Genomic DNA, 115343 nt, shown 5'->3' on the forward strand with positions numbered 1-115343 from the left:
ATGACACTTGAACAACTATACGGTGCACGCTTAATGCCTGGTTCATGGCAATGGCAATGGTTATTTCAAGCAATGGCATTAACCTTATTTGCAGGATTACTGGCCTGTTTACCTCTTTATCGCCAACTCACTAACCAGCCACTTGCTCGAATGATAGCCAAAAGCAATCAAGTATCGCATTTGGTCAAAACCCATCGTATGCAATTTATGATTGCCTGCATTGCATTAATTGGTTGTGCATTAGCATTTCCATTTGCTAAACAGTATCAGGTCAGTTTGGGGTTAATGGGGATTGTGATCATTGCGATTCCACTGCTATTACCACTGACGATTTACCGTATCAGTGAATGGATGGCCAACCTCTTTCCTACTGGGTTATGGCATTACATGATTGCAGAAACAAAAGAGCTAATCGGCCCGCTATCTTTAGCTATGATGGCTATGCTACTGGCATTAACTGCCAATATATCAATGAATACATTAGTGGGCAGTTTTGAAATCACACTGAAAAACTGGCTTGAAAGTCGTCTTCATGCAGACTTGTATATGCGCCCTGCAAGCGACAAAATTCTTGAGATCCAAGACTTGTTATCAAAACAAGAAAAGGTTTCAGGTATTTACACGCAGTGGACTATCGCCTCGACCTACCAAGGAATGCCAATTGAGTTAGTGAGTCGAGACCTCTATTCAACCAAAGTCACAAGCTCTTTGAAGAGTCAGACGGATAACCTATGGTCAGAATTTGTCGCGGGTAAGCAAATCTTAATCAGTGAACCCATCGCAATAAAATATGGCTTAAACATTGGTGATAGTTTCAACATCGACCCCTTCAATCATGCCAGTACACATCAACTTCCAACGATTGGAGCCATTTTTTTTGACTATGGTAATCCCAAGGGGCAAGTCGTTATAGATAGAAGTTTATGGCAACAACTGCAATTACCACAGCAACCCAAAAGTATTGCAGCAAGTTATCAAGGCGATATCGGTCAACTTGAATCATTGCTGTTAGAAAGCAAATTGATCTCTAATGCCCAAATGTACAATCAAGCCAAAATCAAGCAGCAAGCCATTGCCATGTTTAAGCAAACCTTCTCGATAACCATGGTACTAAACAGTTTAACTCTGATTGTTGCTGCCATAGGGTTATTCAGCGCTTGTTTAATGCTGATTCAGGCAAGGCAAGCTCCACTCGCCAAGCTCTACGCACTAGGAATTAATAAAAGAGAGTTACGTCTAATGACCTTTGTGCAAATGCAGTTGATTGTATTGCTAACCTGTTTAGTTGCGCTTCCTACAGGAGCGGTTTTGGGTTACTTGCTCATTAATAAAGTGACACTGCAAGCGTTTGGTTGGAGCATTGCAATGCTATGGGATTGGCCAGCTTATTTTCGAGTGGTCGTTATCGCACTAACAACCAGCGCTATCGCCATTGCGATTCCACTATATTGGCAAACCAGAAAACCGCTAATTAGTAGCTTACAGCAGGAGGCGTTGTGATGAACGATAACAAGCAAAATAATAACTCAATTGCTCATAAAATTAGCCTCTGTTGTATGACGATTTTAATGCTCAGCGCATGCCAGCCTGAACCCGAATCGAGTCAAATTAACATGGGCGGGATATTAGGAGACGCTTCATCGAGTTTGACTCAATACACTAAGGTCGAACCGGGATATCAATTTACATTCCCAGCAGATCATTTAGGCCATGATGATTTTCGACAAGAGTGGTGGTATTTAACTGCCAATATGCAAACTCAATCTGGTGAACAGCTTGGCCTACAATGGACTCAATTTCGTATTGCGCTCACTAGTGAAGAGCCAAGTGGGGTAGTGAGTGCAATAGCTAACGCAGAAGTGAGTGAAAAAAGCAGCCACGATCAAGCCAATGAATCCGCCCCACTTCAGCAACAAACTGACCACTCGAAATGGGCAACATCACAGATGTACATGTCCCATGCAGCTTTAACATCAATTGACACTCATCAAGCCGCGGAAAAATGGTCACGAGCTCACCCCCAATTTGCCGATGTAACAGCAAACCCTTTCACAGTGAAACTAGATAATTGGCAATGGATGAGTGAATCATCAGCAATGTTTCCTGCAACACTCAAGGTCGCAACTGATACCTTTAGTTATCAATTATCCTTATCAAGCTCTGCACCTATGCAACTACAGGGCGAAAGTGGCTATAGCATAAAAAGTGCTGATAGCGCAGTTGCCTCTTATTATTACAGCCAACCATTTATTGATTTAACTGGCACGATTACTCGTAACGGAAAACAAGAAACTGTCACAGGCAAAGCATGGTTAGATAGAGAATGGAGTTCGCAATTTCTGACCAAGGCGCAACAAGGTTGGGATTGGTTTTCCATCCGTCTTGATGATGATTCTGCATTAATGGTATTTCAGCTACGTGGAGCAGACAAAAATACACCAGCATTTTTCAGTGCTAGGAGAATGTTTGCCGACGGTAGTGGCCGAAATATCACTAACCAGAGAACGAACGATATTGCTATGAGACCAATAAGCTGGCAGCAAACTGACAGCGGGAAATATCCCGTTAGCTGGCAATTATCTATTGAAAGCGAACAAATCGATCTGACAGTAACAGCACTCAACCCTGACACTAATATGTCACTTTCAATCCCTTACTGGGAAGGACCGATCCAGGTTTCAGGTAGCCATAAAGGCAATGGTTATATGGAGTTAACTGGTTATTAGGTTAACTACTCACTATGTAATATATACCAAATACGATATGAATATGTGCCACCCACTTGGCACTGGGCTTATTGAATGTATGTTTATATTTAAATCAAACTCTGTATAAAATAAAAACAATTAATTTAATGTGTTTTATCCCGCTAATTTCCTTCAAATTCTCTCATCTTGGCCTAGAATCAATGTATCGCTTAAATTATCATCACCTAATTAAGTGACTGAGTAACTTCTAAAATGTGTCTTAGATCACGTTGTAAAATGTGATCTACAACAACAAACTATCAGTATACTCATTGCGAGGTATACCCATGATAAATGTGAGGTTTAAACTCAACATTATAGAGATGAATAAAGCCATTATTTGGCATATAAAACGATGATTAACCTTTCAAGGTTATCAACTAACAGCAAAGAGTGAGGAAACACCATGAGCATAAGCCGTCGCGAGTTTCTAAAAGCCAATGCCGCTACTGCAGCCGCGTCGGCTGTTGGGCTTGCCTTACCAATCAAAATGGTTCAAGCAGAAGAGAAATCTGCAGAAATTAAATGGGATAAAGCCCCATGTCGTTTCTGTGGTGTAGGTTGTAGTGTATTAGTCGGAACAAAAGGCGGTAAAGTTGTTGCGACTCAAGGTGACCCAGAAAGCCCTGTTAACAAAGGTCTTAACTGTGTTAAAGGCTACTTCCTTTCTAAGATCATGTACGGTAAGGACCGTTTAACTTCGCCATTATTAAGAATGAAAGATGGCAAGTATGACAAAGAAGGTGAATTCACTCCTGTTAGTTGGGATGTTGCTCTAGACACTATGGCTGACAAGTGGAAAGAAAGCATCGCCAAAAAAGGGCCAACTTCAGTTGGTATGTTTGGTTCTGGCCAATGGACAATTTGGGAAGGCTACGCTGCATCTAAATTGCATAAAGCTGGCTTCTTAACCAACAACATCGATCCTAACGCTCGTCACTGTATGGCATCGGCGGTAGGTGGTTTCATGCGTACTTTTGGCATTGATGAGCCAATGGGTAGTTATGACGACTTCGAAGCGGCAGATCATTTCGTGCTTTGGGGCGCGAACATGGCAGAAATGCATCCAATTTTATGGTCACGCTTAACTGACCGTCGCTTAAGCCATGCTGGCAGCAAGGTTCACGTTTTATCAACGTTTGAAAACCGCAGCTTCGAGCTTGCCGACAACGCAATGGTATTTAAGCCACAGTCTGACCTAGTTATCTTGAACTATATTGCTAACTACATCATTCAAAACGATGCGGTTAATAAAGACTTCGTTAGCAAACACACAAACTTCGCTGAAGGTGTCACTGACATCGGTTATGGCTTACGTCCAGAGCATCCATTAGAGAAGAAAGCGAAAAACCCAGGTAACGGTAAATCTAAGCCTATCTCGTTTGAAGAGTACGCGAAGTTCGTTAGCACATACACTGCAGAATACGCTTCAGAAATGAGTGGTGTACCTGTTGAGAATCTTGAGGAAATGGCAAAAGCTTACGCTGATCCTAACATCAAGATCATGAGCTTATGGACCATGGGTATTAACCAACATACTCGTGGTGTTTGGGCAAACAACATGCTTTATAACATTCACTTGTTAACCGGTAAAATTGCTACCCCAGGCAACAGCCCGTTCTCATTAACAGGACAACCATCAGCATGTGGTACCGCTCGTGAAGTCGGTACATTCGCTCATCGTCTACCTGCAGATATGGTCGTTGCTAACCCTAAACATCGTGCGATGACTGAAGATTTATGGCAATTACCTGAAGGCACTATCCCGCCTAAACCAGGTTATCACGCCGTTCTTCAAAGCCGTATGCTTAAAGATGGCAAGTTAAATTGTTACTGGACTATGTGTACCAATAACATGCAGGCTGGTCCTAATATCAATGATGAAATTTACCCTGGTTTCCGTAACCCTGAAAACTTCATCGTGGTATCTGATCCATACCCAACGGTTACCGCAACTGCCGCTGACTTGATTCTTCCAACAGCAATGTGGGTAGAAAAAGAAGGGGCTTACGGTAACGCTGAACGTCGTACTCATATGTGGCATCAGCAAGTTAAAGCACCGGAAGGCGCTAAGTCTGATTTGTGGCAACTTGTTGAGTTCTCTAAGCGCTTCAAAGTGTCAGAAGTATGGCCTGCTGAATTAATTGCTAAAAAACCTGAATACGCAGAAAAGACGTTATATGACATCTTGTTCGCAAATGGTGTAGTGGATAAATTCCCTACTTCTGAGTGTAAAGGCGACTACAACGATGAAAATGATGCATTCGGCTTCTACCTTCAAAAGGGTCTGTTTGAAGAGTACGCACAGTTTGGTCGTGGCCATGGTCATGACTTAGATACCTTTGAAAACTACCACGAAAACCGCGGTAAACGCTGGCCTGTTGTTAACGGTACTGAAACAGTTCGTCGCTTCGTTGAAGGCAGTGACCCATATGTTAAAGCGGGTGAAGGTTATAACTTCTACGGTAAGCCTGATGGTCGCGCAGTTATTTTCGCTCTACCATTCGAGCCAGCAGCTGAAGAGCCAAATGAAGAGTTTGACCTATGGATGTCTACAGGTCGCGTACTTGAACATTGGCATACTGCAAGTATGACAGCACGTGTACCTGAACTGCATAAGTCATACCCTGATGCACAGGTATTCATGCACCCTAAAGATGCGAGTAGTCGTGGTCTTAAAAATGGTGATGAAGTGAAAGTGATTTCTCCACGTGGAGAAGTTAAAACACGTGTTGAAACCAAAGGCCGTAACAAACCGCCTGTCGGCGTGGTATTTATGCCATTCTTTGACGCTAGACAGCTGGTAAACAAGTTATTACTCGATGCGACTGATCCGTTATCTAAAGAAACGGATTTCAAGAAGTGTCCTGTGAAGATTGTTAAAGCCTAATTTGACTGACTTTCATGCCTCTTTAAACGATATTGAGGCATGACAACATCACTAATTTTCTCTATCCATTGATGATGAAACATAATGGATATGACGGAGTGTAAATCATGAAGAAAATACTCAGCCTTGCTGCGATAGTGCTCAGTCTTAGCGCTTGCTCAGGCCAACAAGCACAAGAAGCTGCCGCACCTGTAAATGTTAAATCACTTGCCGGAGACGTAGCCATTACTGATACGTTACCTGCAGAAGCTAAAGCGACTTACCCAAGTCGTGGGACAGCTTTAGAAAGAGATTTTGTGCATATGCCGCCGCTCATTCCGCATAAAGACTCTTATAAACTAACAACCAAGAAAAATGGGTGCTTAACCTGTCACAGCACAGAAAAAGCAGCTCGCATGAAAGCGACACCAGTGCATGAGTCTCACTTAAGTGCAGACGGTAAGTTTGATGATAAATATTACTTCTGTGTTCAGTGTCACGTTGCACAAGCTGACAATAAAGAAGCGTTAGTGGGTAACACTCACACTAACTAAGCTTTATTGAGTCAGAATACTGCTCGCAATAAAATGCCACCGTCCCATGACCGTGGCATTTTTTATGGCCGTTCATTGTACTCATGAGGCGCCCAGGCAGTCACCTCAGCTAACAAATAGTGCTGACGGCTAACATTATGATGGTTTTCAGTTTTAGCTGCCTTAGAGGCTTTACATTGCTTGCGGTAAAACGTCTTACCTTAATCATATTTCTTCCTTGATTAATTGTTGAGCCACATTTTGCATTGTAAGATGCAAGCTCTAATATGCTTTAGGTAGCCTCTTAATCAATAAGCGTTACTTGCATGTTTACTCTTAAACATAAACCGAATAGATAAACTGTCTATATTAATTTTGAAGCATAAAAAAACCGCTGCAAAGGCAGCGGTTTTTAATTAAAGGGTTTAGTTAAGAATTACTTCTTAGCTTCACGCTCTTTAACTTCAGCAATTACTTTTTCAGCAACACTGTTTGGACATGGTGCGTAGTGAGCGAATTCCATAGAGAATTGGCCACGACCAGATGTCATAGTACGTAGTGAACCGATGTAACCGAACATTTCTGATAACGGTACGTCAGCTTTAATACGAACACCAGTAACACCAGCCATTTGGTCTTTGATCATACCACGACGACGGTTAAGGTCACCAATTACGTCACCTACGTTGTCTTCTGGGCTGAATACGTCAACATTCATGATAGGCTCAAGAAGTTGTGCACCGGCTTTAGGCATAGACTGACGGAATGCGCCTTTAGCAGCGATTTCGAACGCGATAGCTGACGAGTCAACTGCGTGGAAAGCACCATCAGTAAGTTCTAGTTCAACGTCTAACACAGGGAAACCAGCAACAGTACCGGTGTTCATCATGCTAGCGAAACCTTTCTCAACTGCAGGCCAGAATTCTTTAGGTACGTTACCACCAACAACTGAAGAGCTGAAAGTGAAGCCAGAGTTTTGCTCACCTGGACGGATAACGTAGTCGATCTTACCGAACTGACCAGAACCACCAGACTGTTTCTTATGCGTGTAGCTATCTTCTGTAACTTTAGTGATAGTTTCACGGTAAGCAACTTGAGGCTCACCAACAATTAAGTCAACACCGTAAGTACGCTTAAGGATGTCTACTTTAATGTCTAAGTGAAGCTCACCCATACCTTTAAGGATGGTTTCGCCTGAATCTTCGTCAGTTTCTACGCGGAAAGATGGATCTTCTGCAATCATTTTACCGATAGCTATACCCATTTTCTCTGAACCACCTTTATCTTTAGGTGCTACAGCGATAGAGATTACTGGCTCTGGGAATACCATTGCTTCAAGAGTACAAGGATGTTTAACATCACATAAAGTGTGACCAGTTTGAACATTCTTCATACCTACGATAGCGATAATGTCACCAGCTTGAGCTGAATCTAATTCGTTACGCTCATCTGCTTGCATCTCAACCATACGGCCAACACGCTCAGTTTTACCTGTTGCAGAGTTAAGGATAGTGTCACCCTTCTTAATACGACCTGAGTAGATACGTACGAAAGTTAGTGCACCGAAACGGTCATCCATAATCTTGAATGCAAGCGCTTTTAATGGAGCATCTGCATCAACGATTGCGTGTTCGCCAGTTTCATTACCTTCTTCATCAGTAAGAGGTTGTGGATCAACTTCAACTGGGTTAGGTAAGTAATCAACAACAGCATCAAGAAGAAGCTGCATACCTTTGTTCTTGAACGCAGAACCACAGTATGTTGGGAAGAAGTCCATTGTACGAGTACCCTTACGGATACAACGCTTGATGTCTTCCATAGATGGCTCTTCGCCTTCCATGTAAGCTTCCATTAGATCGTCGTCTTGCTCAACAGCAGTTTCGATTAACATTTCGCGGTATTCTTCTACCATGTCAACCATGTCAGCTGGAACGTCTTCAATCTTGTAGTTTTCTGCTTGGCCTGTTTCATCCCAAACCCATGCTTTACGGGTTAATAGGTCAACAACACCAGAGAATTCGTCTTCGATACCAATCGGTAAAACCATAACTAATGGATTAGCAGCTAGAACGTCTTGAGTTTGCTTAACAACACGTAAGAAATCAGCACCCATACGGTCTAATTTGTTTACGAAGATGATACGCGCAACTTCTGATTCGTTAGCATAACGCCAGTTAGTTTCTGACTGAGGCTCAACACCACCAGAACCACAGAATACACCTACACCGCCATCAAGAACTTTAAGCGAACGATATACTTCAACTGTGAAGTCAACGTGGCCTGGAGTGTCGATAACGTTAAAACGGTGGTCATTCCAGAAACAGCTTACTGCTGCTGACTGAATAGTAATACCGCGCTCAGCTTCCTGTTCCATGAAGTCAGTAGTAGATTCACCATCATGTACTTCACCGATCTTATGGATCTTACCGGTTAGCTTTAGGATACGCTCGGTGGTCGTGGTTTTACCCGCGTCAACGTGAGCGAAGATACCAATGTTTCTGTATTTGGATAATTCGGTCATGATTCAACTTTAATGATTAGTTAAGAGGTAAACGGAGTATGTAAAAAAGCTAGACACACCGCACATCTGGTTATTTAAGGCGCATATTGTAAGTGGGAACCTTCAAATGCGCAAATGAGACTTGCAAAATTTATCACATTTCGCATAAAAAAATTGTCCTTAATTTCAATATTTCTAAATAAAACAACAAAATAAAAGTTATTGTTTATTTTTCAAACAACTTAATTTTTTATGTTAAAACGCCGCATTTTTGACAACGGCTAGCTCAACCGAGGTAAATTTCGTGCAATTAGCAACAAAAAAGCCAATTTGTATCAAAACAAACATGCTATTCGTTAAAACTTGCTGGTAATTACCATAAAAAAATCCCCAGCCATAAACTGAGGATTTTTGCTATATCATCGCCATAAACATTACATTATGGCTTGTTCATTATTACTCACCGTCAATCGGTAAAATAACAAACAGTAAGTCGCCTTGTGATACTTGCTGACCGTTACCATTCAGAATACGTTCAATACGGTACTTCTGATTTTCAGGGTAAAGAATCGCATTTTGACGGTTAAAGCCGGCTAATGTGACTTGTGAGAACATCTTCATCGCTTCTGTAAGCGCTAAAGTTTGATCTACAGTGACAATGTCACCTTCTTTAACGAAGTCAGGCTCACCTGGCGCTGGAGAGGTATAGAAGATACCGGCACCTTGTGCGAGTACTTTAAGTTCATTACTCTCTGCAACACGTAGTGATTCAGTATCTAAACCAACAGTTTCAGCCGCTGCTTCCATTTCAGCAACCAATGCAGGTACGTCTAGCTCTGCCATTAGGCGTGGCAGATAATTCGTATCGTAAACACCTTGGTTAAAGGTGGCATCTTTCAGAATTAGCTTCAGTAATGGAATGTTAGTCGCAATACCCTTGATAACGACACTGTCTAGATATGCAGACATCTTAGAGACAACATCTTCACGTGACTCACCACGGATAATGATTTGAGCGATTAAGCTATCGTAGTATGGCGATACTTCCTTGCCAGTTTCAGCGATAGAAATAATCTCAATACCTTCACCTTCTGGCATCACGCACTCAGTTATCATGCCAGGGTTTGGTAATAATTGAAGTACACCTTCGCTGTCTAAAGCTGCTTTTTCAGCAGTGACACGTACTTCCATCGCGTAACCTTGCTCAACAGGCTGTAAATCTTCAATTGAGCGACCTGCAGCAATATCGAACTGAGCGCTAACAATATCGATACCAGATGTTGCTTCAGTAACTGGATGCTCTACTTGTAGACGTGTATTCATTTCCATGAAGTACACTTCGTTAGCATCAAGGTTGTAAATAAACTCAACCGTACCAGCACCCATGTAATCAGTCGCATCACCTAAAGCGCGCGTATACTCCAGTACACGTTGCTTCAATTCTTCAGGCAACATGGTTGAACCAGACTCTTCGATTACTTTTTGGTTATTACGTTGAACTGAGCAGTCACGAATACCCAATACTTTGGTGTTACCAAACTTATCACGTAACAATTGCACTTCGATGTGACGAAGTGAAGTCACGTATTTCTCAAGGTATAAATCACCGTTACCAAATGCTGCAGCCGCTTCTGTAGAGGTTTTTTGGAATAAGCCAATCATGTCTTCAGGCTTAGTCACAACCTGGATACCTTTACCGCCACCACCTTGAACCGCTTTAAGCAATACTGGGTAACCAATTTCAATGGCCACATTCACTGCTTGTTCAGCATTAGTCAAAATACCATGTGAACCAGGTACAACAGGTACATTTTGCGCTTGCGAAGTCTTAATTGCATTCGACTTGTTACCCATAGTCGTCATTGAATGCACGCTAGGGCCAACAAAGTTAACGCCATTGTTTACACACAATGCAGCAAACTGCGGGCTTTCAGATAAGAAACCAATACCTGGGTGAAGTGCATCTACGTTTTCGTAATCAGCAACTTTCAGAACAGAGTATGCATTTAAGTAACTTTCATCTGAGGTGTTACCACCAATACAAACCAGCTTATCGTTAACTTTCAACATATCTGCTGGCACTGAGGTCATATCAGGATCTGAAGCAACAAGAACAACATTGATGTCATTATCATGTGCCTTACGGATCAATTTAACCGCTGTACAGCCACGTGCGTGAACCAAGACTTTGTCAATTGGCTTCATCAGCATACGAGGATCGTCTTGAACGATTTTCTCTTCTATCGCTTTCACTTCCGGCACTAAGCTTGATAATGCTTTCGCAATGACATCATGAGCATGTAATGTCGGTAGTGGCATTAATGGATCAATGCTTGATAAATGGCTATCGAGTGTGTCGCTGAATGGGTTATGCACTAACCCCGTCATTGCACCAGGTACTTTTGATAAGTAGTTAGATAACGTTGCAGTAGACGGCAAGTAAGCAGGAACAACCATTTGACCCGCAAACGGCATATTTGTACCTGATAGGTAGTAAGTTTGCACTAAAGGATGCGTTACAAAACTTGCTTGAGCACCACCAGTACAATCACCAAAGCCAAACATCAATACTGGTAATTCGTTATCACGAACAAAACGGGTAATACGGTCATTAACCACAGCCATTGAGAATAGCGCAGCTGCACCTTCTTTAGTTTGCATACCACCTGAACTGATGAAACAAACGACAGGTAATTTACGCTTAGCACATTCAATCAATAGTGCGCTGAACTTCTCAGCGCTCGCCATATCAAATGCACCCGCTTGGAATGCAATATTTGATACCGCAACACCTACGCGTAATTTGCTTTCGCCATGTTCAAAGTCAGCAAGGCCTGTGATTAAACCACATGGGCGAATGCCTTTATCTAATGCGTCTTCAATAGATAAACGGAAACCTGGGAAGTTAAGTTGGTTTGCCGACATTTTGTCGCCATTTAGCTCTTCGAATTCTGTGAAGAACTTAGCAATCACACTTTCCCAACCCATTTTTCCTTGACGTTTTTCATCACGTAAAACTTTTTGGATAAGTAAATCTTGGTAACCCATAGTCAAACGGTTCCAGAAGTCTTTACGACGACCAATGCGCACAGGGTTAATTGCACCCGTGTACTTTGAATGGTCTTCTTCACTGTCAAAGTATTCTGGTAATAAACGTTCAAAGAAGTAAGTTAAAATCACGAATAAACTGTCGTTTAATTGCGGGAAACCAACACTCTTCCATTGCTCAACACGAGTCAGCAGTTCAGCACGGTTCGATTGACCCATGAAGAATTTAAGCCACTTGTAGAACTTACTTTTATCATTGGCATCATCATTAGTAGATAATGCAGTGTCGATAGAGGTATGTAATAGCTTATCAACTGATTCACGCGATAAGCTTTTAGACATCATCGCTTCTTTAGAAATCGATGCTAAATTTTGAACCACATTGTCATATAACGCATTGAAGATAAGTACGTTGTGACATTGCCAAATAAAGTCTTCACGCAGCTCATCATTAACAACAATATCAAGCACGGTTAACTGATTAAGCTCAGGCCATGGCGCTTGTGTTGTTGAAGCAGGTAAAGACTCAAGGTACTTGATTAAGCCTTTAAAGTTGTTCGCAGCATTGCTTTTCCAGCGATGATATAGCGACCAACCAATGTTGAATAACAATGCCTTACGTGCTTTTTTATAGTTTTCTTTTGGCTCACCAAGAATGAAACGAGTAATGACGTTACGTTCAGCTGAAATTTCGCTACGTTTACTGTCGAATGTGCCCCAAAGTTTATTCAATTCTTCATCGTAAACTAGCTTATCCGGCGTTGATAACCATGCTTGGAAAACACTGTCTTGTTCTTGTTGAATACGTGCTAATAAATCACCTTCAGGCACACTGACTTTCGACAAGCGACCATACTGTTCAACAGAAATAGAATGAATACGGCTACGTAAGGTTAAATAACGTAGGTAACGATATGCACTGCCAAATAAGTTATGGTGCATGGTCGGGCTGTTCGCCACAGCCAAACCTTGGTTATTTTCAAGTGCAGCTAAGTTCTTAGATGGGTCTAAGAAACGCGACAAACTACGGTCATAATGCTCACGTAAATCATCAGAATCACGAACGAAAGTAATTGCTGCTTTCTCTACTGCTTCAATACCACTGATAATTGCACGACGTAAATTATGTTGGCGCTCATCTTTATCGTATGGTGAGAAATCGACGATACCGTCGATACAACCTGCAGAAAGTAACTCTTCTGGTGATACACCGACTGACTTAGCACATTCCTGCCAAGACAAGTTGTATTTACGGGCAATTGATTGCAAACCTTGAGGCTGAATAGTATTGAAAATACCATCACGTAATGACAATAAGATGTTGGCTGCAGCTAATGGAATTGCACCGCCTGAGTAACCTGCACCAATGACAATACCAACGGTTGGAACATCAACGTTGGCACTTTCAGCAATCGCTTTTGAAATCGAGTGTGCTTGGTTTTGACTGTTAGCCACTTCGCCCGCATCAGCACCTGGAGTGTCAATGAGGTATACGATTGGCATTGATAATTCAGCAAAATGACGAATCGCTTTACATGCCGCTAAGTGATGCTCTGGCATCCACGCGCCATTAGATGTGGTTCTTTCTTGAGCGATAAAACCTACACGACGAGTACGAGATCCGAAATTTAATTCAATTTCAGCACTGTAAAAAGAGCCTAAATGCTCTTCAGTGATCAGCTTACCTTTAAGGTCTGCAATCACACGTTTGGCACTAGGGCGGTTTTTATCTTGAGTCGGTTGAATAACCTTAGATACATAACTGTCAACATCAAGTGTCGACAATTCTTTTAAATTCGATTGGATAGCATCTTCAGAAAGTAGACCTTTAACTTCTTCAGCTAATGTCTGCTTACTGTGGGCTGGGAAAAGCGAAAAATCTTTAGCTAAATGTTCCGCTTGTAAAAATAGTGGATCAGCCACTTGTTGTACTGTCTTGTTTACGGGCTGCTTTTTGCTAGTCATCCTTAGATCCTCTGCTTTTATAGCCTCTAAAATTTTTAGTCGGTAAATATAACTTTGTTCGCTGTCCAATTACCATTAAACTGTCAAAGACGCTTTGTTCCATTTTTGAGACAGTGAGGCTAAAGTGCCTGATTTAAACGGTATGATGCTGTTTGCAGCAGTAGTTAGAGCAAAAGGCTTTTCGCAAGCCGCCCGAGACATCGGACAACCAAAATCAACCATAAGTCGCAAAGTAGCTCAATTAGAAGAGCAACTTGGCGTGCGTTTATTGCAACGGGACACGCGTAATTTAAGCCTAACCCAAGTTGGTGCATTATTCTTTCAGCATTGCGATTCGATTAGCCAAGAAATTGATGCTGCCAAGGCCATTATTGAAAATACCCATAGCGATATTTCGGGGTCTTTGCGTATCGCAATTCCAGTGTCATTTTCTCAAGAAGTCATTGCTAACTTATGTAGTAGCTTCATGCGTCTTTACCCCAACATTGAGCTGGATGTTCAATTTACCGACAGTAATGTAGGCTTAGTGGGTGAAGGCTATGATATCGCCATCAAGTACGGGCCGTTAGAATCCTCTGACTTAGTCGCTCGATTGCTTTTTGAGCGCCAACCTATTTTAGTCGCAAGTCCTGGTTATCTCAAAAAATCGGGCACGCCAGCGACGCCCCAAGAGCTAGCTCAGCACAGTGGGATATTATTAGGAACAAGCTTATCAGCACCAATATGGCCTGTTGGTAAAGGGAGCCGTAAAACAATGGCCACCTTTAAACGCAAAGTACGCGTTAATAGTGCCAGTATGGTTAAGCGACTCGCTCAAGATGACTTTGGCATTGCGATGTTATCAAATACCAGTTGTAAGCAAGAGTTAGCCGCAGGAACATTAGTGCCACTTTTGCAAGAATGGCCGATGGAACCATTTAAAGTTTATGGGGTTTACTCAAGCCGCCGCCAGTTAGCCAGTAATATCAGTGCATTTTTAGACTTCTTCGCCAAACGTTATAGTAGTCAGGAGTCATTACAATCTATAATGAATTAGCGATCTAGCCGTGTTAAATTAAACAATAACAAAGACATTCTAAAGGAATAGCCATGTTCAAGCCCTTAATCACAAGCACATTAGCTGCAGCAATGTTGCTCAGTGTTAATCCCGCCTATGCGCAAAATGAATCAAGCAGCCTAAATGTAGAAGAATTGCGCCTTCCTAATGTGATGGAAGTGATGGCAGATGTGGCTAACCGCTTTGATAACCTTAATACACAATTAGATAATAAGCTCAATTCATCAACGGATGAACTGGCCATTACGCAAATGGTGGCATCACAAGGAACCAAGCTTTGGCAACAGGCAGTCGCCGATGTTAAAGCAGGTAACTACGATGACCGCGCGCTCTACTGGAGCCGCTTAGCAATGCGAAAAACCTTAAAAACAGCAGATGCTGGTTACAATATAGTGCCTTGGCAGCGCGACATTCTGATTAACGCATTTGAGAAGTCATCTCGCGGGTTAAGCGATATTCACTTTAAACCAGAAACACGAATAAAGATCCTAGTCACTGGCTTTGACCCTTTCTTTTTAGACAAAGACATCACTCAAAGTAACCCTTCAGGATTAACTGCATTAGCACTTGATGGCATGACGTTCGACGTTAATGGTAAACAAGCTCAAATCGAAACTGTGATGATCCCAGTTCGTTTTGCTGATTTCGATGACGGTATGATTGAATCTCTACTGACACCTATGTATCGCGATAACAGTATTGATATGATTTTCACCGTCAGTATGGGGCGAGATGATTTTGATATTGAGCGTTTTCCTGCAAGAGGCCGCAGTGCTGCAGCGCCTGATAATCTCAATGTTTATACAGGTGCCAGTAAAACAGCTCCACAAGCTCCGCTATTCAATGGAGGAACATTAAACGGCCCTGAATTTGTTGAGTTCTCACTGCCTGTTAGAGCAATGCAACAAGTAGAGGGTAAATGGAAGGTCAATGACAATCATCAAGTCACCACCGTGAGCCGTGGACAATTTGATGCGAAAAACATTTACGAATTAGTCAATGAAACATCAGTTGAAGGTTCTGGCGGCGGCTATTTGTCCAATGAAATATCTTATCGTAGTATCTTGCTAAAACAGCAGTTTAACCGTGATATTCCTGTTGGGCACATTCATACCCCGAGAGTCAGTGGTTATGATGCCGATACGGAATGGGCCATCGTTGAACAAATCGTCGACATGGTAAAACTTGCCGCTGCAGAATAACTGCAGCATCACTCATCTTGCCGCATGCTATTATCTCAAGGTTTGCGGCAGGACGATTCTACACGCTATAATCAAGCTCGATGTATTCATTTCCTTATTCACTATAAACGCTTTCAACAAGCCTTTTAGCCAAGCCAAATATGCTTAAATCATTGTTCCGTCGTCAAACGCAGTCATCAATAAACCACGCTGCACCAAGTATTCCCAACGATAAAGCATCGATGAAAACTTGTTTACCTAAAACTGAGGCGCAACAACAAATTTTACGCAAAGTAGAAGCAGACTATCTGCAGGCAGAAAGCTTATTGAAACGTCAATTCCCACGCCCTACTATCCAATTTACCTTAAGAGGAAAAAGCGCAGGAACGGCTCATCTCCAATTAAATAAGCTCAGGTTTAATCCTGTATTACTTGAAGAAAATATCACTGAATTTATCGATCAAGTTGTGCCTCATGAAATCAGCCATTTACTCAGTTTTCAACTGTATGGTCGGGTTAAGCCCCACGGGCAAGAGTGGCAAAACATCATGACTAATGTATTTAATGTACCTGCCGATACGACCCATAAACTGAATACTCAATCCGTTGCAGGTAAGCAATTTCAATATCGTTGTGACTGTGGGCCTATCATGTTATCCATTAGGCGCCACAATAAAGTGCAACGTCATCAAACACAGTACCGCTGCAAATCTTGTCAGCAAGTATTAACGCCATTAACTCTTTCGCAATAACTTTCGCAATAATCTGCTATTTAATAATGCAAAATATGAGCTTATGGTCTGGTCGTTAAAATCCAAAATACAATCCACAGTTCTGATTGCATCCCAAGTTTCAATCCCTTACCATCCTCTGCAAATATCAGGCTAAACCAACCCGTATAGCCTGTGCCGTATTGAATGTCGTTAGGGTTTATTGTGCCGTATTTAAAAGTTTCAAATCTGTTCCAAATGGGTATCGTGTTATTTGTTATCACAACTATTACGAGTGTTAGTGCGCAAGCAGCCCAACATCCATCAAGTTTTAGAAGTGCGAAAAAAATTGCCCAGAAGATATATAGTCAGTCATTACCAATGAGCAGCTTTTATTGCGGTTGTGATATTGAAGTGATTGGTAAACAATGGAAACCAAACCTAGACAGCTGTGGTTACCAAGTACGCAAACAAATTCCACGAGCAAATCGAATCGAATGGGAGCATGTTGTCTCTGCATGGGAGTTTGGTCATCAGTTGCAATGCTGGCAAAATGGCGGTCGTAAAAATTGCGGCAGAACCAGTGCAGAATTTAAGAAAATGGAAGCCGATTTGCACAATCTAACCCCTGCTGTTGGTGAAGTTAATGGCGATAGAAGCAACTACCGCTTTAGCGAATGGAATGGAGAAGCCACACAATATGGCCAATGTGCTATGGTTGTTGACTTTAAAGGCCGCAAAGCACAGCCGCCAAAGCAAAGCCGCGGCGCAATTGCTCGTACCTACTTTTACATGCAGCAAACTTATGACTTAGCCATCTCTGCTAGCCAGAAACGCTTATTCAACGCATGGGATAAAACTTATCCAGTTGATAAGGTTGAATGTTTAAGAGATAAATTAATTTCAGAGAATCAAGGCAATCATAATAATTTTGTCTTAAAACAATGTCAGAATCTCGGCCTCATTGATTAAGGATTTACTATGCGCGTCCCAAGAATTTATCAACCAATCAATGATCTTGCTGTTAATCAGCACGTAAAACTAGACGAAGATGGTGCTGCGCACATTGGTCGTGTTCTGCGAATGACCGAAGGCGAAAACATCCGTTTATTTACTGGAAATGGCAACGATTATTTGGCAACAATAATCAGTGCAAACAAAAAAAACGTCACCGTTGAAATCATTGAAAATACGCCAAATAATTCGGAGTCACCACTAGACTTACATTTAGGTCAAGTGATATCTCGAGGTGACAGAATGGACTTTACCATTCAAAAGTCAGTTGAATTGGGCGTAACCACTATTACCCCGCTCTTTTCTGACCGCTGTGGGGTCAAATTAAGTGGCGAACGTTTAGAAAAGAAAATCAGCCAATGGCAAAAAATTGTCATCAGTGCTTGTGAACAATCGGGACGTAGTTTCGTACCGAAAGTCAGGCCTGCAATGACACTTAATCAATGGTGTGCTGAGCAAACTGACGCATTAAAGTTAAATCTGCACCCGCGTGCTGCACATGGCATTAATGGACTATCGCTAGAAAATACCAAGGTTCGGTTATTAATTGGCCCTGAAGGCGGTCTATCAGAAGAAGAGATCGCCATGACGGAAACACATCAATTTACGGATGTGTTACTTGGCCCTAGAGTATTACGCACAGAAACAGCTTCACTGACTGCGATTACCGCGTTGCAACTACGTTTCGGTGATATCGGTTAATCAATGATAATAAGCATTGAGAAAATAAGGATAAAGTATGATTAAGCTCGGCATAGTAATGGATCCAATCAGCGACATTAACATCAAAAAAGACTCAAGTTTTGCAATGTTAATGGCAGCCCAATCTCGTGGTTACGAACTGTATTATATGGAAATGCAAGATCTCGCTATGGTAAATGGCAAGGCAATGGCAACCATGCGTTCACTGACAGTTGAAGATAATGCCACTAAATGGTTTGAATTAGGCGACAGCGAAGATACGCCACTTGCTGACTTAGATGTCATTTTAATGCGTAAAGATCCGCCATTTGATACTGAGTTCATTTATGCCACTTACATGCTTGAACGCGCTGAAGAAGAAGGCGTTTTAATCGTCAACAAACCACAAAGTTTGCGTGATGCGAATGAAAAATTGTTCACTGCTTGGTTTCCAGAGTTTACCCCTGAAACCGTGGTAACTCGTGATGCCAAACGCATCCGTGCTTTCCTCGCTGAAAAAGGCGATATTATTCTTAAACCACTTGATGGTATGGGTGGCGCATCAATTTTCCGTGTAAAACAAGATGACCCGAACATTGGCGTTATTTTAGAAACGCTCACAGAGCACGGTTCACGCTACGCCATGGCACAAGGCTTTATCCCAGAAATTAAGCAAGGTGATAAACGTATTTTAGTTGTTGATGGTGAGCCAGTCCCTTACTCACTTGCACGTATACCCATGAAAGGTGAAACCCGAGGTAATTTAGCGGCAGGTGGCAGCGGGGTTGCTCAACCGCTATCTGAAAGCGATTTTCATATTGCACGCACCTTAGGGCCTGAACTTAAAAAGCGTGGCCTCATCTTTGTTGGGTTAGATGTTATCGGTGATAAGCTCACCGAAATCAATGTTACTAGCCCAACGTGTATCAAAGAAATTGAAGCAGCGTTTGATGTCGATATTACCGGCATGCTAATGGACGCAATTGAAGCACGAATCAATAAACAAGCTTAACAATATTATAGGCTCAATAATGACGGTCATTTACCATCAAGTTGAGCCTTAATTTTACTTCAGGATTTATCATGACAATAAGAACAACACTAAGCTTAATGCTTGGGATGACCCTGTGTTTCTCATCGGTTTCTATGGCAAGTCAGCCATTAGCAGAAGCCAATATGCTTGCAGCAACCAAACAGACCAATCAAGTACAGGTTCAAGTTTCTAGTGTTTCTGATACCACAGTTTCTAGTGCTCCAAGCACAGCACCACAAGCCACAAATTCTGACACAGCTTCAAGCAAGGACTCATCAACACCTATTGTCGCGCCCATCACTAATATTCCTAATAAAAAAGCAAAACAAACTTCAGGCCCGGCTAAACCCAAGAATATGATCATTATGATTGGTGATGGTATGGGTCCCGCATACACCACCGCCTACCGCTATTTTAAAGATAACCCTGAAACACAAGAGATTGAACAAACAGTGTTTGATCGCTTACTTGTCGGTATGTCAAGCACTTACCCTGCACCTGTTAGCGGATATGTCACAGACTCAGCCGCATCAGCCACAGCCTTAGCGACGGGCTTTAAAACCTATAACGGTGCCATTGCTGTTGATGAAAATAAACGTCCGTTGACAACCATTATGGAAATGGCTAAAAAGCGAGGTTTATCGACTGGCGTAGCTGTATCATCTCAGGTAAATCATGCCACACCAGCAGCTTTTCTTGCCCATAATGAACACCGCAGAAACTACGTCGAAATCGCTGAGGACTACCTTAACTCTGATGCAGATGTCATTTTAGGTGGCGGACAAAAATATTTTTCAGAAGCCTTACTGAAGCAATTTACCGATAAAGGGTATCAGCACATCACAGAGTTTGCTCAATTAGACTCTATAACCGAACCTAAAGTGCTAGGACTGTTTGCCGATGTGCAACTGCCTTGGGTCATCGATGACAAACAAGGACACAAACTCAGCACCTTAACTCAAAAAGCATTAGATTTATTATCTCAAAACGAGCAAGGTTTTGTCTTAATGGTTGAAGGTAGCTTAATCGACTGGGCTGGCCATTCAAATGATATCGCCACGGCCATGGGAGAAATGGATGAGTTCGCTAATGCTATCGAGGTTGTGGAGCAATTTGTTCGTGAACGCCAAGATACGCTAATGGTTGTTACTGCTGACCACAATACCGGTGGCCTATCTATCGGCGCAAATAATGAATACGCTTGGGAGCCCGCGATTCTTCATCAGATAACCGCTTCACCTGAAATGATTGCAAAAGCACTAATCGCAACTGATGAATGGCAAAAACGTTTTAATGAGCTCATTGGTTTTGAGGCAACAGACGAAGAAATCGCTAAGCTTAGCGCTGCAAGAATGCAGGGACAAAAGCAGCTATTTACAACCATTTTATCTGTCATAGATCTTCGTACAAACACAGGTTGGACGTCTTTAGGACACACTGCTGATGACGTACAAGTGTTTGCCGCTGGACCGGGAGCAATCTTATTCAGTGGTCACCAAGATAATATTGATATCGCCACCAAGATGATGAGTTTATTGCCTAAAGCTGCTCAATAACCCTTAAATCTCATCTCTTGATGAAAGGGCGCAGTATTAGCTGTGCCCTTTTTTATGCAAGTTTACCTTTAATAAACACGCTTTGATAACGTAAACAGTTCAGCACTTCTTTGCTATAATCGCCCTCATAACAACTGAGTTAATTTATTAAGGTCGATTCTGTGCTCACCAACACTTCTCAAGTTTTAATGCGCAATGTTCAATTCATCGAAAACCAGCACCTGCTGATTTTAAACCATGAAGCCGATACTCTCGCATCAGAGCTCCTTAGTCATGCTGCATCAGTTACAAGCTTAGCGCTTGATTTTAATCATTATCAATATGTGGCTAAACAGGATAAAGCGCATCTTACGAGCTACTTTGGTCACCAACTGCCTGACGATACCAAACAGAAATTTGATACTGTCATTGTCTACTTTCCAAAAGCAAAAGCATTGGCGCCCTACCTATTTCAATTAGCAGCTCAACATCTATCTGTTGGCGGTACGCTTATCGTTATTGGCGACAATAAAGGCGGAGTAAAATCCTTAGCAAAGCTATTGCCTGACTATTATTCTGCGCCATTAAAGCGCGATAATGCTCGGCATTGTTTACTATTCATTGCTGAATTAACCGCAATTGCACCAATATTCTCGATTGAAGATTGGGTCAGCCACTATTCATTATCGACACCACAAGGAGACATTACTATTTGTAACCTTGTTGGCGTGTTCAGTGAGAAAAAGCTCGATCAAGGTACTGAATTACTACTGTCAAACCTGCCAGAATTATCGGGAAGAGTTCTAGATTTCGGCTGTGGAGCTGGCGTTATAAGTGCAGCAATGCTTAAAGTAAACCCACAACTTAACGTTGAATGTATTGATATTAATGCAATGGCGCTCAAAGCCTGCGAGCTGACCTTAGCAGCCAATCAGATGACTGCTAAAGTTTATCCATCAGATGGCTTTAAACAAATACAAGGGCAATTTAACGGCATAATTTCTAATCCGCCGTTTCACGATGGATTAGCCGCCACCACACATATTGCCAAAGATTTCGTCAAACAAAGCGCCAGCAGTTTATCTGCCAATGGTGTATGGCAAATTGTGGCTAACCGTAACCTTCCATACGCAGACACAATTGCAGCAGAATTTGGCCAAGTTAATGTTCCTGCTGAAAATAATAAGTACAAATTGTACTTTTTCCATAAGTAACAACAAATTAACAACTAAAGAAAGATGAGTGCTAATTCTCAATTTGCGCTCATAAGCTTGATAATTATCTAGTCTTTATTCATAAAAACAGCTACATTTTGATATCAACATCACACATTATGAAAAACAATACATGAGCTAACACGCATTTAAGTCTCATGGCTAATAAGGGTTTTTATGCTGGATTGGAGCATGGCTGTTTTTAATGAAACTCAAACCCAAGTAGAGTTTCGTGTTACGCCCAATATTCATGGGCCAATTTCTGAAGATGACGTAAAACAGCTACTGACGCAGGCAGAGTTTGCCATGCTGAAACCGTTAACCCACAATATTCATAATTGTGTCGCTGAAGTTAATGCCCTCAGCACTCATGACAATGGTAAACATGAGTTATTTTTTATCATTGGTGAACGAGCTGATGGCAGTGTGACCATAGAAATCAGCGAAGATAAAATGTCGGCCTCTATGACATTAGAATCAGCATGGGGTGGAAAAGACCCTTCACTGCCAATGATCCTCAACACCCTAAAATCCCATAAAGTCAAAATGGGATTAAGCAAACCTAAAATTCAATCTCTGATCCAGCAATTAGCGATTTTACCGCCAGGTGAAAGTTGCAGTAGCCAAATCGCCATTGGCAAATTAGCTGTAAATGGCATTAATGCAACATTAACAAGACAAGTCCCCCTTGCTCGTGAACGGTTATTACAACCTCAAGAACGTGAAGATGGCTCTGTCGACATGCGAAATCTGGGCGCAATGATCATGGTGAAACCAGGCGACGTTTTAATGATAAAAACGCCTGCGACTACCGGTACTCCAGGCTATAACGTACACGGGGAACCTATCATGCAGATTGAGGGCAAAGATCTGCAAATGAAGCCTGGTAATGGCACTGAATTATTAAATAGCGATACCAACCAACTTGTCGCAACAGTATCTGGTCAACCTGTTGAAACACCAAAAGGTATGCAAGTAGATGATGTGCTGCAAATTAAAGATGTTGACGTAAAATACGGCCATGTTGATTTTGAAGGTAGTGTCTTAATCACAGGCGATGTCCACGAGGGGATGAAAGTAAAAAGCACTGGTGACATTACTGTTATGGGGTTTGTAGACTCAGCTAGCCTTGAAGCCCAAGGCGATGTAATTGTCAGTAAAGGAGTCATTGGCCGACAAATTAAAGAGCATGAGTTAAGTACCCATATTACTGCCCGTGGCCAAATCTGTGCTCAGTTTGTGCAATATTCCAATTTAACCGCCAAAAGTGACATCTTAGTCACTAAACAACTGCTTCATAGCCATTCAGTCTCAGACAATGTCATTACCGTTAGCGATCCTAATGCCAGAAGAGGCGATCTTGTCGGTGGGCGAGCAACCGCTAAAAAAGGCATTAAGGCTGTAGCCTTTGGCGCAACGGCTGGCACTAAGACTGAGCTTTATTGCGCCATGGATCAAACTGAGCTCAAAGCTGAGGCTAAAGCCAGTGATGACCAAGCTAAGCAGCTTGTTGTCGCAGGATTAGATATCGAGTCTCGCTTGAGAAAGCTGCCTCCTAAAACGGAGTGGCAAACAGATGCGGGAATGATTGAGCAAGTGAAAATGATGCTTGATGAGAAAAAAGAAATCGCCAATCGCCGTGCGAAAGCTGAAGCAGAATGTAAGCAACTTCAGCAAGAAGTGGATGGCTATTACAGTAAATATTTTGTGCAAGCAGAGAAACACATCTTTGCCAATGTAGAGATTCATATTGGCCCAGCGCAAAATCGCACCCAGCGTGAACATGGCCCTTGTCATGTTAAAAACCTCCATAATGAAATCAGTTTCGATTATGGTAGCCATTAATTTCTAACTTGGCCGTTCGGGATCAGCTAATGCAGCAATTAGCATGATAATTGTTGCTATCAAACAGCAACTTATAAAACATTCAACGTGAGAAACCTAATCGTTTTTTACTAAAAATCGTACTTAGGAAACAGTTAACAAGTTGACTGAATTTATTGACCATTAGAGAAGAATTCGATGCTAGCGATTTGTTGGCCAGCAATTATAAAACAGCAAGCAAGTGAAGAGCTCATTTACCTCGCTAATCAGACTGACTGGCTAGAGTATTGTTGTTTACAACTGCACCTCATAGGTAGTAACGATAGGTTATTAGATAGCAAGGGCTCTACATTCGATATTGTTATCGAGGCGCAAGCTCACCTTCAACAACATCAGACTAATCACCCAACAGCGGCATTACCACAACTTAGAGCAAGCCAGCAACCCATAGATTTAGTGACCTTTATTCAATACGTACGCACACATGCAACCCTTAATGGTCATTGCTGCAGTGCCAAACTGGTGCTTACGGATATCAAGCAAGGTATCGACACTGTGGCATATCTTGAATCTATTTAGCTTGAGTCACTGCAACCTATCGGGCAAAATGCCTAGCAATTTCACTATCGCTACTTCACTCATCATGACTCATCACACAACAATGGAACAGCAAAAAATATGGAACTGCTGAATATAGAATGCCTTGGCAAACGTCTACGATTAGAAGGCTCTATGGCCGGTTGGCAACAACTTTATTGGGATAATCAATTAGTCTCTCAAAAATCGGCATCAGCAGATAACCAGGCTTTCAATGTGCACGAATTCGAATTATCGCGCCCCGCTTCAATGGCAGGAGCAACGACTGATGACATTATTACTGAAACCAGTAAAACCATTGTAAAAGTAAGAGTAGAGGCTGATGTCCAATGGCAGCCTTTTATCATTAACTACACGATTTTGGTTGATAATGACACAGTCGCTCAAGGGCAGAGAAATACTAAAGATATCGAACAACAAGTGCCTGAAGTCGCTCCTGTTAAAACGCAAAAATTCAGTATGATTGGCTTAGCCTCACTTGGGTTCAAGCTATTAAAAAGTGCCAAAGTTGTCAAAGCTATGCTCGCTGCGGCAAGTGTCGCGGCCTATTCATGGCTATTCTCAATTGAATTTGCACTAGCATTAATTGCCTGTCTGGTTGTTCACGAATATGGCCATATTAAAGCCATGAAGCACTTTGGTATGAAAACCAAAGGGATTTACCTTATCCCATTCATGGGCGGTTTAGCTGTCAGTGATGAGCGAATAAATACTCGATGGCAAAATGTCGTCATCTCTATCATGGGGCCAACATTTGGCCTCTTGATGTCAATAGCCTGCATGGTCGCTTATTGGATCACCGGCAATATCTTTTTTGCAGGTTTAGCCAGTTTTAACGCCTTACTAAATCTGTTTAATCTACTGCCGATTTTACCCTTAGATGGCGGCCATATTCTTAAAAGCATCACTTTTTCGATGAACAGCATGGTAGGGTTAATAGCCTGTATCGCTGGAGCGGCAATAGGCGTGTTTATCAGTTATAGCTTGGGGCTGGCTTTATTAGGGTTCTTGTTGCTAATTGGTAGTTTAGAGATTGTATTTGAGTGGAAAACTCGACACCAAAGTCACCTGTTGCCCTTAGATAGGTATGGGCAAATTTTCTCAACGGTTTGGTACTTTTTAACGGTTGGTCTACTTATCGCTATTATTTGGTATTTTGCAGCTTCAGGCGACGAGATGCTGGCTATGCCGCTTGAAATTTTAAAGAGTTAATACTTCAACATGCTATCGCTGGCAGTATGCAATATCATTGCTAATGCCAGCGACTCACCATTAACTGATCTCAAAAACCTTGGTCATTACCTTATAAAGCTCTGTCCCTTGATGCACAGAAGCTGAGGCAAAATGCAGTACAGGAACGCAATCACAAGGTAAACTGATTGTCGTCATGGCATTCTCTGTTCCGTATTGATCAAGTCGTAAAAGGGTCACTAACGGCTCACCAGCTTTCAAAGGTTGTCCTACCTCTGCGCAATACTCCACTAATCCAGCTTTTGGTGCATGGAATTTTTTATAGTTAGCTAAATCACATCCCCAACGCTTCATTGGTGCAGGTTGCACTTTTTCTGCGATCACACCTCTATGACTTAAGTACGCCAAGATCCCCATCGCATCGAGTTCTGCATCAGCCATATCGACACGCTCTTGACTCGCCAATTCAAGCGTAAACGCCGCTACGGGGACGTCAAAATGTCTCCCTTGACGCGCACAAAAGCGTTGGAGCTGCCACCACGGGTAAAATGCAGCCTCATCCATAGCACCGCCAAACTCATTAGGAATAACCAATGAATAAGGAATTGAGAAATAAGCCGCAGATGCGACATCATACTCTGGGCAATATAGATGTTTTGCAGACTTAGGGCCGGTATGTAAATCCAATACAATATCCGCTTGATGCGCCATCGATTGCAGTGTCACCGCGAGTTGATGCCCCGTGCTAATTCCCCAAGAGTTATTTAAACGTTGCTGACAGCTTTGTGCTAATAACACTCGAAATGCGGCGAACAATTCATTATTTGATAAAGCCTTGTTTGCTTGATACCAATTAGGAATGTCTGCCACTATTGCGGCATGTTCAAAATATTCTCTATTCCAGTTCACTCCCGTAATAGGATCAAATCGCCCAAGAGTAAACTCACCACTTTTTTGATTAATCCCCAATGGGTTAGCTAAAGGAACACAATGTATATCACCTAAGATTTGATGGCCTTCTAATAGCGTCATCAACTGATGAATTACCGCGTTACCTTGCACTTCTGCGCCATGAACATTAGCTTGAATATAGACAGATGGTGCAGCACTATCACTTCCTTTAAACGTATAAATAGGAGCTGTTAGCGCTTGGCCAGTAGCCAATTCACCTAATTGAACTGTAGATACGTGAGCGTTGGAGGTGCGATTCGCTTCTGTCATATATTCTTTAGCCTCATATGTTCCAAGCATTGTTACTTGGTGAACACTTCCTATTATTCAAATAAATTTTGGTGCAATGAATTGACCACATCTGCCGCTTCAGACTCTGCTACTAATACACATAAGTTATGCGGGCTTGCGCCTTGACAAATCATTCGCACATTGTGCTTTTCTAATACTGAGAAAACACGGCTACAAATCCCTGCTGTTGAGGCAATTTTATTACCAATAATAGCCACTAACGCCAATTTATCTTCAACACGAACTCGACAATGCTGTGATAACTCCTGCAGTAATGATTCACTCAATAGCCCCTGACCGCTAGAGTCTGATCCTGTTTTATCGAGCGTTAATGAAACATTCACTTCTGAAGTGGTAATCAGATCAACTGAGATTTTGTGCTTGGCTAATGTCGCAAATGTTTCAGCAAGGAAGCCTTGTGCATGCAACATTTGCAGGCTGTGCAAATTAAGCAGGGTTTGATCACGTCTTAATGCAACAGCACGGTAAACGGGAGCGTTTTCTACTTGATGTCGAATCCAAGTACCGCCTTGTTCTGGCGCTTTACTTGAACCAACAAACACTTGAATTTGTTGTCGAACGGCAGGAAGAATCGTCGCAGGATGCAATACTTTAGCACCAAATGTTGCCATTTCAGCGGCTTCATTAAAACTGATTTCAGGGATTGGTCTAGCATTGGGAGCAAGACGAGGATCGGTTGTATAAATACCTGCTACATCGGTCCAGATTTCTACCGCATCAGCTTTTAAGCCCTCAGCCAACAGTGCTGCTGAATAATCACTACCACCACGGCCAAGAGTAGTGGTGCGCCCTTGGTCATCAGCGCCAATGAAACCTTGCGTAACAATAACTTCATTGGCTAATAGTGGTGCTAAATGCTCAGCACCTAACGATGCTATTTGCTCTATTTGCGGCTCTGCGCGGCCAAAATGGCTGTCTGTACGTAATACTTGTCTGACATCAAATGCACTTGAAGGAGTGCCCTTTTCACGAATAACAGCAGAAAATAGCAATGAGGAACATTGCTCTCCCATTGAAAGTAGTTCATCAATGATTGCTTTACTGCGATCTAATACAAGCGCATCACTGAGCACTGACATACGGCTAAGTAACTTATCAATACCTGCGGCAACATCTTGGGGACGATCGAGCTGATCAACAATGTCATATTGAATTTGGCCAATTTGCGTCAGTAATGCTAAACGACGCTTGTCATTCACATTAGCTTGCGTAAGCTCCACCAATAAATTAGTTACGCCGCTGGATGCACTAACAACAACGACTCGAGTATGTCTGTTCGCTAAGATAATATCGGCGCAGCGGTTCATTGCAGCGTAATCTGCCACAGAGGTTCCACCGAATTTAGCTACAACTAAGCTCATACTGACACCTCCACGCTTGAAGGCTGACATACAAATACGAATTGACTACTTAGATTAAAAAACATGATTACACTCCGAACTTACTTCGTTCGAAGAGCCTGGTGCAGTGATAACGCACCCTTATAAGAAGGGAAACAGCAATCTTCACCAGAAGCTCTCCACCAATGAATAGGTGACAATCGTTAGGATTCAGCCTAATCGACCGATATGAAATGAAACCAACCATTTGACATACCTCGGCGCTAATCTCCCTCATAAGTGGTTTTAGGAATTGGTTTTCCTCGCACTTACTACCTAGCTAACGCTCCTCTTCTGTTTCTTCCCTCAGGAAGAAATTGAAAAATACCAATAAATAACCACCTAAGTCAATTATGAAATGTAATAAAATTACTAAATAACTGAATACTGAATATACGACATTCATACTCGCTGTCATCACATCAGCTTAGATATTTAAATGGTTTTGATAAAAATAGCTTTATTTACAGATACTAAAGATATGAAAGCAAGCATTAACTTTAACGTAAAATGCTAACAATACAGTACTTAGCTATATTAAATAGACCATAAGGGAAGTTTTAGTTTCAAACTCTGAATAAAGGCATTTTTAGATAGGTCGGCCTTCCATAAGCCATTTCTAGTTCAAATCAATACAGCGCTATTATAAATAACCTTGTCTATAATAAAGTGGGTTTATCAGCTGCCCTAATGCGTTGATATAATAGGTAACTAGCAGTATCAGTTTGACGGAACTGCTTATCAATCAATAAATTACTCATGAAGATCAGGCAACTCATTGACCACCTGAGTGCGAGTCATAAAATCGCCTATCATCACTTCTTTATCAGGTGCATCGCCACAAGCAACTAATGACAAACGGCCTTGATTGACATAATAGATTGCATGCTGTTTAAACTCGCGTCCAAGCTCCAAAGCTTGTTCTTTTTCAATAAAGATAGCCCAGCTTTTTTCCATATGAGATAAATCGGGAGCGGCTCCAATAAGCGAGCGATATGGACGCTTATATTGTTCGATTTTGGTTTGTAATTGGCGGTCGAGCAAACGGTTTTGACAAGGAGTTAAGATACTCCCTAACGGGTTATGAGCAGTGACGATTGCAAAAGGAATATCATTCGCAAGTCTCTGCGTTAGTAAGAATTGTGTCCCTTGATATTTGTGCCAAAGGCACTCAATTGCATTTTCCATTATTTCATTTTCTCTGTTGAACCCAGTTTACAGTAGCAAACCCTTTATTACAGTGACAGCCCATGTGATACAAGTCACAAGAACCATAATTATATTAACCTTTTAAATCAACATCTTACCTAAAAAACCAATTTTGTAACAATTCTAGAGAGTAAATTTGTTAACATTTCATTTGTTAACAAATGCCTAAAACGAGTACAATAATCATCACTAGCTAGATTTTGCTACATAACTATTAACAGTGATACAAGCAGTTACATACTTCAGTAGTTTAATTGCTACTAAATTTTCAAGCTTGTACATTTTGTTCTACATTTTAGATGATATAAATATAGAACAATAATTAGTTTGCCAAGGAACTTTAACGAGCAATCTAATCTCATAGTTTTATGAATCATTGTTTTAATAGATCTTTCGACTGATTGTGAGTCAATTAATACTCAGCATACAATCTAAGTATTGATTTTTTATGATCACATTTATGTCACGTATGTCACTTTAATGATGTATTAAGCTGAATGTATATAATGTAGTTAGTCATGAAGCGTGTTTTGTTCAGGGCAGACATAGATAAACACCTATCGTGAAATTGAAAAATTATCGGCACTTTCATAAATAAGCAGTGCCACCGCCCTAGTGCAACATGACTAGAATCGAATTGTTTTTAATTTAGGTAAATAACATGCAAAACCCACACATTCTTATTGTTGAAGATGAAGCTGTAACCCGTAATACTCTGCGCAGTATTTTTGAAGCAGAAGGGTATGTAGTAACTGAAGCAAACGATGGCGCAGAAATGCACACAGCCATGCAGGATAATAAGATTAATCTTGTTGTTATGGATATCAATCTTCCTGGTAAAAACGGTTTATTGTTAGCTCGTGAACTTCGTGAAATCAACAACATCGGTCTTATTTTCTTGACTGGTCGTGATAACGAAGTTGACAAAATTCTTGGTTTAGAAATTGGCGCTGATGACTACATCACTAAGCCATTTAACCCACGCGAATTAACTATCCGTGCTCGTAACTTATTAACTCGTGTTAATAGCACTGGCGCAGAAGTAGAAGAGAAAGGTTCAGTTGAATTCTACCGTTTCAATGGTTGGAGCTTAGAAATCAACAGTCGTTCTCTAGTTAGCCCACAAGGTGAGTCTTACAAGCTACCACGTAGTGAATTCCGTGCAATGCTTCACTTTGTTGAAAACCCAGGCAAAATCTTAACTCGTGCAGATCTGTTAATGAAAATGACTGGCCGTGAGCTTAAGCCACATGACCGTACTGTTGACGTTACTATCCGTCGTATTCGTAAGCACTTCGAAAGCTTACCTGATACGCCAGAAATCATCGCGACTATCCATGGTGAAGGCTATCGTTTTTGCGGTAACTTAGAAGACTAATCACACATAGTGATACAAAAAAGCCAAGTCAATGACTTGGCTTTTTTTATGACTTTTTATCAGTCACGTTTCTACAATGATCAGCATATGACATCTCGCCAAAGTGCATTTCGCACTTACTTGCTTATCCTTAAACCTAACATCCCTTTAATGGCGACGATTATTGTTGAGCAACTCTATCAAATTCTTTAAACACAATGCCCCCACAATCAAATTGAGGGCAATGAGTACCACTACAGCCATTTACTTCAACTCATTTTCCAAGAAAGCAGCCAATGATTTGTAAAGGTGATTTCTCACTTTCTCACCACGCATTGAATGTTTCGAACCTGGATAATCCATCATCTGAAATAATTTACCTTCGTCCTGCAATGCCTTATAAACACGCGTACTGTTTTCAAACAATACATTGTCATCGGCCATGCCGTGATACATCATCAAACCTGATTGATAATTTTTCACATATGGTAAAACGCTCGCTGCATCATACCCTTTTTTATTTTTTTCTGGGTGACCCATGTAACGTTCTGTGTAATGGGTATCATATAAACGCCAATCCGTTACCGGAGCCCCAGAGATTGCCGCTTTAAAATAATCAGGCGCTTTAAACTGCGCCATAAGCGCCATGTACCCGCCATAACTATGGCCATAAATACCAATATTATCACCGTCAACAAACGGTAAGCTTCTCAGGTAATCAACCCCGACTTTTTGATCCTCAACTTCCGCATCGCCCATATTTTGATAAATTACATACTCAAATTTTGTGCCGCGATGGGCAGAGCCACGATTATCAAGCTGAAATACTGCAAAGCCTTGTTGAAGTAAATACTGAGTAAAGTAATCCGCCTCACTCCAGCTATTAACGACTAATTGCGCATGTGGACCACCATAAACACGTACCACTACCGGATACTTTTTACTGTCATCAAATGGTACAGGCTTAAATAAGCGATACTGTAATGCTTGGCCATCTTCAGCTTTAAGCTCGCCAAACTCAGGCATTTCCCACAAACCAGCAAAGTCATATAGAGGATGGCTTTTAGTGACTTCGTTTTGTTCAACCCAAGCTAATTGTTCACCCGTTTCATCATGTAAACTCACCTGTGGTGGCTGACTTAAGCTACTAAAATAATCTAAGTACACAGGCTTATTATCTGCAAACACTGCTGAATGCATGCCACTACGAGATGATAACTTCTCAATTTTACCACCAGCTAATGGCACTCGGTATAAATGACGCTCAACCACGCTATCTTTTCGACCAGAGAAGTAAACCCAACCTGCTCTTTCATCTACCAGTTCAAGCGCATCCACCACCCAATCACCTTGGGTTAATTGTTGCAGCACTTTGCCGCTTAAATCGAATAAGTAAAGGTGGTTAAAACCATCACGTTCTGATGCCCAAATGAAAGACTTCTGTTGTTTTAAAAAATGTAAATCATCATTTAAATTCACCCAAGCTTCACTGCGTTCGGCAACAATGGTTTTCGTCTTGTTGTTACTGCTTAAATCAGCAATCCGTAAGTCTAGTGATTGTTGGTCGCGACTCTGCCATTGGAATGACAGATGCTTACTATCTGGTAACCATTTCACTCTTGGCAGGTAAATGTCTTTTTCTTTGCCTAAGTCAATCCATGAAACTTGTTGCTCTTTTCCTTCTTTGGCAAGCGTAATAACGCCTAACTCTATTTCAACGTTGGTTTTTCCCGCATATGGGTAACGCTGCTCGGTGAGTTTAATTCCATCAGCATAAATCTCATTACGAGTAACCAGCTCAACGCCTGACTCATCAATGCGAGTAAAGGCAATGGAAGTTTCATCTGGTGACCACCAGTAACCTGTCATGCGCCCCATTTCTTCTTGGGCGACAAATTCAGCCATACCATTTTTTATCGGCCCTTTGCCATCAAAAGTCAGTTGGATGAGTTTTGACGTTTCTAGGGCTAGGACAAAAATATTCTGCTCACGTACAAACGAAACAAAGTTTCCTTTTGGCGATAATCTTGCGTCAGTAACAAAGCCTTCACCCGTATCCAGTTCTACCGTTTTATTGTCTGCTAAAGTGAAGTAATAAAGCTTACCCGCAGCAGGAATAAGCAAAGATTGACTGTTTTCTGCCCAAAAGTACTCCATGATCCCTTGACCATAAATACGTTGGCGTTCGCGGCGAGCCTTTTCTTCATCCGATAATTCGCCTGACGCTAAATCATCAGCATTAAGCAATATGCTACGTTTAGATGTCTTAATATCCATCTGCCATAAATCAAACAAATATTGGTTATCCTCACGGCTCGCAAGATAGGTTACTCGACTGCCATCAGGTGACAGCTTTAACCCTCTTGGGCTTGCTCCTGCTAAGGCAGGTGATGCATGAATACGTTCGATAGTGAGTGGGGTAGAGTTTCCTGTCATTTTCGTCGCCGCTATTGCTTGTGAAGAAACCAGTGCGCCAGCCAATGCTAACAACATTACCGACACAGCTGACCATGTCGCTTTCCATTTATTTGTCATTGTTATTCCTTGCTGTAAACCGAGGCAAATTTCATTATTTGAATTATTTATTTAACCTAATGCCTACTAGAATTCGTTATTTTGCCTGAGTTTATAACAAATCGGTATCCCGTCCTAACTTGCTCAACTTTTTCACGCTGTATTGTGCGTCAATCTGAGGTATTATCGTTGCCAATAAATTAAAACATTAACCACTGGTTACCGACCTTAACCTCTACTGTCTTAGGAACAAGCATGCAAACTTTGACACAAACCCTTACAAAACAAGCAGTACCCGACTCACTTTCACAACTCATTTTGCGCTTAGCTGACTGTTCGAAAGACATCAGCCAAGCGGTTCGCCACGGCGCACTTGCTGGCGTCTTGGGCGCAACAGAGCAAGAAAATGTTCAAGGTGAAACTCAGAAAAAGCTCGACGTTATCACTAATGACATGCTTAAAGATGCGTTAAAAGCCGAAGGAAACGTGCGTGGACTCGCATCAGAAGAAGAAGATTATGTCGTTGAAGTCAATAAACAAGGCGAATTCCTTGTGTGTTTTGATCCCTTAGATGGTTCATCAAACATTGATATCAATTCGCTAGTTGGCACTATTTTTTCAATCTTGCCAGCACAAGATGGCGAATTAACAGAAGCCAGCTTTTTACAAAATGGTCATCAGCAACTTGCTGCAGGTTACGTGCTTTATGGACCATCAACCATGATGGCATTAACCACTGGCCAAGGTACTCAGTTATACACCCTAAATCCTGATACCAATGAGTTTTTACTGACTGATGAAGCGGTTAACATCAGTAAAGACACTGCAGAATTTGCCATCAATATGTCAAACCAGCGCTTTTGGGAAGCACCAATGCAAACTTACATCAGTGAATTATTGCTGGGTAACATTGGTCCTCGAGAAAAGTCATTTAACATGCGCTGGATTGCTGCGATGGTGGGCGATGTTCATCGCGTATTATGTCGTGGCGGTATCTTCATGTACCCAACTGACAATAAGAACCCAGAGAAGCCATACAAGCTACGTTTAATGTATGAAGCAAACCCAATGGCACTATTAGTAGAACAGGCCGGTGGTAAGGCATCTACTGGCTATGGTGATATTTTGGATATTGCCCCTGAAGAAATTCATCAGCGTGTTGCGGTTATCTTAGGTAGTGCTAACGAAGTCGATGCTTGCTTAAGCTATCATGGGCTTGATTATAGTAACGAACCAGATATTGCATAATCGTGCACACTTAATAAAAAAACCGCCAATTGGCGGTTTTTTTATTAAGCTATCGACCCAAACTGATTCGCTGACTCAACGATTCCCTATTCCCAACTGAATTTACCATATTCAGGAAAAGCCAGCGCAGTTTGCGGGTTAGCTGCTAGTTCTTGCTTCATTGCTATAATATCTTTTTGCAACTGCGTTCTGAATTGCCACACTTCTGTCGCAACCGCTTGAAGCTCTTTTGAATCGCCAGCGTTACCATTTCTCACCGCAGCCCATATTGGGCGTAGATAATCAAAACCTTGTTTTAAGTGGGCCACATTAGCATCAATGAACTCATCTAGTTGCGGTGATGTTGGTAATGATTCAACAGGCTGAGTGCCGATGGTTGAGAAAAAATCGATATATTCATCTAACGAAACACTGTCAGCACTTTGCCATTTTGATAAACTTGCCTCATTAAGTAATTGCCCTGTTCTTGGATCAATAACCATTACAGTCGGTGTGCCAAAGTAAGCAGGATAACCATACTTTTGCGGTAAGCTATGCATATCGTCAAAATATGCCACATCGACGAATACGGTTTCAAAACGTGAGATTAAAATAGGCTGCATTGTTTGGTCTGAAAAGTTACCCGCCAGACCTCTGCTGTCATGACACCACTGTGCTCCCATCACAACTAACAATAACTTTCCTTGCTCAAAAGCCTTTGACTGAGCTAACTCAACTCTTTGCAGATCATTATCGTGTGCGATAAAAGTATATTGCGGTAACGCTTCAACGTGGTGCTCTGTTGACTGACAGCCCATCAATAACATCAATGGTATTAATAATATTCCAATTGCTAATCTCACTTAACGCTCCCTTTTGGTCAGTGATACTGATTTACCTTATCAGCATATACAAAAAAGGCCTGCAAATGCAGACCTCTTATCTAGCTTATTAAAAGAACTAATTCATTTAATAGTGAATCGACTCATCGCATTAAGCTTTTTCAGCTTCTAATTGATGCGGCTTCTCAGTTTGATCAACGATAGTTAATACCGCGGTATCACCCACTACGTTACATGAAGTCAGTACCATATCAATGATACGGTCAAGCGCTGCCACAATCGCAAAGGCTTCAACAGGTAAGCCCATCTGATGGATAAGCACACCAATCATTACCATCCCGCCACCTGGAACGCCACCAGCGCCCACTGACAGTAAAAACACACTGAACAATAATGCTGGGATTTGCTCACCACTGATTGGCATACCAAAGGCATTAGCAACAAAGAATATAGCAATAGTAATATAAATCGATACGCCGCCCATATTCATCGTTGCACCAAGCGGCACGCCAAAACCAGCAACGGCACGATTAACACCAAGCTTATCAGTCAAGGTTCGCATAGTAACCGGAATCGTGGCATTTGAGCTTGCGGTTGATAACGAGAATAAGATTTGCTCGCGGGTTTTCTCACGAAACTGCTTGGCAGTCACTTGCGTGAAGAAGCTGACTGCGAATGGGTAAACCACAAAAATCCACAGCAACAATAGCCCTAAAATGAGTAATAAATACTGCACAACACTGAAGAATATTTCTGGCTCTAACGTTGCCCCTAACTTGAACATCAACGCAAACACACCAATAGGAGCCAAATTCATCACAACAGAAATCAAACGCATCATAATAATATTTGCAGTTTGAAAGCCTTTTACAGCACCTTTGGCAACTTCACCTAATGATTTAATCACGCCGCCAAGTAGCAGCGCCATAAAGATAACCTGAAGCATATTGCCCGAAGTAAATGCCGAGAACGGGTTATTCGGCACGATATTCACGATAAGCGTCATTAAGTTGGGTAATTCAGTCGCTGTAATGGCCACATCAACATTGCTTGTCATGTCGATCCCTTTACCAGGCTCTATGAGCATAGCAACGGCAAATGCTGCTGTGATAGCCACTAGGGTATTGATGATATAAAAACCAAATGTTTTACCACCAAGCCTGCCAAAGCTTTTTAAATCTTGCAGTTCACAGACACCGCAAACAATACTCACAAACACTAAAGGCACAACAAGCATCATGATCATATTGACGAACATCTTTCCGATGCCCGATGCAATGTCGACTAATGTCCCAGAAAAGAACGCTACATCATTTAGCGCAAATTGGACGATACTTCCGAGAAATACCCCTAAGAATAACCCGATAAAAATTCGAGTTGATAATGATTTAACCATGATTGTTGTATTCCTAGTTCAAGCCGACTTCAGAAGCAAACACCTAAAAACGACAATAAAATTGTTTTAATTATTTTAGCGACCACGATACTGAAACAAGTTGCAATACATTTCAATGTTAGAGATCAATAAGTTGTTACTCCCATTGAAACGGCAGATTTACAACTATAATTAACCAGCTGATTTTAAAGGCCTTACACTAAAAAATTAATCATTTAAGAGTCAAAGCCAGTTTTGCTCACCAAAACACATCCCTTTAACAGCTAAACATATCGTGTTTAAAAGACTGAAAAGTTAAAGTCACTAGTATACGGGTTAATATTTCGACTTCACCCCATAGTGCATCACATGGGTAATATATGTTGCTAAATCAAATCGAAATATGAGTTAACACAAAGAAAACGAAAAGGGGTCAAGTTGTAACAACTAGGTAGACTCCAGTTACATTTCTCTTTGGAAATACATGAAAACAAAAAAGCAGTTGAGGTTAGTCAACTGCTTTAATTCAATGATCGCTTTCTAGGCTATCTAACACATTCGATAGGCATACGCTAAATACAAAAACATGTTATCAAACGAGCCGATAACGGGATTAGGCCAGCCACAGCTCTACATCATGGATCATAAAGTTACCGTTATAGATTGGGTCAGGCTCACCAATCGGTTCAAGTTCAAAGTAAACCTTATGCTCATCTGGTAAACCTTCATAACCGCCAATCACCTGATATAACCAGTTTTCAGCTTCCCATTCGAGCTTATTAGCATGAAGATACTCTAGCGCTGACTGTCGCAGACCTGAATCGATGACTTCACAAAAGTATTGATCCACAGCCAGTTTAAGCGGGTTATCAGGGATGTCGAAATCTTCTACATCACTCATGGTCGTTGCCACATTGTGCTCACGTACTTTTGTTGGCAATAAGTCACGACTAATGGCTTTTACTTTAGATACTACATCTAATAACACTAGTTCGTGCTGACTGTTATTAACGTCAACACTGGCAGGCTTAATCATTGCGTCGGCGCAATTGAATAAGTTTGGCACGTGCTTATGACCGACGTGGTTTTCAGGCTGGTAATCTGGATGCAGATCAGTATGTAACAAAAAGCCTTTAAGCAGACGAGTACGTCCCTGAATTTGCCTAAACCGACCTAGCAATTCAAGTAATCGCCCTTGAACAGCGCTAATTTCTTGAGTGCATTGGCTCAGTGTTTCTTGCAAGTTAGTGACAAGCAGTCGTCTTAACTCTCGAATATCACCAGCAATGTCACTCAATTCACTGAACTGGAACATTTCCAATCCATTAAGCAACTCAGACACTTGGCTTTGTGCAAGTTCATTCTCACGAATTTTTGCACTAATACTGCCAACATAACCGAACTCGTTATTAATGCGGCTCCACAACACCCTAATAGAATATCTTAGGCTATCGGTGAAGCTATAAACATGTTCACTTAAATCGGCTAAGTAAGCCTCAGCAGCACTATAATCAATATTATGCCGTGCTTCTTTATAATGATCGGCTAACGTTTTAATCGTACTAAACGCTGAGCCAACATTGGCATCAATCTGACGATTGCGCTCATCGCTCAACGCTTCTTCCAGTAATGCTCTCACTGAACGTTTAAGACGTAAGGCCTCATCGGGTTCTGGTCGCCATAAAATACCACTCTTTTTTAGCTTTTCTATCACAGCAACGTCATGTGTTGTTTCACTGACAGAACCCGCTAAATAGGCATCCATAACCACATCAGCATGACGGCTTAACTGCTTTAGCAGCTTAACCCCTGCTTGATGTAAATTATTACTCATACTAAATCCCTTTGTGTCGCAGTTTCAGCTTGAGCTTCAAGGCTTAATCCTTCTGTTTCATCAATAAAGCGGATCACTTCGTATAAATAATCAAGCTTACCTGTGGCAATGTAAATTTGCTTTTCACTGTTGGGTTTAACTAAATAACCTAGTTCAACTAAACGCTTAAATACCAGCTTTATTTGATTATCAACATTGTGACTGGTGGAGCCAAACAATCGATAATGACTTAGCTTAGCCAATTGCTCCATAAAAGCTGGGGTGTCTTCAATACGCGCTTGAAGCTCAGTCAAACGGATCGGTGCACCTTCACTTAAAGGAGCATCTTGACCACTGCTTTCTTGAACTAAAACCAGCCACTCAACTAATGGCACCAGCGCTGAGCAAATATCCTTAAATTGGCTAGAAATCACTTTCTTTTCTTGCTCGCCTAACTGCTGATAACCACAAAAAAAGACATCTCCTTCAGCTGCCGAAGAAATCGTACGATTAATTTGATTTAAATACTGTTCAATTTTCTCAAAGGTATGCGGGCTTTTTAAAGCACGCCAACCATCTTCATTTGTGGTGCGACAGATAAACTCACCACGCAATAATTGCTCGATAAGCATTCCGGTTCCGACCAAGGTGGTTTCTGAAGGCGCTACGCTTTTAGAAGACAAAGGTGATTGCATTGATTCAGACATTAGATCGCCTCCTTATTATTGGCACGCTGACTTAATCGCTCAGCCAGTGGATTGCTTTTCGGTTTCACCACCTGCAATTTGCGTGTTTGTTTATTAATGATGTATCGGTTAGCAAACAGATTAAGTACTTCAGACTCCGGATTCGGGAAAGCCCCTAATACGCTAATGTTGTTATTCACACAGGCATCAAAGATTTTTTTCACATTGGTATGATGCAGAGTACCCAGCTCATCAATAGGCCAATGAATCGTGACATCCGCTTTACCACGTAATAAGCGAGTAAATGCGAGCAAGAACTTACACAGAATGAGATACGCCATACCGTGACTAGAAGACTCGTTAAGCTGTCTATCAGTACGTATAACTAAATCGCTGTTACCTTCTTTTAAGCGCAGCTCAATTTCTAATAGCTTGGCAATACCGCCCGAAAGCGCTGCACGACCAATAATATCTAGCGCACGACGCATGCTTGATGTGTAGTGCTCATCAGGTAATTGACTGAAACCATCTGCTTTCCATTGCTTAAAGGCTTTCACAAACACTTCCAGTTCAGGCCAGAACTCTAACTCACTAATGCGAGAACGAATCTTAACTGCCGATTCAGATACCCCATCAAGGAATAACTCTTCACCGACTTCACGGGTAATGCGAGCACTTTGTGAAGCAATACGTCTATCGATATCAGCTAATACATCGTAGTAAGCGGTTAAGTCGATACCAAAAATTCGTCCTTGTTCACGAATCGCCATAAGTGATTGCGGTACCATCACATTTAATAATTGTTCAAGTTGGGGCACTAACTTACGGTAATCCAGTAATCGAATACCTTTATCGTTGGTAAAGCTAGACTCATCACGAGCACGCTCCCAAAACTCAGCGAGGCTTGAACCAGATTTACTGGCAATAACGGAATCAAAATGTTCAACATATTGCTTCACTGAACCTAGAAGATAGTCACGTTGTAAAAGTAACTCTTCACCTTGTCTTAAACGTTCACCAATGCTGCCATCAGCTTCTTCTTTGCTTTTAGGTAATTTAAGCTCAGCGAGTTTACGCATCACTGCACGCAATTTCGTTAAGTTCTCTGATGCGTCAACTTGTGCTGCATCAGAGGCTTTTTTAACCGTCTCTAGCTGCTGTTTGCGCTGTTTAACTTCAGCCGTTTTATTCGCAAGTTGTTGCTCGAGTTCAAGCACGGCTTGTTTTACTTTAGATAAGTCTGTTTGCAACTTTGGCTTGCTGACAAGCCAGGCGTTTTGATACCAATGATCGTAACGCAATACATCACTGCGACGTTTTTCAGCATGGCTGATTTGCGCTTCTAGTTCTCGTATTTTCCCTTTAAGCGCCACAATTGCAGCTTCATCTACTCCACGAGATTTAAGCTCATTTTTATACCAAGTATCACAGGCTTTTTGCTCTTGTTTAGCATTGCTGCGACGGGTTTCAATATTGGTTTTGATTTGTGCGAGCTGATTGTCTAATGCTCCGACAACATCTTGCCAATAAGCATTTTTTTCCATTCGAGCTTCAAGCGCTTGGTCTTTTTGCTCATCTAGCCACTCTAGATGCTGGTTATGTTGCTGCTTGAGTTCATTATCAAGCTGCACTAATCGTTTGGCTGCATGGGCTTTTCTATCTGCTAACGCTTGGTTAATTTGAGTCTGAGTGCTACGTTTTTCATCAAATAAACGTCTGACATCTTCACGGCTATTTTTATACGCCGTTCGTGCAAAAGTCAGTTCTTTACTGAGGTTATCTAACTCATCATTAATCATAACAAGCTGATCTTCATGTTCAGCCTTTAGCTCTTCAGCTTGAGATAAAGCCTCTTCTGCTTTGGTTAACCGCAAGCGTAAATCTTGCTCGGACGCAGCATAATCAGGGACATCTATCGCCTTTAAATCAAGCCCAATTCCAAATAGCGCGTCATCGCTACTGCCTGCCACATTAGGATGTAAGTCGGTGCGATGAAGCAACTCAGGTGCTATCACTTTACCAAAGCTTTGCTCCCAACCTGGTGACTCTTTACGTAAAAACTCAAGTAACGTGTGTGACTGCGGAAATAATATCCCTTTAACATCATCAACATCAGCTAAACGTTCATTCACTCTGACACTAGCAATCCGCAGCGCTTCACTCACTTGATCGCGTTTAGCACGTAATTTACGTTCGTCTATGGATAAGCGATCGACCTTTTGATTACAGATTTCTTGTTCTTCATCTGCACGGCTAATGCGCTCATCAAAAATGGCTAACGTGGTTTTTTCTTCTTCAGTGTACGTCACACCGTCAACTTGGTGGCTAAGTTCACCACGAGTCAATTTAAGCTGATATTCTTGTTCCGCAAATGTCGCTTTACCCGCATCAGTTTTTTCGCGCCAAACATTTTCAAGATTAGCTAAATCTTCTGAAGCGGCCTCACGCTGAGCATCACGGTTTTCACGCAGTTCATCTTGTTCTTCATGGAGCGTTTCAAGCTCACGATGAAGCTGCTCTGCTATCTTGCTACGTCGACTACTGTAAGCTGCTTCAATATCTTGATGCTTTTCAGTTTGCAGTTTATGACGCTCTGTTAGATTTTCTAAATCACTACGCCAATTATCTAAACTGTCTAAATCGGCTTTGGCTTGTTCAATATTGGCATTTAAGAAACCTTCATATTGATCCTCAATTGCATCAAGCTCAGCCTCATACTTGCGAGTATCACCTTGTGCAAATGATAACTCTTGGCTTATTTCGTCCCTTGCTTCTTTCCACTCTTCATCTAACATGCGTAGTTGTAAGCTGGCATCTTTAGACTCGTTTTGACTTAACTCTTGTCTTTCTGCCTCAAAGGTTTCATCTGCGCGATAACCTTTGGCAAGGCTGCCAAGTCGTAATTCAGCGCTCAGTAATTGGTTAAACTCTTGCTCTAGTTTTTCAAATTCAGGGCGAATTTGTTCAAAACCTTGTACTAACTGGCTTTCACGGATCCAACTCTCAACCCGTTGAGGGTTTAAACGAGAAGTCGGTGGATTAACGCCATCTTCTTCTAAAATCGCCGCCACCATCGACTTAACGGTTTCCATTTTTCCTTCTTTGGAATGCACCGCTTTAGCGAGTTTTTCAATATGACGTAGTGAGTATTCGCTATCACATAAGGAGAATTGATGCCCATAAGTGCGCAGCTCGCCTTTATTGCCGCCTGTGGTGAGTAAGCTACGATCATGTTGAATAATGGCTCGATACTCTCGGGTATTTAGCAAATGAGTGTGAGTCACTTGGGCACGCTTCATTTCACGACCAAGTTCAACCATGGTATGACAAATAATGGTGTCGCCATTACGTGATTTTACGTAATCATCTAACTCAAAGCCTTTGGCAATAAACCGGTAATTAACCCCTTTACCATCACCAGCAGAAGCCATAATCGCTTGGTATAGCTTGCCATCGCTCTTTTGATATTCGTAAATGATGTAGCTTGAATCATGAGGCAAATACCAACGCTCAAAGCTATCCCTAGTCGACGGAACGACCCGACTTGGGTACTCACCATAAAATACAGGTACCAGTCGTTGTAATGTCGTTTTACCTGATGCATTGGTACCACAAATATTGGTATGTCCATCAAGTTGTAATTCAACGACACCCGGTAAATGGGTATTGATTAATACGATTCTGATCAAGCTTGGCATTGGGATCCTTTTACGCACTATCTGCGAAAGCAAAAACTCGTTTTATCACGGTTATTGTTGTGAGCAATTTTCTTATGCTAATAAGTTAAATCAAAGCGATGCGTGAAGCAATTTCGCTGATTAAATTGGCCTAAATGATACGCTAACATAACTCAAAACAGCGCTTAACAAAGCAGCAGTTGAAGTATAATTTGCTTAATCAGCATACAATTGTGAGCAGGTTTTGGCGTTTTAAGGTGTTAACTCACTACCAAGTAAAAGCAGCAACCGAAAAACCGCTAACTACAGCCACAAAAAAACCACCTAAGAGGTGGTTTTTTCATTAATTTAATGTGCCAATGTTTAGTTAAAGTTTGAACATATCCAGTGAAAAAGGCTAAGAAACACCCTTAAGGCATAAGGCTAAGTCACATACCTCAGACATAAACTTAGAAAGCACATTAAAGCTTAAACTGAGAGGTGGCATTATTCAGCTCGTCAGAGAAATCTAACAACCCATCAGACACATCTTGTACTTCGGCTAAAATCTCTAATGTTTGAACAAATGAAGCATTCATTTCAACAACGTTATGGCTAACTTGCGCTGCTACTGCAGATTGCTGCTCTGTTGCCGCTGCTATGTGTGTATTCATGGTATTGATATTCACAATCTGTTCTTGAATAGACTTTAAAACATCACCGGTTTCACGGGCATGTTTTTCATTATCAGACGCTTTACCAATAGCAACATCCATCGTTGTAACTGATGATTCTGCCGCGCCTTTTAAACGAGACAGAACTTCACGAATTTCTTTAGTGGCATCTGCAGTTTTAGAGGCTAAAGCCCGAACTTCATCCGCTACAACCGCAAAACCTCGGCCTTGCTCACCCGCTCGTGCAGCTTCAATCGCGGCATTAAGCGCCAATAAGTTTGTTTGTTCTGCAATGGAGGTAATGACATTGAGAATTGAATTTACACTTTCAGTGTCTTTGGCTAATTCATTAATCGACTCTGAAGCGATTTCAATTTCTGCATTAAGCTCTTGAGAAATATTAATCGTACTTGCCACCACAGCTAGGCCGTTTGTGGCTTCACGCTCTGCACTATCAGCCGCTTCTGCTGCCTGTTGGGCGCTTTGAGAAATTTCATTAACAGACAAACCCATTTCTTCCATTGAGTGCTGCACTGTTTTGGCATCTAGACTTTGCTTTTCTGTTGCTTGAGTCGCAATACCCATTCGCTCTTTTAATGACTCAGCGCTTTGTAGTAATGGCGCTGTAACGCTTACCACTTGCTGAATCGCATCGGCAAGTAAACGTAAAAAACGGTTAAAATTGGTCGAGACTTGGCCTAGTTCATCGCGCCCTGTGACATCAAGTTGATGACGTAAATCACCTTTACCATCGGCTAACTCACCAAGCGAGTTAGCTAAATTACCCGCAGAGCTACTTAACGATTTGGCAATAGAGATAGTTGCAATAGCCATTAATAATAGTAAAGACAAACCAATAGATAACGTCAGCATTAAACCGGTTTCTGAATGGCTAACCGACTCTTGAATCGTATAATTAAACTCGGTAACTTTGTCCGCTTTATATTGCTGAATACCTACCATTAATTTGTCATAAACTTGGGTTTTAGAAGCAATAATCTGGCCGACTTTGCTCATGTCAATCGTGTTATCAACCATGCCTTTTGCAAGGTCAAAGGTCACTTCATTATATTGATTTAGTTCTTTATTAAGTAATGACAAATTACTCGACTGTTCACTGTCGAGACTAATAAGGCTATTAATGTTTTTTTGCAGAGATTGGTATGTTTTATTGGCGTTATCAATCAAGTCTTCATCAGAGAATGACACCGCTTGAGTATAAAGTTCATCAAGCCTTTGAACATAAATAACATTTTGATTGGCAAGCTCAACACGCTGCGAGACTTTGTCTTGCATGAACGTCATTGCATCGTTGTTCTTATTAATCGAAATAATACTGATCGTTAAATTGACGGCAAAGATGATGACAGAAAGTACGAAAATCAAGCCGACTTTCTTGAAGATTGACATGTTGCTAAACCAATTCATTTGTTGCCCCCAAAGCACTCGTAAAAGGATATTTGCCTTAATAAAACACGTATAAATAAACTGCGCTGTCACTTTAAAGTGACCATATTATTTATCGCAGCTTACCTTGCTAAAACGCGTTAAAATCCTTTTATACTGCTATTAACGACAAATACGTTACAATTTGTTTATCGGCCACTCGGCAAATTGCTAAAGTTAATAAGCAATATTATTTCGAGTCGTCGCTTTAACTTCGTAAAGCTTATCATCAGCTTGCTTGATTAATTGTTCAGCATTGATCCCGGGTTGCCATTGCGCAGCCCCTTGAGAGACAGTGACATACTCGCTCACCAAAGAGTCTGGGTGCTGAAATGCTAATTGGTTAAGGCGTAACTTAATATTATTAGCGACTTCAACTGCGCCTGCTATATCGGTTTCTGGAAGCAACACAATAAACTCTTCTCCGCCATAACGAGCACAAACATCTCTCGGCCTTTTAATCTGATGTTTTAATAACTTTGCCAGCTCAATCAAACATTCGTCACCACGCTGATGGCCTGAGTAGTCATTGAGTTTTTTAAAGAAGTCTATATCCATTAGAATGATTGACATGGCCGAGCCACTTCGCTCGCAATGCTGAATTTCTTTGGTTAACATCGCATCAAAATAACGTCGATTACTCAGCTTGGTCAAACTATCTGTTAACGCTAATTGATTGAGTTCATTAACTAAACGTTGATTTTCAACATCTTTAAAAATTGACTTCCTAAACCATTTTTCAATGACTTGCTGACCTGAAATGACAATCCCAAGAAAGCTCAACATTTTCATGATTGGGAAAAACAACTCATCAGCAAAAAAGAAAACTCTCACCGATGCCATATAAGTCGACATGATGAGTACAGCAAAAAGCAATAAACGACGGACGGGGAAAAATGCGATAGATAAAGCAAACATCATTAAATGCAATATTGATTCTACTTTTCCCTGAGCAAATGGTGCTGATAATATCAACCAGTTACAGACTGTGATCCAACATAAAAGTAACGCCAATATATAACGATAGAAGCGGCCGTAGTCATTTATCTTTTGCGACGAAGGAAGAGAGAAATCACGCATTGCGCCGTAAAGCGATACCAATGCTAATGGCAGGATACTAATCAGTGTGAAGGTGAAATTTAGCTCTGGAATATTCAACAATCGAGTAATGCCAATCACAACCGCTAAAATAAAGCTCAGTACACTTAACCAACGACACCCTTTGGCAAGGTATTGCTGGGTTTCAAAGTGTAACTGTTGCTCAAATGTCGGGGTTGTTTTTTGCATCTTTCACTTATGTATGAGGATATCTCAATTGATTATAGCGACTTTCACACCTGTTGCGACATGCTTTTTGCTTTTAATTTAACCAGCACTTGAACTTAAACAACAATAGCTTACATAGTATTGCCACTTGGTTTAGTCACTTCACTGTTAACGCTAAATTTGCTCGCCAAACAAAAAAACAGCTAACAAAGTTAGCTGTTTTTACTTTTTCGATATTTGCTAAAGTAACCTAAAGGCTATCGCCTTGTTTGTGGAGGTGACTTATGCAGCAACGGTATCAGAGTTCAATGCTTTCTCAACAGTATCATCAGTTGCGTTATCTGCTTCATCACTATGACGAATCAAGTAATCGAATGCCCCTAATGATGCTGTTGCACCACTTCCCATCGCAATGATAATTTGCTTGTAAGCTGAGTTAGTCACATCGCCAGCTGCAAATACTCCGGGAATAGATGTCTCACCTTTACCATCAACAATAATCTCACCACGGGGAGTTAAGTCTACGGTATCGGTTAGCCACTCTGTATTGGGTACTAAACCAATTTGAACAAAAATACCCGCGAGTTCAACATTATGAGATTCGTTTGTGCTGCGGTCAGTATATGTAAGACCCGTTACACGCTTACCGTCACCCAAAACTTCAGTGGTCATTGCTTGAGTAATAATGTCAATGTTGCCCATTGAATTAGCTTTACGCTGCAAGACTTCATCAGCACGTAAACTAGCGTCAAATTCAAGTACGGTGACATGTTCAACGATGCCAGCTAAGTCAATAGCGGCTTCAATGCCGGAATTACCACCGCCAATCACTGCAACACGCTTACCTTTAAATAAAGGGCCATCGCAATGTGGACAATAAGCTACACCACTACCGCGATATTCTTGCTCACCAGGTACATTCATTTCACGCCAGCGTGCACCCGTTGCTAATAAAATGGTTTTACTTGTTAGCTTAGCGCCACTTTCAAGTTCTAGTTCAAATTGTTTACCCGACTTTAATGACAAAGCACGTTGATTATCCATGATATCGACATCATAATCTTTAACGTGTGCTTCAAGGTTGGCCACCAGCTTAGGGCCTTCTGTTTTAGACACTGAAATAAAGTTTTCAATGCCAACAGTTTCAGCTACTTGACCACCAAACTTATCGGCAACTACGCCAGTGCGAAGCCCTTTGCGCGCTGCATATATCGCAGCTGACGCGCCAGCAGGGCCACCACCAACAACTAAAACATCAAACGATTCTTTGTTATTTAACTGTTCAGCTTTTCTTGCTGCTGCATTTACATCTAACTTGTTTAAGATTTCTACAACAGAAATCGCGCCAACAGAGAACGGCTCTCCATTCATATACACTGTGGGCACAGACATGATATTGCGGTCATTAATTTCATCTTGAAATAATGCGCCATCAATCATCACATTAGTAATATTTGGGTTGATCGCAGCCATCATATTCAACGCTTGCACCACTTCAGGACAAGTCTGACAGCTCAACGACACATAGGTTTCGAAATGGAATTCACCAGGTAAGTTTCGGATCTGTTCGATCACATCCGCATCTAATTTGATCGGATGACCACCAGAGTGCAGTAACGCAAGCACTAAAGAGGTAAATTCATGCCCCATTGGTAAACCAGCAAAGGTAATATTTGATCCATTTTGTGGATTTTTAATGCTCATTGACGGCGTTCTATCCGACGTTTGCTGCTGTAAACTCACTAAAGATGATAAACCTTCAATATCTTGAGCAAGTGATAACAACTCTTGAGACTTAGAGCTTGCATCTGCTGACACGACAAGTTCAACTGGGCGCTTGAGGTTTTGCAGGTAGGTATTCAGTTGATTTTTAATATTCGTATCTAACATACGTGTGCTCCTGGAAAATAAAATGAGATTGAGCAAAAAAATTGTCAATCTTAGTATCTCTGCATGGTGATGAATCACACAGAAATCGGGATGCCTAAGATTGACCGGAGATGATTTGAAACAGGCTTGCTAACCTTTGTTAGCAATATGGCTTACTCAGATGATGAGATGAGTAAGCCATTGTGACGTATTAAGTCTGTAAGCTTAGATTTTACCTACTAAGTCAATTGATGGAGCAAGTGTTTCTTCACCTGGCTGCCATGCTGCTGGACAAACTTCGCCGTCGTGTGTTGCTACGTACTGAGCAGCTTGAATTTTACGTACTAGCTCTGATGCGCTACGACCAATACCTAGGTCATGTACTTCAGCAACTTTGATTTCGCCTTCTGGGTTCATTACGAATGTACCGCGAAGTGCTAAACCGTCTTCTTCAATCATCACACCGAAATTACGCGTGATTGCACCAGTTGGGTCACCAATCATTGGGTAGTTGATTTTGCCGATAGTGTCTGAGCTTGCGTGCCATGCTTTGTGAGTGAAGTGAGTGTCAGTAGATACTGAGTAAACTTCAACGCCCATTTCTTGTAGCTTAGCGTAATGGTCTGCCATGTCGCCTAATTCAGTAGGACATACGAAAGTAAAATCAGCAGGGTAAAAGAATACTACTGACCATTTACCTAGTAGGTCTTGCTCAGTCACTGGTACAAATTCGCCATTGTGAAATGCAGTAGCTGAAAATGGCTTGATTGTAGAATTGATAATTGATTGAGTCATTGTGTTACTCCGATAATTTAATTAAGTGTGTCGCTGTATCCGTTTGTTGGAATAGATAATAGCGAGTCTTTAAAATTAAATATAACGGGTAAAAACTATCACCCTAATCGGTTTTTTAGAACAAAGACAGATAAAAGACTTGGGTTATCGGATTTTCCGAATCACTGATATTAAACTTGCTTATTCCCATTGGGTAAAACGTGTTAGCGCCCGTCCAACTGGATAATCAAGCTGTTTGGATAATTGCTGCACATGTTGCTTATTGACTGCACTACCAAAAGAGTGTGGCTGCTTACTAGCATACACAACCCAATTGCCACCACCGGTTAATGTGGCATAAACATTTGCAAAGTGCATAGACAATGTCTGCTTTAATAGTTCACTTTTGCTATGCTCTTTCCAGCAATTGAGTACCAAAAACCCGTCAGTTTTTAAGCTTTGATGACAATGGGCAATAAACTCCACTGTAAGTTGTTTTTCATCGACTCCTTGCTCTATGTACATATCCGCGAAAATAATATCTACACGTTTATGATTACCTTCAGCAAGAAATGCGGTGCCATCTTGATGAACCAAATTCAACTTTTTGCCAATTGGCAACTGGAAAAATCGTTTAGCAATATCAATAACAGGTGAACGCAGTTCAACAGCGGTCAATTTTATGGCTGCATCATAACGGCGTAAAGCATGAATTAACCCACCGCCACCTAAACCTAATATGATTGCACTTTTAGGTTGGCTAAAAAGCAATACTGCTAACATCGCTTGAATATAGGTATGCTGTGGAATATGGGGCTGGGCTTTAAGGATTTTACTTTGTTCGTCATTGTCACCAAAGGACAAAATTCGACATTCATTGTCTTCTAAGACATAGATAGGGCCGATCTCATCACTAATATGATGTAACTGCTGATAATCTGACATGGAACTGACTCTGGTATACCGTCAGCTAATTTCAACCTGACGAATTTGGTTGCAAGAAAGACAGTTTACAGGATAAATTCAAACTCACATCATCTTGACTTCAAACTTAGCTTAAATAAGTCGGAACTTGACGCATTAAAGTGAGCCACTATGACAATTCAAATCCTAATTTGCGCTATTTGCATTGCTGTATTTATCTTTATACAGCAACAGCTGAAGCAATTTATCAGCCAACAAGCCAAGAAAAAACAGGTCAATGAAGTACGCAGCCGTTTAGTGACAAGACTATTAACTTACCTACTCTTTTTTATTACTGCATCCATTATGGCTGTGTCATTAGGATTGGGGTACCAAGAAGTCTCGTTATTTGTTTCATCTGCCTTTGCCGTTTTGGGGGTTGCGTTATTTGCCCAATGGTCAATGTTAAGCAACATTACTGCAGGGGTACTGATTTTCTTTGCATTTCCGTATCGAATTGGCGATAAAATAAAAATCGTGGATAAAGATGAAGATATGACAGGGGTGATTGTCGAAATCAGTTTATTTCATGTGATAATTAAACGCGATCAAGGCGATATGATGACTTACCCGAATAACCTTATGCTACAAAAGGCAGTCATAAAAATACCTAAAACAGTGAAGGAACCAAACTCATCTACAGAAAAAACCGCCTCTCAATATGTCGATGAAGATATCACGCCTGATTAGCTTTACACATTACCCTAATAAAAAATGCGCCACATGGTGGGCTCCCATAGCGCATTCATTAATTAAGCTAACTTCACGAGTGCTATCGCATCTCTGTTTGGGGGTTAATTTAATAAGCGCTGAAAAAATGCCACAGCTTGTAAATACATTTGCAATGCCAGTGCCGCATCATAACGTTCACCTTCATCACGCATAAACGCATGCTGAGCATTGACTTCTTGCCAGCTAAAACTCACGCCTTCTTGCTCAAGCTTTTGGTAAATCACTTTACGCCCTTCACTAGACACGTGAGGATCTTGCTTGCCAAACACCAAGGCCACTTCACCAGCAATATCCCCCGTGCGGGTAAGTGAATCATTCAATGCTTCACACGGTAAGGTATTGGAATGTATGTCTGTAGGATACAAGCAAAAAGCGCCACTGATATCCGCATTCAGCGCTGCTCTATATGCTAAATGCCCTCCGATACACACTCCCATAGCAGCGACTTTACTGGTGCAATAGGCTTGGCTACGAGCAAAATCCACCATTGCTTGCGTATCACTATCATGATGTTCTAAGGGCTTTGCAAATTTATCCGCATTGCCTTTATCTTTACCAATATCATCATAATCGAGCACGGTACCAATCGGGTTTAACTCGTGAAAAACCTCAGGAACTAGCACGACAAATCCGTGCCCAGCAAGTATTGCTGCACTGCGAGCTATAGGTGCTGTTTGCTGAAAAATTTCAGAGTAAAAAATAATTGTCGAGAACTGTCCTGCGACATCTGGGCGATAAACGTAGGTGCGCATCACGCCTGTTGGCGTGTCAATATCATGAACTTCCTTGGTGATTATCATATTCCCTCTTTTTAGTCAGTCTGAGTGCTGGTTTTATTAACATGTGTAAACGTTGAGCATTACCTAACATAATGAGTCTCACCATGTTTACTTACGATCTAATTTAATTCGTTAGCAGAATGCTGCCCTGAGAGTAAGTCGGTGACATTTTTTAAGGTTGTCGAGGCAATTGCATTAAGCGCCTCATCAGTTAAAAACGCTTGATGACCAGTGAAGATAACATTGTGACAGGCTGACAGCCGTCTAAAAACATCATCTTGAATTATTTCGTTGGACTTATCTTGAAAAAAGAGTTCTTTTTCATTTTCATAAACATCCAAACCTAATGCACCAAGTTGCCCCTCTTTTAGCGCTTCCATGGCATCGATTGCATTTAACAATCCACCACGTGAAGTATTAACCACCATGACCCCAGTTTTCATTTTATGAAAACTTTGAGTACACAGCATATGATGATTATCTTCAGTCAATGGGCAGTGCAAACTGATGATGTCACATTGAGGGTACAATTCATCGAGACTGGTATAGTTAACTCCTAAATCAATCACTTGCTGATTAGGATATGGATCGTAAGCAATCACCTTACAGCCAAAACCAAGCAAAATCTTAATCGTAGCAATGCCTATTTTCCCTGTGCCAATAACACCGACGGTTTTGCCATGCATGTTAAAACCCACCAAACCCGATAGGGCAAAGTTGGCGTCACGAGTGCGTTGGTATGCTTTATGTATTTTCCGGTTCAATGTCAGCATAATCGCAATAGTATGCTCTGCAACCGACTCGGGAGAATAAGCTGGTACGTTGACGACAGTAATCCCTAATCGATGCGCTGCATCTAAATCCACATTATTAAATCCGGCGCAGCGCATTGCGATAATTTTTGTGCCACCTTTAGCCAGCTCTACTAACACTTCTTCGCACAATGAGTCGTTAACAAATGCGCACACCACTTCAAAACCATCAGCCAATTTAACGTTTTGCATGCAAAGTCGATAATCGAAATATTCAATGGTTGCACCAAAATCTTGGTTGATTGCATCAAAGTGCTGAATATCGTAATTTTTGGCACTGAAGAAGCCAATTTTCATGTCATTGTCCTTAATAGAAAGCGTTACAACGGCTTATACTTGAAATCAAATAAGTAAATCGGATATCAAGGTTGCGCATTTTTATCACATCAGCATAGCAATAATTTAGAGTTTGCTATAGATCGCTATTCATTCGAAATGAATTTGTTAAGCTGATACGTCAATAACTGACCAATTACGTATTTTCTATGTCTAAAAAGCAGCAACAAGAAGTATCAGAATTTCAATTTTGGATCCAACGCCTCGGAAAAACCAGTTTACGCGCCTTGCATATTGTTGGTGTCGTCGGTGCTGGTGGCGGTCTGCTACTGGGTATAGAGCAAAGTGAGTGGCTTAACTATTGGATCATAGCAATGGCCAGTGGTGTTGCCCTGTTTGCATGGGAAGTTATTCGCGATTGGCGCTGGTTAATTCAATTAAAAGGCGTATTAACCATCTGTAAAATTTTACTCTTGTTGCTATTTATCCCAATGGCAAATTGGAAGCCTGAGATCACCATCTTTATTGTGCTGTTATCAGTTGTGGTATCTCATGGACCTGCTGGGCTTAGACATTATTCTGTGGTCCATCGAAAAGTAATACATGGCAAAAAGGAAATTAAAGGTTAATCTAGTAGTATCTTTTGTTGCTATTAAGGTTATAGGATGTTTCCTTATCCAGAACAATATCGGTTAGCTGCACCGCCGCTAACCACCAGTTTTATGGTATTTTGGGCACTGTTTAGTCACAGTATTTTTGCTGATGCGAGCCCGTTTGCCCTCTATCCGCTACTGTCATTATTTCCTTTAGTGCTCATCGCGCATGTGTATTTAATCTGGAATGCTCAAGGTATGTCTCGATTAGATCAAAGCTTTTATGCCTTGGTTCATGTTCCTCTCGCTTTTGTTGTTTGGACTTTTACCATTATGCACGTTAATGGCAACGCTTTTTCTTAATACAAAATTTAACGATTTGATTTAAGTAAAGGCTGAAATTGTCATTTAGCCACAAAGGTAGCGAGAACAACTTGCACAAATATGGCGGCAAAGGTATCTTTGCCGCGCATTTACGTTAAAGGCTTACCATGGCAGATTTCATTTACCTTCCTCCAACCGATCCTTGGCTTGATATCATTCACGAAGATAAAGACATTATCGTACTGAATAAGCCTTCAGGATTGTTATCTATTCCTGGAAGAGAAGCTCAATACCATGACAGCATATATAGCCGTGTGCTTGAGAAGCACCCCAATGCACAAATTGTACATCGCTTAGATATGGCCACATCTGGGGTTATTGTCGTTGCACTGCGCCGTAATGCAGAGCGTGAGTTAAAACGTCAGTTTCGAGATAGAGAAACGGCCAAAACCTATTACGCAAGAGTTGCGGGCCATGTGAATCCTGCGATTAAGCAAGTGGATTACCCGCTGATTTGCGACTGGCCAAATCGCCCGAAACAAAAAGTGGACCATAAGTTAGGTAAGCCCTCATTAACCTATGTAGAAGTCATCAGTTACGCCAAACAATCTACCTTAGTTAAACTCACGCCCATTACAGGTCGCTCTCATCAACTAAGAATTCATATGATGGCAATAGGCCATGTCATTTTAGGTGATGGTTTTTACGCTGATCCACTCGCCAAAAGATTATCAACACGATTACTACTGCATGCTGCAGAACTTTCGTTTAATCATCCGTATCATCAGCAAGCATTAACCTTTAAAGCCGAAGTGCCATTTATAGAACCTATTAATGATCAATAATTAGGGCTTAATTAGCGATAAAACCGAGATATTATCGAGTACTCAATCATAGATTGTCGCACTGTCAGCCCTATGACTATTGCTATTGCTATTAATATGGTTCCCCTTATTTGACTCGCTTGTTTCTTTTACTTAGGTCTCTTACTGAGTTCTCATACTTAGCTCTCATACTTAGTTTTCCAGCTTACTTGTCTTTACTACATACTCTGCATCGTTATTTTAATGACTTATCTCTAGATAGTTGTCGATAGTCATATTCAAACTCACCTCCTCGGAAGCCACTTAATCATAGAAGGGGTATTCATCAAAATGACTTCATGAGAAGTTTTTGATGGCATTTATGTATATTTAGCCTTAAATTAATAATTAATTGTAACTAAATTAGGCATTTTAATATGGAAACCCCATTTCAAAGAGATCAGCTCGATAATCAAATTCTTGAAGCATTGATGGAAGAAGCCCGCACCCCTTTTGCTGAACTGGCGAAACGATTTGCCGTCAGTGCAGGGACGATTCATGTCCGAGTAGAAAAAATGAAACAAGCAGGCATTATTACTGGAGCAAGGATAACAGTAGATCCTAAAGCTTTAGGCTATGACGTTTGCTGTTTTATTGGTATCAATTTAAAAAGTGCAGGTGATTATCCTGCTGCCATATCAAAGTTAAATGCCCTTGAGGAAGTTGTTGAGGCATATTATACCACTGGTAATTACAGTGTTTTTGTAAAGGTAATGTGCCAGTCTATCGATGGATTACAGCATGTTTTAATCAATCGCATCCAGTCAATTGATGAAATTCAATCAACAGAAACATTAATCAGCCTACAAAACCCTATTGTTCGTGGTGTTAAGCCTTAGTCCAAAAAATAATGGCTTATAACTTACTTAATAATGATATACCACTTAAGAGATAGTTAAAATTCATAATAATTTTGCAAATTTGTAACACCTTTGGTTACCTTTGTTAAAGTTTTGTGTTAAAAAGTCGTAGAGTGCATCGAAGAATGCGCCATACGCATTATAAACAAAATTATAAAACAGCATTACCACCGACCTAGTCTCTACCCTACACATGCTTGGACGTGGTCAATGCTTTAACCAAGGAAGAAGTTGTGAAGACTAAATTATCAATAGCTATATCAGCAGCACTACTATCAAGTGCTAGCTTTGCAAACACCGAAATGACAGGCAATAAATATGAGTTAGAAATATTGTCTAGTAATCAATACAGCAAGCCAGCAGTCAGCCCTATCAATGTAACTGCACCAAAACGATTTATCGTTGAACTATCTTCTCCTGCGGTAGCATCATACCAAGGCGGTACTCAAAATCTTGCTGCAACAGCAGTAACAGCAAAGGAAACCAAATTAGATATACAATCTGCTGCAGTTCAAAATTACGCATCACATCTTGCTAATGAACAGAAAGCATTTTCAAGTGCACTCAATAAAATCTCTGCCAACAGTAAAGTAGAGCGCCAATTCAAAACTCTTTTCAATGGCGTAACAGTCGCAGGTCAAAATTTAACTGTTGAGCAGTTAATGGCTATTCCTGGGGTTAAATCTGTTTACCCTGAAACTATGTATGACATCAGCATGGATGCATCACTTCAAGTTATTAATACTGAAGCGATGTGGACAACTGTGAATGGAATGGCAAATGCAGGTAAAGGCATTCGAGTTGCAGTTATCGATGGTGGTATTCGACCAGAAAACCCAATGTTTGCCGATGAAGGTTTTGAAGCACCTATGGGCGCCATGCCAACTGATGATTACTGTTCAACAACAGATGAGTCATTCTGTAATAACAAACTGATTGTAGCACGTTGGTCTCAACCGACTTTTGAAGTCTGTCCTGATGAATACATGAGTCCACTTGGTTACGGCGGTCACGGTACACACGTTGCAGGTACAGCGGTAGGTAACTTAGTCTCTACACAATTTAATGACATTGATGTTGAATTATCAGGTGTAGCTCCAGCAGCATACTTAATGTCATACAAGGCGTTATATTCTAAAGCAGACTGTTCAGGTGGTAGTGGCTCTAACATCATGTTAATGGAAGCGTTAGAGCATGCAGTTAATGATGGCGCTGATGTTATCAACAACTCTTGGGGTGGTGGCGCAGGTGCGGATCCTGCCAGTAGCCCATATAAAACCATGTTTGAAGCAGCTGAAGCGGCGGGTGTTGTCGTTGTTTCTGCAGCGGGTAACGACGGTAATGGCGCAAGCACTATTGGTTGCCCTGCATGTATTGAGTCTGGTATTGCTGTAGCCAACAGCACAACAGGCCGCTACTTTGCCAACAGTTTCAATGCTGGTGGTGAAGACTTACTCGCAATCCCTGGTTCTGATACGGTTATCGAAATGGATGTTACAGCACCTGTTGTTGCTGCAATAAATATCGATGAAGCTAATTTTGAAGGGTGTGATGCTTTCCCAGTTGATAGCTTTAAAGACAGTATCGCATTAATATCTCGAGGTGCTTGTGCATTTTCGTCGAAAGCTGAAAATGCGATGAATGCTGGTGCAAGTGCACTTGTAGTATATAACAGTAATCCTGGTGCACCGATTACCATGTCTATGCCTGGCGTTACATTCCCATCGGTGATGATTTCAAATGGTGACGGATTAGATATTATCGATGCTATGGGCGAAACGGCAACCGAAGGTACTGTTGGTTCAGAAATTAAGCGTTTAATGGTACCTGAACTAGCCGATACCATTAATAGTTCTAGCTCACGCGGTCCAAACGGTAACCAAAATATCTTAAAGCCGGATATTGCTGCTCCAGGTACTAATATCTTATCAGCTTACTCGCCTGATGATGGTGGACTAGATTTCAATATGATCTCTGGGACCAGTATGGCAAGCCCTCATGTTGCTGGCGCTGCAGCAATGATGCGTCAATTACACCCTGATTGGTCTGCAAATGATATTAAGACCGCGCTAACATCAACTTCAACTGTTGATGGCATCCTAGATGATGATGCAACTACTGCAGCTTCACCGTTTGCAATGGGTGCGGGTCGTATGGATTTAGATGCTGCAGCTAAAGCGGTATTAACTTTCGATAAGCCTTCAATTGCTGCTGATTCATGTGTTGGTCCATGTACTTTCACTCGCACGGTTTACAATAAGAGTGAAGAAGACACCTCATGGTCATTAGCCGCAAGCTCTGATTCTGCAGGCATCATGGTTTCTCCAAGTACTTTAGATATCCCAGCTGGCGGCTCTGCGAGCTTTATGGTCACAGTCGATTCTACTTTTGCAGAATATGGTGATTGGATATTCGGTAATGTGATGCTTTCGAGTGCATCAGGCATGCAAGATGCTCATTTACCTCTCGCAGTGTTAGCGCAAGAGTCTAGCGACTCTTCATTGATTTCTGTAACTTCTGATGATGCAGATTTGACGACTTCAGATGATATGGAAATTTCAGCAGTACTGAACAATACCATGTTTGAGAATACTGTTACCTTCACAGCAATGGCACCTGAAGGTTCCATGTTAACTTCAGAAGATGATGTATCTGTTACTTTAACCAATGCTTCTCAAAATGGTTTTAGTGTAAACGAAGAAACTGGTGTAATTACTTGGGTTGGAAGTTTAGAGCAATCTGAAATGTCTATCGAAGCCTTCACTGGTACTTATCCAAGTATTTTTGATGCAGATTTAGCATTTATTCCAACATGTGACGAAGGCTGTGATGAAAAATCATTCACTTATGAAGGTCTTCCATCATTCAAATATAATGGTTCAACTTACGATACGATTACGATTTCAGACAATGGTATTGTTTTAGTTGGTGGCGGTAATACGGGCGGTACTTGGAATAATAAAGAATTACCTGATAGTGCTAACCCTAATAACATTCTTGCTCCTTTCTGGTCAGATTTTGATTTAAGTGATGGAACTGCAACTGATACTGGTGGCGGTCAATTAGGATTAAACATTATCGAACTTGCATCAGGAACCTTCATTGTTGTTGAATGGAACGATGGCCAATTATATGCCGACCCATCTGGTACGGCATATTCATTTAGTGTTTGGATTAAGACTGGTGATGTTGAAGATGTTTCATTTAACTACCTAGATATTCCAAATATGCCTGCTAATGTATCTATTGGTGCAGAAAATATAGGTGGCACGATTGGTTCTACTTATTACTACAATGGCGAAGGAACTGCGGTAACTAACGATGACTACCTTCAAGTTGTTTCATCAGCTGCTGGACAAGTCAAAATTGACTATAAAGCAACAGCGGAAGATTTCGATCTTGGGTATATGGACAGCTCAACTACAGTTGAAGAAACAGCTGTTACATTCAACGTTTTAGAGAATGATACAATGCCAGCTCAAAAAGTGGCTCGCTCTAAAGTGACTGGTGATGGAATAACAGCCTCTGCTCAACGCATTATCAATATTGCCGCTACAGGTGATCTTGGTATGGTTAAAATTGTTGATGAGCCAGCAAATGGTACAGTGACAATCACAGAGTCTGGCGAAGCAACTTACACGCCTAATAAAGATTTCTTCGGTAAGGATATGTTTACCTACTCAGCTACAGACGCTGCAGGTACTGTAAGCACTCCAACTGAAGTAGTGGTTGATGTAACCAATGTTAACGATGCACCGACTGTATCCCCTTCAACCAGCAAGATCTTAGTAGGTCTGGAAGCAACGGTTAGTTCTGGTGCTGCTGATGTTGATGGTGACTCGCTAACATATGCTTGGACTCAAACAGCTGGACCTGTAGATGTATCTTTCGATAGTACAGCCAAAGATATTAGCTTTGTTTCTACTAAGACTGGTGTCTATACCTTCACTGTCACAGCAAATGATGGCGAAGCAGATAGTACTACTGAACAAGTTTCAATAGATATTCTTTCTGCTCCTGACCTTAAGGATGACAGCGGCTCTATGGGCTGGTTAACTACGCTTCTTCTTCCTTTAGCGATGTTCCGTCGTCGTAAAATGAAGTCATAATCGTTATTTAACACTTAACGTAAAAAGCCCAGCATATGCTGGGCTTTTTTATGTCGATTGACTTATCAGTTAATGATTAATAACCAATGTCGAGATAAAGTAGCCCAATACGGTTGCCGTGGTGACACCGATAAATCCTGGCACTAAAAAGCTATGATTTAACACATACTTACCAATATTTGTCGTACCTGAGCGGTCAAAGCTAATTGCCGCTAAATCACTTGGATAAAATGGGAAAAAGAAGTAAGCATAACAAGCAGGTATAACACCAATTAACACAGGTGCGGGTATACCTAATGCAAATCCCAACGGGAACATAATCGTTAATACTGCCGCTTGGCTTTTAAGAAAAATAGATGCCATAAACATGGCTATCGCAAATGACCAAGGGTAGGCGCTCACTAAGTCACTTAATGAACTCACTAAGTAGCTTTTATGATGTCCAATAATAGTGTCACTCAACCATGCAATACCAAAAATAATCACCACAGCCGTCATACCGGCAGTAAAGACATTACTATTAACAATCTTTTGTGGCGAAACCTTGGTTGCCAGTAATATAACCGCACCAACAGACAACATCATGAACTGTATCGCTACAGACATTTTTACGCCTTCTGGTAGCAATTCTTTACTGAACATAGCTAACACAATAACAGATAAAATCCCGGCCAAAAATAATGCTAAACCTCTTTTGGCAATGCTATCGGTATGTGCCTGATCGTCAGTTTCAACCTCAGGATCAATCAGATTCTGACGAAACTCGTCATCTTTAAGGCGTTCTTGAAATGCCTCATCTTTATCTAAATCTTTCCCGCGATGTAAACTCCAAGCGCAACCTGCAAGCACACCAACTAACGTAGCCGGAATCGTTACCGACAACACATTAATTAAACTGATATCAAGATTGTTATCCATCGCAGTGGCCATGACTACTGCCGCCGCAGCAGCAATAGGGCTTGCAGTAATCCCCATTTGAGATGCCACTGTTGCCATAGCTAATGGACGCTCAGGACGAATACCTTTTTTATAAGCAACATCATAAATAACTGGCAATAGTGGGTAAACTGAATGGCCGGTTCCCACTAAAACAGTTAACGAATAAGTACATAACGGGCCTAAAAAAGTAATTTGGCTAGGATGTTTTCTAAGTAATTTTTCAGCATATTTAACTAATAACTTAAGGCCACCCGTGGCCTCAAGGGTAGCTGAAGCAGCCACTACAGCGAGAATAATCAGCATAACACTGACTGGCGGCGATCCTGGGGCAATACCGAACACAAATGCCAAAACCGAAACACCTAAACCGCCAAGCAAACCAAACGCAACACCACCGTGACGGATACCAACGAATATCACCGCTAGCAGCAACAGCATATGAATATAGAACATTAGCTAAATCTCCTTAGCAAACATTAATTTATGTATGACTTCCTGCGTCATAACAGATTGATTTCAGAATCAACAGCAGAGTTAATGTAGGGAGCTCGCTGTATCCATGATGCTGAAATCGTTTTTAAGGCTATAGACTGGTTATGTTTTTTGACAGCCTTACACCTTGTTTATACATCAATAATCCAGCACTCAATATCAGTTAAAAACGATACAGTGACCTTGCTCATGTAAAAAACAAAGTTAATTGTAAAACTGTGATCATCTAATCTTTAATCAACTCGAATATACAAAAAAGGCATTCACCAACAATAAGATGAACCAAATAATTTCGTCTAAATAACATCAAATTAGCCATATTAAAAATAACTAATTATAAATATTGAAAACCAAGCCAAGTTTAATTCTTAAACAAATAATAATTAGCCGAAAATAAACCTTAATGTTTTCATTCAGTTTTTATTCAGCATCTCGAGATTATAGTGAATCCATCAAAACGAACTGACTTACATTTTTTACTTGGAGTGGATTATGAAAACAAAGCAACTTATTTTAGCAGGTGTGATCACCTCAATGATGTCTGTACCTGCAATGGCATCTGATTGGTTTATTGGTGGCGCAGCTGGCTACCAAAAAAATACCTATAAATTAGATTCTTCAGTAGATGGAACTAAAGAAAAAGAAAAAGATATGGCTTATCAACTTCGTGTTGGTACCTATATCAATGACAACAGCCGTGTATATGGTACTTATGGCTACAACTCTGAAGATATAGGCAAGCAGCAAAACTTCTTACTGTCTTACGATTACCTTGTTCCTCTCGGTGCTAGTAATAAAATGAATTGGTTTGTCGGCGCCACTGCTGGTATGACACACACGAGTATTAAAGATGCTGATTTAAGCTCTGGCAATAACTTCGTTTGGGGTGGTCAAACTGGCTTTATGTACAATATCAATGACAACTGGTCTACAGAAATTGGTTATCAATACCTAAAGCAAGATTATGAAAAAGATGTGGGTAATGGTGCGAATACTGGTACCTTCTCATTAAATGATACCCAGCAGGTCTATTTAGCTATTGATTATAAGTTCTAGTTAAATAACTAACATACTAATAATATAGGACACTTAATGTGTCCTATATTATTTTCATGAGACTCAATTAGTTAACCAATTAACATATAAAACCATCAATACCTAAAATGATATTCATCAGAAAATTATATCTAGCCAGACATAAAAGTACTTTAATTATTCACAATAGCTTTAGTCTCTACAGTAATAATCAATAATGGTGCTTTATTCAGCAGTTAATAACTGTTACTTGCTTAATAACAATTCAATTAACAAACTATTTTTATGTGGCCAGCAAAAGTATTTAAGCCTCTAGCACTTAATGCACTAGCCAAATCCCCTACTTAAACAGTTTCATTGGTACGATGCTTATTGATAAACCTTGCTAAGCTTTCATAAAAATGTCATCCCTTACCTTTACTATTCGCTCATTATTAACTTTGAGCATATTCAATAGCTTAATAAAAAAGTAATACTATAGAGTCGTTAAAAAACCGGTCAACTCTTACTTAGACCATGATAAATATGAGATTTTTATGAAGCATTATTTTTCAGGCATAATTCAATACACCTGCATGACCGCTGTTCTGTTGTATGGACTAGGCTGGATTAAAGGCGAAAGTCTTGCTGATGAACTCTCTATCGATGACAGCGGCTACGCGCTACTGCAAGATTCGTTAACACGTCAAATACCCTTTTATGAACTCGGTATTGTCGCTGGATTCGAAAAACGTCAAATAAGAAATAATACATATAAAAGCAATTAGTTAAGCAATATTTTCGATAGGTGTTATTAGAACTTAAAGCGTTAGATTGGCATATCTCAACAAAAGCAGGCACAAAAAAACCGACATTAAGTCGGTTTATTCCTCAAAGAGGAGATGGTACCGGTGGGCGGACTTGAACCGCCACGCTCGAAAGCAACGGATTTTGAATCCGTCGTGTATACCAATTTCACCACACCGGCATCATATTGATGTTTCAAAAGAGCTAGGCTCAATCGAGAATCAGAATTATACCTAGGCCAATGGCAATGGCAAGCCCTTTCAGCACCTTAATCGAAGTTTTCATTTCAATAGCTCAAATCTCATTCAAAGCAAGTATTCAGTTACGTTAAACACTGCTTTAAACGTCTCAGCTTGCTTGGATTAGCCAGCATTTGTGTGATGAAGCATATAATTGACTCCTTTCTAATACATTACATTAGCGATTAAGCAATAACCGAAAGGTTAATTGATCGAGATCATAATTGTTAACAGATGTATGCGATATGTTACTTATGACTTCACGATAAAGAGGATTATGAAATGGCATTCTGGTTAGATTTGATGTTTGGTAATGCAATAGGTTTGCTATCAATGATTGTTATCTTCTGCACCATGGGAATTATGTCGTACATGATGTGGATGTTTATTGTGAAGTCGGCTCCAAAAAAATAGGTAATACTTATTTAGATTTAAGTCAGTTTTTGTGTTTCTTAGCAAATTATTAGGGGGCGTTTAGCCCCCATTTTTGTGTCAAAAATTCATATTGAAAAGTTCAACACTGACTTAAGTCTACATAGTCAATTAAGCGGCATGTTTTCTTGGCTGCACTAATCCATTAATAAACTGCGGCCTTGCTTTGATTAGATGAGTTAACTCTTCTTTACTTGGTTCGCCAGCGGGTAAACGCAGCACTTCCCGATTGAGGTATACGCGCGCCTTCATTGAAATCTTATATTCAGCAGTAGGCCCTTGAATAGCGTAATGTCTTTCATTACCGACAAGCTCAAGAATACTTGTTGCAACGAGTCCTTTTACGGCTAACTCGTTTTGCGGTAGTGCCAAAATAGTGGCTCCTTGAAGAAAGAACTCTCGTAATAAGGCACGTTCAGCCGGATCCAATAGCTTCACTTTCGCTTCAATGGTTTCTATGGCACGTTTTTCACGTAAGTAACTAATCGACTCATCAACAACAAATGTGAATAACTGACTCAAAAAGAAAGCGGCACCAACAATTAAACCTAAACCAATAAAGTGCCCATAGTTAGACACAAAACCGTCAAGGGACAAAGTTTGTAACACATGGTTCGGTGCAAATAATAATACTGCACACGCTACCACCCACCAAAGCATCACGCTTACCAATACACGCTTAATATTGGCTAACTTTAAGGTATCTAATTTAAGTTTCATCATGTTACGTCCAAAGTGTCAGATTTTTGAATCTATAACTTCAAAAGCAATTTTGGTGCCAAGAGATTAACCGTAAGTAAAAAATAAATGTTTAATAGGACTTAAGATGCACAGTGGCGTGGCTGATGATGTGGGCCATGTGAAATAGAACTATTTCGACCGCTAATTATTACGCTTCTCTTACGCTATGTGAAGATGGCAAATCGTTCATTGTTATACAGAAAAGTCTTAATATAGATGGCGTAACCTTATTGGATTACGCCAAAAAATGTTGCAACACTGAAATGGGGGGGGCGATAACTTTAGTTACTTTTCTGCAAGTCTTGCTAACACTCTGCTCGCGGCAATAAAACCAAATGTACCTGTGACCATAGTGACCGCACCAAAGCCTGAAGCACAATCCATTCTCATGCTACCGTCAGATGCAGCCTTGGTACTACATACACTGCCATCATTTTGCGGATAAACTAGATGTTGAGTTGAAAATACCGCGTCAACAGCAAACCGTCTTTGCGTATTTTTAGTGAAATTATATTCACGCCTTAAAATCCCCCTCACTTTTGCGAGTAAAGGATCTTGAATGGTTTTAGCTAAGTCAGTTAACTGAATTTGGGTTGGATCAGTTTGACCACCCGCTCCACCCACGGTCACTATTTTCAGTTTATTACGCTTACACCAGGCAATTAAAGCCGCTTTCTGCTTTACTGCGTCAATACAATCAACCACATAATCAATCGCAAGAGGTTCTTGCTTAGTGCCCAAGTATTCAGCCAAGTTATCTGCTGTTATAAAATCTTCGACTTCATTAACAACGCATTCTGGATTAATTTCACGTAAACGCTTTGCCATCACCTCAACCTTTGACTCGCCAATGGTTGACGCTAATGCATGAGATTGACGATTAGTATTAGTCACGCAAATGTCATCTAAATCAACTAATGTGATTTGCCCGATCCCACTACGAGCTAACGACTCTGCAACCCAAGTGCCTACACCGCCAATCCCAATAATGACCACATGTGCCTTGGCAAAGTTTTCAAGTGCATGTTGACCATATAAACGGCCAATTCCACCAAAACGATTTAAATATGATTCTGACAACATGTGATGCTCTTGCTACTGACTTATTCGGGGGCGGTATTTTATACGAATTCGCTGAGGAGCGAAATAAAACTCTGCCATTGCAATAAATACAGCAGATTGAGATAGACACATTTCTCGACACACCTGTTGCAAACATTAACTAACCACATCATTTTGTGATAAGTGCAGTTAACGGTTGCAGCCTGCTTGTTAAAAAGCAATATAAGCCTTGTAAACCAATATGATACAAATCAAATAAAAAACATCATTAGTGATAATTATCACACTTTTCAGTGAAGCTTTTATGTCAATATCGGGCGCAAATAAAGGATCCAGAATAATAGTGTCTTTAACGTATCCGTTATGAGTCACTATTTCTATCAATGTTGAGCACACCTGATGAGTGCCCAACAAAATCAAGCCCTTACCAAAGGAAGATTAAGATGATGAAAAAAAACCTGATCACTGCAGCTATTTTATCTTGTACTGCTATGACTTCATTTACTGCTTTAGCTGATGGTCCAAATTTCTACGGTCGTGCTGATCTTGCACTTACGAACTCTGACTTGGGTGTCGCAACTCAAAACCAAAAAGACGGTACAGTCATTGAAAACAATTTCTCTTGGTTAGGTGTGAAAGGCACAGAGAAAATCAACGATGACTTCGAAATTCTTTACCAAATGGAATTCGGCGTAAGCAACTTTGATAATTCAGGTAACACATTCGCTGCTCGTAACACCTTCATCGGTCTTAAAACCAACGCTGGTACTGCATTAGTTGGTCGTAATGACACTGTATTTAAGCAATCTGAAGGCGGCTTTGACTTATTCGGTAACAGCAACTCAGACATCGACTTATTAGCAGCTGGTCAAACTCGTTCTGGTGACGGCATTAGCTATTACTCACCAAAGTTAGCTGACATGCTAACACTTAACGCGACTTACTTAATGGATGATAACTACGAATCACAAAGTGACTCTATGTACGCATTAAGTGCAACGATTGGTGATAGAGCGCTTAAATCTCACAACTTCTATGCAGCTGCCGCTTACCAAGACGGTATTACAGACATCGAAGCATACCGTGGTGTGGTTCAAGCTAAATTTGGCAACTTCATTGTTGGCGGTTTATACCAAAACACTGAAAGCCTAAAAAGCGAATTAGCACACCTTGAAGGTGACAGTTACTTCATCAACGCTGCATACGTGATGGGTAACCTTAAAATTAAAGCAATGTACGGTTACGATGATTCAGGTCTAGGTAAAATTGTAGACCGTCGTACTGGTCAGCTTGAAAATGACGAAGGTGCAAACGTATTAGACGCACGTAAAGATGTATCTGACGTTGAAATTCAACAATTCAGCATCGGTGCTGATTACCGTTTAAGCAACAACACTTTAGTATACGGTCACTACACGAAATACGACGGCGACATGAAGCTAAATGGTGTTGTTGAAGATTTAAGTGATGATATCTTCACTGTTGGTGTCCGTTTAGATTTCTAAATACACTGATAAGCTGTTGAATTAATTAACAGCGAATTGTTAAGCAAATGCTAAAGCGACCTCAATAGGTCGCTTTTTTTTGGGCTCAATATATCAAACGCACTTTTTCCTATGCAAAAATGCATAACGCATATGCAAATATCGCCAAAGAGTTAACAATTAAGCAACACCTTAACTATGCTTAAACCCTATTACAGCGGCACTTACACCATATCGCCAATTATGTGAACCTCCACAAAGGGGTAGTTTGCTAAATCACTGTTAACTAATAGCCAAAAGTCTCGAACTTGTCACATTTTTTCATCAAATCATTACGTTATCCCAAAAAGTTTGACATAGCCCACAACTTAAGCAGCTCAAACCTGCAAAAATTCCGTCAAGTTCATATCACAGTGCTATGTAAACCCATTGCCGCTGTGACTGAAATTCACTAAAACAACCCATAAAATGGGAATAGAACCTTAGGTTCTAAAGGGAGTATGAAGATGAAAAAGACGCTAATTTCAGCATCTGTTGCCTCTGTGATTGCATTAACTTCTTTCGGCGCAGCAGCTGAAGGTCCAAATTTCTACGGTCGCTTAGACCTAGCGGTAACTAACTCAGATCTAGGTGTGACTACCCAAGAAGGCAAAGAAGGCACTGTATTCGAAAACAACTTCTCTCACTTAGGTGTTAAAGGCAGCGAAAAGATTTCTGATGCTTTTGAAGTGCTTTACCAAATGGAATTCCAAGTTGAAAACACTTCATCTAGCTCTGATGTGTTCAAAGCACGTAATACTTACCTAGGTCTAAAAACTAACTTCGGTACTGTATTAGTGGGCCGTAACGACACAGTATTCAAGCAATCTGAAGGCGGCGTTGACGTTTTCGGTAACAGCAATGCTGATATCGATCGTTTAGTAGCAGGTCAAACTCGTTCTGCTGACGGTATCTGGTACTACTCTCCAAAAATCGCTGATTTAATCACGTTAAACGCGACTTACTTAATGGAAGATAATTACACCGATGCTGATGACAACGAGTCTTATGAAGATCAATATGCATTAAGTGCAACGATTGGTGATAAAAAACTTAAAGCGCAAAACTACTATGTAGCAGCTGCTTACAACACAATCGGTGGCATCGATGCATACCGTGGCGTTGCTCAAGTTAAACTAGGTGATTTTAAAGTAGGTGGTTTATACCAAAGCACTGAAAGCCAAACGACTGATCAAGAAGGTGATTCTTACTTCTTAAACGTGGTTTACAACCTAAACGGCGTTAACCTAAAAGCTGAGTACGGTGTTGATGAAGGTGGTTTCGGTCGTTACCTAACTAAGCAAAAAGCAGCAGATGGTGTTGTAACCGATGCTAGCATTACACAAATCACTGTAGGTGCTGACTACCGCATCTCTAAATCGACTCTAGTATATGGCCACTACGCTATGTACGAAGGTGATTACCAACTTGACGGTGGCCCAACCATCGATCTAGAAGATGACAACGTATTTACTGTTGGTATGCGCTACGACTTCTAATTAATGCCTCTTTCGAGAGTCTTTAGTTAATAAAAAAGCGACCTGATGGTCGCTTTTTTTATATCAATTTTTACTGCTAAATTTAGCCATTACTTTTTAGTTAAGATATATGCAGCTTCATTCAACCAAGGAACCTGTTTATTAATAAACCTTGGATTATCACGCAACACATCAGCGCACTCTAATAACTCAACGTCAAAAGATTCAGCTAGGTATGACTCTATCCAAGATGGGCTAACAGCAAATGGGGGGCCATTAAGTGTGTCTTGATCATAATCTAAGGTAATGAGTAAGCCCTTGACGCCTGATGGGATCAGCTCAGCTAATTTCTTGGCATACTGCTGACGCATTGCCTCTGGCCATGCAATCAATGCTGCACGATCATAAAAAGCGCCAATTTTTTGTGTGGTCGTCGCTGATAGCGTAAAGATATCACCTTGTATAAGCGTGATTTGATCTGTGGTGTACTCTTGATGCTCACCTTGCGCTTGTTGTGTAACTGGCAAAGTATTTTCTTTAAAAAAGTCTTCAACTGCAATTTGATTTAGCTCGCAACCTAAAACATTGTGGCCTTTCTCTGCGAGGTAACACATGTCTAACGACTTGCCACACAATGGAACAAATACCTCAGCAGCGGACGGTACAGCCAGTTGCGACCAATATTTAATTAGAAATTCATTTATTTGCGGCTGGTGAAAACCAATTTGCTGTTGCTGCCACTTACTGTGCCAAAAACTTGCTTCCATATCTAAGGTCCATGTCATGTAAATGAGCTTTACTCTAAATACAATGAACATAGGATGCAAATTGATTAGCGACACAACAGATAATCAGTAAAAACGCTTACTCATGTTATTGACTCAACTCGCCAACACAGCATGCTTACTGCCCTTCACCATCTAGAACTTGTTGCACCTTTTTAAGCCATTTACAGTTATCACATTGACAGTTGCGACGTGATAAATGATGTGGACTTAAATTTGAGTCAATAAAATCGACTGCAATCAGTAACTGTTGTTTCAGTTCATCAACGGATTTTTTTTCAATCGCAACAAGTTCATCATTGTGATTCATCCATATGCACTCTTCTCCTTGATGGCAAGTCGTACATTGTTCATCGCTGGCATTGTAAAACACCGCATGAGGACAGTGAGTCACTTCCATTGACTGTAAAATACGCTGGCGTGGAAAAGAAAACAGTGGAATTAAGTCAGCTTTTTTAATGTTAGGCATAAGCGCTCCTTGATTAACCCGAATCCGTTGATTCACTTAAATAGTACCTGTGTATAGCCCAAAACAACTTGATTCACGTCAAAGTTTACAACTCCCAATATTTAAGCTAGGCAGTTTCACTCGTTTTTGCTGAACAACTTGTCATTTACCGCATTTTATTTGAAATCAAACTGGTTTCTGCATTGAACTTGCTCTGCAAAAAACACCTTAAATGCAAGCACAAGACTTGCCTGACAATTCGAAATATGCGTTGATGTAGCAAGCACTCGATGAATAACAATGGGTGTAATAATAGGAGCAGCGTTTGCAAACACCTCAGCTACAGCACTTTTATATTAATGAAGAACAATCGGTTTATTTATTAAAAGCAGAAGATGCTCGAAAGCACCGTGCTTGGATAAGATTGTGTAATCAGCAGTTAAGTAAACTTGGTTATGCTGATATCGAATTTATCGGGAAAGGAGCTTATGGTTTTGTGTTTGCTGGTACAAACGATATTGGTGAATCGCATGTATTTAAGTTCTCCCGAATTACCCTTCCGCGTAGTGTGCAGGATAGACTTGAAGAAGAAGCCTTCATGCTCAGTCAACTCATGCATCCCAATGTGCCTAATGCGATAAAGTTTGAACGAGTCGGTAAGCAAGGCATCATGGTCATGGAGCGTGCTCAAGGAGAAGATTTAGATAAAATATGTCACCGAATGGGGGTGTTACCGGTTGCGATGATTGTCAGCATCGCCCGTCAATTAGCCAACCTCTTGTATTACCTTCGCACCGGAAAATGCTTAGTTCACGGCGACATTAAACCGTCTAATTTAGTGTATGACATTAAAAACGATCATTTATCGCTTATTGATTGGGGCTCTGCTGTCTTTGCTCAGCGTGATGAGAACAATAATTCCGTTGAAAATAACGTGATGTCTTTGATGTCCAACGACCAACAGCACACGAACGCCAGAATGGGCGATGTGTACTTTATTGGAGAGGAGCAGCTAAATGGTGCTCTTTCCAGCCCACGCTTTGATGAACAGGGTGTTGCCGCAACGCTTTATGCGTTGGCATCAGGGCAGATTAGCCGCTTTGGAAGCAAAGTGATTCCTGCCAGTAGCCTTGGTTTACCCATTGAACTTGCCCGCACTTTGGATGGCATGTTGAGTGACGATCTTGAGCGACGTAATCTTGCGGGCGACTACTTTTTAAAAAGTATGCGGCATAACCATCGTATGCATCTACCAAACATTACCACCCACCCGATACATGAAGACATTCCGTTGTGGGTATTACCTAAACAAAAACAAGTAGAGACGGTAAGTTACAGCTCAAGGAAGTCATTCCTTAAAGAACATAACACTCAAGATCCCATCGCTAAAATGGACGATGTGCAGCTTGAAAAATATTACCGTAACTTCCTCGCTGGCATGGGCGATACAGAAAAAGGGTTTGTCGCTGCCGTTGGAAAATTAGCTCAATATCCCATTGTTGGCGGGCTGGCTATTCATTGGCGAAAGAGTGGTGTGTATATTGATTCAAACCTTGCGATTTATGATCCTGAAACAAAAGATGTGCTCATTAAAGCAGTCAATAATATGGTGACTTTGGCGAGGGGAATTAAACGAATAGGGGTGTTTAAAGCCTGCTTTTTTAACGCAAAGGATACCTTACACCTTGAACGCCAACATGCATCAGAACCCTATCAAATGGTGAATGATGCCCAGCTAAGCTTCGAAGTGGGAGATGTTCCAGCCTCAGAAGGTCGCTCACGGTTACACTCCTACTTTGAAGACGGTAAAGACCCTGAAGAAAACTTAGAACTGCCAACCGAAATCATGACTGAATTGGGCTGGATCAACCAAATTCATCATACTGGCTGCATTATTTTTGAAGCCTTACCCAATCACTTAAAGATCCATAGCTATTTACGTTTACTAAACCCACGTAAGCAAGCTGCATTTAGGGCATCTTTAGATCGTATTTTACATCACGCGACTAAGATACAAGGCCATGGCGTATCAGGATTTATGAAGCTGCCTTATAAAAATACTCGTCAGTTTTCACATATCGATCGTAAAAGTGACCACTTTTATCCTAAAAACCCAAAACAAGCAGCGTTAAGTCCAGCTCAAAATGAGACGCCATAAAGCACCTTAGCAAAATTAAAAAGCCCAACGTGTTCGTTGGGCTTTTGGGTCGTTCGCATGTTAGATAGGTGAACCAGGCGGCATGTTAAGCGGTGATTCAATAAACCTAAACTCGTTTGAAGCGATGCCTTTAGCCACCCCTTGTAGAAGCCAGTCAAAATGAGCAGCTTGATAATTACTTGCTCGGTTACTACGACGTTTCAACTGTTTTTCAACATATTGCAGCCTTGCAAGCAATTGCGCTTTAACCTCTGGGGCCGTTGTTTCATGGTGATAGCTAGCAAGAATTTCGTCTAACACGACAGTATTAACCCGCATTTGTACCGCTAATAACTGGCCTCGCTGCAGATCTTGATATACCGTTTTCGCTAATAATTTATCGACTAAGTTCACCACTGATAATTGCTCTGAGTCAGTCATAAACCCTTGATTAACTCTATTTAAACGCTCTGGAGCCAATAAACGGTTAGCAATTTGTCGACTTAACACTTCTGCCATACCTATCGGATCAGTCAGCACACCTAAACCAGAATCGAAACTTTCACGAGTCTTACGATAGTTACCCGCTTTAGGCACCAAGATATCGGTAATCTCAGAAGGTACAGACAAACTTTGGGCTGAGATAACATTCAATAAAGCATCTAATGCACTGCGTTGTAATTTAGGCGACAAATAATGCCATCGCTCAGCAGAGCCTTGCTGTTGATAACTATAATCACTGCCGCCAATCCATTTAGCAGCGGCATCAATTTGGTATCGAGTCATAAAGTATACTGGCACAAACACGTCACTTAGCTCACCTAAAGGTTGCTCGCTAAGCAGTGCTTGAGCATTAAATTGCTCAATAGCCACTCTACGAACTTGCTCTAAGCGAGTAAGCTCATCTGCTGCAGATGCACCATTGTCCCATAAGCTCGCATAGGCATGGCTTGAAGCCGGTGAACGGGAATCAGCTTCTCCAATATAACGTAGACCTTGTGTTCTAGCTTGGCGAACCAACTCTGTTAAATTCGCTTCATTGCCGTAACCGTAGGCAATGGTAAACTTATCCCACTCCCCTATTCCTTCAGAATAAGGCGCTGAGATATCAATTTTGTCGCCATTTAACGTCGCCTTCGGATGAGGGTAATCCATGACAGAGGCATTATCATTCGTAGAAGCTGCAAAGTTATGGTCAAGCCCGATGGTATGGCCAATCTCATGAGCTGATAACTGGCGAATACGTGCCAATGCTAGGTTCATCGATGCTTGTTTAGCTGCATCTCTATCTTCCCAGCCTGCGGTTAATCCTCTGGCAATTAAATGATCTTGTTTTACTCGCAAACTACCTAAGGTCACATGACCTTTGATAATTTCACCTGTGCGAGGATCTTTAATGGATGCACCATAAGACCAGCCTCTTGTTGCTCTATGCACCCATTGGATCATGTTATAGCGAATATCTTGAGGATCTGCATCCTCTGGTAACATTTCCACCTTAAAGCCATCAATAAATCCAGCAGCAGTGAATGCATCCTCCCACCAACGAGCACCATCCAATAATGCAGTGCGGATAGGTTCTGGTACACCAGGGTCAAGATAATAGGTTATTGGTATAATCACTTCACTTGGTTCAATACCAGGCGTGACCTTTTCTAAACGATGTCTCAGTAGATATTGTTTACTGACAGGTGAGTCTATTGGGGCTGAGTAATCATAATATTCACCCGAAAGGTAACCACTCATCGGCTCATAAGCTCGAGGCTGATAGCCCGGCTCTGGTAATGCAACAAACGAATAGCGCATCCTAACTGATACAAACTTGCCATCGGGCGTAACTTGTCTCACTTGCTCGCCTGGCTTGCTACTATTAAAAGTCAGTAACACATCAACATCAGCATTTTTTTCGAAGGACTTCACCCCATCAGGTAAAATGACAGAACGTGAACTATCAAGATTATAGCTACCTTGTTTGGTGTCAGCTAACCGCTGGCCCACACCATGAAGATCGTTTAGCACTAATTGATTAACGGCCACAAGTGGCGTTTTACCTTCGACCACTTTACCCCGCCATAATACAGACTCTGCAAAGGCTTCTTTTACCGCTAATTGCTCAGCAGGGTTATCACTGCTTGCTCTATAAAAAGTATTTAATTGCTTTAATAAAATGTACGGGCCTTGACGCTCAAACTGAACCATACGAGTTTCGCCAAGTTGACCACGGTCTAAGCCAATGTCATTAGAACCAACACCATGTGGCAAGCTTGTGATGAGTAAAAATGGTTGGTTAAGTTTATTGGCCTCTAAATACAATTCACCAGACTGACTTTGATAATAGAAATTAATAAATCCGGTCGCTTTTTCACTTTGCTTAATCACAGTTTGGGCAGGTGTTGCCGCATATGCGATAACGGGGATGGCACTTAATGCCAATGCAAGTGCAATGCTGTGGCGGTTCATTTAACATTCTCCATTGTGTCAGTCAGCCAAATTTAACGGCTCGTCATGAGCCGTTAACCTTACGAGGCGCTATGTTTATTTTTATAATCAATCCAATGTTCTAAGGTATCAAACAACTCATTAAGCACAATTGGCTTAGTAATATGAGCGTTCATGCCCGCTTGTAGACTCTTCTCTCTATCACCTGACATTGCATGAGCCGTCATCGCAATAATAGGAAGCTGCTCGGTGCTAAAGCGTTTTCTCAGCTCTTTCGCCGCAGTTAATCCATCCATTACAGGCATTTGAATATCCATTAATACGGCATCAAATGGTTTACTGTCGATAATATCTAACGCAATTTGACCATTATCGGCCATCACGACTTCATAACCTGCACTTTTTAATAGCTCAGTCGCAACCTGCTGGTTAATAAAATTATCTTCAACTAATAAGACTAAACCAGCATCCTTGGTTTGCTCAGGATCTTCTTCAACGACAGGCGCCACATTCAATTTAGGTTCGGCAGCAAATGCGCCAATAATCTCATCGAATAAGGCTGACGCTTTAAACGGCTTTTGCAAAATAGCAAATACACGGCTTTCATCAAACTCAGCCTCAAGTGGCTCTGCTGAATAGGCGGTCATTAGAATAATCACCGGACGTTTTTTAAGGCGTCCATCAGCAACCATTTCATCAATAATATCAATAACATCTGCGCCATCCATTTCTGGCATCATCCAGTCAAGTAGCAATAAATCGACGTCACTGTGAGCTAATACTTCTAATGCCTCTGCGCCACTTTGTGCTGTTTTGACACCAAAGCTAAAGTCACGCATTACTGTTGAATATATCTGTAAAGCGCTAGGGTTATCATCCACTACTAAGGTTGTTAGGTTATTCAGTTGTTCAGGAACAACGAGCGGTTCAACGACATTCTCTTCAGCGATTTCAAAGCTAATATTAAAACTAAAGGTACTGCCCTGATTGGTCTCTGATTCCACTTGCATGGTACCGCCCATCAAGGACACAAGGTGTTTACTGATCGATAAGCCTAAGCCTGTGCCGCCATATTTACGGGTGGTTGAACCATCAGCTTGCGAGAAAGCATCAAACAATTTAGCTTGTTGCTCTTGGCTAATCCCAATACCAGTATCACGCACCCAGAATTTAAGTGTTATACGGTGATCTCGCTCACCCACATCTTCGCAACCTAATTCAATTTCACCATTTTGAGTGAACTTAACCGCATTGGATAATAAGTTCACCAAAACTTGGCCTAAACGTAATGGGTCACCATTGAGGATAAGTCCAGCTGTGACTGGTGCATAAAGTAACAGCTCAACGCCTTTTTCTTGCGCTTTTTGAGCGTTCATATCAATGACATGATCAAGCACTTTATCTAACGGGAACGACACTCTTTCGAGCTCTAGCTTACCCGCCTCAATTTTAGAGAAGTCCAAAATATCATTAATAATGCGCAATAAAGACTGAGCAGAGAAACCTGCCTTATTAAGATAATCTTGTTGCTGCGGATTCAATTGAGTGCGCTGTGCAAGCTGCAACATACCAATAATTGCATTCATCGGTGTGCGAATTTCGTGACTCATGTTGGCCAAGAATTCACTCTTATACATATTGGCTAATTCAGCATCTTGCTTAGCTTCTAGCAAGGCAACTTCATTACTTTTTTGACGCGTAATATCTTTATGAGTACCGAGCATACGTTTGGATTGGCCGTCATCGGCAAACTCAACAGCTCGACCTCGTGATAACACCCAATGGTATTCACCCGATTTAGCCCGCATACGATATTCAATTTCGTAAGTGCCAATTGGCTGCTTAGCATAGCCACTTCGGTACTCTTCAACTCGCATACGATCATCAGGATGAATGAGTGCATCGGTTGATGAAATAAGTGCAGGGAATTCATTAGGTTTATAACCTAGCATAGAATAAAACGCTGGATTACAAATCAATTGTTCAGAATCTAAGTACCAATCCCACAGACCATCTTCTACCGCATCCATCGCTAAATGATAACGTTCTTCAGAAAGACGTAACTGCTCGGCAGATTCATATTCACGAGTGACATCACGCCACACAGAAATCAACCCCAGTAACTCACCACGGCGGTTATAAAACGGCAGTTTTAAGGTATCGAGCAAGACGGTTTTCCCGCCAATGTCCATTTTCTCTTGGTAACGTAACAGTGAGCGATCACTTAAGACTTTTTGGTCTTCCTCTCTGATCCGCTCCCCTTGTTCATGGGTGCTGGCTAAAGAGTATTGCCCTATCATCTCGCTTTCTTTACAGCCCAGCATATACTCAGCAGATTTATTACAGCCTAAATATTTACCTTCTTTATCTTTATAAACAATTGCCTCAGGAATGGAGTCAATCAAAGAGCGTAATAATGCAAACTCTCGTTCACGTCGCTCTGTAGTATCACGCAAACGTTGAGTCCGTCGTGCCACTAAGTTATCCAATCGTTTATTTTGCTCTGCCAAATGACGGGTATATTGCTTGTTCTCTTCAAAAATACGGCTAACGAGTAAGAACCAAGGCTCCCAACCTTCAGTGATTTTCTTTGGCGGTGAAATCGGATCGCGTGAGCACTCTTCTAAGTGAGTTAATAAGCGGGATGCTGGATTGACGAATGAACGGCGAGTTTGCCAATGCACAATAGTCACCAACACAGATAAAGCCAAAACCACTAGCAAGAAAGTCAGCTTTAACTTATCCCACGCATCTTGGAACAATACATCTTCATCTTGTAGGTACAGTAAACGCCAAGGTGGATTTTGTAATGCCACTGAGTGAATGTAATAGCCGTTTCGCAAGATACCATCATGTGCGTCAAACAGTTCTGACTCAGGTAAGGAATGCAGCTCTGAAGGAATACGTTGGCTAATATGATAAACCCGATTCATATCGCTAGCTTCAAAGTCACTGTGAGACAAAATATTGTTGTATTGGTCTAATAGAATCACTGTCCCAGGCATCTTAAAATACATGCGCATTTGCTTGGCTAAAGACGCAAGGGTCATATCCAAGTTAATCGAGCCAATAAAGTCATCTTCTAAATACACTGGTAGACCAAGTGTGGTTAATAGACCACGTTCAGCAAGGTCTACATAGGCTTCACGCCAAAATACACTTCGCTGTGGATTCATTGCTGGCGTCGCCAACTGGAATTGCTTTTTATTGAGTAGCTCTTCTCTAAAGCGAGTTTCGTTGTTAGACCATGGAAACGATGACATGATCCTTTGCTTTGAAATGTAATAAATAGATGAGGCTTTCGGCGCTGCTTCTTTTGCTACCGGAAAAGATAATGACAGCTCAAACAGCATTTCTAATTCTTGATAAAAGGTGTCACTTCGACCATCTAACGACCCCATACCAGTGATCCGTCCCATATTGGTAAAAGGTTCACCACTTTGAGCATAACTGGGTTCTAGGGTAAAAAACTGACCATCTTCGTTGAACTTTTCATACTGAGGTAAACGGTCTTTTCGAACTAGCTCCCCCAAGCGTAAATTATCGACAGCCACGTTACGTAAGCTTTTAACCGCACGGATACTCGACTCGAGTAATAAATCAATCTGCAATACATGGCGAAGAACTTGCTCTTCACGCTCTTTGATCAATTGTGTTTTTTGGCGTTCAAATAACGTCCAAGCCGACAATAATGCCATCACAATTACACCGATATATGTATAAAAAACGGCTCGGTTATATTTTCTTTGGATCAGTGCTTTTAAGTGTAATTCTGGCTCTGTCGATTTCATTGAAATCCCTTTGTTTACTCATAGCGTCGATTAATAAAAGACATAAGGAGAAACGCTATGATGGCTCATTGATGCATATTATCAGGAAGGTATGCTTTATCACATAAATAACCTGCATCAATCGTTATAAATTGTGTCATTTTATCGTGTTTATTAACTGCCTCTAAAACATAGCAAATTATCATCATAGATTCATGGTCATTTAGTCAAATAGACAAGGAATTTTCAATATTGTTATCGCTCAATATCGGCGCAATAAAAAAGCCACTTTGCAGTAGCTTTTACAACAGACCTAATGATGCTTCATCAAGCCAATAAGCTATAAATGCTCCTCGGCAAATTCAGCTAACCTTGAGCGCACGACACCATTTAAATAAATGTTGGCACTGCCATCAAAATCCTTAAAGCGTTCCACAATATAGGTTAGCCCTGACGTGACTGCTGTCAGATAAGTTGAGTCAATCTGCGCTAAGTTACCGCAGCAAATCAACTTAGTGCCTTCTCCCATACGGGTGATCATGGTTTTAATTTGTGATGCCGTTAGATTTTGACATTCATCCAATAAGACTACTGAGTTTTGAATTGAGCGCCCACGCATAAAATTGACTGACTTAAACTGCACATTCGCTTTTTCCATGATGTAATTCATGCTCCCTGTCGGGTTAACATCATTTTTATGCAGCACTTCCAAAGTATCTGTAATTGCCGCTAACCATGGCGCCATTTTCTCTTCTTCGGTGCCAGGTAAAAAACCAATAGATTCAGCTATCTCAGGCGTGTTTCGAGTGACAATGACTTTTTCATATTGCTTTTTCTCTACCACAAGCTCAAGCGCTGCTGCCATAGCAATTAGGGTTTTACCGCAACCAGCTGGACCGGTGAGAATCACTAAATCAATCTCAGGATCTAATAAAGCATTAAGCGCCATGCCTTGATAAATGTTCTTTGGCTTAATGCCCCATGCTTGCAGATGTTCAAGTCGATCTCGGCCGTAATCGATTATCGATAAATGAGTATCAGTTCGGCTTTCGACCTTGCCACAAAACTCAGTTTCTTGATCAATTAAGTACTGATTTTTGTAAAAAGGTTCATTACCCACCTCATCAAGGCTGACTTGATGCAAGGTTTTCCCACCCACTCGGTCAGTTGATACTTTTTCCACGTTCGCCCAAAAGTCACCGTCAAACTGATAAAAACCTTTTGCCAAAAAGCGAATATCGTCAATCAGCTGGTCAGTTCGATAATCTTCAACCCGTTCAATCCCCGCCCCTTTGGCTTTAAGGCGCATATTGATATCTTTTGTAACCAACACAACTTGGCGAGCTTGATTGAGGTTTTGTAAATGTAGTGCGGTATTAATGATGCGGTTATCGTTATTGTCGCCAGGTAACGCCCCTGTGGTGAAATCGATTTGATGGTCGGGGAAAATGGATAAACTGCCGGATACATCAGAGTGTCCTTCCCTACTGGGTAGAGCGACACCATTGAGTATTTGTTCTGGAGAGGTTTTCCCTCCGAGGATATCTTCTAACGCTCTAATAGCAACCCGGGCATCGCGGCTGATATCGTGCTTTCTGTCCTTAATATTATCTAACTCTTCTAACACTGTCATTGGGATTGTTACGTCATGTTCCTTAAACGAATATATCGCTAAAGGTTCATGCAGTAACACATTGGTATCCAGTACAAACAACTTTCTGTTGTCATGTTCCATGGCGCCTCCAGAGTGCTCAATGCAAAGGGTAAACTAAGGAATTAATCCAATATAAACTCCTGAAATAAATAAACTTACATATAATTATAGGTGAACAATTTCGTAAATTGCACAATTAAACTATGCCAGTAAATTTATCGACGCTCAATAGTTAATCAGATGTTCACTGTGTCAGTTTACGAGAAAGAAGATGACATTGAGATGACAGAACTGTGTCAAAGTTAGCCTTGATTACATAAAATTGCCGATCATGAATATTTAAATCGCTGCTAGAATTTAAATCTACTAGCGTTTGTTATAACATACGCGCCCTTTGTTTTAATCAGCCCCAAATGAGAGTCAAAAATGCCGTTTGCTTTAGGTCAACGTTGGATTAGTGATACCGAGTCAGAGCTTGGTTTAGGTACTGTCGTCGCCGTTGAAGGTCGCATGGTAACAGTGTTATTTCCTGCCGCCGATGAGAACCGTCTTTTTTCACGCGATGAAGCACCATTAACACGTGTAATCTTTAATCCAGGTGACTCAATTGAAAGCCACGAAGGCTGGAAACTCACTGTCAGCGAAGTCGAAGAAAAAGATGGGCTAGTTACCTATATCGGTACCCACAGTGAATCTGAAGAAACGGTACGTTTACGTGAGACTTTACTCAATCACAATATCCGTTTTAATAAACCTCAAGACCGTTTATTTGCAGGGCAAATTGATCGCTTAGACCGCTTTGGTATGCGTTACCAAAGTCAGTTACTGCGCCATAAGTTAGCAACATCTGATTTATTGGGCCAACAAGGACCACGGGTAGGCTTAATTCCACACCAACAATGGATTGCTCATGAAGTTGGCCGCCGCTATGCTCCACGTGTTTTACTGGCTGATGAAGTGGGTTTAGGTAAAACCATTGAAGCAGGTTTGATTATTCACCAGCAGCTACTTACTGGCCGTGCTGAGCGTATATTAGTAATTGTGCCTGACACATTACGCCATCAATGGTTGGTCGAAATGCTACGCCGCTTTAACTTAAAGTTTTCAATCTTTGATGAAGACCGCTGTGTTGAAGCTTATGCGGATAATGACAACCCGTTTTATACAGAGCAGTTAGTCATATGCTCACTTGAATTACTTCGTAAAAAACGTCGTTTAGAACAAGCTATCGACGCCGATTGGGATTTAATGGTGGTTGATGAGGCACATCATCTGGAGTGGAGCGAAACAGCCCCAAGCCGTGCTTATCAAATCGTTGAAGCCTTGAGTGAAGAAGTGCCTGGCGTACTGCTACTTACTGCAACCCCAGATCAACTTGGCCACCAAAGTCACTTTGCACGTTTACGTTTACTCGATCCTGATCGTTTCTACGACTACAACGCATTTCTAGAAGAAGAGAAAAGCTATCAAAGTGTTGCTAAAGCTGCTGAAGCACTGACCGCCAACACTAAACTGGCCGATAGCGCCATTAATAGCTTAACTGAGCTTTTGAGTGAAAAAGATATCATGCCAAGCATCAATATTATCCAAGCAGATGATATTGAAGATGATACTAAACAATCTGCTCGAAAAGAGTTATTACAAGAATTACTCGACCGACATGGTACTGGCCGTATTTTATACCGCAATAGCCGTGCTTCAGTCAGCGGATTTCCGAAACGCTTTTTCAATCCGCAACCATTAGCCATGCCGCAGGAATATATTACTGCTGAACGTGTTAATGCAATGATGGGATCGAAAAAATCACTACAAGATCAAGCTAAGCAATCATTAAGCCCTGAGAAACTTTATCAAGCATTTGAAACTGATAGTGCAAGTTGGTGGAAGTTCGATCCTCGTGTTGACTGGTTAATTGATTTCCTTAAAGAACACCGCAGCAAAAAAGTACTCATCATTGCCAGCCAAGCAGAAACGGCGCTGAGCCTTGAGGAAGCATTACGTACTCGTGAAGGTATTCAGGCCACTGTTTTCCATGAAGGCATGTCGATTATTGAACGTGATAAAGCGGGTGCGTATTTTGCCCAAGAAGAAGGCGGCGCCCAAGCGCTTATTTGTTCAGAAATTGGCTCAGAAGGACGTAACTTCCAATTTGCTAGCCACTTAGTGTTATTTGATTTGCCACTAAACCCAGATTTATTGGAGCAGCGTATCGGTCGTTTAGACCGTATCGGCCAGCAAAATGATATCCAAATTCATTTACCGTATTTGCAAGATACTGCGCAAGAGCGCTTAATGAATTGGTACCACCAAGGGCTTAATTCTTTTGAGCTGACTTGCCCAAGTGGTCATATTCTTTATTCAGAGTTTGCCGATGAATTAACAGCAGTGCTCAATGATGATGACCCTGAATTAATGACGCAACTGCTTAATCACACCCAAGCTAGATACCAAGAGCTTAAACAAGCCATGGAAAAAGGACGTGATAAGTTATTAGAAATTAACTCTCATGGCGGCGAACAATCAAAACAGTTAGTGGAGCGTTTAGCCGAGCGAGATGCTGATACTCACTTAATTGGTTCTGTAATTCGTTTATGGGACATTATTGGTGTCGATCAAGAAGATCGTGGCGAAAACTCGATTATATTGCGCCCGAGTGAGCACATGTTATTCCCGTCATATCCTGGGTTACCTGAAGATGGTATTTCAGTGACATTTGACCGTGAAACCGCACTTTCTCGTGACGATATTGCGTTTATTTCTCAAGAGCATCCATTAGTGCAAACGGCTCTTGATATGATCACCGATTCAGAAACCGGCACTACCAGTGTTGCGGTGTTAAAGAATAAAGCGCTACCAGCGGGAACCCTGTTCTTAGAATTGATTTATATGGCAGATGTTTCAGCCCCTAAATCATCGCAGCTATACCGCTATATGCCACCAACACCTATACGTGTGTTACTGGACAAAAATGGTCAAAACTTGGCAGAAAAAGTCGACTACAGCAGCTTTGATAAACAACTCAGTGCAGTTAATCGCCATATTGCCAGCAAGCTCGTTAATGCATCTCAGCCTATTCTTCATCCGCTATTAGCAAAAGGGGAAGAGCAAGCACAGGCAGCATTAGCCAACTTGGTTGAGCAAGCTCGTGAAAAAATGACCACACAATTAAATGGCGAGCTCACCCGTTTAGAGTCTTTAAAAGCGGTGAATCCAAATATTCGCGATTCTGAACTCGATTATATCCGTAATCAAATGGCTGAGTTAAACAGCTATATTGACGACAGCCAATTCCAGCTAGACGCAATTAGAATGGTATTAGTCAGTCACGTATAATACACTGCATAGATGAAGCAAAAGCCCTGAACTTCAGGGCTTTTTTGTAGGCGATTTTCATCCAACCGGTAAGAAAGCGGCAATGACACTCATCAAGCAGATCTTATTTACCTTCATCCTCACCTTAAGCATTGGCACGAATACCTTTGCCGAGTCATTATTCGCCCCCGTCAGTGACGAGCAAAAGCAGCAAATCATTGTTCAAGATAAACCCATTGATGTCATAGTTAAGCCTTGGCAAGGCAGAAAACAGCGTGGCAGCGCTATCATTCTTGGGCCAACTGAATCAGACGCTACAGGACTGGAAAGCAGCCGTTATATGCGCTTGCAATTACCACTCTCAGGCTGGGCAACGATTAGCATCAAGCCAACCGAAGGCTTATATCGTCCTAATTTTGCAACTGATGCAGATCAAATTAACAAGGCAGGTGAAAAGCAGCTAACGCTTGATGCGCATCAAATGACGCCTAAGTACACCTCCAGTCAGTTATTAGAGCTCAATAATTTCCAACAAAAAGTGATTGAAGAATCTATTGCTCAGATAGAAGGAGTGGCTGCGCAATACCCTGGGAAACGGATTATTATCGCAGCAGATGATAGTGCGGGTATGGTCGTTAATCTACTTCATCAAGATAAATTAACTAAACCTGACTTGCTCGTTATCATTAATCCTTATCGCGAATTTGAACAATTGATTGATGAACAAAACCGAGGCTTGAGTATTGCCAAGCAACTAGCAGGGTTAGACATTCCCGTATTGGACTTGCAATCGGCTAACGGACATAAGGCCGCATTAGCGCAAAGCATAGAGCGTAAAAATAGTAATTTAGTTAAATCAGCAAATTTATATCGACAGTATTTATTACAATTAGATTTGAGCCATCAAGGTGGCTGGGATGAAGCGTTAGATCATATTGAAGGCTTTGCGAGAAAAATTGCTGGTTACTGACAGTTTCAATAACTATTGGCCAATAACCAGCAATCTAACACTTGGCGAGGTTAGTCTTTTTTATCTTTACTCAACATCAAAGACAGTGCGACTAACACCACAATAATTCCCATGTAGAGCAAGTCGAGCATCGACTGAGGCTTCATTTCAGTAAAATAAGAAAATACCTTGATGATAAGCATCATCAAAATCACTTTACCTAGCTTACTTTTGAGCGAATCAATGCTGCTAATCACTAAAATGCGGCCACCGCTTTTGGTGTCATCGGCATTTTTTAAATCACTGATAAACAACTCATACAGACCAAAAGCAAAAATAAGCATGACAGCGCCGAGTAAGAAAGTATCTAAAATCTCAACCACGACCATAATAATGTCGTTTCTTATTTCGTGGCTACCAGAAACGATGTAACTCCAAAGTAGTGCCAATAAATGCACCACATCTTTGATCCCTACAGTAAAGATAACCAGCGCCCCGACAACACAAGCAAGCACGCCAACCATCACTGATAATCGGCTGCTCCATAACAATTTTTCAAACGTTTCACGCATAAGACAATCTCAAGTTGCACAATCAATTTTGGCGCTGATAATAGCAAGCTTTTAGCTCCGTCGGCACTCATCATTTGAGAATTGTTACTCTATGATAGTGAAGTAAATAATCGACTTAATCTCGTACACAGTATGAAACTTGGGATTTACCAACCCGACTGCCTATCTTGATAGGGTTTACCTGACTGCTTAATTTCACGATGACTGGCAATCAAACGATTCTTACCTAAAAGTAATCGAATCTGACTCAAAGACTCTCGGCTCAATAAACTGCGTAACGTCCCCGACCAGTTCTTATTGATACTCAGCTTAATAGCCGCATTAGTATCTGGCGAACGCTGCATTAGCTTTTCTGCATAACGTGTCGCCATCTCTAGCGGGTTATCATGCACCTCTGTGACTAAACCAAATTCAAGCGCTTTGTCAGCAGTGATAATATCTGCGGTATAGGTCAATTGCATGGCCTTGTCTTTAGTCATGATTTGCCTTAACCCAGCAAGTCCAGCCATATCAGGTAATAAGCCCCACTTAGATTCCATGATTGAAAGCTGAGCGTTTTTACTGGCAAATCGAAAATCTGCACCTAATGCGATTTGCACGCCACCGCCATAGCAAAACCCTTCAATGACACATATCACAGGAATAGGAAGCTGCTGCCAACCTAAAGAAACTCGCTGAGCTAAATTTGCATTACCTGGCAACCACTTAAAAAGAAGTTTTAATGCGGGCATCATTGATTTTGAAACACTTTTAACGTCCAAACCAGAACTGAAATTCCCGCCAGCTCCGGACAGAATAACCGCCCTAACAGCAGTGTTTTTATGTAGTTTTTTGATGGTTTTATCGATTGCTTGAAACAACTCAATATTCAATGCATTGTATTTTTCAGGCCGATTTAACGTTACATAGGCAATGCCATTGTCTATCTTTAGCGTAACGAGTTTACTCTCCATGATTCATCCTTTACTGGTCAGTCCAGATCTTAAGTTATCATAAACCAGCAATTTGGCGAATAGTTAACCAAGGTGAGCAAAGCAACAATTTTTACATCCACCTCCAAATACACCCGTTAGTACACAAACGTTACGCCATAGAGCCTTTAGAATGCCATAAATGATACATTTTTATGATAAACGCCAAAATTCTGTCGATTTTTAATGCTAATACTCAACAATAAGTTGTAAAATATTGTTTAATACATTGTAGAAAGACACTGCAACGCAATATCACCATGTTGAACTGCAGGAATTAAAGAGATGAAAACTGTCTTTTTTTGCAACGACTACACTTAAATAATAATAACCCTGTAAAAGGATCCTCTGTCTCTATGACTATTCCTATTTTGATATGCGATGATTCAGGATTAGCTAGAAAGCAAATGGCGCGCACACTCCCAAAAGAATGGGATGTTGAAATCAGCTATGCCACTAATGGAGCGGAAGGTCTTGAGGTTATCCGTGCTGGGAAAGGGGAAATTGTCTTTCTCGATCTCAATATGCCAGTCATGGATGGTTACGAGGTATTAGAAGCGATTCAGCGAGAGGACTTACCCGCCCTCGTCATCGTGGTATCTGGCGATATCCAAATCAAAGCTCATGAGCGAGTCAAAGCATTGGGTGCTTTGGATTTCATCCAAAAACCGGTCAGTGCTGATGCCATCAGTAATATCCTTGAAGAGTACGGCATTTTGACCTTAGCACTTAAAGATGCTGCTGATGACACGCCGATGTTTGAGGTTGATTTACGTGATGCCTGCCAAGAGATTGCTAACGTCGCAATGGGCCGAGCTGCGGATCTACTGGCCACGTTATTGGATGTGTTCGTGATGCTGCCAATTCCAAATGTGAATGTTCTCGAAGTCAGTGAGCTCACTATGGCGCTTAAAGCTACAGAAGAAAGCTCAAAAATTTCAGCTCTCTGCCAAGGATTTATTGGCGCAGGTGTGGCTGGTGAAGCGTTATTGTTATTCCATGATTCTAGTTTTACCGATATGGCCAAACTCATGGGCCATAAAGATCCTCAAGATGCAGCCAATGAAGTCGAAGTATTAATCGATACTGGCAATGTTCTGATCGGCGCATTTCTCAATGGCATCTCAGAACAACTGGATATGAAATTTAGCCAAGGACATCCAGTGGTATTGGGCAGACATTGCACTGTCAATGAATTGATTCATGATAATTCGGAAAAATGGCAACGCACCCTAGCAATGGAAATCAACTATCAAATTGAAGATCATAATGTTCAATGCGATTTGCTGTTGCTTTTCACCGAAGATTCCATCCCAACACTTAATTTTAAGTTGGGCTATTTACTTGATTAATCATGATTTTAGCGATTCATATTCGCTAGTCATTAAAATAATAACAATGTTGGATGTTACTCATGTCTACTGATCAAAATGCAATGAACGAACTTCACTGGCTCATTGATATGGTGCAAACCATAGAAGTTGGGCTAGTCGTATTAGATCGTAATTACAATATCCAACTTTGGAATGGTTTCATGGAAAACCACAGTGGAGTTTCGCCAAATGGCATCAAAGGTAAAAACCTTTTTGATACATTTAGCGACCTGCCAAAAGAGTGGTTAACCCAAAAAATGGAATCGGTTTTCCTACTAAAGAATCGTTCGTTTATCAGCTGGGAACAGCGTCCATATGTGTTCGAGTTTAAAAACTACCGTCCAATTACAGGCCGGGCAGATCATATGTACCAAAATATCACCTTGCTGCCTCTGGCATCACTCACAGGGAATATTACTCACATCAGTATTATTATTTATGATGTTACCGATGTCGCTATAAACAAATTACAGCTTAAATCTGCTAACGAACAATTGGAGAAACTGAGTCAAACTGACAGTTTAACCCAGTTATTTAATCGTCGTCATTGGCAAGCTTGTTTTGAAAAAGAGTATGAACGCTATGCGCGCTACGGTGAAAGTGGCAGCATGATCATGATAGACATTGATAACTTTAAACAAATCAATGATAAATACGGCCACCCTGCGGGCGATAAAGTGATTCAGAGTATTGCCCATATACTTAAACAGTCTTTGCGTGAAACAGACTTTGCAGGCCGCTATGGCGGAGAAGAGTTTGCCGTTGTCCTCACTAATACTAATGCTGATGAGTCTAAGTACTTTACGGAGCGATTACGTAAAAAAGTTGAAGCATCACAAGTGGTGTATAAAAACCAAATTATTAAAGTCACCATTAGTATTGGGGTAAACGCGTTATCAGAACAAACAAAAAACAGTGCTAGTTGGCTTGCGGGTGCGGATAAAGCTTTGTACCAATCTAAAGAGAATGGCCGTAACCAAACATCAGTGTTTAAAGAAGAGTCTTAGCACCTCGCTAGTAATTAATTGAATCGCTAATGATTGACCAGCAATGATGAAACCATTCTTTAGGTAACTAGCCGACAATAAAAAACCACTCAAATGAGTGGTTTTTTATATTTAATCAGCGATGAAGATAGTCGTCGTTATTCTTCGTCGTACTCTTCATCAAGTTCGTCTTCATCACCAATAAAGAATGTGCCCCAACCGTCATAATCTACTTTTTGCTTTTGAGCTAAAATCATAAGCTGCTCACATGCTTTATCCAGTAAGTCAGCCTCTAAAGCATGATTTGCAATCGCGTCAAAGCAGAAAATTAACGAACCATCTTCAAGTTGCATTTCTTCAGCATCATTAACTTCAAAGCCAAGCTTAAATGCATCAACAGCCGCTTTTTCTAAACGATCAAAATTAGTCGAAGAAAAGTGATGCTCAATCGTGTATTCAGCATCAGCCTGCGAGCCATCATCAAGTAATGCTTGAATGATTTCACGGTTCTCAGCAAACTGCTCTTTTAGTAGACCTTCAATAGACATGGAGTGACTCCGTTAACAAAAATTATGCGGCTAATGGTCAATTATACTTGATAAACCTATTGAGGTTTAGCCATTAATGCAGATGCTTCTTGATTTAATTCAGCCAATCGAGCCGACATTGCTTCATGTACCTTAGCACATAGCTTTTTCACATCCGCTTTATCAACACCTGCAGTCGACATAGGAGCCATCATCTCAACAATCACCACACCATTGTTCCAACGATTTAATTTAATGTGATTTTGACAAGAGGCAAGGACCGGTACGATTGAAGCTTTCGCTGCGATAGCAGTATGAAAAGCCCCAACCTTAAAAGGTAACAAGCCACGTCCACGAGAACGTGTTCCCTCAGGGAAAATCCATACAGATAATAATTTGTTTTTCATTTTCTCGACCGTTTTAGCCATAGTATCAAATGCACTATGACGGTTCTTACGGTCAATAAGAATATTGCCTGATAACCAGTAAATTTGTCCAAATAGCGGCATCCAAGCCAAACTTTTCTTACCTAAACTCACCGTTGCTTTAGGCACAGCAGAAGTGTGGGTAAATAAATCAAAGTTATTTTGATGATTAGCTAAATAGATTTTAGGCTCTTTAGGGTTTTCTTCTGCTGCGTGACGCGTGATCACCTTGATACCTAAAATAGGAGCAACTGAAGCAAAAATACGTGCAATAACATGTACATTGTCACGATGCATAGGTCTAACAAGACAAAGGATTATTGCGAAAAAAAACGCCAGTGTTAATAACACTGCAAGAATAATTGAACGAGCAATTAACAGCACAAGCAGACTCCTGCGAAGAAAGTGGCGACAGTATAGCCAGCACAGTAGCTGGACTCAATGGTTTGTTTAATTTCAGTTTACATTTGTAAGCTAAAATAATTATACACTAGCCCAGATAAAAGAATGGTGCGTTAACATTAACGCACCATTAATTCTGTACTTAGTGACTTCAATCGCTAGTCTTATACGCTTCACAAACCGCTTTTAATCAGACATTGCTAGTTTGATTAAAAGACAATAAAACACGCATAGTAATAGCACTGAACGCTAAGGCTGCCACTATTGCGGCACCACTAGGCAAATCATAACTGGCAGAGAGTATAAGCCCTGCTAAGTAGCCAACAAATCCAACCACATACGTCAGCACAAGTTGCCCTTTACCATGGTATTTATTCAGTGCTAAGGCGGGCAAAATTAGCGTACTAAAGACTAAGTAAACGCCAACTAATTCAACCGACAAGGTAATCACTATCGCAAATAAGAAGTAGAACCCTGCACCATCAAGTACTTGTGGCCTAATGACCACCAGTAACAATATCGCAGCAGACACCACACCTGGTAATACGAGTTGCGACCAGTTAACCCATAATATTTGCCCTGACATTAATTGTTTTAAGAGCTCTGCGCCATGAGGATCGTTAGACAATAACAACATCGCGGCCACAGCACTCAACACATAAAAACAACCGATAATAGCTTCAAGTTCATCAGCAAAACGTTTTGAAAGCCAGGCAATAAAGCCCGCTCCCGCTAACGCAAATAAAGCAGGCATCCATACATGAGAAAAAGGCAGCTCTTCTAATCTATGATCCATATGCGACACAATGGCACCTAAAGCCGCCACTTGTGCAATGGCTAAATCAATAAAGATGATGCCACGTTTTAGTACCTGACGACCTAAGACCACATGCGTAGACAGCACCAATATCCCCGCAACAAATGCGGGGAGCAGTATTGGTAGCAGCTCGAGATCAAGCATAGGCTATTGCACCTCTGTGAGTAACGAAATCACGCTATCATATAGGCTAAATAAATCCTTGCTATCATCATTACCACCAACAGACATAGGCAACATTATCACTGGTAAATCCGTTCTTTCTCCTAGCCAATTGGCACCACGATCATCCTGATACGAAGTGAACAATATAGCCATGACATCGCCTTCTTGGCTGCGACTAACCAGCTTAGCAAGATGACTACTGCTAGGTGGGATCCCTGGCTTTGGCTCTAAATCAGCAACTTGCTCCATTCCTAGCCAGTTGAACAAGTAACGAAAGCTTGAATGGTAAGCAATCACTTTCTTACCTTTAAGCCCTGCTGCTTTTTCTTCCCACTGAGGAATCGCTTTTTGCCACTTTTCACTAAATGCAGCAAGGTTTGCTTGGTAACTCGTCGCCGAGTCAGGATCAAGCTGCGTCATTTTGGCAGATAAGGCATCTGCTACCTGTAGCAACCTGCTAGGGTCAAAATGCAAATGTGGGTTACCTTTGGCGTGAACATCTCCCATTGAGCGGTCAACATTCTCAAGTTGATCTAGCGTCTCAATATGTTCAGCCGCATAAAACAAACCATTATCTGTTGAACGCACTTTATTGTTCGATGCTTTCATTTGCAGCATAGGCAGCCAACCTATTTCAAGGTCAGCACCAGCACAAACCACTAAGTCTGCTTGACGCATTTTGGCAATCAAGCTTGGTCTAGCTTGTACTTGATGCGGGTCTTGTAAAGCACTCGTCGCCGAATACACTTTCGCATCAGGTGCTAGCTCTTGGCTTAAGGCTGCATATTCAGGCTCACAAGCAAACACATTCAATTGTGCGTTTGCTGAACCCGCCAAAAAGGGACTAAATAAAGCACCTATGGCGATTAGCGTTTTAGAATTGATGCGCACCGTGAGCTCCTAATGTCATGACATACTGTAGGGTTACGATATTATCGTCTTCAAAACCATCAAAGTTGGTACCCTTCTGATTAGTATATTGTAGACGTACTGTCGAGAAGTGACTGTGATGCCACGCTAAACTAAGTTCGGTTTCTTTTAGCTTTTGCGCATCTAAATGATCGCCATGAGCTTCGAATGTATCAACCTCACCGTAACGTAAACCCGCTGACCAGTTAGGAGAGAACTGGTAAACACTGCTTAAGTACCAACCTTCATGGTAATCGTTATGACTTTCTTCACCGTGATCATCATGCTCTTCATGATCATGTACCTCTTCAAATGAGAAGATATCATTCACACGGAAGTACTCACCGCTCACTGTTAAGTGTTGATACTTATAGTTGCCGTTTGGAGCCCATTTGTAGACAAAGTCGGCGATATAAGTGTTTTCGCCCGTGTAAGATGCACTATGAGTATGACCTTCATGATCATGATCGTCATCAGCAATCACATCATGTTCGTGCTCATCTTCCCCTTCTACAACACCTTGACCATTTGAGTTACGTAAATAGCTTAAGCCCACCTGCCATGAACTTGATAAGCCAATATCACCACCAAATTTAGTGAAGGCTGAATAAACCCCTACCGTATCGAAATCGCGCTCGCCATGCTCATCTTCGGCGCGCATTTTGTCACCTTTGAATGCTTCAACACCCATTGTCCAATATAGATCAGTTGGTGCTACATACGTTAAACGAACACCATCATCAAAATAATGGCCGCCCATAAATGCACGATACGCACCTGGACGATCAACGAATGCATCTGTGTGTAAATGTTGGTTATTTAAGTAACCGACATCAGATAAAAAGCGACCAGCACGAATCCCTAGACCACCCGGTAATCCCATGGTTTGAATGAAGGCTTCTTCTAGTTCAATTTCAGTTTCACCGTCATGAGACTCTAAAATGGCAGTCACTTTACCGTAGAACATGTCATCGATGTTGGCACTGATAGCAAGCTCTGTTTCGCCTAAACCAAACCCTTCACTACGGCCACCTAAGCCACGATCGCCTGTTTGATAAAAACCATCTAAAACGGCACTTATATTAGGATTTGTTAGGCTAGAATCTTCAGCAAAAGCATGAGTAGAAACCAAGGCACAAGCAGCTGCAACCAATGAAAGGTGTTTGTTTGAGTAAGACATTTTTTCTCCAAAATACAACAAGTAGTCGACCATCATCTTGAATAGTCGAAAAATAATTTATCCGTAAAAATTTGTTGGGTATGTATAGAACTAGGAGAAAACGGGTGGTGCTCGACTATGGTAAACCGTTTGATGGGCAAAATATGAAGCAACAATGGATTCAATAGTCGGTTCGAAAGTTTGACGAACTACGGCAATATTGACATCCGTGCTTGGAAGCGTTTTTTGCAATTGGTGTTGATGAAAACAAAGCGTACATTGTGTACTTGCTCCATCATGCAAATGCACTGAATTATGTGCAGAAGCCGCAAACGACAATAACACGAGCATGGCTGACAGCCAGATCGCTATTAATTGTCTTGTTCGCATTGAATGAGGCAAAGAAGTGTTCTCTGTTTAACAAAAATCGCGACTATCTTAAAAAAATTTGAAAAAAAAGCAACCAGAAGAATGTTACAAATCACTTTTTCTAAATTTTTGTGACTTAACATAGCAACTTATACAAATCCTCGTTAAGCTATTTAAGATTAGCTTAAGCTGTCAAAGCTAAAATATTAGTCATATATTGCTGCAAAGTCAGCCAAGACAGAGGATTTAACTATGATGAATTTACTCAAAGATAACATCGGTATTATATTAACTATGGTCATTATTGGTGTCGTTGTGCTTGGCGGTATTTATTACGTTGAAGCAGCATTAGAAAATCAAGTTCAAGTTGTCGATTAATCTTCTATTGTTGCGTCATCATCTGGCGCATCAATCACAATGAGATGATCCATTAAATGCGTTACCCCTGTAAGAATCAGTGAAATCATGATGATAGGGGTAACGATATTAGCAACACCATCGACAAAATACCCAACGAAACCCGCTATTACTGCTGCATAAAATCCCAATACTTTCAGTACAGTTAATATCACATGACGGCCTAACCATGCTCGACAATGGTAGCATTGTATTTGCGCTGAAAACCCATTGCCACGGCTAGCAGTCACTTTCGCCAACGAAATAGGTTGATGACAATGTGGGCAGGCTATTCTTGCCATATTAAATTTACCTGAAAATAAAAAGTGCGTAAGTCTATCAAATTATCGTCAAACTTCCCGCAATAACTTATCATTAGCTTTCTACTATACTGACAGGAAGTTTTACCATGCCAAGAATTCTGTTTATTATTTGCTGTTTACTCAGTGTAATTTGCTTTTCTGGTACCAGTTATGCGGCGCAAGTTAGCCCTGAGACTGACAAAAAAATTCAACAACTACAAAAAACCATCGATACCGACATTATTTGGCTTAAAACTGCTAAAGGTGAACTTAAAGATGTCAGCGAATATCGCATCCGCAATAAAACCAACTTATTAAGAGAAGAGTTAGCAACGCTAATCAATCAACCAGACCCTGATTTAGCTTACTTGGTTCCACAAGTGAATAAGCAGCTGGTGTTTCTTGATAAAGTCGGTCAATACCTAGATGCAAGAACGGGTGAGTTAAAGCTCGCTTTAGGTGGTGATAATGATGTAGAAATCATGCGTGATATTATCAAACGTGAAGAAGATCGTGACCATTACTTGCAAGCAGAATTAGAAACGATTAATTGGGGTAAGACGCTTAACATTAACGTTGATAATGCCGAAGCTGCGTTAACTGCAGAAGTCTTACTAAGAGCTGATTATTTCGAAAGCTTAGTTACCTATACTCAAGTACAGCTTCAAGAAGCGGTTGCCGAAGCTTCTGATGCTGGCGCTGACATTACTGCTGAGCAAAAGAGCAAAGTGTCATCTTTAAAAGATCGTTTGGCAATGCACACCGCAAGCTTGAATATTGCCATCGAAATGCTTGAATCACTCGGCCAAGACACCACACAGATTAAACAAACATTATTCAGTGTCTCTGGCGATATTACTCAAGATGTTCTGAATTTTGATGTGGCTTCTAGTCTCATTGAAGAATGGATGACGATTGCGAAAAACCAAGCTTTGGAAAACGGTGCAGGCGTAACGTTTAAAGTGATTATTTTCTTGATCATTTTATTCCTAACAAGCTTAGTCGCTAAGCTCGTTCGAAAAGTGGTGCGCAAAGCCGTTAACTCATCAAAACTTAACTTCAGCATGCTATTGCAAGACTTCTTCACATCCATTTCAGGTAATGTGATTTTTGCCTTAGGTTTATTAATTGCACTGTCACAACTTGGCTTTGAATTGGCACCATTATTGGCAGGTTTTGGTATTGCGGGTGTGATTATTGGTTTTGCTTTGCAAGACACATTATCTAACTTTGCATCGGGTATGATGATCTTAATCTACCGTCCGTATGATGTTGGTGACTTGATCAATGCAGCTGGAGTAACAGGTCGTGTTAGTCATATGAGCTTGGTATCAACAACGGTTAAAACCCTAGATAACCAACGATTAATCATTCCAAATAATAAAATTTGGGGTGACACCATTAACAATATTACTGTTGAACAAGAACGCCGTGTCGATATGACGTTTGGTATTGGCTATGGCGATGATATCCCTAAAGCTGAAAAAATCCTTACCGACATTGTTATGGCTCACCCAAAGGTCAAGCAATTTCCTGAGCCTACGATTAAGCTTCATACCTTAGGTGAATCATCAGTCGACTTTGTGGTGCGCCCTTGGGCAGATCCTATCGACTACTGGGATGTATACTGGGATATCACCCGTGAAGTGAAAATGCAGTTTGACGCTCAAGGGGTTAGCATTCCATTCCCACAACGGGATGTACATATTTACCATGAAAAAGCGGCTGATTAAGCCTATTTAATTGATACAAAAAGCCCGAGTGAATAACTCGGGCTTTTTCTTTGCGCATATACAGGTGTACCACAAGCATTAATCTAGGTAAGTCATATTACCAAGCAAATGCGGACGACGACCTTTAATATCACGCATTTCAAATCGTTTACCATTTTCCATACTTTCAAAAGCAAAAGTGACTTCTGATGGCATAAAGACAGGTAACTTGAATTCAACATCGACTTTAAACGGCCTCTCACCAATAAACTGCATTAATGCCGCTAATGAACGAGCTTTTGACCACATGCCGTGAGCTAATACGCGCTCAAAACCGAAACGTTTAGACACGATAGGATGAAGGTGAATCAGATTATAATCCCCAGAGGCTTTAGCATATTTACGCCCTAAATCTTCAGGTAATGCCCAAGTTTGCACATCTTCCCATGTCATATCTGAAGCTCTAGGCGGTCTTGCTCTGCGCCCTTTGGACTCAATGCGATATAAGTAAGTTGATAATGCTTCCCACACCAATTCCTGTCCTACATACACCTTTGATACAAGCTCAAACTCAAGGCCTGCATCTGTGGTCTGACTGCTTGTCAGCTCACACTGCACATCAAACGTTTCATCGGCATTGATGGGTCTGTATAGACTAATGCTGTTCTTGAGGTGGATCATACCTAGCAATGGAAAGGTGATCGCTTTATGGGTAAAAATGCTGGCATGAAGTCTAAAAGCTAACACGTATAAAAACGTAGGAGGTAACACTTTGCCATCAAAACCAAATTGGCAAACATCAGCATATTGCTGAATTTTTTTATCACTGAGGTGAATATTACTGACCTGCACATTGATGTTTGGCAACGGTTGCTGATCCCAACCAGGCTTGCGCGATAATAATATCTTTCGATACAGAGACAGCAACGATGGCATCGAAGCTAATTCTATAGAGTAGTCGTGACTCAAGAGAGTTACCTTTTGTTTATTAACTGAAAAACGCAGTATTTAGCAAACCTAAACACTGCGTCATTAAATGTTTCAATGCTGCTATTATACATCTAGATTGATAACATCAGTCAAAAAATGCCAATTTTTACTCTTCAAATGGAAAACAACATTACATTATCGATACTCATTACAGGTCATTTTCCAACAATCGATCACATCGGCACCTGCATTTCGTAACAACTCGGGCAAGGCTTGTTGACCTACGACATGCCCAGCGCCAACAATGACGAACAAGCATTGATAATGACTATCTTGTAAAATCTCGATGATTCGTTGCGTCATCGTGTGGTTTCTTTGCCAAAGCAATTTAGTTAATAGCTCATCAGATTCTTCTGCTTGATGCTCCATAATATCTGCGAGTGCTTGATGATCGCCCGAACGCCATGCTGATATCAGCTCAAGCATCTCGCCATCGGTTGCGTTAATCGCTTCATCCAATAATTGCGCTTGAGTTTTATCTGAAAAAGAAGAAATGAGGTCGAACTGAAATTCAACACTTTCAAGCTCAAGTAATGGCTTGGCCGGATCACGAGCCACAAATGTCACATCGACGCCTGCTTCAGGTGAAAACCCCAATTCAGCAAAGCGCCCAACACCGATTTGGTTTGCCTGAAGCCAAGTAGCAAGCGGCTTCAAACCGTCGCACATGGTTTGGTTTTTACCGCAAAAAGCCGGATATAAACTCGCTATGTCGGCTTGTTTTCCTTTTGCAAAACCATACTGCTGCAATAGGTGTTGTATATTGGCTTTAGTCACATCTGCTTCAATCACTAATGCATCTGACTCGACAAAACTTTGTTCTATTTGCAAAGGTAAAGGATAAAAGTCGGCTTTGCCAATATGAATAGAGCCCAATAAGTATATTTGTTTATTTTGATAACTGGCTTTGAAGAAAGGTGGTTTATCAGTTTCTGCTGCACTCGCATTAACAGATAAAGCTAACGCAAGTACAACCCCAACGAAAATGAATCTAAGCCTCGTTAATAATGTTGCGGTGATTTTTAACGGTAATTCACTTGTTAGTCCCATGCCAGCCCCTTATAATTTAACTTAATTTTTATGATGTAATGAGGCTATCATGCCGTATACCCAAGTTATCCAGCAATTAAAAGAAAGTCTGCAAACAGGATATCGTCAAGCCATTGATGCCGATAAAAGACTCGACGAACTGCGCCAAGCTGGCCATGGTAAGTTTGTTGCAATCTTCACTGAAGAACAAGGCTTTACCCAAAAAAGTAATCGCTTTTTACCTTATGTTCAAGAGCTCGCAAATGAACTTGAAGAGCTTCAAGGTCTCAGCCATATACCTCCAGAAATGTTAGAAGCTCATGTAAAAAAAATTGGCGCATTACTGCAAACTTTGCATTTGTTTAAACAAAATACTAAGTAGCACCTACCACTTGTTAAAAACGCAGCCCACGGGCTGCGTTTTAGTATCAATCAACTCCGCTTTGGTATTTTCACATTTAAACAATCCACTCCTTTGAAGAATGAGCTTGAATAGATTTCAAGTTTATCTGTTAGTTTTGTGCATACATATGTTATCAAAGACATATTTTTGTCATTTTTCTGCCATAGACTGATGGAAAAAAATCCAATGGAACTGATGTAATGAGTGTTATAGATTTAGAAAAAGAACTCGAAAAAATAATATATAAACAATCTATCAATGCCATCTTTCAGCCTATTTTCAACATATCAACTCAAAAGGTTCATGGTTTTGAAGCGTTAAGCCGAGGGCCAGAACATAGCCCGCTTTATTCTCCAGTACCTTTATTTAAAACTGCAGAACATCTCAATAAACTCAGTGAATTAGAAACACTCTGCCGCAGTATTTCTATTAATGCTTTTAAAGCGTGTCAGCTTAAAGGTAAGTTGTTTATCAACATCTCGCCAAAAGCGCTACTCGATCCTGACCATCCTAAAGGGCTAACCCTGCAGCTGATTAAACAAATGGGGCTAAAGCCTGAAGATGTGGTTATCGAACTATCAGAGCAATACCCAGCCGATGATATTGATTTATTAAAGGACTGTTTGAACCACTATCGCAATCAGGGCTTTCTCACAGCAATTGATGACTTAGGCGCAGGGTACTCAGGATTACGCTTATGGTCTGAACTGTCTCCTGATTATGTCAAAATCGATCGCCATTTTATTCATCAAATTGACAGCACGGCAGTAAAGCAAGAATTTGTGCGCTCGATTGTGGAGCTTTGTCAAAATCTGACTTGCAAAGTCATTGCAGAGGGAATCGAAACCCCAGAAGAGTTAACCATGTTAAAGCAGTTAGGGGTAACTTATTGCCAAGGTTATTTATTGGGTAGACCCAACATTAAACCCAATACGCACATGGACTCAAACTTGGTGAGCATGCCTTTGCCGCCGCAAACACGTTATTGCGAAACAGCTGAAAGTTTATGTTCATCAGCCAATATCGCGCCACCTGAGACAAAACTGAAGCAACTCAGTGAGCAATTTATTGCTCAACCAGCACTGCAAGCAATTGTCATCGCTCAACATGGCCATCCTGAAGGCATCGTCAGTCGCAATCATATTCTGGAATTATTTAGCACACCCTATGGCCGAGCCCTTCATGAAAACCATCCGGCGAGTGCAGTAATGGACAGACAAGTATTGCAGATTGATGCAAGTGAACCTTTGTCAGCGGTAAGCCAACTGCTAACCTCTGAAACCGCCACTACCGTTGCACAACAATTTATTATATTACGACATGATAAATTAATCGGGATTGGCCACACCAAAGATCTATTACAACGCATAACCGAACATAGAATTAAAGTCGCTAGACATGCTAACCCGCTTAGCAACTTACCTGGAAATGTTCCTATTCAAGAAGAGTTAAAACGCTTACGATCCCAGAAAAAGCCATTTTACTTAGCGTATTTCGATTTATGCCACTTTAAACCTTATAACGATATTTATGGTTTCTCACGAGGTGATGAAGTCATCATGCAAGTGGCTAACTTACTAAGTCATCATCAAAATGAACGCTGCTTTGTCGGCCACATAGGCGGAGATGACTTCGTGATGATTTGCACTTGCCAAGATGCACTCACTCACGGTAAAGCCATCGTAGAACACTTTGAACAAAGTAAACGCACTTTTTATTCAGCAGAACATTGGCAAACTCAAACGATGCATGCCAAAGATCGCCAAGGTAATATGGTCGATCACCCTTTAATTTCACTATGTGTTGGTGTACTACCACCTGCGATGACCCATGATACAACGGATCATGAATTATCAATGCTCAGTGCTGAAGCCAAAAAACAGGCTAAATATGTACAAAGTAAGGTTTTCACCTTAGATGATAGGCAACAAAAAACGGCTTAATAAGCCGTTTTTATTGTATTGATTGAAGCTATCTCAATGGCGCGATTTATAGCACTGGCTCTACGGTTTTCTTTAACCAATCTTTCAACATACGAGTTTCATACTCAAATGGTCGTTGATTTCTTGTAGAATTAGCACCGTACATGAAGTTCATGTCAACTAGCTTTTCATCTCCGGCAATAACAACGTTATCGCCTTCAGTGATACGGTAAGTAAACGTCATTCTAGGTGGGTACAAATCTTTAACGATTCGTAATTCATTAGCAGACGTAGCCCCGAACGTTGGTCTTAAGTCGCCTGCTAAGTCCACATCTGAAACTACCATTTCGAGTTTCTGATTTGGCTTGAGTATCTTCTCAGCTTCTTTATTGATATTTTTAGTTATGGTATCAAAAAAGCGTTGTTCAAAGCGCGACTTAACTTCTGTAGCCGTTTTTAAATCACGATAATTTTTAGGCTCTTGCCATTCAACTTTAACGATGCCCTCTTCTGTGACTGGGTTTTCAATCACTTCTTCATCAGCGATAGCAACATTACACATTAGTGCGCCTGCAATAAGTAAATGTTTAACTTTCATATATAGTCTCCTGGCAGTGAATTTGTCGCAATGTATTCATTGCATCTCAATATAATAAGCCCAACCTGTATATAAGCTTAACGCAAAGCGACTTCCTTTGCTGTAAGACATTCACCTTTATACAAGCAAGTAAAATAGGGATAAATATTATTAGCTGCTTTTTTGTTCAGCTTTTGTTCAGTCAGTGATTGCTAATATACATCCCAAGCAAACGTACTGCATCATATCAACCCCATTAGATGATTGCGTCACTGCCATTAACGCTCAAGGAATTAGCGCAACAATAAACCTACGAGTTTTAACTGGAGTAATACTATGAACTACATCACTATGAACAACGCTAAAGTAACTATGACTAAGAAAATAACCCTTGCTGCGACCTTTTTCGTCACAATGGCATTATCTTCTTCAAGCTTTGCTCATCAATTTGATGTCGATGCAGAAGGCCAACAAGCGATTCAAGAACATCACCAGTTAATGAACCAGCACATGGCTTCGGCAGAACAAGAGTATACCGCTGAACTTGAACGAGACTTTAATCAGCAGCTTGAAACTGCAGAGCATAACTTCATGGAAAAAAAATGCGCTAATCGTGGATTAGACTTTGATGACGAATCTGAAGTGTGTGAAGGCTAAACCTTAAAGGTTAGTTACCGATATGAAAATGCAGCCTAATGGCTGCATTTTAGGTTTTCTGAACGTTAAAATGGAAATAATGCACTGAGTTTTGGATAGTTCTTTTTAAGATCTTTCTTCTTGGTACTAAACTTTTTACCCTGGGGAGTATGCTGCCCGGAAGGAACAAAAGGTAATTCATTACCTGTTCTGTCTTCATAGAGTTGCCCTGCTATCAAGTCAAAGTCCTCAATAAAAGGGTATGCATAATCATCTTTTGTTGGCCACAAAGTCAGCTCTCCTAAACAATCGGGATCAGCAATCACCTTGTTATACCAGTCTTCACCCAGAGAAAGTAAAAAGCCTCTAAACTCTGCGAAAGCATAATCAGAATCACAACCTGTGATAATGTACGCCGCTCCCCATATATTCCAATGATAACTACGGCGCATCTGCTGTCCGAACATTTTATCAAATGCGGCTAATGCGTCATCATCAAGCTCGGTTAGCTTAGCCGTCAGTTCACTGTGGCACTGCTGCTCTGATTGTTGCGGCTCAGTACGCGTCACTAAGTCCCAAAATTCAGCTTCTGTCATGTCACTTTTCCTAATCTTTTTGGAAACTATTCACCAAAATATCTCAACTCGCGTTATTCTACACCACAACGAACTCATTGCTTTACTATCAATAACAATACCTCATGAATAAATTCAGTACCGTTAACAATCCGCTCCCTCGCAGACTTATCATATTGATGGCATTTTACGTCTTATTGTCTATTCTGGCTTTGCTACGTTCATACGCCATTCAAGGAATCGATCTGTTTACGATTGGCGTAATACCAGTACTATTTGGACTCGTTAAACGCACTCACTGGGCCAGTTTAGTGTTAAAAATATACCTCGCAATCCAAACATTGGCGATGTTAGCTTTATCCACAACAGCTATTATTGCCTATCAAATCACCCCTGAAGATGTAAAAGTCGAATTCAACGGAGTGAGTATACCTGTACCGGCTATTGCACTGAGCGCTGTGCTCATTTTGGGGTACCAATATTGGGTCGCGTTTAGCCAAAAAACCACGCAGTATTTGAAACCTGATTGTTAATGTCTTGTGCAAGAATAGCTATATTCACGTAGAAGCTTAAGGTAAAATGTGCCCATAAGACGCATTTATAATAAATAAGAAGAAGTCATTTATGGGCCACCTATCCCCCAGTGAACTATCAATTTTATTGCTAGAGCCTTCAGATACTCAGCGTAAAATTATCACCGCACGCCTACAACAAGAAGGTGTAAATAGCATTCAAACTGCATCAAGTATCACTGATGCAAAAGACATTATCTCAAGACACACTCCAGATTTAGTCATCAGCGCTTTACACTTTTCAGATGGCGAAGCGACCGACTTGCTCAGTTTCATCAAGCAAAGCACTCAATTTAATGACATTCAATTTATGCTGGTTTCTAGTGAGTGTCGACGCGAACAACTTGAAGTGTTCAGGCAATCAGGGGTCGTCGCCATTCTACCGAAACCATTCGATGCCGATCACCTAGCGACTGCGCTCAATTCAACCATCGATTTAATCAGCAACGATGAACTGGATTTAAGTCATTTTGATGTACAAGATATTCGTACATTGGTGGTCGATGATAGCCGAATGGCACGTAATGTCATTAAGCGAACCATTGGCAACTTAGGCATTAGAATCATTAGCGAAGCTGAAGATGGGGCGCAAGCAATAGAACTCATGCAGCAACAGATGTTTGACCTAGTCATCACAGACTACAACATGCCGAGTGTCGACGGTCTAGCACTGACCCAATATATTCGCAACGAAAGTCAGCAATCCCATATCCCAATATTAATGGTCTCATCTGAAGCCAATGATACACATCTTAGTAATGTATCAAGTGCAGGAGTGAATGCACTTTGCGATAAACCTTTTGAGCCTAAACTGGTTAAGCAGCTGCTGTATCAACTATTAGAAGATTAATTTTACTGTGGCACTCGTCATTTTCGCCCCAAAAGCTGGGCAAAGGGGTCATTTACGTCGTAAATGTCACCAAAATGCCCTATTGCTACACATTTATCAGATAAAATGCTTTCAAAGCCCCATGGCTTATGGCATGTTAATCTAGTTTTAAATAAACACATCTATGGAAAGCAGAGAATATCAACATGAACAAAAGTGAATTAATTGCAAAAATTGCAGAAAATGCTGAGTTAACTAAAGCAGAAGCTGGCCGCGCACTAAAGTCTTTTGAAGAAGCTGTTACTGAAGCCATGAAAAATGGTGACAAAATTTCTATCGTAGGTTTTGGTTCTTTTGAAACCTCTGTACGCGCAGCTCGTACTGGCCGCAACCCACAGACTGGCAAAGAAATTCAAATTGCTGAAGCGACTGTACCAAAGTTCAAAGCGGGTAAAACATTAAAAGATAGCGTTAACTAAGATTAACTGCTTGAAAATAAAACCTCCACTTCGGAGGTTTTTTTATGTCTATTGATCACCTTTCTATTATAAATTCGCCTCAAAACTGCACAAAAAAAGTGCACCCCTGCCTCAATACCATGCAACATTTTTGCTACATCATAGTGCGAGAGAACATAAACCCTTAATAGTAAAGCATTTATAAACATGGCACATCATTAGCAATAACTCATACAGATGAAATCAACATTGAACCTTGCTGCCCGATAATCAAGCAACAGGTGAAATGAATAATAAAAACTTTGAGGGAATGAAAATGAAAAAAACCTTATATAAAGCTATTGCGCTATCTACAGGCTTATTATTATCTGGTTCTGCATTAGCAGAAGTCACCGGTAATATCGGCGCGACGTCAAACTACCTATGGCGTGGTGTAAGCCAAACTGATAACGGTGCAGCTGTACAGGGTGGTATTGATTATGCCGCTGATTCAGGCTTTTATGTCGGTGGTTGGGCTTCAAACGTTGATTTTGGTGATGGCACAAGTTACGAGTTAGATATTTACGCAGGTTACGGCGGTAATATCACTGAAGATTTAAGCTACGATATTAACTACCTTTACTATGCCTACCCAGATTCTCCTGGTAGTGTTGATTTTGGTGAAGTCACTGTTGGTTTAGCTTGGAAATGGTTAGATGTTTCTTATTCACACACTGTCAATGGCGGCGATGATATTGCTTCTGATCCACTTGATTCAAAAGACATGATGTATGCACAAGCTAACCTCACATTCCCACTAACTGAATCACTGTCTTTAGGCGTGCATTACGGTTATTCAGATGGCGATATCATTACTAGCTGGTATGGTACTGATAGCTACTCAGAATACAATGTATCGTTAAGCTCTGATACTGATTACGGTACTGTTTCATTTACTGCATCTGATACAGATTTAGATGATGACGACGCAAAAATTGTACTAGGCTACTCGTACAGCTTTGGTTTATAAGCCATAGTCATTCAATCTGGCACCAATGCGAACTAGCTTAGGTCGGCATCGTGCCAATTGTTACACCTCAAACGCCACTCTAATGAGTGGCGTTTTTGTGTGTCAAAGAAACTTTTTGATAACTGCGTTAAGCAAAAAAATAAATAACTGCTACATTGAATTTATAGGAGTAAGTAAACCTTTGGGTGCAATTTGAATGCATATTCTTCGTGGTTGTTTTACAAGAATATCGCAAGCTTCAGCGCTCAATACCCATGATATCAAAGCACGGCTAAAGGCTACCTTTGATATTTACAGCTTATTTGTCACACAGGGACACCACAAATAAGCATGAAATAGAGGGTAGAATAATGGCTAATATTACTGAAAGCATTCCTAACGATACAGAAATCGACGCAATGGTATCACCAAGAAATAAACGTTCAGCTGAAATTATTGAACGAAAACGTCAAGTTAAACGACGCTTAGATGACTATCTTGAACAAGCAGAATTACGTAAAAGTTTAGGTGACGACTTAGAAGATGATTTTTAAACTTCATTTAACCTTACTCAGCTTGCCAAATTAATCCCACGACTTAAGGTAATACGCTAAGCCTGCGCACTCCAGATATACTGTGCAAGTCGGATACTTCTGCTCACCACATTCAGTGATAACCAGTGCATTGCCGCCCCTATCAGCCGTTTGACCTCTTAAATCGTTTTTCAATGCGCTAAGACTTGGAATCGGGTAACGCAAATGATCTGCCGACACACTGCAAAAAGAAGTAAAAACTTCACCTAATGGGTCGTTTTCGTGACTATAAAGTTCACTTGGTGAATACAAATCAACGGTTGAAGCCTCAACCTTAGCGACTACATACTCTTCTGCATTGGTGCGAAATTTAACGCCATTACAACCAGCAAGCACGACACTCAGCAAACAGATTGTATATACGCTTATAATGTTATCTATCTTCATAAAATCCCTTTTTGTTGGCATACACATCCCAGTATATGCCTAATCCATTTTTTATCCTTGCGCATTTAACTGCTTTTGTTTAGCAAAGTATTCACGGGTTAGTGCAAATACCACAGGGCTTAACAATGCTAATGCAATCAAGTTTGGAATAGCCATCATGGCATTTAATGTATCTGCAAGTAACCAAATAAACTCAAGCGAACTCACAGCACCAATCGGTACCACTAAGGTCCAAATTAATCTAAATGGCTTAACGACTTTATCACCAAATAAATACTGCATGCATTTTTCACTGTAAAAGCTCCAACCTAGGATGGTCGTAAAAGCAAATACAGCTAATGCAACGGCAACAATATAATTACCCATAGGCAGTGCATGTGAAAACGCAAAAGATGTTAACGCAGCGCCTGTTTCACCCGAAGTCCATGCTCCCGATACAATAATAGCCAAACCGGTAATCGAACAAACAATAATCGTATCGATAAACGTACCTAACATCGCCACTAAGCCTTGTTTAACAGGCTCATTGGTTTGCGCAGCAGCATGGGCAATAGGCGCACTACCTAAGCCTGCTTCATTTGAGAACACACCACGAGCGACACCAAAACGAATAGCAGCCCACACAGCGGCACCAGCAAAACCACCTTGGGCAGCAACAGGGTTAAATGCACTATGAATAATCAACTGAAATGCGGCTGGTACTTGGTCAGCATAAACAACTAACACGGCTAAGCCAGCTGTAATATAAAATAGGGTCATTAAAGGGACAAGTTTACCGGCAACGTCTGCGATGCGTTTGATACCGCCCATCAATACAGCACCCACAAGCACCATCAGCACTAAACCAGTAATCCAGTTAGGCACACCAAAGTTGCTGCTCATTGCGTCAGCAACTGAGTTGGTTTGCACAGTGTTACCTATACCAAAACCAGCAAGCGAGCCTAAAAGCGCAAATAACGTGCCTAACCAAGCCCATTTGCTGCCTAAACCATTCTTGATGTAATACATGGGACCGCCCACATGATTACCATTTCCATCTTTTTCACGAAATTTAACCGCTAAGACAGCTTCTGCAAACTTGGTAGCCATACCGACTAACGCCGTACACCACATCCAAAATAACGCGCCTGGTCCACCAAGAAATATCGCGGTTGCAACACCGGCAATATTACCTGTACCAATGGTTGCCGAAAGTGAAGTCATTAAAGCGTTAAACGGACTAATTTCACCTTTATGTTTATCGTCGGATGAATCTCGACCAGACCACAATAACTTAAAGCCTGTGCCTAATTTTAGGATTGGCATTAATTTCAGTCCGATAGACAGAAATAATCCCACTCCTAAAATCATCACTAACATGGGGACGCCCCACACTATGCCATTAACTGTATTTACAAATGCCGTCACTTGTTCCATTGAAAACCTCATAATGCGTTAATTATTTCTTGTTATTATTTTTAGCTGTTTCTCTTTTGATTCATCCGCTATTTCACTCAATAGGGCTAAGTCATTTAAAGAAAAATTAAGATTACCTGCATTACACACAAATTGGAAACATCATCATTAAAAGCAAAGGTATTAAATGCAATAATCTCAATAAATCAGTCAATTGATTAGGCTAAATAAATAAAAAAGGCACTACTAATATTGTAGTGCCTTCACAGTTTGGTATTTATATCGCCCTAGAAATATCAAGCAATGCAATAAAACTTAAACCCATTCAATCCAAAATCAACTTTAAGCTATCTAAGCCTTGTTGTAAGTCATTGCCTATAATCGTTTCAAAATCCATGAACAAAAACATCAAATTCATCGGATAATCGAGATGCCCTTTAAACCCCCAATTAAGTCGAGTTTGATTGTCTGACAAGGATTCAGTGGTCATATATGCTGGCTCAGTTGCTTCAAAAGGGCTTAAAAATCTAAGTTCGAAATCAATCCTCTCTCCCTCAACAATCGCCATTATCTCTTGTTCACCGACGCCAACATCTGGATTATCACTTGCCCAAGCTGACACAAATCCAACCGTTGCATCTGTCCCACGATAGGTTTTTTCCATATCGGGATCCATTTGTGCCCATTTACTAAAATTATTTTGATTCTTGAGGTGTTTTACATAATCAAACACAATCGCTTTAGGTTGGTTAATCACAATTGTTCGCTCAACTGAGTAATCTTTTTTGATAAAGATCGCCGCGATAAATGGGATTGCAATTATGATAGCAACAACTAGGAGTATTTTTTTTATCATGGTGTTTTTCCTAATTAAAGTAATGATTAAGTATATCAATCATTCCTGACACCACAATTTTATTTTAACATAATAGCAACACTACTTTTTGCAAAGAGACTCATAGCAAGACTGACACACACAAGCTTTTCCCCTCAATTGCGCTTTAACAGCAGCAGAAATGGTGCCACGAGCTGAAAGAGAAAGACACCAACACGCCTCAATAGATAAACCTTTGCTGACAGCACAAGCATTTGGCTTATTGCAGATAGGACAAATTAAAGGTTCAACAACATTAGCTTGACTCAGTGATATCCCCTCTTGAGTTACTTGTTCTTGAGGATGATAGATTTCAACAATTTGTGTCTTCACAGGATTAACTCGATAGTAGGAATATTAACGATTGGTTCGCAGGCAACGCTAGATGTATAAGCAAGGGTAATGCGATACAACTTTCTATGATATTCATTTTATGATTGATGACAAAATAGAGTGTGATACTACACTATAAAAATAGCACAGTAGATAATAATGCAGCTCATATAATCCTCTGCCTTGAGTAGAGGTGATGCCTCAACCAAATACGTTTTATTATGCTACTGTACTGCGTTGCCATTTATTCAGCGTTTCTACTTTCCCAATGACTTTCCCAATGACTTTTCCAATCAGGCTTACTGACTAGCCTCAGGGAAATTAGGATAAGCCTTTTCGCCTAAAAGTACATTTTGAGGCTTTTTGCCATAATAACCATCATGTTGATGAAAACTGGCTTTCGTTTGCTCTATCTTTCCTTTAAAGCGCGGATCTTGAGGTCGTTCCTGGGCATTAATGTATGCAGCTACATCCCAAGCCTCTTGGACTGAAAGCTGAATACTCTTTCCTAATGGCATATTCTCATAAATAAAGTTAGCCGCTGTATTCACTCGATGCATACCTGCTCCCCAGTTATAGCTCTGCGGCCCCCATAATGGCGGAAGAGCACTTACTTTTGCCATCTTTACTCCTTGACCATCTTGACCATGGCAAGCCTGACAATGTGCAAGATAGACTGAGTTACCTCGCTCTATTGAGTAGGGTTTTTCCGGCTTATCTAACTTAGGAAAGCCGCGACCAGGCAGCATCGTTAACGCTTTTTGATCAAGCTTCGCGCTAATAACCTCAGGTAATGGAAACTCAGGACGATTACCTCCTTTTAGCAACTCAGCATCTGACAATACTGGTACATCACCAGTAAGATTAAATTGATTCATCAAGCCACTCATCGCTAACCAATATGAATAAGCCGACAGAGCAACTAACACATCGCTACCTGATTCAGGGGCTTTGCCATTCATTGAGTAAGTAAAACAACCTTGAATACGCTCCTGATAGCTATTCACTTTGTCATTTTTTTTACGATAGGCAGGATAGGCCATATAAGCCGCCCAAAGTGGCGAAGCATTCGCTTTATTTCCGGCGTTCATATGGCAATTTACACAGTTCAATTCATTGCCAACATACTGATTGCGCATTTGCTGACTATTCACAAACAACTGATACCCCTTTGTGACTTTGTCGCCAAACTCCCCTTTAGGAATCGCAGATAACGCACTCGGTGTTAAATATTGGGCATTAGCATCTTTTGGAACAGAAGGAAGTTGAGCTTGTCTATCGGGTAATTCCGTCGCTGATAATCCCATACTGAGCAACACACCAGCCACCGAAAAGTAATATAGCTTCATAGTATGTCCTTATTTCTGAGCCGAAAAGTATTGAGTTAATGCATCAATTTCTGCAGCGGTGAGCTTTTTAGCAATATTGCCCATCATGTTGTCAACATCCCCTGTACGGGTGCCTTTTTGCCATGCCAATAATTGATTTTTAAAGTAGGTGGGTTCTTGGCCAGCTAACCGCGGAAATTGACCTGCACCAATACCTGACGGACCGTGGCAACTGGTACATGCTGGGATCTCCCGCTCCCAATCACCTTGAAAAGCCAGTTTCTCGCCTATATCGCTAATGACAAATTTATCGCCTCGATACTGCAAACTAATTGCTGCGACTGGTTTTGCAGCAAAAAAATCTGAGACTAATTTAATGGTATCGCCCTGCACCGTCATAGCCATTGCCATCATCGTCGGATTTTGACGTTTACCAGACTGAAAATGAGAAAGTTGCTGGGCCATATAGTCACTAGAAAGGCCTGCTAATCTAGGGCCTGCTACCCCCAAACCTTCACCGTTTACGCCATGACAACTTAGGCATACTTGAGCCGCTGCTGGTACGGTTTCAAGGAGCTCTTTAGGTGAAGCTTCAGGAATACTGGCTGAAACACTAAGGCTTAACGTACTGCCAATTAGCGCCATCCAAAGCCTAGATACACTATAGTTTGCACTTTGTGCCCATTGCGAAGTAACTGTATCGGTGGAACGCCATGAGTGAACTTTGGAAAACCAGAGATTTTTATTCATATATCAGCCTTTTGTGAATAATCCATTTCCTATGCTTTACTCAATATAGTCAATAAAAGAACAGTTAGGTAGGTTGTTTTTTATACAAAAGCAAGATGCAGTTAATTAAGTTCATACTGCTGAATTTTTTCATTAATAATGACTTGGTTTACTGCGATATCTCAAAAACATTAAAGAAAATAACCCACTTGGGTAGCACAAAGCTCAACCACTGCATTACTGTCCCCAACAAAAAAGGCTTACTTCATTTAGAAATAAGCCTTTCATTTACACTAACCATAAGGTGAACAAGCAATTAAAAGTTACTCTTGCAGTAAATCCTTACAAATCTGTACCAGATCGGATTGAACGGCTGCCGCTGTGACTTCTCTGCCAGCACCAGGACCACGAATAATTAGAGGATTACCTTGATAAAACGCACTTCGTATAACAAAAACGTTATCACCAGGGGTTAAATTGGCATAAGGATGATTTGCATCGACCCATTGGATACCTACTTCAGCATGCATTTTGCCATCAACCTTGTCCAAAGAGGCGACATAACGAAGCACTTTATTTTGCTCTGCCGCTGTAGTGAACTGCTGCAACATACTCTGATCAAGTTCCGTGATTCGTGCTAAAAAATCATCTAAAGATAAGTCTGCCAATGCAGCAGGCACCAGTGAGTTTAAGACAATATCCTCTAATTCAATTTCAAAGCCAATCTCACGAGCTAAAATCAATAGCTTACGTTGCATGTCACGACCAGAAAGATCGTCACGTGGATCGGGCTCGGTAATCCCTAACCCTCTTGCCTCAATCACCAATTCTGAAAAAGATTTTTGACCATCATAATGCTCAAACAACCAACACAAAGTGCCTGAGAAAATACCGCCAACCGCCTCAATACTATCACCACTATTACGTAAATCATTCAGGGCGTGTTGTATTGGTAAACCTGCACCACAACTTGCGTTATAACGCCAAAATAGTCTGCGGTTACTCAGCTGTTGTTTCAACTCTCGGTAAAATGGTAATGGCCCTGAACCTGCAAGTTTATTAGCACTAACAACATGAATTCCACGGGCAAATAATTCAGGGTATTGTAAAGTTAAACTGGCGCTGGCACTGATGTCTAGCACGACTAACTCATCACAATCGAGATGCTCTAGTTGCTCGAATAGACTCGTATAATCCCAAGGTTTAGCAGTCGTATCAAACTTATCTTGCCATTGAGTAAGATCAATTCCGTCAGGGCAGATAAGCGCTTCTTTAGAGCTCAGTAATCCCACTAATTGCACAGTGGCTTCAAGCTCACGGTTAAGTGCTGTTGAAGATCGTTGGAATAAATCAATCCAAGCTTCACCGATATTACCGACTCCCAACAGCAGCACGCCAATACGCATGCGTGGACCTGCGCAGCGGCGATGCACTTTTTGAGTGAGTAAGCTCACCTGAGATTTTGGCACTAAGGTCACTAAGCTTAAATCATCTTGATAAAGCGGTTTTGCATCACGACTGAGTAAGCGAGCAAAACTGCGACGATAGTGCTCGGCATCAGCGCTAACCAAGGCGACTAATCCAAGTTCATCGCTCACATGAATATCACTGACATTAAGCGCTTGGGCGTGTAATTCAAGTAAGGTGTGCACTTGCTTTTGATTTTCAACAGTAAAAGCAAGTTCAACTTTATGGTGGGCAGATGTCCAATGAGCTAAAGGAAGGATCCCCTGTTGCGCTAATAATTCAATCAGGTTCTCTGTTGGTGATTGCAGCTTAATTTTAAACAGTACGACCTCATTTAAACTCGTTACAACCGGCGCACTTGCCGAAGAGCTTTGCGGCGCAATCAAGGTAAAATCAGTATGAGATGCATAGCTAGAACGAACAGCCAAACTGACATTGGTATCAAATAACGGTTGTAATGTCCTGCTGTGAAGGACAGGAGAACCTAAATGAGCCAATCTATCCGCTTCCGCCAATGACATACTATTGAGTAACTTGGCATCATTGATTTTATTCGGGTCTGCATTAAACACCCCTTCAACATCAGTCCAAATAGTTACTCGTTCTATATCTGCTAAGCTCGCAATTAAGGTTGCGCTGTAATCAGAGCCATTTCGTCCAAGTAACAGAGTATCACCTTGCTGGTTAGCGCAAATAAAACCAGTAATGACTAATCGCTCATTGGGATGTGCTTCAAGCAGTGCTTGCACTTTTTCACGTGATTGCGCTAATCGAATATTAGGAACTAAGCCTTCGTCAGCAACGAGAATTGAACAAGCATCAACATTGATTGCAGCAACACCTGATTCACGTAAAAGCGCAGCCATTAAGCGCGCAGACCAACGTTCACCAAAGCTGAGCACTTGGTTTAATTCGAATTCATTGCGCTGTTCAAGTGATAACAGGCTGATCAGTTGCGCCTTATCCGTTGATAGACGCTCACGTAAATCTCGGGCTTGTTCGTTAGAGAGCAGCTGCTCAATTAAGTTTTGCTGGTAGCTGATGAGAACTTGTAATTCTTCTTGCCATAATTCGCCCGTTTCCCGAAGCGACAACAGCTTGTATAAAAAGTTAGTGCTTTTTCCCGCAGCTGACACGACGACAAGATCGTCGCAGTTTCCATGAGTCAACAAAATATGGGCGACACGGCGATAACAATCTGCATCAGCAAGACTTGAACCACCAAACTTATGTAAATGACTGCGGGTCATTTTGTACTCCTTAAACCACTAAACTTTTGTGCAAAACGCTGACTGACAAGGAACTATAATGCGGCAACTGCTGCGAGCCCGGCATTGATGTCATTCACTAAATCTTCTGCGTCTTCAATCCCGACAGATAGTCTCAGTAATGTATCTTTAATACCAGCCTCATAACGTGCTTCAGGCACCATTGCTCTGTGGGTCATTGTTGCTGGGACGGCAACTAAGCTTTCCACTCCGCCTAAGCTTTCAGCAACACTGAAAATCGATAATGCATTTAAAAAGGCAACCACTTCTGCTTCGCCACCTTTAAGCTCAAAACTTAACATAGCACCAAAGCCTTTTTGCTGTTTGGCAGCAATATCGTGACCTGGATGGTCTTTTAAACCGGGATAGTACACTTTTTCAACGACATCACTAGATTGCAGCACGTCAATCACACGCTGAGCATTAGTTTGGTGCTCACGGATCCGCACGGCTAAAGTTCTAATACCACGCAGTGTTAAGTAACTGTCAAATGCAGAACCTGTTAGCCCTAAGGTATTTGACCACCAATGTAATAGCTCACCAAGCTCTGCATCTTTAGCGACAACGGCGCCGCCAACAACATCACTGTGGCCATTAATGTATTTAGTCGTTGAGTGCATCACGATATCAGCACCAAGTTCTAATGGCTGCTGTAAAATTGGAGATAAAAAAGTATTGTCGACAACAACAAGTGCATCAACAGCATGGCTTGCTTCAACGATGGCTTTAATATCCACAACTCGCAAAAGTGGGTTCGAAGGTGTTTCTAACCAGACCATTTTAGGCTTTTGCGCTATCGCTTCAGTGAGTGCTTTCTCGTCAGTTTGATCAACAACCAATAATTTAAATTGGCCTTTGTTGGCAAGATTTGTGAACAGTCGGTAACTACCACCATAACAATCATGCGGTACCACGATTAAGTCATCAGGCCCAAGTAAACTGGTCACTAAGGTAATCGCGGCCATTCCTGTACAAGTTACAATCCCTGTCGCGCCATTTTCTAGTTTAGCGATTGCCTCTCCTAGTACACAACGAGTCGGATTACCTGAGCGGCTATAGTCGAATTCCCTTGGGTTGGTGTGTCCATCAAATGAATAATTTGTTGAAAGATAAATCGGCGGGACTACCGCGCCATACTGAGTATCAGATTCGATACCTTGGCGAACTGCTAATGTAGCTGCGCGATGTTTTTTCATTGTAAGCTCCTCAAGATTGACACACTATAGAGTACACACCGTAGAGATGTCTAGATGGCTAAATGTACCTAAGCAAAGTTAGATCGTCAACACATATTAGACGTTTAGACGTCTAAACATAAAGAAATCTATTTGCATTCGTTATAGAATAGCAGCAATAATTTGACTGTAATAAATAAGCAGTTAAAATCTGCCACGAATCTATCGTATAAAGGTGAGTTAATGACTGAATGGAATGGCGACTATATCAGCCCATATGCCGAACATGGCAAAAAAAACGAACAAGTTAAAAAAATTACGGTATCCATTCCGTTAAAAGTGCTTAAAGTACTAACTGATGAGCGTACTCGTCGTCAGGTGAATAACTTACGTCATGCCACTAACAGTGAACTATTATGTGAAGCATTTTTGCACGCATATACTGGTCAACCACTCCCTAACGATGAAGATTTATCTAAAGAAGGCCCAGATAGCATTCCAAGTGAGGCTAAAGCTCTCATGGATAAAATGGGCATCGAGTGGGAAGATTTAGACGAATAACCGCTATTGAGCTTACTTTTATGTAAGCTCAATTTTATTCTGCATTTCTATTCGCATAAATTTGTCGCACCAAATTTGCACCGACCTTAATTAAGTCAACGAGCACAGAATGGCATTTATCGATCCGCAAACCTTGATGCTTGCATCGGTTATCATATTTCTGGGCGCACTAACTCAGGGGCTAATAGGTTTTGGCTTAGCTGTGGTCGCCAGTCCACTGCTTTACATTATTGACCCTCAACTTGTTCCTGTTCCAGTTATTGCATGTGGATTTTCCATTGCATTAATAACGTTATTGCGAGAGCGAACCCCGCTCAAGTTTAATGGCTTACAATACGCCTTGCTCGGTCGAGTCCCTGGTGGTTTTCTTGGTGCTGGATTATTAATTTTTGCCCCACAAGCAGTATTAGGGCTAGCGATAGCCTTTATTGTGGCTGCTGCAGTCATTCTTAGCATCTATAAAATTACCGCACCAGTAAATAAGATCACTTTGTTTATAGCAGGGGTTTTATCAGGAGTATTTGGCAATATCGCTGCAATTGGTGGCCCACCTCTAGCAATATTACTTGCCGGAAAAGACGCACCACAGTTTCGTGCAGCCTTATCTATATTTTTTGTCTTTAGTTCTATGATTGCGATGTTAATACTCATTGTGGCGGGACTCGTTGAGCTAAAACATATTTGGCTTTCATTGATGTTATTGCCGTCGGTGTTTTTGGGTAGCCTAGTGGCAGGAAAGCTAACCAATAAAGTCGACAAAGAAAAAACCAGAATGGCAACATTAGTGCTGTGTGGCCTGAGTGCGATCGTGCTAACAATTAAGTCAACGTTAGCTTTATCTATCAGTTAATCACGCCATAATTAAAGTCGCTGACGATCTGCTAAGTCAACACTCAAAAGTGGTAAGAGGTTTGTAATACTGCCCCTACGGCGTCATCTTCACCATAGCTACCACTCATGTCTAACTTAAATGCTTGCCCAATCGCAAAACCTGTACCAAATGAATATATATCAACACTGTTGTCTTTTAAGTCATGTCGATAACCCATTCTCAACGAGAGCCAATCAGTGGCTTTTAGCTCACCGCCTACACGCCAATACTGCACAGGATCAAACTCTTTAAATCGGGTTTGGTCGACTAAATCAATATCTGTGGTCAAGGTTACCGATGACCAATCGTAGGCAGCGCCTGCGGTAATTAATGGTTCCACTTGGTAGTGAAACTCTCGTCCTTGCGCTTCAACCGTTTTGACGGTTTGACTGAATAAGTTTCTGGCAGATAGCCCAATAGTTAATTTTTCAATAGGTTCAAATGCGACACCAACGTCCAAATTAAAGAGATTTTCATCGTTACGATATTTGTCGTCATCAAAATCATCAGCGTCGAAATTGTTAGCATTAACTGAGTAATGGTAAGTATCAATTCGTTGAAACTTCGGTGAAACCCCTACCCTGACAGGCATATTTACAATCGACAAAGGAAAGCTGAGTGCCACACCAAAATCAGTCACACTACCAGCTAGCACGACGCCTTGAGAATCTAGGTCAGTGATTTCAGTTGGCGGGTTATTAGGGTCAAGCACGTTCA

General features: G+C 41.1%; 94 protein-coding genes, 1 tRNA gene and 1 riboswitch (2 of these 96 running past the window's edge). Of the genes, 46 read left to right on the top strand and 49 right to left on the bottom strand.

From position 1 onward, the window contains the following. From AN944_RS00670 to AN944_RS00685, 4 genes are all read left to right on the top strand, one after another. Positions 1-1500, top strand: the 3' portion of a protein-coding gene (locus tag AN944_RS00670; protein WP_082419827.1) for an ABC transporter permease. It extends 1140 nt beyond the left edge of the window; the window shows 1500 of its 2640 coding nt (coding positions 1141-2640); the start codon falls outside the window, past its left edge; it ends in the stop codon at positions 1498-1500. Further along, entirely contained in the window at positions 1500-2726 is a 1227-nt protein-coding gene (locus tag AN944_RS00675) for a carotenoid 1,2-hydratase (RefSeq protein WP_055022649.1), read from the top strand. Before AN944_RS00670 ends, AN944_RS00675 begins: the two co-directional genes overlap by 1 nt. 427 nt (positions 2727-3153) lie before the next feature. Then, complete coding sequence (napA, locus tag AN944_RS00680) at positions 3154-5637, top strand: nitrate reductase catalytic subunit NapA (RefSeq protein ID WP_055022650.1); 2484 nt, start codon at positions 3154-3156, stop codon at positions 5635-5637. Positions 5638-5744: 107 nt separating this feature from the next. Beyond that, positions 5745-6170, top strand: coding sequence for a nitrate reductase cytochrome c-type subunit (locus AN944_RS00685; RefSeq protein WP_055022651.1), 426 nt, complete (start codon positions 5745-5747; stop codon positions 6168-6170). 415 nt (positions 6171-6585) lie between these two features. Here AN944_RS00685 and fusA read toward each other — a convergent pair whose 3' ends face one another. After that, positions 6586-8670, bottom strand: a complete 2085-nt coding sequence (gene fusA, locus AN944_RS00690) for an elongation factor G (protein ID WP_055022652.1) — start codon at positions 8668-8670, stop codon at positions 6586-6588. Between the two features lie 435 nt (positions 8671-9105). Continuing rightward, entirely contained in the window at positions 9106-13662 is a 4557-nt protein-coding gene (locus tag AN944_RS00695; protein ID WP_055022653.1) for a biotin carboxylase N-terminal domain-containing protein, read from the bottom strand. A 124-nt stretch (positions 13663-13786) separates the two neighbouring features. On the opposite strand from AN944_RS00695, the gene AN944_RS00700 reads away from it, so the two are divergent. The 11 genes from AN944_RS00700 to AN944_RS00750 all read left to right on the top strand — a co-directional run bounded on the left by AN944_RS00700 (position 13787) and on the right by AN944_RS00750 (position 25720). Beyond that, positions 13787-14698, top strand: coding sequence for a LysR family transcriptional regulator (locus AN944_RS00700; protein WP_055022654.1), 912 nt, complete (start codon positions 13787-13789; stop codon positions 14696-14698). 53 nt (positions 14699-14751) lie between these two features. After that, positions 14752-15921: a hypothetical protein gene (locus tag AN944_RS00705; protein WP_055022655.1), complete on the top strand. Its 1170-nt coding sequence runs from the start codon at positions 14752-14754 to the stop codon at positions 15919-15921. Positions 15922-16142: 221 nt separating this feature from the next. Continuing rightward, positions 16143-16652 carry a SprT family zinc-dependent metalloprotease gene (locus AN944_RS00710; protein ID WP_225442258.1) on the top strand — a complete coding sequence of 170 codons (510 nt, stop codon included), beginning with the start codon at positions 16143-16145 and terminating at the stop codon, positions 16650-16652. Between the two features lie 216 nt (positions 16653-16868). Then, positions 16869-17582, top strand: coding sequence for an endonuclease (locus AN944_RS00715; protein ID WP_144430109.1), 714 nt, complete (start codon positions 16869-16871; stop codon positions 17580-17582). Between the two features lie 9 nt (positions 17583-17591). Further along, a complete protein-coding gene (rsmE, locus tag AN944_RS00720; protein WP_055022658.1) occupies positions 17592-18326 on the top strand; it encodes a 16S rRNA (uracil(1498)-N(3))-methyltransferase in 735 nt (244 codons plus the stop codon). A 37-nt stretch (positions 18327-18363) separates the two neighbouring features. Then, positions 18364-19317, top strand: a complete 954-nt coding sequence (gshB, locus tag AN944_RS00725; RefSeq protein ID WP_055022659.1) for a glutathione synthase — start codon at positions 18364-18366, stop codon at positions 19315-19317. Positions 19318-19388: 71 nt separating this feature from the next. After that, positions 19389-20894, top strand: a complete 1506-nt coding sequence (locus tag AN944_RS00730) for an alkaline phosphatase (RefSeq protein ID WP_235530818.1) — start codon at positions 19389-19391, stop codon at positions 20892-20894. A gap of 161 nt (positions 20895-21055) precedes the next feature. After that, on the top strand, positions 21056-22087 hold the full coding sequence (locus tag AN944_RS00735) for a methyltransferase (RefSeq protein ID WP_055022660.1): 1032 nt from the start codon (positions 21056-21058) through the stop codon (positions 22085-22087). A 177-nt stretch (positions 22088-22264) separates the two neighbouring features. After that, positions 22265-23932 (top strand): DUF342 domain-containing protein, encoded by a 1668-nt coding sequence (locus AN944_RS00740; protein WP_055022661.1) that lies wholly within the window; start codon positions 22265-22267, stop codon positions 23930-23932. A gap of 177 nt (positions 23933-24109) precedes the next feature. After that, positions 24110-24490 (top strand): DUF4144 family protein, encoded by a 381-nt coding sequence (locus AN944_RS00745; RefSeq protein WP_055022662.1) that lies wholly within the window; start codon positions 24110-24112, stop codon positions 24488-24490. A 99-nt stretch (positions 24491-24589) separates the two neighbouring features. Next, positions 24590-25720, top strand: coding sequence for a site-2 protease family protein (locus AN944_RS00750; RefSeq protein WP_055022663.1), 1131 nt, complete (start codon positions 24590-24592; stop codon positions 25718-25720). Positions 25721-25780: 60 nt separating this feature from the next. Here AN944_RS00750 and AN944_RS00755 read toward each other — a convergent pair whose 3' ends face one another. From AN944_RS00755 to AN944_RS00765, 3 genes are all read right to left on the bottom strand, one after another. Next, positions 25781-26920: a succinylglutamate desuccinylase/aspartoacylase family protein gene (locus AN944_RS00755; RefSeq protein WP_055022752.1), complete on the bottom strand. Its 1140-nt coding sequence runs from the start codon at positions 26918-26920 to the stop codon at positions 25781-25783. A gap of 53 nt (positions 26921-26973) precedes the next feature. Then, positions 26974-28323 carry a lysine-sensitive aspartokinase 3 gene (gene lysC / locus AN944_RS00760; protein WP_055022664.1) on the bottom strand — a complete coding sequence of 450 codons (1350 nt, stop codon included), beginning with the start codon at positions 28321-28323 and terminating at the stop codon, positions 26974-26976. A gap of 143 nt (positions 28324-28466) precedes the next feature. Beyond that, positions 28467-28643, bottom strand: a riboswitch (Lysine riboswitch). Positions 28644-29094: 451 nt separating this feature from the next. Then, the gene (locus AN944_RS00765) at positions 29095-29529 is read right to left on the bottom strand and encodes a DUF3293 domain-containing protein (protein WP_055022665.1); all 435 of its coding nucleotides are present in this window, start codon (positions 29527-29529) and stop codon (positions 29095-29097) included. Positions 29530-30211: 682 nt separating this feature from the next. On the opposite strand from AN944_RS00765, the gene arcA reads away from it, so the two are divergent. Continuing rightward, positions 30212-30928: a two-component system response regulator ArcA gene (arcA, locus tag AN944_RS00770; protein ID WP_055022666.1), complete on the top strand. Its 717-nt coding sequence runs from the start codon at positions 30212-30214 to the stop codon at positions 30926-30928. A 48-nt stretch (positions 30929-30976) separates the two neighbouring features. After that, positions 30977-31120 carry a hypothetical protein gene (locus AN944_RS21595; protein WP_160319065.1) on the top strand — a complete coding sequence of 48 codons (144 nt, stop codon included), beginning with the start codon at positions 30977-30979 and terminating at the stop codon, positions 31118-31120. A 51-nt stretch (positions 31121-31171) separates the two neighbouring features. Here AN944_RS21595 and AN944_RS00775 read toward each other — a convergent pair whose 3' ends face one another. Continuing rightward, positions 31172-33442 (bottom strand): S9 family peptidase, encoded by a 2271-nt coding sequence (locus AN944_RS00775; RefSeq protein ID WP_082419828.1) that lies wholly within the window; start codon positions 33440-33442, stop codon positions 31172-31174. 234 nt (positions 33443-33676) lie between these two features. On the opposite strand from AN944_RS00775, the gene AN944_RS00780 reads away from it, so the two are divergent. Next, complete coding sequence (locus AN944_RS00780; protein WP_055022667.1) at positions 33677-34669, top strand: class 1 fructose-bisphosphatase; 993 nt, start codon at positions 33677-33679, stop codon at positions 34667-34669. Between the two features lie 86 nt (positions 34670-34755). On the opposite strand, the gene AN944_RS00785 is transcribed toward AN944_RS00780, so the two are convergent. The 10 genes from AN944_RS00785 to AN944_RS00830 all read right to left on the bottom strand — a co-directional run bounded on the left by AN944_RS00785 (position 34756) and on the right by AN944_RS00830 (position 49994). Next, a complete protein-coding gene (locus tag AN944_RS00785; RefSeq protein ID WP_055022668.1) occupies positions 34756-35511 on the bottom strand; it encodes a thioredoxin family protein in 756 nt (251 codons plus the stop codon). A gap of 130 nt (positions 35512-35641) precedes the next feature. Next, positions 35642-36886 carry a dicarboxylate/amino acid:cation symporter gene (locus AN944_RS00790; protein WP_055022669.1) on the bottom strand — a complete coding sequence of 415 codons (1245 nt, stop codon included), beginning with the start codon at positions 36884-36886 and terminating at the stop codon, positions 35642-35644. 592 nt (positions 36887-37478) lie between these two features. Continuing rightward, entirely contained in the window at positions 37479-38699 is a 1221-nt protein-coding gene (locus AN944_RS00795) for a hypothetical protein (protein WP_055022670.1), read from the bottom strand. Beyond that, positions 38696-39385 carry a hypothetical protein gene (locus AN944_RS00800; RefSeq protein WP_225442170.1) on the bottom strand — a complete coding sequence of 230 codons (690 nt, stop codon included), beginning with the start codon at positions 39383-39385 and terminating at the stop codon, positions 38696-38698. Before AN944_RS00800 ends, AN944_RS00795 begins: the two co-directional genes overlap by 4 nt. Then, positions 39385-43062, bottom strand: a complete 3678-nt coding sequence (locus AN944_RS00805; RefSeq protein WP_055022671.1) for an ATP-binding protein — start codon at positions 43060-43062, stop codon at positions 39385-39387. Before AN944_RS00805 ends, AN944_RS00800 begins: the two co-directional genes overlap by 1 nt. A gap of 440 nt (positions 43063-43502) precedes the next feature. Further along, positions 43503-45122 (bottom strand): methyl-accepting chemotaxis protein, encoded by a 1620-nt coding sequence (locus AN944_RS00810; RefSeq protein WP_055022672.1) that lies wholly within the window; start codon positions 45120-45122, stop codon positions 43503-43505. A gap of 195 nt (positions 45123-45317) precedes the next feature. After that, entirely contained in the window at positions 45318-46427 is a 1110-nt protein-coding gene (locus AN944_RS00815; RefSeq protein WP_055022673.1) for a GGDEF domain-containing protein, read from the bottom strand. Positions 46428-46688: 261 nt separating this feature from the next. Continuing rightward, the gene (gene ahpF, locus AN944_RS00820) at positions 46689-48296 is read right to left on the bottom strand and encodes an alkyl hydroperoxide reductase subunit F (protein ID WP_055022674.1); all 1608 of its coding nucleotides are present in this window, start codon (positions 48294-48296) and stop codon (positions 46689-46691) included. A 204-nt stretch (positions 48297-48500) separates the two neighbouring features. Next, positions 48501-49070 carry an alkyl hydroperoxide reductase subunit C gene (ahpC, locus tag AN944_RS00825; protein ID WP_055022675.1) on the bottom strand — a complete coding sequence of 190 codons (570 nt, stop codon included), beginning with the start codon at positions 49068-49070 and terminating at the stop codon, positions 48501-48503. Between the two features lie 180 nt (positions 49071-49250). Then, positions 49251-49994, bottom strand: coding sequence for a spermidine synthase (locus tag AN944_RS00830; protein WP_055022676.1), 744 nt, complete (start codon positions 49992-49994; stop codon positions 49251-49253). 150 nt (positions 49995-50144) lie between these two features. Here AN944_RS00830 and AN944_RS00835 point away from each other — a divergent pair, with 150 nt between their 5' ends. Continuing rightward, positions 50145-50702, top strand: coding sequence for a mechanosensitive ion channel domain-containing protein (locus tag AN944_RS00835; RefSeq protein ID WP_055022677.1), 558 nt, complete (start codon positions 50145-50147; stop codon positions 50700-50702). Positions 50703-50806: 104 nt separating this feature from the next. Here the strand turns inward: AN944_RS00835 and AN944_RS00840 are convergent, their stop codons facing one another. Together AN944_RS00840 and AN944_RS00845 are read right to left on the bottom strand one after the other, a co-directional pair. After that, complete coding sequence (locus AN944_RS00840; RefSeq protein ID WP_055022678.1) at positions 50807-51544, bottom strand: dienelactone hydrolase family protein; 738 nt, start codon at positions 51542-51544, stop codon at positions 50807-50809. Between the two features lie 98 nt (positions 51545-51642). After that, on the bottom strand, positions 51643-52632 hold the full coding sequence (locus tag AN944_RS00845; RefSeq protein ID WP_055022679.1) for a 2-hydroxyacid dehydrogenase: 990 nt from the start codon (positions 52630-52632) through the stop codon (positions 51643-51645). A 188-nt stretch (positions 52633-52820) separates the two neighbouring features. Between AN944_RS00845 and AN944_RS00850 the strand changes: the two genes are divergently transcribed. From AN944_RS00850 to AN944_RS00870, 5 genes are all read left to right on the top strand, one after another. Then, on the top strand, positions 52821-53240 hold the full coding sequence (locus tag AN944_RS00850; RefSeq protein WP_055022680.1) for a hypothetical protein: 420 nt from the start codon (positions 52821-52823) through the stop codon (positions 53238-53240). 36 nt (positions 53241-53276) lie between these two features. Then, positions 53277-53567 (top strand): hypothetical protein, encoded by a 291-nt coding sequence (locus tag AN944_RS00855; RefSeq protein WP_055022681.1) that lies wholly within the window; start codon positions 53277-53279, stop codon positions 53565-53567. A 128-nt stretch (positions 53568-53695) separates the two neighbouring features. Further along, the gene (gene rluA, locus AN944_RS00860; RefSeq protein WP_055022682.1) at positions 53696-54373 is read left to right on the top strand and encodes a bifunctional tRNA pseudouridine(32) synthase/23S rRNA pseudouridine(746) synthase RluA; all 678 of its coding nucleotides are present in this window, start codon (positions 53696-53698) and stop codon (positions 54371-54373) included. A gap of 395 nt (positions 54374-54768) precedes the next feature. After that, positions 54769-55230: a transcriptional regulator AsnC gene (gene asnC / locus AN944_RS00865; protein ID WP_055022683.1), complete on the top strand. Its 462-nt coding sequence runs from the start codon at positions 54769-54771 to the stop codon at positions 55228-55230. Between the two features lie 254 nt (positions 55231-55484). Then, positions 55485-59360: a S8 family serine peptidase gene (locus AN944_RS00870; protein WP_055022684.1), complete on the top strand. Its 3876-nt coding sequence runs from the start codon at positions 55485-55487 to the stop codon at positions 59358-59360. 69 nt (positions 59361-59429) lie between these two features. Here AN944_RS00870 and AN944_RS00875 read toward each other — a convergent pair whose 3' ends face one another. After that, positions 59430-60752 (bottom strand): anaerobic C4-dicarboxylate transporter, encoded by a 1323-nt coding sequence (locus tag AN944_RS00875; RefSeq protein WP_055022685.1) that lies wholly within the window; start codon positions 60750-60752, stop codon positions 59430-59432. A gap of 531 nt (positions 60753-61283) precedes the next feature. On the opposite strand from AN944_RS00875, the gene AN944_RS00880 reads away from it, so the two are divergent. Together AN944_RS00880 and AN944_RS00885 are read left to right on the top strand one after the other, a co-directional pair. Then, complete coding sequence (locus AN944_RS00880) at positions 61284-61847, top strand: outer membrane beta-barrel protein (protein ID WP_055022686.1); 564 nt, start codon at positions 61284-61286, stop codon at positions 61845-61847. Positions 61848-62362: 515 nt separating this feature from the next. Next, positions 62363-62593: a hypothetical protein gene (locus AN944_RS00885; RefSeq protein ID WP_055022687.1), complete on the top strand. Its 231-nt coding sequence runs from the start codon at positions 62363-62365 to the stop codon at positions 62591-62593. 115 nt (positions 62594-62708) lie between these two features. On the opposite strand, the gene AN944_RS00890 is transcribed toward AN944_RS00885, so the two are convergent. Beyond that, positions 62709-62793: transfer RNA gene (locus tag AN944_RS00890), tRNA-Leu, on the bottom strand. A gap of 340 nt (positions 62794-63133) precedes the next feature. Between AN944_RS00890 and AN944_RS21335 the strand changes: the two genes are divergently transcribed. Further along, a complete protein-coding gene (locus AN944_RS21335; protein ID WP_065109785.1) occupies positions 63134-63265 on the top strand; it encodes a DUF3149 domain-containing protein in 132 nt (43 codons plus the stop codon). A 129-nt stretch (positions 63266-63394) separates the two neighbouring features. On the opposite strand, the gene AN944_RS00895 is transcribed toward AN944_RS21335, so the two are convergent. Then, a complete protein-coding gene (locus tag AN944_RS00895; protein ID WP_055022688.1) occupies positions 63395-64006 on the bottom strand; it encodes a superinfection exclusion B family protein in 612 nt (203 codons plus the stop codon). Between the two features lie 303 nt (positions 64007-64309). Next, positions 64310-65104, bottom strand: coding sequence for a tRNA cyclic N6-threonylcarbamoyladenosine(37) synthase TcdA (tcdA, locus tag AN944_RS00900; protein WP_055022755.1), 795 nt, complete (start codon positions 65102-65104; stop codon positions 64310-64312). 428 nt (positions 65105-65532) lie between these two features. Between tcdA and AN944_RS00905 the strand changes: the two genes are divergently transcribed. Then, positions 65533-66591, top strand: coding sequence for a porin (locus tag AN944_RS00905; protein WP_055022756.1), 1059 nt, complete (start codon positions 65533-65535; stop codon positions 66589-66591). Positions 66592-67076: 485 nt separating this feature from the next. Next, positions 67077-68108, top strand: coding sequence for a porin (locus AN944_RS00910; RefSeq protein WP_055022689.1), 1032 nt, complete (start codon positions 67077-67079; stop codon positions 68106-68108). A gap of 89 nt (positions 68109-68197) precedes the next feature. Here AN944_RS00910 and AN944_RS00915 read toward each other — a convergent pair whose 3' ends face one another. Together AN944_RS00915 and AN944_RS00920 are read right to left on the bottom strand one after the other, a co-directional pair. Beyond that, on the bottom strand, positions 68198-68854 hold the full coding sequence (locus AN944_RS00915) for a thiopurine S-methyltransferase (RefSeq protein WP_055022690.1): 657 nt from the start codon (positions 68852-68854) through the stop codon (positions 68198-68200). Positions 68855-68990: 136 nt separating this feature from the next. Beyond that, a complete protein-coding gene (locus AN944_RS00920) occupies positions 68991-69341 on the bottom strand; it encodes a hypothetical protein (protein ID WP_055022691.1) in 351 nt (116 codons plus the stop codon). A 304-nt stretch (positions 69342-69645) separates the two neighbouring features. Here AN944_RS00920 and AN944_RS00925 point away from each other — a divergent pair, with 304 nt between their 5' ends. After that, positions 69646-71478, top strand: coding sequence for a protein kinase domain-containing protein (locus AN944_RS00925; RefSeq protein WP_055022692.1), 1833 nt, complete (start codon positions 69646-69648; stop codon positions 71476-71478). A gap of 60 nt (positions 71479-71538) precedes the next feature. On the opposite strand, the gene AN944_RS00930 is transcribed toward AN944_RS00925, so the two are convergent. From AN944_RS00930 to AN944_RS00940, 3 genes are all read right to left on the bottom strand, one after another. Next, on the bottom strand, positions 71539-73917 hold the full coding sequence (locus AN944_RS00930) for a zinc-dependent metalloprotease (protein ID WP_055022693.1): 2379 nt from the start codon (positions 73915-73917) through the stop codon (positions 71539-71541). A gap of 59 nt (positions 73918-73976) precedes the next feature. Further along, a complete protein-coding gene (locus AN944_RS00935) occupies positions 73977-77687 on the bottom strand; it encodes a response regulator (RefSeq protein ID WP_055022694.1) in 3711 nt (1236 codons plus the stop codon). A 319-nt stretch (positions 77688-78006) separates the two neighbouring features. Continuing rightward, a complete protein-coding gene (locus AN944_RS00940) occupies positions 78007-79401 on the bottom strand; it encodes a PhoH family protein (RefSeq protein ID WP_055022695.1) in 1395 nt (464 codons plus the stop codon). A gap of 345 nt (positions 79402-79746) precedes the next feature. Between AN944_RS00940 and rapA the strand changes: the two genes are divergently transcribed. Both rapA and AN944_RS00950 read left to right on the top strand, forming a co-directional pair. Beyond that, positions 79747-82653, top strand: coding sequence for an RNA polymerase-associated protein RapA (rapA, locus tag AN944_RS00945; protein WP_055022696.1), 2907 nt, complete (start codon positions 79747-79749; stop codon positions 82651-82653). Between the two features lie 82 nt (positions 82654-82735). Then, positions 82736-83602 (top strand): DUF3530 family protein, encoded by an 867-nt coding sequence (locus tag AN944_RS00950; protein WP_055022697.1) that lies wholly within the window; start codon positions 82736-82738, stop codon positions 83600-83602. Between the two features lie 50 nt (positions 83603-83652). On the opposite strand, the gene AN944_RS00955 is transcribed toward AN944_RS00950, so the two are convergent. Then, positions 83653-84153, bottom strand: a complete 501-nt coding sequence (locus AN944_RS00955) for a YqhA family protein (RefSeq protein WP_055022698.1) — start codon at positions 84151-84153, stop codon at positions 83653-83655. 146 nt (positions 84154-84299) lie between these two features. Continuing rightward, positions 84300-85106, bottom strand: a complete 807-nt coding sequence (locus AN944_RS00960) for a crotonase/enoyl-CoA hydratase family protein (protein ID WP_055022699.1) — start codon at positions 85104-85106, stop codon at positions 84300-84302. Between the two features lie 374 nt (positions 85107-85480). Between AN944_RS00960 and AN944_RS00965 the strand changes: the two genes are divergently transcribed. Together AN944_RS00965 and AN944_RS00970 are read left to right on the top strand one after the other, a co-directional pair. Next, positions 85481-86476: a response regulator gene (locus AN944_RS00965; protein WP_055022700.1), complete on the top strand. Its 996-nt coding sequence runs from the start codon at positions 85481-85483 to the stop codon at positions 86474-86476. A gap of 62 nt (positions 86477-86538) precedes the next feature. Next, a complete protein-coding gene (locus AN944_RS00970) occupies positions 86539-87504 on the top strand; it encodes a sensor domain-containing diguanylate cyclase (RefSeq protein ID WP_055022701.1) in 966 nt (321 codons plus the stop codon). A gap of 137 nt (positions 87505-87641) precedes the next feature. On the opposite strand, the gene rraB is transcribed toward AN944_RS00970, so the two are convergent. From rraB to AN944_RS21340, 6 genes are all read right to left on the bottom strand, one after another. After that, positions 87642-88031 (bottom strand): ribonuclease E inhibitor RraB, encoded by a 390-nt coding sequence (gene rraB / locus AN944_RS00975; protein ID WP_055022702.1) that lies wholly within the window; start codon positions 88029-88031, stop codon positions 87642-87644. A 56-nt stretch (positions 88032-88087) separates the two neighbouring features. Continuing rightward, the gene (locus AN944_RS00980; RefSeq protein ID WP_055022703.1) at positions 88088-88819 is read right to left on the bottom strand and encodes a 1-acylglycerol-3-phosphate O-acyltransferase; all 732 of its coding nucleotides are present in this window, start codon (positions 88817-88819) and stop codon (positions 88088-88090) included. 208 nt (positions 88820-89027) lie between these two features. Continuing rightward, positions 89028-89798, bottom strand: coding sequence for a metal ABC transporter permease (locus AN944_RS00985; protein WP_055022704.1), 771 nt, complete (start codon positions 89796-89798; stop codon positions 89028-89030). Between the two features lie 3 nt (positions 89799-89801). Then, positions 89802-90710, bottom strand: coding sequence for a metal ABC transporter solute-binding protein, Zn/Mn family (locus AN944_RS00990; RefSeq protein ID WP_055022705.1), 909 nt, complete (start codon positions 90708-90710; stop codon positions 89802-89804). Then, positions 90694-91908, bottom strand: coding sequence for a hypothetical protein (locus AN944_RS00995; protein ID WP_055022706.1), 1215 nt, complete (start codon positions 91906-91908; stop codon positions 90694-90696). The genes AN944_RS00990 and AN944_RS00995 overlap by 17 nt, the downstream gene beginning before the upstream one ends. Before the next feature lie 90 nt (positions 91909-91998). After that, the gene (locus AN944_RS21340) at positions 91999-92277 is read right to left on the bottom strand and encodes a hypothetical protein (protein WP_082419829.1); all 279 of its coding nucleotides are present in this window, start codon (positions 92275-92277) and stop codon (positions 91999-92001) included. Positions 92278-92508: 231 nt separating this feature from the next. Between AN944_RS21340 and AN944_RS21945 the strand changes: the two genes are divergently transcribed. Continuing rightward, positions 92509-92634, top strand: a complete 126-nt coding sequence (locus AN944_RS21945) for a hypothetical protein (RefSeq protein WP_259651232.1) — start codon at positions 92509-92511, stop codon at positions 92632-92634. Here AN944_RS21945 and AN944_RS01000 read toward each other — a convergent pair. Then, positions 92631-92954 (bottom strand): hypothetical protein, encoded by a 324-nt coding sequence (locus AN944_RS01000; protein WP_055022707.1) that lies wholly within the window; start codon positions 92952-92954, stop codon positions 92631-92633. The two genes, AN944_RS21945 and AN944_RS01000, sit on opposite strands and share 4 nt — an antisense overlap. Before the next feature lie 107 nt (positions 92955-93061). Here AN944_RS01000 and AN944_RS01005 point away from each other — a divergent pair, with 107 nt between their 5' ends. Further along, a complete protein-coding gene (locus AN944_RS01005; protein ID WP_055022708.1) occupies positions 93062-94687 on the top strand; it encodes a mechanosensitive ion channel family protein in 1626 nt (541 codons plus the stop codon). A 78-nt stretch (positions 94688-94765) separates the two neighbouring features. Here the strand turns inward: AN944_RS01005 and AN944_RS01010 are convergent, their stop codons facing one another. Then, positions 94766-95635: a MaoC/PaaZ C-terminal domain-containing protein gene (locus tag AN944_RS01010; protein WP_055022709.1), complete on the bottom strand. Its 870-nt coding sequence runs from the start codon at positions 95633-95635 to the stop codon at positions 94766-94768. Positions 95636-95791: 156 nt separating this feature from the next. Further along, positions 95792-96706 carry a TraB/GumN family protein gene (locus tag AN944_RS01015; RefSeq protein ID WP_055022710.1) on the bottom strand — a complete coding sequence of 305 codons (915 nt, stop codon included), beginning with the start codon at positions 96704-96706 and terminating at the stop codon, positions 95792-95794. A 49-nt stretch (positions 96707-96755) separates the two neighbouring features. Between AN944_RS01015 and AN944_RS01020 the strand changes: the two genes are divergently transcribed. Together AN944_RS01020 and AN944_RS01025 are read left to right on the top strand one after the other, a co-directional pair. Continuing rightward, positions 96756-97067 carry a hypothetical protein gene (locus AN944_RS01020; protein ID WP_055022711.1) on the top strand — a complete coding sequence of 104 codons (312 nt, stop codon included), beginning with the start codon at positions 96756-96758 and terminating at the stop codon, positions 97065-97067. 221 nt (positions 97068-97288) lie between these two features. After that, entirely contained in the window at positions 97289-99031 is a 1743-nt protein-coding gene (locus tag AN944_RS01025; protein ID WP_055022712.1) for a GGDEF domain-containing protein, read from the top strand. Between the two features lie 46 nt (positions 99032-99077). Here the strand turns inward: AN944_RS01025 and AN944_RS01030 are convergent, their stop codons facing one another. Further along, positions 99078-99608 (bottom strand): DUF3016 domain-containing protein, encoded by a 531-nt coding sequence (locus tag AN944_RS01030; protein WP_055022713.1) that lies wholly within the window; start codon positions 99606-99608, stop codon positions 99078-99080. A 315-nt stretch (positions 99609-99923) separates the two neighbouring features. Between AN944_RS01030 and AN944_RS01035 the strand changes: the two genes are divergently transcribed. Continuing rightward, positions 99924-100244 carry a hypothetical protein gene (locus AN944_RS01035; RefSeq protein ID WP_055022714.1) on the top strand — a complete coding sequence of 107 codons (321 nt, stop codon included), beginning with the start codon at positions 99924-99926 and terminating at the stop codon, positions 100242-100244. 65 nt (positions 100245-100309) lie between these two features. On the opposite strand, the gene AN944_RS01040 is transcribed toward AN944_RS01035, so the two are convergent. Next, positions 100310-100819 (bottom strand): DUF4240 domain-containing protein, encoded by a 510-nt coding sequence (locus AN944_RS01040; RefSeq protein WP_055022715.1) that lies wholly within the window; start codon positions 100817-100819, stop codon positions 100310-100312. Between the two features lie 104 nt (positions 100820-100923). Here AN944_RS01040 and AN944_RS01045 point away from each other — a divergent pair, with 104 nt between their 5' ends. The 5 genes from AN944_RS01045 (at position 100924) to AN944_RS01065 (ending at position 104199) form a co-directional block, all read left to right on the top strand. Beyond that, complete coding sequence (locus tag AN944_RS01045; protein WP_055022716.1) at positions 100924-101331, top strand: hypothetical protein; 408 nt, start codon at positions 100924-100926, stop codon at positions 101329-101331. A 91-nt stretch (positions 101332-101422) separates the two neighbouring features. Continuing rightward, entirely contained in the window at positions 101423-102220 is a 798-nt protein-coding gene (locus tag AN944_RS01050) for a response regulator (RefSeq protein WP_055022717.1), read from the top strand. Positions 102221-102405: 185 nt separating this feature from the next. After that, positions 102406-102678 carry an HU family DNA-binding protein gene (locus AN944_RS01055; protein ID WP_055022718.1) on the top strand — a complete coding sequence of 91 codons (273 nt, stop codon included), beginning with the start codon at positions 102406-102408 and terminating at the stop codon, positions 102676-102678. A gap of 295 nt (positions 102679-102973) precedes the next feature. Then, positions 102974-103666 carry a TorF family putative porin gene (locus AN944_RS01060; RefSeq protein WP_055022719.1) on the top strand — a complete coding sequence of 231 codons (693 nt, stop codon included), beginning with the start codon at positions 102974-102976 and terminating at the stop codon, positions 103664-103666. A 350-nt stretch (positions 103667-104016) separates the two neighbouring features. Then, positions 104017-104199, top strand: a complete 183-nt coding sequence (locus AN944_RS01065) for a hypothetical protein (RefSeq protein WP_055022720.1) — start codon at positions 104017-104019, stop codon at positions 104197-104199. A 30-nt stretch (positions 104200-104229) separates the two neighbouring features. Here the strand turns inward: AN944_RS01065 and AN944_RS01070 are convergent, their stop codons facing one another. From AN944_RS01070 to metB, 8 genes are all read right to left on the bottom strand, one after another. Beyond that, positions 104230-104625 carry a hypothetical protein gene (locus AN944_RS01070; RefSeq protein ID WP_144430107.1) on the bottom strand — a complete coding sequence of 132 codons (396 nt, stop codon included), beginning with the start codon at positions 104623-104625 and terminating at the stop codon, positions 104230-104232. Positions 104626-104676: 51 nt separating this feature from the next. Further along, a complete protein-coding gene (locus AN944_RS01075) occupies positions 104677-106041 on the bottom strand; it encodes a sodium:alanine symporter family protein (protein ID WP_055022722.1) in 1365 nt (454 codons plus the stop codon). Positions 106042-106345: 304 nt separating this feature from the next. Then, on the bottom strand, positions 106346-106876 hold the full coding sequence (locus AN944_RS01080; RefSeq protein WP_055022723.1) for an SRPBCC family protein: 531 nt from the start codon (positions 106874-106876) through the stop codon (positions 106346-106348). An 81-nt stretch (positions 106877-106957) separates the two neighbouring features. Beyond that, entirely contained in the window at positions 106958-107227 is a 270-nt protein-coding gene (locus AN944_RS21345; protein ID WP_082419831.1) for a cysteine-rich CWC family protein, read from the bottom strand. Between the two features lie 299 nt (positions 107228-107526). Beyond that, the gene (locus tag AN944_RS01085; protein WP_055022724.1) at positions 107527-108576 is read right to left on the bottom strand and encodes a c-type cytochrome; all 1050 of its coding nucleotides are present in this window, start codon (positions 108574-108576) and stop codon (positions 107527-107529) included. A gap of 9 nt (positions 108577-108585) precedes the next feature. Continuing rightward, complete coding sequence (locus AN944_RS01090) at positions 108586-109305, bottom strand: c-type cytochrome (protein WP_235530819.1); 720 nt, start codon at positions 109303-109305, stop codon at positions 108586-108588. A 302-nt stretch (positions 109306-109607) separates the two neighbouring features. Next, complete coding sequence (locus AN944_RS01095; protein WP_055022726.1) at positions 109608-112001, bottom strand: bifunctional aspartate kinase/homoserine dehydrogenase II; 2394 nt, start codon at positions 111999-112001, stop codon at positions 109608-109610. A gap of 53 nt (positions 112002-112054) precedes the next feature. Continuing rightward, positions 112055-113215, bottom strand: a complete 1161-nt coding sequence (metB, locus tag AN944_RS01100) for a cystathionine gamma-synthase (RefSeq protein WP_055022727.1) — start codon at positions 113213-113215, stop codon at positions 112055-112057. A gap of 222 nt (positions 113216-113437) precedes the next feature. On the opposite strand from metB, the gene metJ reads away from it, so the two are divergent. After that, a complete protein-coding gene (metJ, locus tag AN944_RS01105) occupies positions 113438-113755 on the top strand; it encodes a met regulon transcriptional regulator MetJ (protein WP_055022728.1) in 318 nt (105 codons plus the stop codon). A 109-nt stretch (positions 113756-113864) separates the two neighbouring features. Further along, positions 113865-114605 (top strand): sulfite exporter TauE/SafE family protein, encoded by a 741-nt coding sequence (locus AN944_RS01110; protein ID WP_055022729.1) that lies wholly within the window; start codon positions 113865-113867, stop codon positions 114603-114605. A 43-nt stretch (positions 114606-114648) separates the two neighbouring features. Here the strand turns inward: AN944_RS01110 and AN944_RS01115 are convergent, their stop codons facing one another. After that, on the bottom strand, positions 114649-115343 hold the 3' portion of the coding sequence (locus tag AN944_RS01115) for a conjugal transfer protein TraF (protein WP_055022730.1). 532 nt of this gene lie beyond the right edge of the window; the window shows 695 of its 1227 coding nt (coding positions 533-1227); the start codon falls outside the window, past its right edge — the gene reads right to left on this strand; it ends in the stop codon at positions 114649-114651.

The sequence above is a fragment of the Shewanella sp. P1-14-1 genome (assembly GCF_001401775.1).
Lineage (GTDB): Bacteria > Pseudomonadota > Gammaproteobacteria > Enterobacterales > Shewanellaceae > Shewanella > Shewanella japonica.

What these genes read in the sequence shown, in the direction of transcription:
- AN944_RS00675 (WP_055022649.1), top strand. Translation starts at nt 1,500, where the DNA reads ATGAACGATAACAAGCAAAATAATAACTCAATTGCTCATAAAATTAGC.
- napA (WP_055022650.1), top strand. Translation starts at nt 3,154, where the DNA reads ATGAGCATAAGCCGTCGCGAGTTTCTAAAAGCCAATGCCGCTACTGCA.
- AN944_RS00685 (WP_055022651.1), top strand. Translation starts at nt 5,745, where the DNA reads ATGAAGAAAATACTCAGCCTTGCTGCGATAGTGCTCAGTCTTAGCGCT.
- fusA (WP_055022652.1), bottom strand. Translation starts at nt 8,670, where the DNA reads ATGACCGAATTATCCAAATACAGAAACATTGGTATCTTCGCTCACGTT.
- AN944_RS00695 (WP_055022653.1), bottom strand. Translation starts at nt 13,662, where the DNA reads ATGACTAGCAAAAAGCAGCCCGTAAACAAGACAGTACAACAAGTGGCT.
- AN944_RS00705 (WP_055022655.1), top strand. Translation starts at nt 14,752, where the DNA reads ATGTTCAAGCCCTTAATCACAAGCACATTAGCTGCAGCAATGTTGCTC.
- AN944_RS00710 (WP_225442258.1), top strand. Translation starts at nt 16,143, where the DNA reads ATGAAAACTTGTTTACCTAAAACTGAGGCGCAACAACAAATTTTACGC.
- AN944_RS00715 (WP_144430109.1), top strand. Translation starts at nt 16,869, where the DNA reads ATGGGTATCGTGTTATTTGTTATCACAACTATTACGAGTGTTAGTGCG.
- rsmE (WP_055022658.1), top strand. Translation starts at nt 17,592, where the DNA reads ATGCGCGTCCCAAGAATTTATCAACCAATCAATGATCTTGCTGTTAAT.
- gshB (WP_055022659.1), top strand. Translation starts at nt 18,364, where the DNA reads ATGATTAAGCTCGGCATAGTAATGGATCCAATCAGCGACATTAACATC.
- AN944_RS00730 (WP_235530818.1), top strand. Translation starts at nt 19,389, where the DNA reads ATGACAATAAGAACAACACTAAGCTTAATGCTTGGGATGACCCTGTGT.
- AN944_RS00740 (WP_055022661.1), top strand. Translation starts at nt 22,265, where the DNA reads ATGCTGGATTGGAGCATGGCTGTTTTTAATGAAACTCAAACCCAAGTA.
- AN944_RS00745 (WP_055022662.1), top strand. Translation starts at nt 24,110, where the DNA reads ATGCTAGCGATTTGTTGGCCAGCAATTATAAAACAGCAAGCAAGTGAA.
- AN944_RS00750 (WP_055022663.1), top strand. Translation starts at nt 24,590, where the DNA reads ATGGAACTGCTGAATATAGAATGCCTTGGCAAACGTCTACGATTAGAA.
- AN944_RS00755 (WP_055022752.1), bottom strand. Translation starts at nt 26,920, where the DNA reads ATGACAGAAGCGAATCGCACCTCCAACGCTCACGTATCTACAGTTCAA.
- lysC (WP_055022664.1), bottom strand. Translation starts at nt 28,323, where the DNA reads ATGAGCTTAGTTGTAGCTAAATTCGGTGGAACCTCTGTGGCAGATTAC.
- AN944_RS00765 (WP_055022665.1), bottom strand. Translation starts at nt 29,529, where the DNA reads ATGGAAAATGCAATTGAGTGCCTTTGGCACAAATATCAAGGGACACAA.
- arcA (WP_055022666.1), top strand. Translation starts at nt 30,212, where the DNA reads ATGCAAAACCCACACATTCTTATTGTTGAAGATGAAGCTGTAACCCGT.
- AN944_RS21595 (WP_160319065.1), top strand. Translation starts at nt 30,977, where the DNA reads ATGACTTTTTATCAGTCACGTTTCTACAATGATCAGCATATGACATCT.
- AN944_RS00775 (WP_082419828.1), bottom strand. Translation starts at nt 33,442, where the DNA reads ATGACAAATAAATGGAAAGCGACATGGTCAGCTGTGTCGGTAATGTTG.
- AN944_RS00780 (WP_055022667.1), top strand. Translation starts at nt 33,677, where the DNA reads ATGCAAACTTTGACACAAACCCTTACAAAACAAGCAGTACCCGACTCA.
- AN944_RS00790 (WP_055022669.1), bottom strand. Translation starts at nt 36,886, where the DNA reads ATGGTTAAATCATTATCAACTCGAATTTTTATCGGGTTATTCTTAGGG.
- AN944_RS00795 (WP_055022670.1), bottom strand. Translation starts at nt 38,699, where the DNA reads ATGAGTAATAATTTACATCAAGCAGGGGTTAAGCTGCTAAAGCAGTTA.
- AN944_RS00800 (WP_225442170.1), bottom strand. Translation starts at nt 39,385, where the DNA reads ATGTCTGAATCAATGCAATCACCTTTGTCTTCTAAAAGCGTAGCGCCT.
- AN944_RS00805 (WP_055022671.1), bottom strand. Translation starts at nt 43,062, where the DNA reads ATGCCAAGCTTGATCAGAATCGTATTAATCAATACCCATTTACCGGGT.
- AN944_RS00810 (WP_055022672.1), bottom strand. Translation starts at nt 45,122, where the DNA reads ATGAATTGGTTTAGCAACATGTCAATCTTCAAGAAAGTCGGCTTGATT.
- AN944_RS00815 (WP_055022673.1), bottom strand. Translation starts at nt 46,427, where the DNA reads ATGCAAAAAACAACCCCGACATTTGAGCAACAGTTACACTTTGAAACC.
- ahpF (WP_055022674.1), bottom strand. Translation starts at nt 48,296, where the DNA reads ATGTTAGATACGAATATTAAAAATCAACTGAATACCTACCTGCAAAAC.
- ahpC (WP_055022675.1), bottom strand. Translation starts at nt 49,070, where the DNA reads ATGACTCAATCAATTATCAATTCTACAATCAAGCCATTTTCAGCTACT.
- AN944_RS00830 (WP_055022676.1), bottom strand. Translation starts at nt 49,994, where the DNA reads ATGTCAGATTATCAGCAGTTACATCATATTAGTGATGAGATCGGCCCT.
- AN944_RS00835 (WP_055022677.1), top strand. Translation starts at nt 50,145, where the DNA reads ATGACAATTCAAATCCTAATTTGCGCTATTTGCATTGCTGTATTTATC.
- AN944_RS00840 (WP_055022678.1), bottom strand. Translation starts at nt 51,544, where the DNA reads ATGATAATCACCAAGGAAGTTCATGATATTGACACGCCAACAGGCGTG.
- AN944_RS00845 (WP_055022679.1), bottom strand. Translation starts at nt 52,632, where the DNA reads ATGAAAATTGGCTTCTTCAGTGCCAAAAATTACGATATTCAGCACTTT.
- AN944_RS00850 (WP_055022680.1), top strand. Translation starts at nt 52,821, where the DNA reads ATGTCTAAAAAGCAGCAACAAGAAGTATCAGAATTTCAATTTTGGATC.
- AN944_RS00855 (WP_055022681.1), top strand. Translation starts at nt 53,277, where the DNA reads ATGTTTCCTTATCCAGAACAATATCGGTTAGCTGCACCGCCGCTAACC.
- rluA (WP_055022682.1), top strand. Translation starts at nt 53,696, where the DNA reads ATGGCAGATTTCATTTACCTTCCTCCAACCGATCCTTGGCTTGATATC.
- asnC (WP_055022683.1), top strand. Translation starts at nt 54,769, where the DNA reads ATGGAAACCCCATTTCAAAGAGATCAGCTCGATAATCAAATTCTTGAA.
- AN944_RS00875 (WP_055022685.1), bottom strand. Translation starts at nt 60,752, where the DNA reads ATGTTCTATATTCATATGCTGTTGCTGCTAGCGGTGATATTCGTTGGT.
- AN944_RS00880 (WP_055022686.1), top strand. Translation starts at nt 61,284, where the DNA reads ATGAAAACAAAGCAACTTATTTTAGCAGGTGTGATCACCTCAATGATG.
- AN944_RS00885 (WP_055022687.1), top strand. Translation starts at nt 62,363, where the DNA reads ATGAAGCATTATTTTTCAGGCATAATTCAATACACCTGCATGACCGCT.
- AN944_RS21335 (WP_065109785.1), top strand. Translation starts at nt 63,134, where the DNA reads ATGGCATTCTGGTTAGATTTGATGTTTGGTAATGCAATAGGTTTGCTA.
- AN944_RS00895 (WP_055022688.1), bottom strand. Translation starts at nt 64,006, where the DNA reads ATGATGAAACTTAAATTAGATACCTTAAAGTTAGCCAATATTAAGCGT.
- AN944_RS00905 (WP_055022756.1), top strand. Translation starts at nt 65,533, where the DNA reads ATGAAAAAAAACCTGATCACTGCAGCTATTTTATCTTGTACTGCTATG.
- AN944_RS00910 (WP_055022689.1), top strand. Translation starts at nt 67,077, where the DNA reads ATGAAAAAGACGCTAATTTCAGCATCTGTTGCCTCTGTGATTGCATTA.
- AN944_RS00915 (WP_055022690.1), bottom strand. Translation starts at nt 68,854, where the DNA reads ATGGAAGCAAGTTTTTGGCACAGTAAGTGGCAGCAACAGCAAATTGGT.
- AN944_RS00920 (WP_055022691.1), bottom strand. Translation starts at nt 69,341, where the DNA reads ATGCCTAACATTAAAAAAGCTGACTTAATTCCACTGTTTTCTTTTCCA.
- AN944_RS00930 (WP_055022693.1), bottom strand. Translation starts at nt 73,917, where the DNA reads ATGAACCGCCACAGCATTGCACTTGCATTGGCATTAAGTGCCATCCCC.
- AN944_RS00935 (WP_055022694.1), bottom strand. Translation starts at nt 77,687, where the DNA reads ATGAAATCGACAGAGCCAGAATTACACTTAAAAGCACTGATCCAAAGA.
- AN944_RS00940 (WP_055022695.1), bottom strand. Translation starts at nt 79,401, where the DNA reads ATGGAACATGACAACAGAAAGTTGTTTGTACTGGATACCAATGTGTTA.
- rapA (WP_055022696.1), top strand. Translation starts at nt 79,747, where the DNA reads ATGCCGTTTGCTTTAGGTCAACGTTGGATTAGTGATACCGAGTCAGAG.
- AN944_RS00950 (WP_055022697.1), top strand. Translation starts at nt 82,736, where the DNA reads ATGACACTCATCAAGCAGATCTTATTTACCTTCATCCTCACCTTAAGC.
- AN944_RS00955 (WP_055022698.1), bottom strand. Translation starts at nt 84,153, where the DNA reads ATGCGTGAAACGTTTGAAAAATTGTTATGGAGCAGCCGATTATCAGTG.
- AN944_RS00960 (WP_055022699.1), bottom strand. Translation starts at nt 85,106, where the DNA reads ATGGAGAGTAAACTCGTTACGCTAAAGATAGACAATGGCATTGCCTAT.
- AN944_RS00965 (WP_055022700.1), top strand. Translation starts at nt 85,481, where the DNA reads ATGACTATTCCTATTTTGATATGCGATGATTCAGGATTAGCTAGAAAG.
- AN944_RS00970 (WP_055022701.1), top strand. Translation starts at nt 86,539, where the DNA reads ATGTCTACTGATCAAAATGCAATGAACGAACTTCACTGGCTCATTGAT.
- rraB (WP_055022702.1), bottom strand. Translation starts at nt 88,031, where the DNA reads ATGTCTATTGAAGGTCTACTAAAAGAGCAGTTTGCTGAGAACCGTGAA.
- AN944_RS00985 (WP_055022704.1), bottom strand. Translation starts at nt 89,798, where the DNA reads ATGCTTGATCTCGAGCTGCTACCAATACTGCTCCCCGCATTTGTTGCG.
- AN944_RS00995 (WP_055022706.1), bottom strand. Translation starts at nt 91,908, where the DNA reads ATGTCTTACTCAAACAAACACCTTTCATTGGTTGCAGCTGCTTGTGCC.
- AN944_RS21340 (WP_082419829.1), bottom strand. Translation starts at nt 92,277, where the DNA reads ATGCGAACAAGACAATTAATAGCGATCTGGCTGTCAGCCATGCTCGTG.
- AN944_RS21945 (WP_259651232.1), top strand. Translation starts at nt 92,509, where the DNA reads ATGATGAATTTACTCAAAGATAACATCGGTATTATATTAACTATGGTC.
- AN944_RS01000 (WP_055022707.1), bottom strand. Translation starts at nt 92,954, where the DNA reads ATGGCAAGAATAGCCTGCCCACATTGTCATCAACCTATTTCGTTGGCG.
- AN944_RS01005 (WP_055022708.1), top strand. Translation starts at nt 93,062, where the DNA reads ATGCCAAGAATTCTGTTTATTATTTGCTGTTTACTCAGTGTAATTTGC.
- AN944_RS01015 (WP_055022710.1), bottom strand. Translation starts at nt 96,706, where the DNA reads ATGGGACTAACAAGTGAATTACCGTTAAAAATCACCGCAACATTATTA.
- AN944_RS01020 (WP_055022711.1), top strand. Translation starts at nt 96,756, where the DNA reads ATGCCGTATACCCAAGTTATCCAGCAATTAAAAGAAAGTCTGCAAACA.
- AN944_RS01025 (WP_055022712.1), top strand. Translation starts at nt 97,289, where the DNA reads ATGAGTGTTATAGATTTAGAAAAAGAACTCGAAAAAATAATATATAAA.
- AN944_RS01030 (WP_055022713.1), bottom strand. Translation starts at nt 99,608, where the DNA reads ATGAAAGTTAAACATTTACTTATTGCAGGCGCACTAATGTGTAATGTT.
- AN944_RS01035 (WP_055022714.1), top strand. Translation starts at nt 99,924, where the DNA reads ATGAACTACATCACTATGAACAACGCTAAAGTAACTATGACTAAGAAA.
- AN944_RS01040 (WP_055022715.1), bottom strand. Translation starts at nt 100,819, where the DNA reads ATGACAGAAGCTGAATTTTGGGACTTAGTGACGCGTACTGAGCCGCAA.
- AN944_RS01045 (WP_055022716.1), top strand. Translation starts at nt 100,924, where the DNA reads ATGAATAAATTCAGTACCGTTAACAATCCGCTCCCTCGCAGACTTATC.
- AN944_RS01050 (WP_055022717.1), top strand. Translation starts at nt 101,423, where the DNA reads ATGGGCCACCTATCCCCCAGTGAACTATCAATTTTATTGCTAGAGCCT.
- AN944_RS01055 (WP_055022718.1), top strand. Translation starts at nt 102,406, where the DNA reads ATGAACAAAAGTGAATTAATTGCAAAAATTGCAGAAAATGCTGAGTTA.
- AN944_RS01060 (WP_055022719.1), top strand. Translation starts at nt 102,974, where the DNA reads ATGAAAAAAACCTTATATAAAGCTATTGCGCTATCTACAGGCTTATTA.
- AN944_RS01065 (WP_055022720.1), top strand. Translation starts at nt 104,017, where the DNA reads ATGGCTAATATTACTGAAAGCATTCCTAACGATACAGAAATCGACGCA.
- AN944_RS01070 (WP_144430107.1), bottom strand. Translation starts at nt 104,625, where the DNA reads ATGAAGATAGATAACATTATAAGCGTATATACAATCTGTTTGCTGAGT.
- AN944_RS01075 (WP_055022722.1), bottom strand. Translation starts at nt 106,041, where the DNA reads ATGGAACAAGTGACGGCATTTGTAAATACAGTTAATGGCATAGTGTGG.
- AN944_RS01080 (WP_055022723.1), bottom strand. Translation starts at nt 106,876, where the DNA reads ATGATAAAAAAAATACTCCTAGTTGTTGCTATCATAATTGCAATCCCA.
- AN944_RS01085 (WP_055022724.1), bottom strand. Translation starts at nt 108,576, where the DNA reads ATGAAGCTATATTACTTTTCGGTGGCTGGTGTGTTGCTCAGTATGGGA.
- AN944_RS01090 (WP_235530819.1), bottom strand. Translation starts at nt 109,305, where the DNA reads ATGAATAAAAATCTCTGGTTTTCCAAAGTTCACTCATGGCGTTCCACC.
- AN944_RS01095 (WP_055022726.1), bottom strand. Translation starts at nt 112,001, where the DNA reads ATGACCCGCAGTCATTTACATAAGTTTGGTGGTTCAAGTCTTGCTGAT.
- metB (WP_055022727.1), bottom strand. Translation starts at nt 113,215, where the DNA reads ATGAAAAAACATCGCGCAGCTACATTAGCAGTTCGCCAAGGTATCGAA.
- metJ (WP_055022728.1), top strand. Translation starts at nt 113,438, where the DNA reads ATGACTGAATGGAATGGCGACTATATCAGCCCATATGCCGAACATGGC.
- AN944_RS01110 (WP_055022729.1), top strand. Translation starts at nt 113,865, where the DNA reads ATGGCATTTATCGATCCGCAAACCTTGATGCTTGCATCGGTTATCATA.